General features: G+C 70.5%; 96 protein-coding genes and 2 pseudogenes (1 of these 98 cut by a window edge). 61 read left to right on the plus strand and 37 right to left on the minus strand.

Annotated elements, in window-relative coordinates:
- The 9 genes in view from ACIBZJ_RS31610 to ACIBZJ_RS31650 are tightly spaced (at most 14 nt apart) and all read left to right on the plus strand, a layout consistent with a single transcriptional unit that may run on beyond the window.
- A protein-coding gene (locus tag ACIBZJ_RS31610) for an NADH-quinone oxidoreductase subunit G (protein WP_395936094.1) crosses the window boundary here: on the plus strand, nt 1–1,279 show its 3' portion. Its footprint begins 1,256 nt before the window's first position; the window shows 1,279 of its 2,535 coding nt (coding positions 1,257–2,535); its start codon lies beyond the left edge, outside the window; the stop codon is at nt 1,277–1,279.
- Complete coding sequence (nuoH, locus tag ACIBZJ_RS31615) at nt 1,279–2,583, plus strand: NADH-quinone oxidoreductase subunit NuoH (RefSeq protein ID WP_395936096.1); 1,305 nt, start codon at nt 1,279–1,281, stop codon at nt 2,581–2,583. Before ACIBZJ_RS31610 ends, nuoH begins: the two co-directional genes overlap by 1 nt.
- A 1-nt stretch (nt 2,584) precedes the next feature.
- A complete protein-coding gene (gene nuoI, locus ACIBZJ_RS31620; protein ID WP_395936098.1) occupies nt 2,585–3,139 on the plus strand; it encodes an NADH-quinone oxidoreductase subunit NuoI in 555 nt (184 codons plus the stop codon).
- A 6-nt stretch (nt 3,140–3,145) separates the two neighbouring features.
- Nucleotides 3,146–3,916, plus strand: a complete 771-nt coding sequence (locus tag ACIBZJ_RS31625; RefSeq protein ID WP_395936298.1) for an NADH-quinone oxidoreductase subunit J — start codon at nt 3,146–3,148, stop codon at nt 3,914–3,916.
- 7 nt (nt 3,917–3,923) lie between these two features.
- Complete coding sequence (gene nuoK / locus ACIBZJ_RS31630) at nt 3,924–4,223, plus strand: NADH-quinone oxidoreductase subunit NuoK (RefSeq protein WP_395936100.1); 300 nt, start codon at nt 3,924–3,926, stop codon at nt 4,221–4,223.
- A gap of 14 nt (nt 4,224–4,237) precedes the next feature.
- Nucleotides 4,238–6,166: an NADH-quinone oxidoreductase subunit L gene (gene nuoL / locus ACIBZJ_RS31635; RefSeq protein ID WP_395936102.1), complete on the plus strand. Its 1,929-nt coding sequence runs from the start codon at nt 4,238–4,240 to the stop codon at nt 6,164–6,166.
- On the plus strand, nt 6,163–7,698 hold the full coding sequence (locus ACIBZJ_RS31640) for an NADH-quinone oxidoreductase subunit M (protein ID WP_395936104.1): 1,536 nt from the start codon (nt 6,163–6,165) through the stop codon (nt 7,696–7,698). The genes nuoL and ACIBZJ_RS31640 overlap by 4 nt, the downstream gene beginning before the upstream one ends.
- Nucleotides 7,695–9,245: an NADH-quinone oxidoreductase subunit NuoN gene (nuoN, locus tag ACIBZJ_RS31645; RefSeq protein WP_395936106.1), complete on the plus strand. Its 1,551-nt coding sequence runs from the start codon at nt 7,695–7,697 to the stop codon at nt 9,243–9,245. The genes ACIBZJ_RS31640 and nuoN overlap by 4 nt, the downstream gene beginning before the upstream one ends.
- Entirely contained in the window at nt 9,242–10,273 is a 1,032-nt protein-coding gene (locus ACIBZJ_RS31650) for a polyprenyl synthetase family protein (RefSeq protein WP_395936108.1), read from the plus strand. Before nuoN ends, ACIBZJ_RS31650 begins: the two co-directional genes overlap by 4 nt.
- A gap of 67 nt (nt 10,274–10,340) precedes the next feature.
- Here the strand turns inward: ACIBZJ_RS31650 and pcrA are convergent, their stop codons facing one another.
- Nucleotides 10,341–12,710 carry a DNA helicase PcrA gene (gene pcrA / locus ACIBZJ_RS31655; RefSeq protein WP_395936110.1) on the minus strand — a complete coding sequence of 790 codons (2,370 nt, stop codon included), beginning with the start codon at nt 12,708–12,710 and terminating at the stop codon, nt 10,341–10,343.
- 143 nt (nt 12,711–12,853) lie between these two features.
- Between pcrA and ACIBZJ_RS31660 the strand changes: the two genes are divergently transcribed.
- Nucleotides 12,854–13,201: a chorismate mutase gene (locus tag ACIBZJ_RS31660; RefSeq protein ID WP_395936300.1), complete on the plus strand. Its 348-nt coding sequence runs from the start codon at nt 12,854–12,856 to the stop codon at nt 13,199–13,201.
- 189 nt (nt 13,202–13,390) lie between these two features.
- Complete coding sequence (locus ACIBZJ_RS31665; RefSeq protein WP_395936112.1) at nt 13,391–14,128, plus strand: PIG-L deacetylase family protein; 738 nt, start codon at nt 13,391–13,393, stop codon at nt 14,126–14,128.
- On the opposite strand, the gene ACIBZJ_RS31670 is transcribed toward ACIBZJ_RS31665, so the two are convergent.
- A complete protein-coding gene (locus tag ACIBZJ_RS31670) occupies nt 14,117–14,803 on the minus strand; it encodes a sensor domain-containing protein (protein ID WP_395936114.1) in 687 nt (228 codons plus the stop codon). The genes ACIBZJ_RS31665 and ACIBZJ_RS31670 overlap by 12 nt on opposite strands.
- A 115-nt stretch (nt 14,804–14,918) precedes the next feature.
- On the opposite strand from ACIBZJ_RS31670, the gene ACIBZJ_RS31675 reads away from it, so the two are divergent.
- Entirely contained in the window at nt 14,919–16,730 is a 1,812-nt protein-coding gene (locus tag ACIBZJ_RS31675) for a neutral/alkaline non-lysosomal ceramidase N-terminal domain-containing protein (RefSeq protein WP_395936116.1), read from the plus strand.
- 474 nt (nt 16,731–17,204) lie between these two features.
- Here the strand turns inward: ACIBZJ_RS31675 and ACIBZJ_RS31680 are convergent, their stop codons facing one another.
- Nucleotides 17,205–17,849, minus strand: coding sequence for a M23 family metallopeptidase (locus ACIBZJ_RS31680; protein ID WP_395936118.1), 645 nt, complete (start codon nt 17,847–17,849; stop codon nt 17,205–17,207).
- Between the two features lie 954 nt (nt 17,850–18,803).
- Between ACIBZJ_RS31680 and sucC the strand changes: the two genes are divergently transcribed.
- The 11 genes from sucC to ACIBZJ_RS31735 all read left to right on the plus strand — a co-directional run bounded on the left by sucC (nt 18,804) and on the right by ACIBZJ_RS31735 (nt 34,487).
- On the plus strand, nt 18,804–19,976 hold the full coding sequence (gene sucC / locus ACIBZJ_RS31685) for an ADP-forming succinate--CoA ligase subunit beta (RefSeq protein ID WP_395936120.1): 1,173 nt from the start codon (nt 18,804–18,806) through the stop codon (nt 19,974–19,976).
- 13 nt (nt 19,977–19,989) lie between these two features.
- Nucleotides 19,990–20,886, plus strand: coding sequence for a succinate--CoA ligase subunit alpha (gene sucD / locus ACIBZJ_RS31690; protein ID WP_395936122.1), 897 nt, complete (start codon nt 19,990–19,992; stop codon nt 20,884–20,886).
- A gap of 116 nt (nt 20,887–21,002) precedes the next feature.
- Nucleotides 21,003–22,349 carry a DUF6350 family protein gene (locus ACIBZJ_RS31695; RefSeq protein ID WP_395936124.1) on the plus strand — a complete coding sequence of 449 codons (1,347 nt, stop codon included), beginning with the start codon at nt 21,003–21,005 and terminating at the stop codon, nt 22,347–22,349.
- 32 nt (nt 22,350–22,381) lie between these two features.
- Entirely contained in the window at nt 22,382–22,987 is a 606-nt protein-coding gene (purN, locus tag ACIBZJ_RS31700; protein WP_395936126.1) for a phosphoribosylglycinamide formyltransferase, read from the plus strand.
- On the plus strand, nt 22,984–24,555 hold the full coding sequence (gene purH, locus ACIBZJ_RS31705; RefSeq protein WP_395936128.1) for a bifunctional phosphoribosylaminoimidazolecarboxamide formyltransferase/IMP cyclohydrolase: 1,572 nt from the start codon (nt 22,984–22,986) through the stop codon (nt 24,553–24,555). The genes purN and purH overlap by 4 nt, the downstream gene beginning before the upstream one ends.
- A gap of 188 nt (nt 24,556–24,743) precedes the next feature.
- Nucleotides 24,744–25,616 carry an AAA family ATPase gene (locus ACIBZJ_RS31710; RefSeq protein ID WP_395936130.1) on the plus strand — a complete coding sequence of 291 codons (873 nt, stop codon included), beginning with the start codon at nt 24,744–24,746 and terminating at the stop codon, nt 25,614–25,616.
- Nucleotides 25,617–25,618: 2 nt separating this feature from the next.
- A complete protein-coding gene (locus ACIBZJ_RS31715) occupies nt 25,619–27,007 on the plus strand; it encodes a VWA domain-containing protein (protein ID WP_395936132.1) in 1,389 nt (462 codons plus the stop codon).
- A 50-nt stretch (nt 27,008–27,057) separates the two neighbouring features.
- Nucleotides 27,058–27,909: a bifunctional methylenetetrahydrofolate dehydrogenase/methenyltetrahydrofolate cyclohydrolase gene (locus ACIBZJ_RS31720; RefSeq protein WP_395936134.1), complete on the plus strand. Its 852-nt coding sequence runs from the start codon at nt 27,058–27,060 to the stop codon at nt 27,907–27,909.
- A 1,138-nt stretch (nt 27,910–29,047) separates the two neighbouring features.
- Nucleotides 29,048–31,366 (plus strand): glycosyltransferase family 2 protein, encoded by a 2,319-nt coding sequence (locus ACIBZJ_RS31725; RefSeq protein ID WP_395936136.1) that lies wholly within the window; start codon nt 29,048–29,050, stop codon nt 31,364–31,366.
- Complete coding sequence (locus ACIBZJ_RS31730; RefSeq protein ID WP_395936138.1) at nt 31,363–33,309, plus strand: galactose oxidase-like domain-containing protein; 1,947 nt, start codon at nt 31,363–31,365, stop codon at nt 33,307–33,309. Before ACIBZJ_RS31725 ends, ACIBZJ_RS31730 begins: the two co-directional genes overlap by 4 nt.
- Entirely contained in the window at nt 33,291–34,487 is a 1,197-nt protein-coding gene (locus tag ACIBZJ_RS31735) for a glycoside hydrolase family 6 protein (protein WP_395936140.1), read from the plus strand. The genes ACIBZJ_RS31730 and ACIBZJ_RS31735 overlap by 19 nt, the downstream gene beginning before the upstream one ends.
- Here the strand turns inward: ACIBZJ_RS31735 and galE are convergent.
- Entirely contained in the window at nt 34,470–35,450 is a 981-nt protein-coding gene (galE, locus tag ACIBZJ_RS31740; RefSeq protein ID WP_395936142.1) for a UDP-glucose 4-epimerase GalE, read from the minus strand. The genes ACIBZJ_RS31735 and galE overlap by 18 nt on opposite strands.
- Before the next feature lie 88 nt (nt 35,451–35,538).
- On the opposite strand from galE, the gene trpS reads away from it, so the two are divergent.
- The 3 genes and pseudogenes from trpS to ACIBZJ_RS31755 form a co-directional block, all read left to right on the plus strand.
- Complete coding sequence (trpS, locus tag ACIBZJ_RS31745; RefSeq protein ID WP_395936144.1) at nt 35,539–36,555, plus strand: tryptophan--tRNA ligase; 1,017 nt, start codon at nt 35,539–35,541, stop codon at nt 36,553–36,555.
- Nucleotides 36,552–37,070, plus strand: coding sequence for a 2'-5' RNA ligase family protein (locus ACIBZJ_RS31750; RefSeq protein ID WP_395936146.1), 519 nt, complete (start codon nt 36,552–36,554; stop codon nt 37,068–37,070). Before trpS ends, ACIBZJ_RS31750 begins: the two co-directional genes overlap by 4 nt.
- 22 nt (nt 37,071–37,092) lie before the next feature.
- Nucleotides 37,093–37,944: pseudogene (locus ACIBZJ_RS31755) on the plus strand (YihY/virulence factor BrkB family protein); the annotation flags it as partial.
- A gap of 82 nt (nt 37,945–38,026) precedes the next feature.
- Here ACIBZJ_RS31755 and ACIBZJ_RS31760 read toward each other — a convergent pair.
- Together ACIBZJ_RS31760 and ACIBZJ_RS31765 are read right to left on the minus strand one after the other, a co-directional pair.
- Complete coding sequence (locus ACIBZJ_RS31760; RefSeq protein ID WP_395936148.1) at nt 38,027–39,487, minus strand: D-alanyl-D-alanine carboxypeptidase family protein; 1,461 nt, start codon at nt 39,485–39,487, stop codon at nt 38,027–38,029.
- Between the two features lie 97 nt (nt 39,488–39,584).
- Nucleotides 39,585–40,502, minus strand: a complete 918-nt coding sequence (locus tag ACIBZJ_RS31765; RefSeq protein WP_395936150.1) for a hypothetical protein — start codon at nt 40,500–40,502, stop codon at nt 39,585–39,587.
- Between the two features lie 246 nt (nt 40,503–40,748).
- Between ACIBZJ_RS31765 and ACIBZJ_RS31770 the strand changes: the two genes are divergently transcribed.
- Nucleotides 40,749–40,976 carry an SCO4848 family membrane protein gene (locus tag ACIBZJ_RS31770; protein ID WP_395936152.1) on the plus strand — a complete coding sequence of 76 codons (228 nt, stop codon included), beginning with the start codon at nt 40,749–40,751 and terminating at the stop codon, nt 40,974–40,976.
- Nucleotide 40,977: 1 nt separating this feature from the next.
- On the opposite strand, the gene ACIBZJ_RS31775 is transcribed toward ACIBZJ_RS31770, so the two are convergent.
- The 4 genes from ACIBZJ_RS31775 to sdhC are packed head-to-tail and all read right to left on the minus strand — an operon-like array spanning nt 40,978 to nt 44,326.
- Nucleotides 40,978–41,766 (minus strand): succinate dehydrogenase iron-sulfur subunit, encoded by a 789-nt coding sequence (locus ACIBZJ_RS31775; RefSeq protein ID WP_395936154.1) that lies wholly within the window; start codon nt 41,764–41,766, stop codon nt 40,978–40,980.
- Complete coding sequence (gene sdhA / locus ACIBZJ_RS31780) at nt 41,766–43,496, minus strand: succinate dehydrogenase flavoprotein subunit (RefSeq protein ID WP_395936156.1); 1,731 nt, start codon at nt 43,494–43,496, stop codon at nt 41,766–41,768. The genes ACIBZJ_RS31775 and sdhA overlap by 1 nt, the downstream gene beginning before the upstream one ends.
- 13 nt (nt 43,497–43,509) lie before the next feature.
- Nucleotides 43,510–43,914, minus strand: coding sequence for a succinate dehydrogenase hydrophobic membrane anchor subunit (locus tag ACIBZJ_RS31785; protein WP_395936158.1), 405 nt, complete (start codon nt 43,912–43,914; stop codon nt 43,510–43,512).
- 1 nt (nt 43,915) lies between these two features.
- Nucleotides 43,916–44,326, minus strand: coding sequence for a succinate dehydrogenase, cytochrome b556 subunit (gene sdhC, locus ACIBZJ_RS31790; RefSeq protein WP_395936160.1), 411 nt, complete (start codon nt 44,324–44,326; stop codon nt 43,916–43,918).
- A 344-nt stretch (nt 44,327–44,670) separates the two neighbouring features.
- Between sdhC and ACIBZJ_RS31795 the strand changes: the two genes are divergently transcribed.
- From ACIBZJ_RS31795 to ACIBZJ_RS31830, 8 genes are all read left to right on the plus strand, one after another.
- A complete protein-coding gene (locus ACIBZJ_RS31795) occupies nt 44,671–45,729 on the plus strand; it encodes a BMP family protein (protein ID WP_395936162.1) in 1,059 nt (352 codons plus the stop codon).
- 85 nt (nt 45,730–45,814) lie between these two features.
- Complete coding sequence (locus ACIBZJ_RS31800) at nt 45,815–47,350, plus strand: ABC transporter ATP-binding protein (RefSeq protein ID WP_395936302.1); 1,536 nt, start codon at nt 45,815–45,817, stop codon at nt 47,348–47,350.
- Nucleotides 47,347–48,753, plus strand: a complete 1,407-nt coding sequence (locus ACIBZJ_RS31805; protein ID WP_395936164.1) for an ABC transporter permease — start codon at nt 47,347–47,349, stop codon at nt 48,751–48,753. The genes ACIBZJ_RS31800 and ACIBZJ_RS31805 overlap by 4 nt, the downstream gene beginning before the upstream one ends.
- Nucleotides 48,750–50,207: an ABC transporter permease gene (locus ACIBZJ_RS31810; RefSeq protein ID WP_395936166.1), complete on the plus strand. Its 1,458-nt coding sequence runs from the start codon at nt 48,750–48,752 to the stop codon at nt 50,205–50,207. The genes ACIBZJ_RS31805 and ACIBZJ_RS31810 overlap by 4 nt, the downstream gene beginning before the upstream one ends.
- Before the next feature lie 151 nt (nt 50,208–50,358).
- Nucleotides 50,359–50,754 carry a cytidine deaminase gene (locus tag ACIBZJ_RS31815; RefSeq protein WP_395936304.1) on the plus strand — a complete coding sequence of 132 codons (396 nt, stop codon included), beginning with the start codon at nt 50,359–50,361 and terminating at the stop codon, nt 50,752–50,754.
- Between the two features lie 109 nt (nt 50,755–50,863).
- Nucleotides 50,864–52,144: a thymidine phosphorylase gene (locus tag ACIBZJ_RS31820; protein ID WP_395936167.1), complete on the plus strand. Its 1,281-nt coding sequence runs from the start codon at nt 50,864–50,866 to the stop codon at nt 52,142–52,144.
- Nucleotides 52,145–52,147: 3 nt separating this feature from the next.
- Nucleotides 52,148–52,897: a DUF4272 domain-containing protein gene (locus tag ACIBZJ_RS31825; protein WP_395936168.1), complete on the plus strand. Its 750-nt coding sequence runs from the start codon at nt 52,148–52,150 to the stop codon at nt 52,895–52,897.
- 242 nt (nt 52,898–53,139) lie between these two features.
- Nucleotides 53,140–54,141, plus strand: a complete 1,002-nt coding sequence (locus tag ACIBZJ_RS31830) for a hypothetical protein (RefSeq protein ID WP_395936170.1) — start codon at nt 53,140–53,142, stop codon at nt 54,139–54,141.
- An 18-nt stretch (nt 54,142–54,159) separates the two neighbouring features.
- Here the strand turns inward: ACIBZJ_RS31830 and ACIBZJ_RS31835 are convergent, their stop codons facing one another.
- The gene (locus tag ACIBZJ_RS31835; protein ID WP_395936172.1) at nt 54,160–54,876 is read right to left on the minus strand and encodes a maleylpyruvate isomerase family mycothiol-dependent enzyme; all 717 of its coding nucleotides are present in this window, start codon (nt 54,874–54,876) and stop codon (nt 54,160–54,162) included.
- A 159-nt stretch (nt 54,877–55,035) separates the two neighbouring features.
- Nucleotides 55,036–57,243, minus strand: a complete 2,208-nt coding sequence (locus ACIBZJ_RS31840) for an MMPL family transporter (protein ID WP_395936174.1) — start codon at nt 57,241–57,243, stop codon at nt 55,036–55,038.
- A gap of 326 nt (nt 57,244–57,569) precedes the next feature.
- Here ACIBZJ_RS31840 and ACIBZJ_RS31845 point away from each other — a divergent pair, with 326 nt between their 5' ends.
- Nucleotides 57,570–58,688 carry an adenosine deaminase gene (locus ACIBZJ_RS31845; protein WP_395936176.1) on the plus strand — a complete coding sequence of 373 codons (1,119 nt, stop codon included), beginning with the start codon at nt 57,570–57,572 and terminating at the stop codon, nt 58,686–58,688.
- A complete protein-coding gene (locus ACIBZJ_RS31850; RefSeq protein ID WP_395936178.1) occupies nt 58,685–59,662 on the plus strand; it encodes an endonuclease/exonuclease/phosphatase family protein in 978 nt (325 codons plus the stop codon). Before ACIBZJ_RS31845 ends, ACIBZJ_RS31850 begins: the two co-directional genes overlap by 4 nt.
- Before the next feature lie 42 nt (nt 59,663–59,704).
- Here ACIBZJ_RS31850 and ACIBZJ_RS31855 read toward each other — a convergent pair whose 3' ends face one another.
- The 6 genes from ACIBZJ_RS31855 to ACIBZJ_RS31880 all read right to left on the minus strand — a co-directional run bounded on the left by ACIBZJ_RS31855 (nt 59,705) and on the right by ACIBZJ_RS31880 (nt 63,502).
- Nucleotides 59,705–59,902, minus strand: a complete 198-nt coding sequence (locus tag ACIBZJ_RS31855) for a PspC domain-containing protein (RefSeq protein ID WP_395936180.1) — start codon at nt 59,900–59,902, stop codon at nt 59,705–59,707.
- Nucleotides 59,903–60,035: 133 nt separating this feature from the next.
- Nucleotides 60,036–60,392: a VOC family protein gene (locus ACIBZJ_RS31860; RefSeq protein ID WP_395936182.1), complete on the minus strand. Its 357-nt coding sequence runs from the start codon at nt 60,390–60,392 to the stop codon at nt 60,036–60,038.
- 129 nt (nt 60,393–60,521) lie between these two features.
- Nucleotides 60,522–61,484, minus strand: coding sequence for a biotin-dependent carboxyltransferase family protein (locus ACIBZJ_RS31865; protein WP_395936184.1), 963 nt, complete (start codon nt 61,482–61,484; stop codon nt 60,522–60,524).
- Complete coding sequence (gene pxpB / locus ACIBZJ_RS31870) at nt 61,478–62,053, minus strand: 5-oxoprolinase subunit PxpB (RefSeq protein WP_395936306.1); 576 nt, start codon at nt 62,051–62,053, stop codon at nt 61,478–61,480. The genes ACIBZJ_RS31865 and pxpB overlap by 7 nt, the downstream gene beginning before the upstream one ends.
- Nucleotides 62,054–62,090: 37 nt before the next feature.
- Nucleotides 62,091–63,137, minus strand: coding sequence for a DNA primase (locus ACIBZJ_RS31875; protein WP_395936186.1), 1,047 nt, complete (start codon nt 63,135–63,137; stop codon nt 62,091–62,093).
- Between the two features lie 71 nt (nt 63,138–63,208).
- On the minus strand, nt 63,209–63,502 hold the full coding sequence (locus ACIBZJ_RS31880; protein ID WP_395936188.1) for a hypothetical protein: 294 nt from the start codon (nt 63,500–63,502) through the stop codon (nt 63,209–63,211).
- Nucleotides 63,503–63,747: 245 nt separating this feature from the next.
- Between ACIBZJ_RS31880 and ACIBZJ_RS31885 the strand changes: the two genes are divergently transcribed.
- Together ACIBZJ_RS31885 and ACIBZJ_RS31890 are read left to right on the plus strand one after the other, a co-directional pair.
- Nucleotides 63,748–64,437, plus strand: a complete 690-nt coding sequence (locus ACIBZJ_RS31885; RefSeq protein WP_395936190.1) for a response regulator transcription factor — start codon at nt 63,748–63,750, stop codon at nt 64,435–64,437.
- Between the two features lie 13 nt (nt 64,438–64,450).
- Nucleotides 64,451–65,920 (plus strand): ATP-binding protein, encoded by a 1,470-nt coding sequence (locus ACIBZJ_RS31890; RefSeq protein ID WP_395936192.1) that lies wholly within the window; start codon nt 64,451–64,453, stop codon nt 65,918–65,920.
- 424 nt (nt 65,921–66,344) lie between these two features.
- Here the strand turns inward: ACIBZJ_RS31890 and ACIBZJ_RS31895 are convergent, their stop codons facing one another.
- The 3 genes from ACIBZJ_RS31895 to deoC form a co-directional block, all read right to left on the minus strand.
- Entirely contained in the window at nt 66,345–67,268 is a 924-nt protein-coding gene (locus ACIBZJ_RS31895) for an aldehyde dehydrogenase family protein (protein WP_395936308.1), read from the minus strand.
- Nucleotides 67,269–67,432: 164 nt separating this feature from the next.
- A complete protein-coding gene (locus ACIBZJ_RS31900) occupies nt 67,433–68,848 on the minus strand; it encodes an aldehyde dehydrogenase family protein (RefSeq protein ID WP_395936194.1) in 1,416 nt (471 codons plus the stop codon).
- A gap of 2 nt (nt 68,849–68,850) precedes the next feature.
- On the minus strand, nt 68,851–69,783 hold the full coding sequence (gene deoC, locus ACIBZJ_RS31905) for a deoxyribose-phosphate aldolase (RefSeq protein ID WP_395936196.1): 933 nt from the start codon (nt 69,781–69,783) through the stop codon (nt 68,851–68,853).
- 158 nt (nt 69,784–69,941) lie between these two features.
- Here deoC and ACIBZJ_RS31910 point away from each other — a divergent pair, with 158 nt between their 5' ends.
- The 3 genes from ACIBZJ_RS31910 (at nt 69,942) to ACIBZJ_RS31920 (ending at nt 72,437) form a co-directional block, all read left to right on the plus strand.
- Nucleotides 69,942–71,240 (plus strand): glycosyltransferase, encoded by a 1,299-nt coding sequence (locus ACIBZJ_RS31910; RefSeq protein ID WP_395936198.1) that lies wholly within the window; start codon nt 69,942–69,944, stop codon nt 71,238–71,240.
- An 80-nt stretch (nt 71,241–71,320) separates the two neighbouring features.
- Nucleotides 71,321–71,893, plus strand: coding sequence for a uracil phosphoribosyltransferase (gene upp, locus ACIBZJ_RS31915; protein WP_395936310.1), 573 nt, complete (start codon nt 71,321–71,323; stop codon nt 71,891–71,893).
- Nucleotides 71,894–71,939: 46 nt separating this feature from the next.
- Entirely contained in the window at nt 71,940–72,437 is a 498-nt protein-coding gene (locus ACIBZJ_RS31920) for a hypothetical protein (protein ID WP_395936200.1), read from the plus strand.
- Here ACIBZJ_RS31920 and ACIBZJ_RS31925 read toward each other — a convergent pair.
- A complete protein-coding gene (locus ACIBZJ_RS31925; protein WP_395936202.1) occupies nt 72,348–73,997 on the minus strand; it encodes a phospho-sugar mutase in 1,650 nt (549 codons plus the stop codon). The two genes, ACIBZJ_RS31920 and ACIBZJ_RS31925, sit on opposite strands and share 90 nt — an antisense overlap.
- A 166-nt stretch (nt 73,998–74,163) precedes the next feature.
- Here ACIBZJ_RS31925 and ACIBZJ_RS31930 point away from each other — a divergent pair, with 166 nt between their 5' ends.
- Both ACIBZJ_RS31930 and ACIBZJ_RS31935 read left to right on the plus strand, forming a co-directional pair.
- On the plus strand, nt 74,164–75,858 hold the full coding sequence (locus ACIBZJ_RS31930; RefSeq protein WP_395936204.1) for an AMP-binding protein: 1,695 nt from the start codon (nt 74,164–74,166) through the stop codon (nt 75,856–75,858).
- A 228-nt stretch (nt 75,859–76,086) separates the two neighbouring features.
- Nucleotides 76,087–76,248, plus strand: a pseudogene (locus tag ACIBZJ_RS31935) (class I SAM-dependent methyltransferase); the annotation flags it as partial.
- Between the two features lie 168 nt (nt 76,249–76,416).
- Here ACIBZJ_RS31935 and ACIBZJ_RS31940 read toward each other — a convergent pair.
- The gene (locus ACIBZJ_RS31940) at nt 76,417–77,223 is read right to left on the minus strand and encodes a purine-nucleoside phosphorylase (protein WP_395936312.1); all 807 of its coding nucleotides are present in this window, start codon (nt 77,221–77,223) and stop codon (nt 76,417–76,419) included.
- A 25-nt stretch (nt 77,224–77,248) separates the two neighbouring features.
- Nucleotides 77,249–79,771, minus strand: coding sequence for a protein kinase (locus tag ACIBZJ_RS31945; RefSeq protein WP_395936206.1), 2,523 nt, complete (start codon nt 79,769–79,771; stop codon nt 77,249–77,251).
- A gap of 645 nt (nt 79,772–80,416) precedes the next feature.
- Between ACIBZJ_RS31945 and ACIBZJ_RS31950 the strand changes: the two genes are divergently transcribed.
- A complete protein-coding gene (locus ACIBZJ_RS31950; protein WP_395936208.1) occupies nt 80,417–81,583 on the plus strand; it encodes an amidohydrolase in 1,167 nt (388 codons plus the stop codon).
- Here the strand turns inward: ACIBZJ_RS31950 and ligD are convergent.
- Complete coding sequence (gene ligD / locus ACIBZJ_RS31955) at nt 81,580–83,028, minus strand: non-homologous end-joining DNA ligase (RefSeq protein ID WP_395936210.1); 1,449 nt, start codon at nt 83,026–83,028, stop codon at nt 81,580–81,582. The two genes, ACIBZJ_RS31950 and ligD, sit on opposite strands and share 4 nt — an antisense overlap.
- Before the next feature lie 158 nt (nt 83,029–83,186).
- On the opposite strand from ligD, the gene ACIBZJ_RS31960 reads away from it, so the two are divergent.
- Nucleotides 83,187–84,131 (plus strand): GNAT family N-acetyltransferase, encoded by a 945-nt coding sequence (locus ACIBZJ_RS31960; RefSeq protein ID WP_395936212.1) that lies wholly within the window; start codon nt 83,187–83,189, stop codon nt 84,129–84,131.
- 193 nt (nt 84,132–84,324) lie between these two features.
- Here ACIBZJ_RS31960 and ACIBZJ_RS31965 read toward each other — a convergent pair whose 3' ends face one another.
- A complete protein-coding gene (locus ACIBZJ_RS31965) occupies nt 84,325–84,777 on the minus strand; it encodes a gamma-glutamylcyclotransferase (RefSeq protein ID WP_395936214.1) in 453 nt (150 codons plus the stop codon).
- Nucleotides 84,778–84,834: 57 nt separating this feature from the next.
- Here ACIBZJ_RS31965 and ACIBZJ_RS31970 point away from each other — a divergent pair, with 57 nt between their 5' ends.
- From ACIBZJ_RS31970 to ACIBZJ_RS31980, 3 genes are all read left to right on the plus strand, one after another.
- Nucleotides 84,835–86,232 (plus strand): NAD(P)H-quinone dehydrogenase, encoded by a 1,398-nt coding sequence (locus ACIBZJ_RS31970; RefSeq protein ID WP_395936216.1) that lies wholly within the window; start codon nt 84,835–84,837, stop codon nt 86,230–86,232.
- Nucleotides 86,233–86,628: 396 nt separating this feature from the next.
- Nucleotides 86,629–87,480 carry an alpha/beta hydrolase gene (locus tag ACIBZJ_RS31975; protein WP_395936218.1) on the plus strand — a complete coding sequence of 284 codons (852 nt, stop codon included), beginning with the start codon at nt 86,629–86,631 and terminating at the stop codon, nt 87,478–87,480.
- Nucleotides 87,480–88,547 carry an alpha/beta fold hydrolase gene (locus tag ACIBZJ_RS31980; RefSeq protein WP_395936220.1) on the plus strand — a complete coding sequence of 356 codons (1,068 nt, stop codon included), beginning with the start codon at nt 87,480–87,482 and terminating at the stop codon, nt 88,545–88,547. The genes ACIBZJ_RS31975 and ACIBZJ_RS31980 overlap by 1 nt, the downstream gene beginning before the upstream one ends.
- Before the next feature lie 25 nt (nt 88,548–88,572).
- Here the strand turns inward: ACIBZJ_RS31980 and ACIBZJ_RS31985 are convergent, their stop codons facing one another.
- Together ACIBZJ_RS31985 and ACIBZJ_RS31990 are read right to left on the minus strand one after the other, a co-directional pair.
- The gene (locus ACIBZJ_RS31985; RefSeq protein WP_395936222.1) at nt 88,573–90,360 is read right to left on the minus strand and encodes an acetyl/propionyl/methylcrotonyl-CoA carboxylase subunit alpha; all 1,788 of its coding nucleotides are present in this window, start codon (nt 90,358–90,360) and stop codon (nt 88,573–88,575) included.
- 108 nt (nt 90,361–90,468) lie between these two features.
- Nucleotides 90,469–91,497, minus strand: a complete 1,029-nt coding sequence (locus ACIBZJ_RS31990; RefSeq protein WP_395936224.1) for a phytase — start codon at nt 91,495–91,497, stop codon at nt 90,469–90,471.
- Nucleotides 91,498–91,556: 59 nt separating this feature from the next.
- Between ACIBZJ_RS31990 and ACIBZJ_RS31995 the strand changes: the two genes are divergently transcribed.
- Entirely contained in the window at nt 91,557–92,747 is a 1,191-nt protein-coding gene (locus tag ACIBZJ_RS31995) for an MFS transporter (protein ID WP_395936226.1), read from the plus strand.
- A gap of 6 nt (nt 92,748–92,753) precedes the next feature.
- Here the strand turns inward: ACIBZJ_RS31995 and ACIBZJ_RS32000 are convergent, their stop codons facing one another.
- The 4 genes from ACIBZJ_RS32000 to ACIBZJ_RS32015 are packed head-to-tail and all read right to left on the minus strand — an operon-like array spanning nt 92,754 to nt 95,970.
- Complete coding sequence (locus tag ACIBZJ_RS32000) at nt 92,754–93,368, minus strand: Maf family protein (RefSeq protein ID WP_395936314.1); 615 nt, start codon at nt 93,366–93,368, stop codon at nt 92,754–92,756.
- Nucleotides 93,353–94,090: a GNAT family N-acetyltransferase gene (locus ACIBZJ_RS32005; protein WP_395936228.1), complete on the minus strand. Its 738-nt coding sequence runs from the start codon at nt 94,088–94,090 to the stop codon at nt 93,353–93,355. The genes ACIBZJ_RS32000 and ACIBZJ_RS32005 overlap by 16 nt, the downstream gene beginning before the upstream one ends.
- Complete coding sequence (locus ACIBZJ_RS32010) at nt 94,087–94,311, minus strand: acyl-CoA carboxylase subunit epsilon (RefSeq protein ID WP_395936316.1); 225 nt, start codon at nt 94,309–94,311, stop codon at nt 94,087–94,089. The genes ACIBZJ_RS32005 and ACIBZJ_RS32010 overlap by 4 nt, the downstream gene beginning before the upstream one ends.
- A 42-nt stretch (nt 94,312–94,353) precedes the next feature.
- Entirely contained in the window at nt 94,354–95,970 is a 1,617-nt protein-coding gene (locus ACIBZJ_RS32015; RefSeq protein ID WP_395936230.1) for an acyl-CoA carboxylase subunit beta, read from the minus strand.
- Nucleotides 95,971–96,071: 101 nt separating this feature from the next.
- Between ACIBZJ_RS32015 and ACIBZJ_RS32020 the strand changes: the two genes are divergently transcribed.
- Nucleotides 96,072–96,839 (plus strand): biotin--[acetyl-CoA-carboxylase] ligase, encoded by a 768-nt coding sequence (locus tag ACIBZJ_RS32020; protein ID WP_395936232.1) that lies wholly within the window; start codon nt 96,072–96,074, stop codon nt 96,837–96,839.
- A 65-nt stretch (nt 96,840–96,904) separates the two neighbouring features.
- On the opposite strand, the gene ACIBZJ_RS32025 is transcribed toward ACIBZJ_RS32020, so the two are convergent.
- Both ACIBZJ_RS32025 and ACIBZJ_RS32030 read right to left on the minus strand, forming a co-directional pair.
- Nucleotides 96,905–98,335, minus strand: coding sequence for an MFS transporter (locus ACIBZJ_RS32025; RefSeq protein WP_395936234.1), 1,431 nt, complete (start codon nt 98,333–98,335; stop codon nt 96,905–96,907).
- Between the two features lie 54 nt (nt 98,336–98,389).
- Nucleotides 98,390–100,024 carry a GDSL-type esterase/lipase family protein gene (locus ACIBZJ_RS32030; RefSeq protein WP_395936236.1) on the minus strand — a complete coding sequence of 545 codons (1,635 nt, stop codon included), beginning with the start codon at nt 100,022–100,024 and terminating at the stop codon, nt 98,390–98,392.
- A gap of 95 nt (nt 100,025–100,119) precedes the next feature.
- Here ACIBZJ_RS32030 and ACIBZJ_RS32035 point away from each other — a divergent pair, with 95 nt between their 5' ends.
- Nucleotides 100,120–100,782: an alpha/beta fold hydrolase gene (locus ACIBZJ_RS32035; protein WP_395936238.1), complete on the plus strand. Its 663-nt coding sequence runs from the start codon at nt 100,120–100,122 to the stop codon at nt 100,780–100,782.
- Here the strand turns inward: ACIBZJ_RS32035 and ACIBZJ_RS32040 are convergent.
- Nucleotides 100,757–101,368, minus strand: coding sequence for a TetR/AcrR family transcriptional regulator (locus ACIBZJ_RS32040; protein ID WP_395936240.1), 612 nt, complete (start codon nt 101,366–101,368; stop codon nt 100,757–100,759). The two genes, ACIBZJ_RS32035 and ACIBZJ_RS32040, sit on opposite strands and share 26 nt — an antisense overlap.
- Complete coding sequence (locus ACIBZJ_RS32045; protein ID WP_395936242.1) at nt 101,365–102,411, minus strand: redoxin domain-containing protein; 1,047 nt, start codon at nt 102,409–102,411, stop codon at nt 101,365–101,367. The genes ACIBZJ_RS32040 and ACIBZJ_RS32045 overlap by 4 nt, the downstream gene beginning before the upstream one ends.
- Nucleotides 102,412–102,569: 158 nt before the next feature.
- Between ACIBZJ_RS32045 and ACIBZJ_RS32050 the strand changes: the two genes are divergently transcribed.
- Genes ACIBZJ_RS32050 through ACIBZJ_RS32090 form a run of 9 tightly spaced genes read left to right on the plus strand, consistent with a single transcriptional unit; the run spans nt 102,570 to nt 111,117 of the window.
- Nucleotides 102,570–104,282 carry a methyl-accepting chemotaxis protein gene (locus tag ACIBZJ_RS32050; RefSeq protein ID WP_395936244.1) on the plus strand — a complete coding sequence of 571 codons (1,713 nt, stop codon included), beginning with the start codon at nt 102,570–102,572 and terminating at the stop codon, nt 104,280–104,282.
- Between the two features lie 42 nt (nt 104,283–104,324).
- Nucleotides 104,325–104,909 (plus strand): chemotaxis protein CheW, encoded by a 585-nt coding sequence (locus ACIBZJ_RS32055; protein WP_395936246.1) that lies wholly within the window; start codon nt 104,325–104,327, stop codon nt 104,907–104,909.
- A complete protein-coding gene (locus ACIBZJ_RS32060) occupies nt 104,906–105,724 on the plus strand; it encodes a CheR family methyltransferase (RefSeq protein WP_395936248.1) in 819 nt (272 codons plus the stop codon). Before ACIBZJ_RS32055 ends, ACIBZJ_RS32060 begins: the two co-directional genes overlap by 4 nt.
- Complete coding sequence (locus ACIBZJ_RS32065) at nt 105,717–106,226, plus strand: chemotaxis protein CheD (RefSeq protein ID WP_395936250.1); 510 nt, start codon at nt 105,717–105,719, stop codon at nt 106,224–106,226. The genes ACIBZJ_RS32060 and ACIBZJ_RS32065 overlap by 8 nt, the downstream gene beginning before the upstream one ends.
- Nucleotides 106,223–107,287, plus strand: coding sequence for a chemotaxis response regulator protein-glutamate methylesterase (locus tag ACIBZJ_RS32070; RefSeq protein WP_395936252.1), 1,065 nt, complete (start codon nt 106,223–106,225; stop codon nt 107,285–107,287). The genes ACIBZJ_RS32065 and ACIBZJ_RS32070 overlap by 4 nt, the downstream gene beginning before the upstream one ends.
- Nucleotides 107,280–108,329: a methyl-accepting chemotaxis protein gene (locus tag ACIBZJ_RS32075; RefSeq protein ID WP_395936254.1), complete on the plus strand. Its 1,050-nt coding sequence runs from the start codon at nt 107,280–107,282 to the stop codon at nt 108,327–108,329. Before ACIBZJ_RS32070 ends, ACIBZJ_RS32075 begins: the two co-directional genes overlap by 8 nt.
- A 15-nt stretch (nt 108,330–108,344) precedes the next feature.
- On the plus strand, nt 108,345–108,713 hold the full coding sequence (locus tag ACIBZJ_RS32080; RefSeq protein ID WP_395936256.1) for a response regulator: 369 nt from the start codon (nt 108,345–108,347) through the stop codon (nt 108,711–108,713).
- Nucleotides 108,710–108,967 carry a lipid asymmetry maintenance protein MlaB gene (locus ACIBZJ_RS32085; protein ID WP_395936258.1) on the plus strand — a complete coding sequence of 86 codons (258 nt, stop codon included), beginning with the start codon at nt 108,710–108,712 and terminating at the stop codon, nt 108,965–108,967. The genes ACIBZJ_RS32080 and ACIBZJ_RS32085 overlap by 4 nt, the downstream gene beginning before the upstream one ends.
- Nucleotides 108,964–111,117: a chemotaxis protein CheA gene (locus tag ACIBZJ_RS32090; RefSeq protein WP_395936260.1), complete on the plus strand. Its 2,154-nt coding sequence runs from the start codon at nt 108,964–108,966 to the stop codon at nt 111,115–111,117. The genes ACIBZJ_RS32085 and ACIBZJ_RS32090 overlap by 4 nt, the downstream gene beginning before the upstream one ends.
- Before the next feature lies 1 nt (nt 111,118).
- Here the strand turns inward: ACIBZJ_RS32090 and rarD are convergent, their stop codons facing one another.
- On the minus strand, nt 111,119–112,027 hold the full coding sequence (rarD, locus tag ACIBZJ_RS32095; RefSeq protein ID WP_395936262.1) for an EamA family transporter RarD: 909 nt from the start codon (nt 112,025–112,027) through the stop codon (nt 111,119–111,121).
- Nucleotides 112,028–112,191: the final 164 nt, after the last annotated feature.

Below are 112,191 nucleotides of genomic sequence, written 5' to 3' on the forward strand. Positions count from 1 at the left end.
GGTGGCCCCGCTGGCCACCCGGGGTCTCGACAAGCTCGGCGGGACGCTGATCCAGGCGACCCCCGGCGCCGAGCCCAAGGTCCTGGACGCTCTGCGGGCCGGCGAACTGCCCGGGCTCACGTCGCTGTCCGACGCACTGCGGGCGCCCGGTGCGGTGATCCTGGTCGGGGAGCGGGCCGCGGGTATCCGTGGCGCGTACTCGGCCGCGTCGCTGCTGGCGCTCTCGACCGGTGCGTCGCTCGGCTGGGTGCCGCGGCGGGCCGGTGAGCGTGGAGCGGTCGAGGCAGGCGCGCTGCCGACGCTCCTGCCCGGCGGGCGTCAGCTCTCGTCGGCGGCCGGCCGGTCGGCGATCGAGTCGGCCTGGGGGGCCTCGATCCCCTCGGCGCCGGGTCGTTCGACCTCGGAGATCCTGGCCGCGGCGGCCGACGGTTCGCTGGGTGGTCTGGTGGTCGGCGGCGTCGACCCCGACGACCTGCCCGACCCGGTGGCCGCGCGGGCCGCGCTGGAAGCCGCACCGTTCCTCGTGTCGCTGGAGGTCCGCGACTCGGCGGTCACCGCGTACGCCGATGTCGTGTTCCCGGTGGCCCCGGTGGCCGAGAAGGCCGGCAGCTTCGTCAACTGGGAGGGCCGGGTCCGGCCGTTCGGGCTGACGCTGGCCGGCACCGGCGCGATGTCGGACGCCCGGGTGCTCGACGCGCTCGCTTCCGAGCTGGGCGCCTACCTGGGGACGACCACGCAGGAAGCCGTGCTGGCGGAGTTCACCGGTCTCGGTACCCCCGAGCCCGACCTCGACCCGCCACCGTCCCCGATGGAGCCGGCCGCGCCCCGGGTGAGCCCCGGTGCCGGCGAGGCCGTACTGGCGACCTGGCACCACATGCTCGACCTGGGCACGCTGCAGGCCGGCGAGGAGCACCTGGCCGGCACCGCGAAGCCGGCGTTCGCGCACCTCGCGCCCGGCACCGCCGCGGAGCTCGGCGTCCGGCCCGGCGCGCACATCCTGGTCTCCACCGATCGGGGCGCGATCCAGCTGCCGGTGGCGATCACCGAGATGCCCGACCGGGTCGTCTGGCTGCCGTCGAACTCGGTCGACTCGCGGGTGCGACCGACGCTCGGCGTGGGCGCGGGTGATCTGGTGCGGATTACGGCAGGGTCGGCAGGCGGCGACGGCGTGTCGCCCGACGGTGGCCTGGGTGACGTCGAGGCCCGCGCCACCAGCGACGGTGGGGATCCGGCCGACGGCGGCGTGCCGGCGATCGACTCAGACGAAGGCGAGGCCTGATGGACGGCAGGGCGGTGCTGGCAGCCGCGGAGCCGGCTGCGGTCGGCAACGACCCGTGGTGGCTGATACTCGCGAAGATCGTCGCGACGTTCGGCATCCTCGTGGTGTTCGTGCTGTTCTCGATCGTGGCCGAGCGCAAGGTCATCGGCTACATGCAGGTCCGGCCGGGCCCGAACCGCACCGGCCCCTGGGGCACGCTGCAGAGCCTCGCCGACGGCATCAAGCTCGCGTTCAAGGAAGACGTCATCCCGGCCGCGGCCGACAAGGTCGTGTTCATCGTGGCGCCGATCCTCTCGGCGATGGTCGCGCTCGTCGCGTTCGCGGTGATACCGCTCGGGCCGAACGTCTCGGTGTTCGGGCACACGACCGCGCTGCAGCTCACCGACCTGCCGGTCGGCGTCCTGTACATCCTGGCCTGCTCGTCGCTCGGCGTGTACGGCATCGTGCTGGCCGGTTGGTCGTCCGGGTCGACGTACCCGCTGCTCGGCGGTCTGCGGTCGGCGGCCCAGATGATCTCGTACGAGGTCGCGATGGGTCTGTCGATCGTCCCGGTGCTGCTGACCGCGGGGTCGCTCTCGCCGAGCGAGATCGTCGCCGCACAGGAGAACACCTGGTTCGTGGTCACGCTGCTGCCGAGCTTCATCGTGTACGCGATCTCGGCCGTGGGTGAGACGAACCGCGCTCCGTTCGACCTCCCGGAGGCCGAGTCCGAGCTCGTCGGCGGTTTCCACACCGAGTACTCGTCGCTGAAGTTCGCGATGTTCTTCCTCGGTGAGTACGTGAACATGGTGACGGTCTCGGCGCTCTGCACGACGCTGTTCCTCGGCGGCTGGCGGGCTCCGTTCGGCATCGGCACGCTCTGGGCGGGTGCGAACGAGGGCTGGTGGCCTGTTCTCTGGTTCATCCTCAAGGTGCTGGGCGCGCTGTTCGTCTTCGTCTGGCTCCGCGGTGCGCTGCCCCGTCTGCGCTACGACCAGTTCATGCACTTCGGCTGGAAGGTCCTGGTGCCGGTCAGCCTGGTGTGGGTGCTGCTGGTCGCCGCGATGCGGACGATCAGCCGGGAGTACGACTTCTCGTCGCGGAACTTCTTCATCGGCGTCGCGGTCCTGCTGCTGGTGGTGCTGGCGATCAGCCAGCTGGTCCCGGAGCCCGCGCAGAAGAAGCAAGTCGACGCTCGCGATCCCAACCCGGAGTCCGACTACCCGGTCCCGCCGATGAACCTGGTCGTGCCGCCGTCCCCGCGTCTGAAGCAGGTGCCGGCGAAGGTCGGGGCCGACGAGCCCGAGACGGGCAAGGAGAGCTGACATGTTCGGACCCGTCCAAGGCTTCGGCCTGACCTTCTCGACGATGTTCAAGAAGCGGGTGACGATCAAGTACCCGGACGTCCCGCAGCCGAGCGCCCCGCGCTTCCACGGGCGTCACGTGCTCAACCGGCACCCCGACGGGCTGGAGAAGTGCGTCGGGTGCGAGCTCTGCGCCTGGGCGTGCCCCGCCGACGCGATCTACGTCGAGGGCGGCGACAACACCGAAGAGGCCCGGTTCTCGCCGGGCGAGCGCTACGGCGCGGTCTACCAGATCAACTACGCGCGCTGCATCTTCTGCGGCCTGTGCATCGAGGCGTGCCCGACCCGGTCGCTGACCATGTCGAACGCCTACGAGCTGGCCAGCGACAGCCGCGCGGACCTGATCTTCACCAAGGAGCAGCTGCTCGCGCCGCTGCTGCCGGGCATGGAGCTCCCGCCGCACGCGATGCGGCTGGGCGAGAACGAGACCGACTACTACGTGCAGGGCCCGACCAACCCGGGTGCCTCGGCCGGAGCCGAACGCACGGACCGGTCGGACGCGAAGGAGGTCGTCTGAGTGAGCATCGCTCTGGAAGTGCTGGCCGCCGCGGCCCCCGGCGATCCGCCCACCGGCGAGAAGGTCGCGTTCTGGATCCTGGCCCCGATCGCGCTCGGTGGCGCGATCGGCATGGTGCTGGCCCGTAACGCGATCCACTCCGCGTTGTTCCTGGTCTGCACGATGTTCAGCCTCGGGGTGTTCTACGTGCTCCAGGCCGGTCCGTTCATCGGCATGGTGCAGGTGATCGTCTACACCGGCGCGATCATGATCCTGTTCCTGTTCGTGCTGATGCTGGTCGGGCGTGATTCGTCGGACTCGATCGTGGAGACGTTGCGCGGACAGCGACTGGCCGCGATCGTGCTCGGTATCGGGCTGGCGGCGCTGGTCACCACCGGCCTCTACCGCGCCCTCGGCGAGGTGAGCCCCCGCGGCCTGGCGCAGACCAACGCGACCGGTGGCGGGAACGTCGACTCGATCGCGGCGCTGCTGTTCACCCGGTACGTGTTCGCGTTCGAGGTCACCAGCGCGCTGCTGATCACGGCGGCGGTCGGCGCGATGATCCTGGCCCACGTCGAGCGCGAGAAGGGCGGCGTCCCGACGCAGCGCGAGCGGTCGATCGCCCGGTTCCGCAAGGGCAACTACCCGGCACCCAAGCCCGGCCCCGGCGTGTACGCGCTGGCCGACTCGGTGGCCACCCCCGCGTTGCTGCCCGACGGTACGGCCGCCGACGGCAGTGTCGCGCCCTCGGTCGAGCGGCGCGAACTCGACAGCGGTCTGACCACCCCGAAGGGCTGAAGACGGAGTGACTCCTACCTACTACCTGCTGCTCTCCGCTGCACTGTTCACGATCGGTGCGGTCGGCGTCCTCATCCGGCGCAACGCGATCGTCGTGTTCATGTGCATCGAGCTGATGCTCAACGCGGCCAACCTCACGCTGGTCACGTTCTCCCGGATCAACGGCACGCTCGACGGTCAGGTCATGGCGTTCTTCGTCATGGTCGTCGCCGCCGCGGAGGTCGTGGTCGGGCTCGCGATCATCATGTCGATCTTCCGCACTCGCAAGTCGGCCTCGGTCGACGACGCGAACCTGCTGAAGTACTGAGGGGATAAACCGCCGTGGAGTATGCAGAGCCGACGGGGTCTCTCTCCCTGCTCTGGTTGTTGATCGCGCTGCCGCTGGCCGGCGCCGTGGTGCTGCTGTTGGCCGGCCGTCGGGCGAACGCCTGGGGGCACCTGCTCGGGTGCGCCACCGTGGGCGTCGCGTTCGTGCTGGGTGTCGTCCAGTTCTTCGCACTGCGGGGGCTGGAGGGCTCGCGGGAGATCTCCCAGCACTTGTTCACGTTCATCGACGTGGGCGGCCTGAAGGTCGACGCGGGGCTGCTCTACGACCCGTTGTCGGCACTGTTCGTGCTGCTGATCACCGGGGTCGGCTTCCTCATCCACGTGTACTCGATCGGGTACATGTCTCACGACGAGGGCCGGCGGCGCTTCTTCGCGTTCCTGAACCTGTTCGTCGCGGCCATGCTGCTGCTCGTCCTGGGCAACAGCTTCGTGGCGCTCTACGTCGGCTGGGAGGGCGTCGGACTGGCGTCGTACCTGCTGATCGCGTTCTGGTACACGCGCCCGGAGGCCGCCACCGCGGCGAAGAAGGCGTTCATCATGAACCGGGTCGGCGACGTCGGCCTGGCGCTGGGCATCTTCCTGATGTTCGCGAAGCTCGGCGACACCTCGTTCGAGGGCGTGTTCAGCTCGGTCGACAAGCTCTCGTCGACGACCGTGACGATCCTCGCGCTGCTGCTCCTGCTCGGCGCCTGCGGTAAGTCCGGCCAGTTCCCGCTGCAGGCCTGGCTCCCGGACGCGATGGCCGGCCCGACGCCGGTGTCCGCGCTGATCCACGCCGCGACGATGGTCACCGCGGGCGTGTACCTGATCGCCCGGGCCCACCCGATCTACGACCTGAGCGAGACCGGCCGGACCGTGGTCTGCGTCATCGGTGCGCTCACGCTGCTGATCGGGTGCGTCATCGGCTGCGCGAAGGACGACATCAAGAAGGTCCTCGCGTACTCGACCGTCAGCCAGATCGGCTACATGTTCCTGGCCGTCGGGCTCGGCGGTGAGGCGTACGCACTCGGCATCATCCACCTGCTCGCGCACGGCTTCTTCAAGGCCGGCCTGTTCCTCGGCGCCGGTTCGGTCATGCACGGGATGAAGGACCAGGTCGACATCCGGCGGTTCGGCGGTCTGGCGAAGTACATGCCGATCACCGCGACGACGTTCGGGCTGGGCTACCTGGCGATCATCGGTATCCCGCCGCTCTCCGGGTTCTTCTCCAAGGACCCGATCATCGAGCACGCGTTCGACCGGCCGGGCTGGTCCGGCTGGCTGTTCGGCGGGGTCGCGCTGCTCGGTGCCGGGCTGACCGCGTTCTACATGACGCGGCTGTTCGTCCTGACGTTCCTCGGCAAGCCGCGCTGGACGACCGAGGACGAGGGCGGGGCGCCGCACCCGCACGAGTCGCCGCTCTCGATGACCGTGCCGATGATGGTGCTGGCGGTCGGCTCGGTGGCCGGTGGTTTCCTGCTGACCCAGGGCGACCGGGTCTCGAACTGGCTGCACCCGGTGCTGGTCGGTGAGGGGGCCGAGGCTCCGGAGGCCGCGCACAAGCTCGAACCGGTGGTCATCTCCGGTCTGGTGCTCCTGGTCGTGGTGATCGGTGCGGCGCTGGCCTACGTGATCTTCCGCCACGGCACCGCCCGCGCGGAGCAGCCGGCGAACCAGCTGGTGGTGGCGGCCAGGCGGAACCTCTACGCCGACGCGTTCAACGAGGCCGTGTTCATGCGGCCGGGCCAGTGGCTCACCCGGGCCCTGGTGTACGTCGACAGCCGTGGGGTGGACGGGTTGGTCAACGGCCTCTCCGCCGCGGTGGGAGGTGGCTCCGGCCGCCTCCGTCGCCTGCAGACCGGGTTCGTCCGGTCGTATGCCCTGACGATGCTCGGAGGTGCGGTCGTGGTGCTGGCGTCGCTGCTGGTGGTGCGGCTCGGATGAACGGTCCCTGGCTCCCGGTACTGACTGTTCTGCCGCTCGTCGGCGCGATCGTGCTGGCGTTCCTGCCCAAGGGCGCGGATCGGCTGGCGAAGCTGGTCGCGCTGGGCTGGTCGCTGATCGTCCTCGTGCTGACGATCATCATCTGCGCCAACTTCGACCCGGACGGCGACCGGTTCCAGTTCGTCAGCTCGTACACCTGGATCCCGTCGTTCGGCACCCGTCTGGACTTCGGCGTAGACGGCATCGCGCTGGTGATGCTCGCGCTCATCGCCGTGCTCACGCCGATCGTCCTGCTGGCGTCGTGGCACGAGTCGGGCGCCGGGCGGCGTTCGGTGCGCACGTACTACGCGCTGATGCTCGCGCTGCAGGCCTGCATGATCGGTGTCTTCGTCGCGACCGACGTGTTCTTCTTCTACGTCTGGTTCGAGGCCATGCTCGTCCCGATGTACTTCCTGATCGGGTCGTACGGCGGGGCGCAGCGTCAGTACGCGGCCGTGAAGTTCTTCCTGTACTCGCTCGTCGGCGGCCTGTTCATGCTGGCCAGCGTGATCGGGCTCTACGTGGTGAGCGCCCGGCAGCTGGGTGAGGGCACGTTCGCCTTCGACAAGCTCGCCGGTATGGACATGTCGACCGCGGCCGGTCGCTGGATCTGGCTCGGGTTCTTCGTCGCGTTCGCGGTGAAGGCGCCGCTGTTCCCGTTCCACACCTGGCTGCCGGACGCCGGTGGCCAGGCGCCGATCGGTGCCGCGGTGCTGCTCGTCGGCGTCATGGACAAGGTCGGGACGTTCGGCTTCCTGCGCTACAACTTGCCGCTGTTCCCGGAGGCGTCGCGGTTCTTCGCGCCGATGGTGATCGTGCTCGGCATCATCGGCATCCTGTACGCCGCACTGCTGGCGATCGGCCAGCACGACATGAAGCGCCTGGTGGCCTACACCTCGGTGGCCCACTTCGGGTTCATCGCGATCGGCGTTTTCGCGTTCACGTCGCAGGGTGGCAGCGGCGCGGTGCTGTACATGGTCAACCACGGCATCGCGACCGGCGCGTTGTTCCTGGTCGTCGGGTTCCTGATCGCCCGCCGCGGCTCGGCCCTGATCGCCGACTACGGCGGCGTCGGGAAACTCGTCCCCTGGATCTACGGCGCGTTCTTCGTCACCGGGATGGCGTCGCTGGCGCTGCCGATGACGAACTCGTTCGTCAGCGAGTTCCTGGTGCTGATCGGCGTCTTCTCCCGCAACCCCACCGCGGGTGTGGTGGCGACGCTCGGCATCGTGGTGGCGGCGCTCTACGTGCTCTGGATGATCCAGCGGACGATGCACGGCCCGTTGAACCCCTCCCTGGGAGAGACGCCGAAGTGGCGTGACCTGAGCCGCCGCGAGGCTTGGGTGATCGCGCCACTCCTCGTCCTGATCATCGGGCTGGGGGTCTACCCGAAGCCGGTGCTCGACGTGATCAACCCGGCGATCAAGGCCACGCTGACCGACGTCGGCAAGCAGGACCCGCAACCGACTGAAGTGGCCGGAGGAAACCGATGACCGCGGACTTGATGGCCGCCGACATCCAGGCGCCCAAGCTCGACTACGCGGCGCTCTCGCCGATGCTGATCCTGCTCGGCGCGGCGTGCCTCGGCATCCTGGTGGAGGCGTTCGTGCCCCGCCGGGCGCGGCACCTCACCCAGGTCGTGCTCTCGCTGGCCGCCTTGATCGCCGCGTTCGTCGCGGTGGTACTCGAGGCCAAGACCGAGGTCATCACGGCCGCGGGTGCGGTCGCGATCGACGGGCCCGCGCTGTTCCTGTCGGGCAGCATCATCGTGCTCGGCGCGGTCAGCGTCCTGCTGATGGCCGAGCGGACGCTGGACTCCGGCGGATCGTTCGTGGCCCAGGCCGCTGTCGTCGCCGGTTCGGCGCCCGACCGGAAGCTGGCCAGCGAGCCGACCTCGCACACCGAGGCGTTCCCGCTGGCGCTGTTCGCACTCGGCGGCATGGTGCTGTTCGTCTCGTCGAACGACCTGCTGATCATGTTCGTCGGGCTGGAAGTGCTCTCGCTGCCGCTCTACCTGCTCTGTGCGCTGGCCCGGCGTCGCCGCCTGCTCAGCCAGGAGGCCGCGGTCAAGTATTTCCTGCTGGGCGCGTTCGCGTCGGCGTTCTTCCTGTACGGCGTCGCGCTGATCTACGGGTACGCGGGCTCGGTCGACCTGGGCGCGATCCACGACGCGGTCAACGGGTCGCCCGCCAACGACGTGCTGCTCTTCGTCGGCCTGGCGATGCTGCTGATCGGCCTGCTGTTCAAGGCCGGCGTGGTGCCGTTCCACTCCTGGACCCCGGACGTCTACCAGGGCGCCCCGACGCCGGTGACCGCGCTGATGGCCGCCTGCACCAAGGTCGCGGCGTTCGGCGCGATCCTGCGGGTGTTCTACGTGGCGTTCCAGTCGACGAAGTGGGACTGGCGTCCGGTGCTGATCGCGATCGCGATGCTGACGATGATCGTCGGCGCGGTGCTCGCGGTGACCCAGACCGACATCAAGCGCCTGCTGGCCTACTCGTCGATCGCCAACGCCGGGTTTATCCTGACCGGCGTCGTCGCGATGACCGAGCGGGGCGTCTCGTCCACGCTGTTCTACCTGGCCGCATACGGCTTCACGACGATCGGCGCGTTCGCGGTCGTGATGCTGGTCCGCGACGCCGACGGCGAGGCGACCCACCTGTCCCGGTGGGCCGGGCTCGGCCGTCGTTCCCCGCTCTACGCCGGCGTGATGACGGTATTCCTGCTGGCCTTCGCCGGACTGCCGCTGACCAGCGGTTTCATCTCCAAGTTCGCGGTGTTCGCGGCAGCGGTCGACGGTGGCTCGGTGGCGCTGGTCATCGTCGGTGTCATCGCTAGCATGATCCTCGCATTTCCGTATTTGCGAGTCATTGTGCTCATGTATCTGTCCGACCCTGCTGAGGACGGTCCGACCGTTTCGGTGCCCGGTGGTTTCACCGCCGCTGCCCTGACGATCGGGGTGCTCGCCACCGTTGCTTTGGGCGTGGTGCCGACTCAACTGCTCGACCTCGCAGGCGAGGCGGCACAATTTGTTCGATGAACACGCGCACAGCAGGGATGGACGTGGCACCTACCGGCACCGGTCTGCTCGGCATCGAGGCCATCGAGCCTGAGTTCGCCGCCTCCGTCCGCACCGGTCTCGGCCAGGTGGAGGACGCGCTGCGGGCCGCGGTGTCGGACGCCGACCCGCTGGTGAGCAGCGCGGCGCGCCACCTGGTCGAGGCGGGCGGCAAGCGGTTCCGGCCGCTGCTGGCGCTCTCCGCGGCGCATTTCGGCAACCACGAGGCACCGGCGGTCGTCCAGGCGGCGGTCGTGGCCGAGCTGACCCACCTGGCGACGCTCTACCACGACGACGTCATGGACGAGGCTCCGGTGCGACGGGGGGCGCCCAGCGCGAACACGCGCTGGACGAACACGATCGCGATCCTCACCGGTGACTACCTGTTCGCCAGGGCGTCCGACCTGGTGGCCGACCTGGGCCCAGAGGCCGTCCGGCTGCAGGCCCGGACGTTCGCGCGGCTGGTGACCGGCCAGATCCGGGAGACCGCCGGCCCGCTCGACGGCGCGGACGCGGTGGAGTTCCACCTGCACGTGCTCGCCGAGAAGACCGGGTCGCTGATCGCCACGTCGTTGCAGTTCGGCGCGATGTTCTCCGGGTGCGGCCCGGCGGTCTCCGAGACCCTGACCGCGTACGGCGAGGAAATCGGGGTCGCGTTCCAGCTCTCCGACGACCTGCTCGACATCGCGTCCACGTCGGCGGAGTCCGGCAAGACGCCCGGCACCGACCTGCGCGAGGGCGTGCCGACGCTGGCCGTGCTGCACGCGCTGGCCGGCGACCAGCCGGCCGAGGCGCGGATGCGCGAGCTGATCTCCCGGCCGATCTCGGACGACGACGAGGTGGCGGAGGCGCTCGGGCTGCTACGGGAGTCGCCCGCGATGGCTTCGGCCCGCGACACCCTGGCCGCCTACGCCCAGCGCGCCAGAGACCTCCTGGGGGCCCTTCCCGACGTGCCTGCACGCCGGGCCCTCGAGTCCCTGACCCACTACGTAGTAGACCGCACTGGCTGAGTGGGCGGGCCGTTCTGGACGGGCTCCAGGTCAGTGCTGAGGCACGCGCCAGGTCAGTACATCTGCACTAGAGCTTTTCCAGGGGCGCGTAGCGGAGGAGGAACCAGCGGGGCTTGCCGTCGCCGAAGTCGACGCAGGCCTGGGCTCGATCTCCGTCACCACGTATCTCCACGACGCGCCCCAGCCCGTGCGCGTCGTGGGTGACCCGGTCGCCGACCACCAGCGAGATGACCGGCCGGTTGCCGACGCCGGCCGCCCGGCCGCCGCCCGGCCTCGCCGCCGACGCGTACTGCTGCGCCAGCCGCTCCTGCGCCGAGCCGGTGCCGCTCCACTTCGACAGCGTCTCTTTCGGGGCCGGTGCCTCGCGCTCCCAGCTCAGCAGCCCGGCCGGCACCTCGTCGAGGAACCGGGACGGTGGGTTGTACTGCGGCTGCCCCCAGGCGCTGCGAGTGATCGCCCGGGACAGGTACAGCCGCTGCTGCGCCCGGGTGATGCCGACGTACGCGAGCCGCCGCTCCTCCTCCAGCTCCTTCGGGTCGCCCAGCGACCGCAGGTGCGGGAACACCCCGTCTTCCAGCCCGGTGAGGAACACGACCGGGAACTCGAGCCCCTTCGCGGTGTGCAGCGTCATCATCGTGACCTGGCCCTGCTGGGCGGCCTGGTCGGCGCCTTCCTCGTCGTCGGGCGCGGGCGGGATGCTGTCGGCGTCGGCCACCAGCGCCACCTGCTCGAGGAACTCGACGAGCCCGGCTTCGGTCTCGGTCGCCGCCGCGCGCTCTTCGAACTCTCGGGCGACGCTGACGAGCTCTTGCAGGTTCTCGACCCGGCCTTCGTCTTGCGGGTCGGTGCTCTCTTCGAGCTCGGCCAGGTAGCCGGTGCGGGACAGCACCTCTTCCAGCACGATGCTGGGCGGCTCGGTATCGGCCAGCCGCCGGAGCGACGTCATCAGCGCGGTGAACTCGCCGATCGACTTCACCGCTCGGCTGCCGATGCCGGGTGCCTCGCCGGCCCGCTCGAGCGCTGCGCCGAAGCCGATGCGCTCGCGGGACGACAACGCCTCGACGCAGGCCTCGGCCCGGTCTCCGATGCCGCGGCGCGGGGTGTTGAGCACCCGCCGCACGCTCACCGTGTCGTCGGGGTTGGCGAGCGCGCGCAGGTACGCCAGCGCGTCGCGCACCTCTTTGCGCTCGTAGAACCGGACGCCGCCGACGACCTTGTACGGCAGCCCGACCCGGATGAACACTTCTTCGAACACCCGGGACTGGGCGTTCGTGCGGTAGAAGATCGCGACCTCGCCGGGCCGGTTGGCGCCCGAGTCGGTGAGCCGGTCGACCTCGTTCGCGACCCAGGCGGCCTCGTCGTGCTCGTTGTCGGCCACGTACGCCGTGAGCGGAGCACCGTCACCGGCCTGCGACCACAGGTTCTTCGGCTTGCGGCCCTCGTTGCGCGCGATCACGGAGTTCGCCGCGGACAGGATCGTCTGCGTCGAGCGGTAGTTCTGCTCCAGCAGGATCGTCGTCGCCTGCGGATAGTCTCGCTCGAACTCGAGGATGTTGCGGATGCTCGCACCCCGGAACGCATAGATCGACTGGTCGGCGTCACCGACCACGCACAGCTCGGCCGGCGACAGGTCGCCGGCCGAATCCGTGCCGACGAGCTCGCGGATCAGCATGTACTGGGCGTGGTTCGTGTCTTGGTACTCGTCGACCATGACGTGGCGGAACCGGCGCCGGTAGTGCTCGGCCACGGCCGGGAACGCCTGGAGCAGATTCACCGTCGTCATGATGATGTCGTCGAAGTCGAGCGCCTGGGCCTCGCGCAGACGGCGCTGGTAGAGCGTGTAGGCCTCGGCGAGCATGCGTTCGGACGTGCTGGAGGCCCGCGACGCCCAGGTCTCTTCGTCGATCAGCTCGTTCTTCAGGTTGCTGATCTGGGCGATGAGCGAGCGGGCCGGGTAACGCTTCGGGTCGAGATCGAGCTCGCGGGCGACGAGCGTCATCAGACGCCGCGAATCGTCGGCGTCGTAGATCGAGAACGACGACTTCAGCCCGGCCGTCTTCGCCTCGGCGCGGAGGATGCGGATGCAGGCGGAGTGGAACGTCGACACCCACATCGAGCGGGCCCGCGGGCCGACGAGCGCCGAGACGCGCTCCTTCATCTCGCCCGCGGCTTTGTTCGTGAACGTGATCGCGAGGATCTCGCCGGGCTGGGCGCCGCGGTGCGCGAGGATCCACGCGATGCGGTGCGTGAGCACACGGGTCTTCCCCGACCCGGCCCCGGCCACGATGAGCAGGGGTGTGCCCTCGTGGACGACGGCGGCGCGCTGCTGGTCGTTGAGGCCTTCGAGCAGCGTGGCCGGATCGACGGCCAACCGGACCGGCCGCCGTGGGGGGACCGGATCCGGGGCCTGGCTGGGGGCGTCGAACAGGGTGCTCATCGCTCAGCGACCTTACTCCGGCCCGGCGACAGATCTTGAGCCCTATTGGCCGGGCGCCGACGCACGTGTAACACTCTTCCCGTGGTTCGACTGACGGCACGATTTTTTTACGGCTCCGGGCATCCGGTAGCCGTCATCGTCGTCTGAACCCAGACCACTTCGACGCCCCGGGGCCCAGCTCCCGGGGCGTTTTGCGTGCCCGGGGTCGCAGAGGGCTCACGTTCACGAGGAAGCACACCATGACCGCACCGACCGACGAGATCGCCGAGCTCCGCGAGCGCATCAATGCCGCGGACGACGAGCTGATCCGGATCTGGCACGAACGCGCCGAACTCAGCCGCCAGGTAGGGGCCGCCCGGATGGCCGCGGGGGGCACCCGGCTCGTCCTGGCGCGCGAGCAGGCCATCGTCGACAAGTTCCGCGACGCCCTCGGCACGGACGGCGCTCAGCTCGCCATGCTCCTACTCCGCGCCGGCCGCGGGAAGCTTTGAGGGCGGCCCGCTGAGGACGACGCTGACAGCCGCGCCACTCGACTTGAGTATGACCAAATACGCGGCGTCGAGTGGCGCGGATGTCAGCGCCGTCCTCAGCGGGCTCCAGGTCAGTGATTTGACGGGCTGCAGGTCAGGACTCTGCTCGCGCCTTCGGTGCAGGGGAAGTCGCCCGCTTAGGATTTGGGGGTGAGTTTTCCGCGTTCAGTGGTTCCTATTGACGACGTTCAGCGCGTGCTGGTCGTCACCGCGCATCCGGACGACGTCGACTTCAGTGCCGGGGGCACGGTCGCGACCTGGACCAAAGCCGGCATCGAGGTGGCCTACGCCATCGCGACCAGCGGCGGCGCCGGGGGATTCGACGAGACCCCGCGCGAGGAGATGACCGCGCTCCGCGAGACCGAGCAGCGGGCCGCCGCCGCGGTCGTCGGCGTCACCGACGTGACGTTCCTCGGCTATCCCGACGGAGCGCTCTACGTCACCCACGACCTGCGGCGGGACATCACCCGGCAGATCCGCCGGGTCCGGCCCGACCGGATCGTCACGACGTCACCGATCCGCGACTGGGCGCGGGTGCCCGCCGCGCACGGCGACCACGTCCGCATCGGCGAAGCGACGTTCGACGCCGTGTACCCGGACGCCCGGAACCCGTTCGCGCACGAGACGCTGCTGCGCGACGAGGGCCTCGAGCCGTGGACCGTCCGCGAGATGTGGTTCAGCGGCACCCCCACCGCCGACCACGGCGTCGACATCACCGACGTGTTCGAGCAGAAGCTGTCGGCGCTGCGCGAGCACGTGAGCCAGCTCCCGGGCGACTTCGAGGTGATGCGCGAGCGGATCTCGCAATGGAACGGCGCGAACGCCCGCTCCGCAGGCCTGCCGGAGGGGCGTCTCGCCGAACTGTTCTCGGTGATCTCAACGGCCTGACTGCGAAGGCCCCAGCAGGAACGACGTGAAGCCGACGCTCATACGGGCCAGGCCCTTGGTGACCCAACCGGCCACCCACAGCAGCGCGATCCCGACGCCGACCCACGGCATCGCCGACGCCACGCTGTCGACGACGAAGAGCGGGTGGGCGTCGACGCCGAACAGCGGGATCCGGTCGTTCGGCATCGTCCAGTACCAGGCCCAGAGCGACATCGCTCCCAGGCCGGCGGCCCAGAACGCGAGCGCCGTGACCGCGGCGAACAGCGTCAGCGGGAAGACGAGCAGGTGGTGGAGCAGGTCGCGCCAGGTCGACGGCGCGGCCAGCCACTGCCCGATCCGGCGCAGATACGAGCCACTGACGAGCGGATACGGCAACGGGAGCGGAGTTCCGAGCACGAGCGCCGCACGGCGCCGCTCGATCTCGGCCGTCCCGCGGCTGACCGCCAGGCAGGCCAGCAGCGCCGGCACGCCCACGATCAGGGCCGAGAACGTGGCGCCGAACGTCACGACGAGGATGAACGTGGTCAGGCCCAGGATCCCGGTCACGAACCCGAGGGCGAGGTAGCCGGCCGAGCGCCGGGTCCCGGCGTCCCAGGCACCGAGGATGACGTTCGGCGCGGGCGGGCGACGCGGTTCGTAGGTGACGGTCGGCTCGGTCATGGTCGGCGCGCTCATCTCGGATCCTCCTCTGGTGGCTTCGTCGCCACTGAACCTAGGGATCCGCGGGACCGCGCGAATCGGCGTCCGGAGCCAACCCGCTCTGGCTCTCAGGTATCGGTAGGGTGCCGGGATGCGGTTCACGCTGGCGGCTCCGGCGACCCGGCCCGATCCGGTGCGCGGGCTGCTGGCCGGTGCGGCCGAGGTCGACATCACCCCGCCACCGGGGCTGCCCAAGGCCGGCTACTCGCGCAACGCGCGCACCGGCGTCGGCTTCCGCGGCCGGTTACGCGCCCGGGTACTGCACCTGCAAGCGGGCGCCGCGTCGCTGGCGATCGTCCAGTGTGACCTGCTCGGCGGCTCGGCCGTGCTGCAGCGGGCGGTCGCGGCGGCCACCGGCTTCCCGCTGGCCGGCCTGTTCGTCGGCGCGACCCACACGCACGGCGCACCGGGCCAGTTCCTCGGCACCGACCTCTACAACGGCTTCGCGTCCAACCGTCCGGGATTCGACCCGGTCTGGACGCGATTTCTGATCCAGCAGCTCTCCGCCGGCGTGCGCCAGGCCGTGGAGACCCGCCGCCCGGCCCGGCTCGCGCTGGGAGAGACCGAGGTCTGGGGCCTGACCCGCAACCGTTCGCTGCCGGCCCACGTGCGGAACCCGGTGCCCGACCGGCGAACGGCCCCGCAGCGCGCCTACGCCGCGGTCGACCCGCGGCTGCGTCTGCTGAGGGTCGACGGCACCGACGGCACCCGGCTCGCCGCGCTCGTCGTGTTCGGCGTCCACGGCACCGGCCTCCCGATGCGCAACAGCGTCTACAACGCAGACCTGTGGGCCTACGTCTACGAGGAGATGCGCGACCGGCTGGGTGCCGGTCCGGTGGTCGGTGCCCTGCAAGGCACTCATGCCGACGTGGCACCCGCGCTGCGTCCGGGGCGGGCGGGTGACGTCGAGGCGGCCAGGGTCGGGCGGGGCATCGGCGCGGCCGCCTCCGACCTCTACACCGGGCTGGAGCCCGCGCTCCGCGACGACGTCACGCTGGGCGCCGGGTTCCGGGAAGTCGACTTGTCGTCGATGCCGCGGCCCGCGCTGGGGGCGGCGCTGATCGCGGGCGCGTACGAGAACGAGACGCCGGTCGTCCACCGGATCCCGCCCTTCCGGGCCGGGACGCCGAAGCCGCATTCGGCCGCCGATCCCCACGGTGCGAAGTGGGTGCTCGGCTCGCGGTGGCTGCAGCCGGTGGTGATGCCGCAACACCGGTTCCCGCGCGTACTCCCGGTGCAGGTCCTGCGGATCGGCTCCGCGCTGCTGGTCGGCCAGCCGTTCGAGATCACGGTGGACGCCGGGCGCCGGGTCGCCGCGGCGGTGACCGCGGCGACCGGGGTGCACGACGTCGTCGTGTCGTCGGTGGCCAACGAGTACGCCGGCTACTGCACGACGCCGGAGGAGTACAGCCGCCAGCACTACGAGGGCGGCCACACGCTCTACGGCCCGACCACGTGTGAGTTCCTGGCCGCGCAGGCGGCGTCTCTGGCGTCGCTCGTCGGAGACGGGGACGTGGTGACCGAGGCGCCGATCCAGCGGACGTTCGACCTCCGGGTCCGTCGCTACTGGCCGGAGTCGTCCGGAGTGTCCGCCGGGCCCCGGCCCGCCGGAGCGGCGAGATTCGTCGACGTGACCCCGGAACAGGACGCGTTCTGGGAACAGGGTTGGTACGACGCCGCGCCGGCCGATCTGGTGTGGAACGAGCCGATCGCCCTGGTCGAGTGGACACCGCTCGGGGCCGGTGCGTGGCACCTGCTCGTCGACGACAGTTCCTGCGCCGTGGAGGTGCGGTACCGGGGGCCGTCGCACCGCTACGTCGTCCGCTGGTACGCCCCTGACCTCCGGGCCGGCCGCGAGTACCGCTTCGTCGTCCGGGGCTTGCCGCTGCGCTCGTTCAGCTAACTCCAGATCGGACTCGCGGGCCGGTTTCGGGCGCTCCTTGTAGGCACTTCGGGGGCGTACTCGAAATAGCGCGCAAGTGGGCGTTACTTGGCGCGGCCTCGATCCGTTGAGTGTGCGGAGTGTGCGTTTCCTTTTGCTGCACCACGTTCGGTAGCGCGTCCGTCACATAGGACACACACGTGTGACGACGTCCCGAGGTGGTCGTACGAAAGGCTGGTGCCGTGCACTCCATCTCGGTAGAATCGAACACGTGTTCGAACGACCGGCGGTATTCAAGGGTGGGGGAGAGCGATGAGCCAGATGTGCGAGCGCAACAACGATCTGATCGTGGCACCGCAGAAGGCGGGGCGGCACCGTCGGCCCGGCCCGACCGCCGTGCTCCGGGCGCGCTTCCGCCCGATCGTCAAGAAGCTGAAGGCCAAGGCCTCGATCGCCACCGGCGCGCCGGTGATCGGCCCGTACCGGCCGGGCGTCTCAGAGGTTGGTGTTGACGCTCGTGACCGCGACGTCGTGCTCCTCGAGCCAACCCAGCGGGTCTTCGGGCACGTCGTCGACGCGGACCTCGAAGTGGCAGTGCGGGCCGGTCGACTGCCCGGTGCTGCCTACCTTGGAGATCGGGTCGCCGGCCTCGACGTGGTCGCCGACCGAAACCAGCAGCTCTGAGTTGTGGCCGTACCGGGTCGTCACGCCGTTGCCGTGGTCGATGATCACGATCTGGCCGTAGCCGCCGTACCAGCCCGACCGGATCACCGTGCCGGCACTCGCGGCCCGCACGGTCGAGCCGTAAGCGGCGGCGAAGTCGATGCCGTAGTGGAACGCGCCCCAGCGGGCCGCGAAGAGCGAACTCAGCGGGCCCTGAGCGGGCCTGACCCAGACCGGTAGCTGTTCCGGCTCGGAAACACCGTTGCGCTTCTGGGAGCGGGACGCCCGGGCGTCCCCGCTACGGGGCTTTTCGGCCTGCGTGGTGTTACCGGCGTCGGCCGATCGGTCGACGATCTTGCTCGAGTCGAGTTTCTGCCCGAGTGCGGCCGAGGCGGTTGCGGTATCCGTCGAGGGGAGCGCAGAGCCGATCGCCAAAGCAGCAACGCTGACGCCGACGACGGCGGTCGTGACCACCATCGCGTATCCGGCGCGTGGTGCTGTCGGCGCGCGATGGCGTCCGACGTGTCGGACATTCCCGCTCTCTTGCACGAACTGCCTTTCGACGGCTTACCTGCTCCCGTTCTTGATCACGTGCGACGCGCCGAACGCGTTCACGAATCGAAGATCCGGAGTCGGTCGTTGCCGGCGCCAATGCCAGCCCGATACCGGCCGTCACCGTAGCCACCACCAGACGGTGGGCACAAGAATGGCATACGAACCCGTGGCTTTGCGCCCGCGGAATCCCATTTTTCCTCTGGCGGAACACTGCTATCAGTAGCCGAACTCGCACCATTGGTTATCGCGAGTGCCACCAGTGCGCTGCCGTTATTCCCGCCAAATAGCCATATACAGGCTACGCCCGGACAGGGTTGCGAGTCTTAAACCTCTCTTATGCCGCACTGGATCACACGCGCGGTCCGCGCCGCGGCCGATCCCCCGTCCGGCCGGGGCCGAGCCTCGTGCTTACGGAGGGTGTGCGGAGTCGGGGTGCGGAGGCGGGGTGCGGAGGCGGGGTCGGGCGCACCCCTCGAACGCCCGACCCCCGACCGCCCGAGGTGAGCCGGACGGTCGTGGGGAACAACGCGCGTCTGGGGCTGGAGTGACGGGATGGGGCGTTCCACGTCACATCGCCCCTCGACCGGCCGCTCTGAACCGGTGTGACCTGGGGCTACCCGGTACTGCCCGGACATCTGGTGTTTGCATCACCGTGCTTGTGAGGTAACACACCGGCGTGGACACGCACGACGCGTGTCGGCCCCGATAACCTGCCGCAAGAGGGTGTCGGATACCCGTCTTCTGCCGACGAGACCGCAACGGCGGTTCTCCGTCCGGCACGCGTGAGATCGCCCGGCATCCAATGCGACGAGGCAGCGACGGCGGGCCGAGCGGCGGCTGCGACCCGCGTCGAAACGAGCGAGGACGGACGCGGCAGTGGATCTGTTCGAATATCAAGCGAGGGACATCTTCGCCAAGCACGGGGTTCCGGTGCTGGCCGGCTCGGTAGCCGACACTCCGGCCGAGGCGAAGGCCATTGCCGAGAAGGTCGGCAAGCAGGTCGTCGTCAAGGCCCAGGTGAAGGTCGGCGGCCGCGGCAAGGCCGGCGGCGTCAAGCTCGCCGAGACGCCTGCCGATGCCGAGGCCAGGGCCACCGACATCCTGGGCATGGACATCAAGGGCCACGTCGCGCACCGCGTGCTGGTCGCCGAGGCGAGCGACATCGAGGAGGAGTACTACTTCTCCTTCCTGCTCGACCGCGCGAACCGCACGTTCCTCGCGATGGCCAGCCGTGAGGGTGGCGTCGAGATCGAGCAGGTCGCGGTCGAGAACCCCGACGCGCTCGCGCGGATCCCGGTCAGCGCCGTGGACGGCGTGAGCGAGGCGCAGGCCCGCGAGATCCTGGTCGCCGGCAAGTTCCCCGAAGACGTGCTGGACGAGGCGGCCAAGGCCGTCGTCGCCCTCTGGGACGTCTTCGTGGGTGAGGACGCCACGCTCGTCGAGGTCAACCCGCTGGTCAAGGCCCCGGGTGGCCGCATCATCGCGCTCGACGGCAAGGTGACGTTCGACGAGAACGCGTCGTTCCGCCAGCCGAGCCACGACGAGCTCGAGGACGTCTCCGCGGTCGACCCGCTGGAGCAGGCCGCGAAGGCCAAGAACCTCAACTACGTGAAGCTCGACGGCGACGTCGGCATCATCGGCAACGGCGCGGGCCTGGTCATGTCGACGCTGGACGTCGTCGCGTACGCGGGTGAGGAGTTCGGCGGCAAGAAGCCGGCCAACTTCCTCGACATCGGCGGCGGCGCGTCGGCCGAGGTCATGGCCAACGGTCTGGAGATCATCCTGTCCGACCCGGCCGTGAAGAGCGTGTTCGTGAACGTCTTCGGCGGCATCACCGCGTGCGACGCGGTCGCCAACGGCATCGTCTCGGCGCTGAAGCTGCTCGCCGAGCGTGGCGACGAGGTGACTAAGCCCCTGGTCGTCCGCTTGGACGGCAACAACGCCGAGCTCGGTCGGCAGATCCTCACCGACGCGAACCACCCGCTGGTCGAGCAGGTGGACACCATGGATGGCGCCGCCCGCCGCGCCGCCGAGCTGGCTGCGAAGTAAGGGACGCCGAGAGATGTCGATTTTCCTGACCGAGAAGAGCAAGGTCATCGTCCAGGGCATGACCGGGTCGGAAGGGCGCAAGCACACCCAGCGCATGCTCCGCTCGGGCACCCAGATCGTGGGCGGCGTCAACCCGAAGAAGGCCGGTACGACCGTCGAGTTCGACGACGGGGTAGCCGTACCCGTGTTCGGCAGCGTCGCGGAGGCGATCAAGGAAACCGGTGCCGACGTCAGTGTCATCTTCGTGCCGCCGGCCGGTGCCAAGGCCGCGATCATCGAGGCCGTGGACGCGAACATCGGCCTGGCCGTCGTCATCACCGAGGGCATCCCGGTGCACGACACGACCTGGGCCTGGGACTACGCGGGCAAGAAGCGCGCGGAGGGCGGCCAGACCCGGATCATCGGGCCGAACTGCCCCGGCCTGATCTCGCCCGGTGCGTCCAACGCCGGCATCATCCCGGCCGACATCACGAAGTCCGGCAAGATCGGGCTGGTCAGCAAGTCCGGCACGCTGACCTACCAGATGATGTACGAGCTGCGTGACATCGGTTTCTCCACCGCGGTCGGCATCGGCGGCGACCCGGTCATCGGGACGACGCACATCGACTGCCTGGAGGCGTTCGAGGCCGACCCCGAGACCACCGCGATCGTCATGATCGGTGAGATCGGTGGCGACGCCGAGGAGCGGGCCGCGACCTACATCTCCGAGCACGTCACGAAGCCGGTCGTCGCGTACGTCGCGGGCTTCACCGCCCCCGAGGGCAAGACGATGGGCCACGCCGGTGCGATCATCTCCGGCTCGGCCGGTACCGCCCAGGCGAAGAAGGAAGCGCTCGAGGCCGTCGGCGTGAAGGTCGGGAAAACCCCGTCCGAGACCGCCCGGCTGATGCGCGAGATCGTCACGGCCTGACCGTCCCGGCCGGGTGAAGACCTACGTGGGCCATAGCCCACGTGGGTCTTCACATAGGGCACGACACGCCGGGATGGCGAATCACCCCCGTGGTATTCGCCTGTCACAGTAAGACGGTGTCCCCCCGCGCCCCTTCTCCTCCGTCAGCGCGCGTAGCGCTGCCGGCGGCGGCGGTCACGACCGCCGGGTGGGCCGCGCTGGTCGTGGTGGGCCCACTGGCCGCGATCGCGCTGGTGGTCTGGGTGGTCGACAACCGTTCGGGCGCACCCGCGGGTGACGCGCTCCGCCTCGCCGCCGACGGGTGGCTGCTCGCGCACGGCGTCCGGCTGCAGACCGGGAGCGGACCGGTCGGGCTGATCCCGCTCCTGCTCAGCGCCCTCATCCTGCGCCAGCTCTACCGCGCGGGCCGCAACAGCGCGCTCGCCACCGGGGCCGAGTCCTGGCTCGGCGTGATCCGGGTCGCGGTGGCGGTCGGACTGGCGTACGGCGCGATCGGCATGATCGCCGCGCTGCTCGGCGACACCGGCGGTGTGCGCGCCGACCCGGCCGCCGCCGGAGTGATCACCGGCCTGACCGCCGGCTTCGCCGCCTGCTGGGGCGCGGCGCGGGCGTCCGGGCTCGGTGCCGTGGCCACGTTTCGCCTGCCCGGCGTCGTCCGCCAAGGCGTGAAGGCGGGAGGGGTCGCGGCGGCGGCCGTGCTGACCGCGGGCGTGCTGGCGGCCGGTGCGCAGACCGTCGTCACCCAGCAGGAGTTCCGGACGATCTTCAGCTCGCTGCAGGCGGGGGTCGTCGGCGGGATCGCGATCGTGGCGCTCTGCGTCCTGTACGCGCCGACCGCGGCGGTCTGGGCCACCGCGTACCTGATCGGGCCCGGCTTCGCGGTCGGTGACGGCACCGCCGTCGACGCGAGCACCGTGCAGCTCGCCCCGCTGCCCTCGTTCCCGCTGCTCGCCGCGGTCCCGACCGGCCCGGCGTCGGGCATGGTCAGCCTGGCGCTCGCGGCCCCGCTGATCGCCGGTCTGCTGGCCGGCGCGGTGACCGCCCGCCCGACCGTGTCTGCTGGCCCGGGTGTGGAGGACGAGCTCCCACGCTGGCGGATCGCGCTCGGGGGCGCGCTCGTCGCCGGCCCGGTCTCCGGTGTGCTGATCGGGCTCGCCGCCGCCGCCGCGTCCGGCCCGCTCGGCGGTGGACGCCTGGCCGAGGTCGGTCCGTCGCCCTGGCACGTCGGCATCGTGCTGGCGGTCGAGGTGGCGGTGGCCGCACTGGTCGGCGCTACGGTCGCGCGAACCCGGGCCTCGTGGGCGTCCTGGTCGGCGACGAAGCGCTGGACGCCGGAGAGCACCGGGAAAGCGCCCCCGTTGCGCCGTCTGATCCAGACGTTGCTGGCCGGCCCCGCACCGGTCGAGCGTCCGCGGGAGCAGGCCGAACCCGCCGGTGCCGAAGACGGGCGCCGAACCGGTTAGGCTCGGGACACCGCCGGAGTTCGAGGAGTGTCGTGGCAGCCCGAGTCGTGGTCCTCGTATCGGGATCCGGAACCACGCTGCAGGCGCTCCTGGATTCCGCCGCTGATCCCGCTTACGGGGCGGAGATCGTCGCGGTCGGGGCCGACCGCGACGGCATCGAAGGCCTCGTCCGCGCGGAGAAGGCCGGGGTCCCGACGTTCGTGCGGCGTCTCGCCGACCAGCCGTCCCGGGAAGAGTGGGACGCGGCCCTGGCCGAGGTCGTCGCCGGGTACGCGCCCGACCTGGTCGTCTCGGCCGGGTTCATGAAACTGCTGGGCCGGACGTTTCTCGATCGCTTCACCAACCGGGTGGTCAACAGCCATCCGGCGCTGCTGCCCTCGTTCCCGGGCATGCACGGCCCGCGCGACGCACTCGAGCACGGCGTGAAGGTCACCGGCTGCACGCTGTTCTTCGTCGACGCCGGTGTCGACACCGGGCCGATCGTCGATCAGCGGGTCGTTCCGGTGCTGGGCACCGACGACGTCGCGAGCCTGCACGAACGCATCAAGGTCGCCGAGCGGGAGATGCTCGTCGACTCGATCGGCCGGCTGGCCCGGGAGGGCTGGACCGTCACTGGAAGGAAGGTCTCGATCCCATGACGCAGGCGCAGCCCGACCGGAAGCCCATCCGGCGCGCGTTGATCAGCGTGTACGACAAGACCGGGATCGAGGAGCTGGCCATCGGGCTGAGCGAGCTCGGCGTCGAGATCGTCTCCACCGGCTCCACCGCCGGCCGCATCGCGGCCGCCGGCGTCCAGGTCACCCAGGTCGCCGAGGTCACCGGCTTCCCGGAGACGCTCGACGGCCGGGTGAAGACGCTGCACCCGCACATCCACGCCGGCCTGCTGGCCGACCTGCGCAACCCGGCGCACGTCGCGCAGCTCGACGAGTTGAACATCGCGCCGTTCGACCTGGTCATCTCGAACCTCTACCCGTTCCGGGAGACGGTGGCCTCCGGCGCCGGGCACGACGAGGTCGTCGAGCAGATCGACATCGGCGGCCCGTCGATGGTGCGCGCCGCGGCCAAGAACCACGCGAACGTGGCGATCGTCGTCGAGCCGGGGGCCTACCCGCTGGTGCTGGACGCGGCCCGGGCCGGCGGCTTCGACCTCGCCACCCGACGGCAGCTGGCCGCGCGCGCGTTCGCGCACACCGCCGCCTACGACGTCGCGGTCGCCGGCTGGACCGCGCGGGAGCTGGTCGAGGAGACCGGCGACTACCGCTGGCCCGCGTTCGCCGGGATCGCGCTGGAGCGTGCCGAGGTACTGCGCTACGGCGAGAACCCGCACCAGGCCGCCGCGCTCTACATCGACCACGACGCGGTCGCCGGCATCGCGCAGGCCGAGCAGCTGCACGGCAAGCCGATGTCCTACAACAACTACGTGGACGCCGACGCGGCCTACCGCTCCGCGTACGACTTCACCGAGCCGACCGTCGCGATCATCAAACACGCGAACCCGTGCGGCATCGCGTCGGCGGACGACATCGCGTCGGCGCACCGGAAAGCGCACGCGTGCGATCCGGTGAGCGCGTTCGGCGGCGTGATCGCCGTGAACCGGCCCGTGTCGGTGGCCATGGCCGAGCAGGTCGCGGAGATCTTCACCGAGGTCGTCGTCGCGCCCTCGTACGAAGACGGTGCGGTCGAGATCCTGTCGAAGAAGCCGTCGATCCGGTTGCTGGTGGCGCCCGCGCGCAGCAGCGGTGGCGTCGAGTTCCGGCAGGTGTCGGGCGGCGGCCTGGTGCAGACCATCGACGCGGTGGACGCCCCGGGCGACGACGTCGCCAACTGGAAGCTCGTCACCGGTGAGCCGGCCGACGCGGCCACGCTCGCCGACCTGGAGTTCGCCTGGCGTGCGGTGCGCGCGGCGAAGAGCAACGCGATCCTGCTGGCATCCGGTCTGGCGACCGTCGGGGTCGGGATGGGCCAGGTGAACCGGGTCGACTCGGCGCGTCTGGCGGTGTCACGGGCCGGTGAGCGCGCCGCCGGTTCGGTCGCCGCGTCCGACGCGTTCTTCCCGTTCGCCGACGGCCTCGAGGTGCTGACCGCGGCCGGCATCACGGCGATCGTCGAGCCCGGCGGCAGCGTCCGCGACGACCAGGTGATCGCCGCCGCCCAGGCCGCCGGCGTCAGCCTGTACTTCACCGGCACCCGCCACTTCTACCACTGAGTGGGCGGCCCGCCCAGAACGACGCTGACAGCCGCGCCACACGACTTGAGTACGAACGTGTACGCGGCGTCGAGTGGCGCGGATGTCAGCGTCGCCCTGGGCGGGCTCCAGGTTTCGGGCAACGACCCCGCGCCTGGCCGCTTGCCGAACAATGCATTTGGACGTGCAGCGTCAGCAATAGTGGGGGCATGGGGTTCTTCACGTCGGTCACCGACGTCACCGAGAAGCTGGCGTCGGTCGGGTACCTCGCGTCCCCGGCCGTCGCGACCACCGTCTTCCTCGCCGACCGGCTCGGGAAGCCATTACTGGTCGAAGGTCCGGCCGGTGTCGGGAAGACCGAGCTCTCCCGAGCGGTCTCGTCGGCCGTCGGGGCCCGCCTCGTGCGGCTGCAGTGCTACGAGGGCGTGGACGAGTCCCGCGCCCTCTACGAGTGGAACCACGCCAAGCAGTTGCTGCGGATCACCGCCGGCCAGGACGAGAACTGGGAAGAGACGAAAGCCGACGTCTTCAGCGAGGAGTTCCTGCTGCCGCGTCCGCTGCTGACCGCGATCCAGGGCGACGAGCCGACCGTCCTGCTCATCGACGAGACCGACAAGGCCGACGTCGAGATCGAGGGCCTGCTGCTCGAGGTGCTGGGCGACTTCCAGATCACCGTGCCCGAGCTCGGCACGATCACCGCGACCCGCCCGCCGTTCGTCGTCCTGACCTCGAACGCGACCCGCGAGCTCTCGGAGGCGCTCCGGCGGCGCTGCCTGTTCCTGCACATCGACTTCCCCGACGCGTCGCTCGAGGAGCAGATCGTCCGGCTGCACGTCCCGACCCTGGACGACGCCCTCGCCGCCTCCGTGGTGCGGGTCGTGGGCGCGCTGCGCGCGATGGAGCTGCGCAAGGCGCCCTCGGTCGCCGAGACGATCGACTGGGCCCGCACGCTGCTCGCGCTCGGCGCCGAGACCCTCGACGAGGAGGTCGTCCGCGACTCCCTCGGGGTACTGCTCAAGCATCAGGCGGACGTCGTCCACGCCGCCAAGCGTCTGCGGCTCGACAGCGTCCTGAAGTCGTGACCGTGTCCGGGCCGCAGGACGACACGCCGAGCGGCGTCACCGACCGGCTCGTCAGCTTCGTCGGGGCGCTGCGGGAGCACGGGCTGCAGATCGGCCCGGGGGAGACGATCGACGCCGCGACCGCGATCCGGGAGCTGGGCCTGGCCGACCGGGAACAGCTCCGGCACGGGCTGGCGGCGACGCTGCTGCGCCGCTCGGGCCACGAGGCCGTGTTCGACGCGGTGTTCGACCTCTTCTTCCCGATCGCGACCGGCGCGCCGGAGGTGACCAGGGACGGCGAGGCCGCGGACGTCGCGGATCTCCGGGCCGCGCTGAGGGAGGCGCTGATCTCCGGGGACTCGGAGCTGATGGCGCAACTGGCGGCCGAGGCGGTGGCCGCGCTGGGTACGTACGGACAGATCGGTTCCGGGGGTTCGCCCGGCGCCGGCGGCTGGTCGGCCCACCAGGCGCTGGAGCGGCTCCGCCCGCAGACGCTGATCGCCGAGGTCGCTGCGCGGATGGCGTCCGGTGCCTTCGCCGACCGGCTCGCCCGCGAGGAGGCCCGGCGCCGGGTCGACGAGTTCGAGCGCATGGTCGCGACCGAGGCCCGGCGGCGGGTCGCCGAGCTGCGCGGGCGCGACCGGATCGCGCGCTACTCGGTGCCCAAGGCCGCTGACCACCGCGACTTCGTCACCGCGAACCGCGAGCAACTCGCCACCCTGCGCCGGACGGTCGCGCCGCTGTCCCGGCGGCTGGCGACCCGCCTCGGTGCCCGCCGTCGGCGGAAGAAGCGCGGTGAGCTGGACCTGCGGCGCACGTTCCGCCGGTCGCTGTCGACCGGTGGGGTCGCGATGCGTCCGGCGTTCCGCAAGCCGCGGCCCGGGCGGCCCGACATCGTGCTGCTCTGCGACGTGTCCGGCTCGGTCGCGGGCTTCGCCCACTTCACGCTGATGCTGGTCGAGGCGCTCCACGACCAGTTCTCCCGCGTCCGCGCGTTCGCGTTCGTGGACGCCACGGCCGAAGTGACGTCGCTGGTGGCCGACAACGACGCCGACCCGGCGGGGCTGGTCGAGCGGATCCTGGCCGAATCCGGGGTCGTGCGCTGGGACGGGCACAGCAACTACGGGCGGGCGCTGCGGGACTTCGTCACCGACTCGCTGGGCTCGATCGGGCCGCGGACGTCGGTGCTGATCCTGGGCGACGGCCGGACGAACGGTGGCGACCCGAACCTGCCCGCGCTGCGTCAGATCGTGGATCGCGCCAAGCGGGTGTACTGGCTCAACCCGGAGCCGCGGGCGTCGTGGGGGAGCGGCGACTCGGCGACCGACGCCTACCGGACGCTCGTCGACATGTACGAGTGCCGCAATGCCGACCAGCTGACGAAGGTGATCGGAACCCTGCTGCCGATCTAGCCGGCCCAGGTCGGGCGGAACGTTTCGGCAGCATCGGGCAAGATGAGGCCGTGACCGCGACTCTCCTGGACGGCAAGGCGACGGCGGCCCTGGTGCGGGCCGAACTCTCAGACCGGGTGGCCGCGCTGCGCAAGCGCGGTGTCGCGCCGGGGCTGGGAACGGTGCTGGTGGGTGACGATCCGGGGTCCCGGGCCTACGTGGCCGGCAAGCACCGCGACTGCGCCGAGGTCGGCATCGAGAGCATCCGCGTCGACCTCCCGGCCGACGCCGCCCAGCAGGACGTCGAGGGCGCGGTGGCCCGGCTGAACGCCGACCCGGCCTGTACCGGGTACATCGTCCAGCTACCGCTGCCCCGCGGGCTCGACGCGAACCGCGTCCTCGAGCTGATGGACCCGGACAAGGACGCCGACGGCCTGCACCCGACGAACCTGGGCCGGCTGGTGCTCGGGGTGCCCGCGCCGCTGCCCTGCACTCCCCGGGGCATCGTCGAGCTGCTGCGCCGCTACGGCGTGAAGCTGGACGGCGCCGAGGTGGTCGTGGTCGGCCGTGGGCTGACCGTGGGACGCCCGCTCGGCCTTCTGCTCACCCGGCGCACCGAGAACTCCACGGTGACGCTCTGCCACACCGGGACGCGCGATCTGTCCGAGCACACGCGCGCCGCCGACGTCATCGTCGTCGCGACCGGGCACGCGCACATGTTGACGGCCGACATGGTGAAGCCGGGTGCCGCCGTGCTCGACGTGGGTATCACCCGCACCGAGAACGGCCTGGCCGGCGACGTGGACCCGTCGGTGGCCGAGATCGCCGGCTTCCTGGCCCCGATGCCGGGTGGGGTCGGGCCGATGACCCGGGCGATGTTGCTGGCGAACGTCGTCGAGGCAGCCGAACGGTTCGCGGACTGACTGCTGCCTCTGAGTGAGAAAACGGCTCCCGCCTCAAGGCGGGAGCCGTCTTACTGTGCGTGCTTATTCAATTGCGCAAAGTTGCTGCCTGTGAATTTCCCGTGACAAAGGTGGCGGACGTTACGTACTGGCGGGTTTTGATGTCTGTCAGCTTTCTGACACTCTAAGAGTTGGCTGTTTCGTCGCAAGGTTGACAACGCTCACGCAGGCTCGGTGTCACTATCGGGCTGTGAAGTTTTACAGAAAGCCCATAGCTGGACATAAGGATCGATGGTCAAAGCCGACAATCGTCGTACATTACTAGTTAGTTGCGCTCTCAACCTTCTCGTCGGTAATCCAGAATCAGACTTCAAAGTACATTTCCGAAAATGCGGTAAATCATTCCCCTCCATTGACAAATCGTCATGAAATTTTCTCGGCACCTTCACATGAGAGTGCGCACGTTGCTTATGATCGGCGACCAGGAGCTCTGATGCCGGTCGAGAAGGGGTTGCCCAAACCGACAAGCAGAATCTGGACATACAGGTAGATGCGTTCGATGCAGGGAGATTTTCGGATGGACGGCATGGAGGGGACCTGCCGAGTCACGGTGCGTGATTAACACCGTGGTCGTAAATCCGAAATCAGCTGCCGGTTCGAGCCGGTCGGCGCCCCTGCTCACACAGCTGACGGTGCGGTCGGCGATGGCCTACCTGCGAAACCGCCGAACCAATCAACTCGACATCCGTATCAGTCAGGGGCTGAGCTTTGCCCCTGTCGGAGGAGGGCTTGAATGACCGCGCCGAATAGGCCTGCGGCGAGTGATGACGACTCGTCGCAGCCCGGCAACTCGGCTGTCGGCCGGGTGCGCGTCCCCTCGACGCGCCCGGCTGCCGAACCCGACGAGGAGCAGTCCCCGCCCTCGGGTGCCGGGGGTTCGGGGGGCGCGCCCTCTTCCGGTCGGGCCAGCGTCCCGATTCCGCCGCCTCCGGGCCACGAGCCCCGAGCGGCCGGTTCGGCGTCGGTCGGTTCGGCGTCAGTAGGTTCCGCATCCGTCGGTTCGGCGTCCGTGGGGTCTGCGTCGGTCGGGTCTGCGTCGGTCGGGTCTGCATCGGTCGGGTCTGCATCGGTCGGGTCTGCGTCGGTCGGGTCCGCGTCCGTGGGGTCTGCGTCGGTGGGGTCGGCGTCCGTGCCGGTGCCGCCGGCCGGTGACGAGCCGCAGTCGCGCGGCCGCGCGGTCGTACCGCCGCCCCCGTCGCAGGGTGACGGTCCCGCCGTCGCGCGCGCCAGTGCGCCGATTCCCCGTCTCTCCGGCGACATTCCCCGCGTCGGAGAAGGCCCGTACGCCTCCGGACAGGTGCCCCGGGTCTCCGGGCCGGTTCCGCGCGTCTCCGGCTCGGTTCCGCGCGTCTCCGGGTCCGTGCCCCGGATGCCGGAGCAGCAGCAGGGATACGCGGGTCAGTACCCGCCCCCCGGCGGTCAGCAGAACCAGCAGCCCTACGGCCAGCAGCAGCATGGTCAGCAGCAGTACGGCCAGCAGCGGGCCTACGCGGCCGCGTCCGTGCCGGCGAGTGCTCCGCCCGCCCCTGCGAGTGCCCCGCCGGCTTCCGGCGCGCGCGGCACCGCGAAGGTCGGCGCGTTCGAGGACACCGGCACGTTCAAGGCCATCTCGATCCCCGACTACGAGTTACACGAGCTCACCGCCGAAGACCGGCGCCGCCGGGTCTCGACGACCGGCCAGTTCCCGCAGGTCTCGGTCTACGACTACGAGCGCTTCAGCCAGCTCACCGGCGAGATCCAGGTCGCGCCGGCCAGCGACTACAAGGTCCAGTACAAGAAGCTGCCCGGCCGGCGTCCGATCCGGACCGCCTTATTGGCGCTGACGACCATGGGTCTCGAAATCGCGTTCTTCGCCTGGCTGATCGTGATCGGCGCAGAGCCGCGCGCGGACGACGTCGCCGTGAACCAGTACCTCCGGTACGCGGGCACCGTCCTCATCGTCACCACGATCATCGTCGAGGCATTCCGGCTGGCCAGCACGTTCACGCTCGTCGTCGCGACGATCAACAGCCGTAACCCGGTCCCGGTATGGCCCGCGCCGGACCTGCGGGTCGCGTTCCTCACCACGATCGTTCCCGGCAAGGAACCGATCGACATGGTCGAGCACACGCTCAAGGCCGCGATGAAGATCCGGCACCCCGGGAAGTACGACGTCTGGCTGCTCGACGAGGGTGACGACCCCGAAGTGCGGGCGATGTGCGCCCGCAACGGCGTCAACCACTTCAGCCGCAAAGGCGTCGGCGCGTGGAACACGACCGCCGGCCCGCACAAGGCGAAGACCAAGCACGGCAACTACAACGCATGGATCATCCAGCACGGCGCCGAGTACGACGTCTTCGTCTCGGTCGACCCCGACCACACGCCGCTGCCCAACTACTGCGAGCGGATGCTCGGATACTTCCGCGATCCGGACGTCGCGTTCGTCGTCGGCCCGCAGGTCTACGGCAACTGCGACAACTTCGTCACGAAGGCGTCCGAGTCCCAGCAGTTCATGTTCCACGCGATCATCCAGCGGGCCGGCAACCGCTACGGGTCCCCGATGCTGGTCGGCACCAACAACGCGATCCGGATCTCGGCCCTCATGCAGATCCAGGGCGTGCAGGACTCGATCACCGAAGACTTCGCGACCGGGATGCTGTTACACGGCACCCGCAACCCGAACACCGGCAAGAAGTGGAAGTCGGTGTACACGCCGGACGTGCTGGCGGTCGGCGAGGGCCCGTCGTCCTGGAGCGACTTCTTCACCCAGCAGCACCGGTGGTCGCGCGGTACGCACGAGCTGCTCGTCCAGCGCAACTTCCCGAAGCTGATGGCCCACCTCGGTCTGAGGCGGATCTTCTACTACTCGATGCTGCTGGTCTACTACCCCACGACCGCGCTGATGTGGCTGGTGGGCGCACTCAACGCAGCGATGTTCCTGGCCGGCAGCATCAAGGGCGTCCTGGTGCCGTTCGACCTGTGGCTGATGCTCTACGTCGACGGGTTCATCCTGCAGACGGTCTTGTACTTCTGGAACCGCAGACACAACGTCAGCCCGCACGAACCACCGGGCTCGACCGGTCTGCGGGGCGGTCTGATCTCGCTGATCTGCGGACCCGTCTACGGGTCCTCGCTGGTCGGCACCGTCTTCCGGCGCCGCACCGGCTTCGTGATCACGCCCAAGGGCGACGCCGCGAGCGCCGACCGGCTGCGCACGTTCCGCAAGCACCTCCAGTGGGCGTTCTTCTACATCGCGATCCTCGCGGCCGGCGTCTACTACGAACACTCCTCGAGCACGATGTGGTGGTGGGGCGTCTTCCGGCTCCTCCTGTGCCTCGCGCCGGTCGTGATCTGGATGTTCAGCCGATCCCGGCGTAAGAAGCCCGAGCAGATCGCTGCTCCGCCAGTGTCCGTACGAGAAATGGAGCCTGCCGCATGAGTCCCCGCCCCCGTCCGCGCTGGAGTGCCAAGCGGCGCGTGCTGGCGAGTTTCATGAGTGTCGTGGTTCTCGGTGCCATCGGTGTCGTGAATCGGCCGCTGGTGGCAGCGGCCATGGACCAGGTCTACGAGTTCCAGGCCAGTCGTCCGGGTTTCCAGGCGCAGAACGGTAGGTGGGACTTCCTGAAGGTCCCGTCGGCGTACCGGATCAACGCGATCCACGCGGCGCTGCTCCCGACCGGCAAGGTCCTGCTCATCGCCGGATCCGGCAACCGCGACAAGGTCTTCGCCAAGGGCCAGTTCAAGACCATGCTGTGGGACCCGGCGACGGGTCACTTCAAGATGATTCCGACGCCGGTCGACATGTTCTGCGGTGGTCACTCGTTCCTGCCCGACGGCAAGCTCGTCGTGGCCGGTGGCACCCAGCGCTACGAGGTCCTCCCGGCCAACGTGAAGCGTGCCTCGGGCACGATGACGGTGATCAACGAGAACCCGAACCGGCGTTACGTGCTGGGCAAGGGCACGGTCTTCACCTCGAAGACGACCGGTCTCAAGTACCACTCGACGCAGACCGCGATCCTGAAGCCGGGGACGAAGACCGTCGTCGGCAAGAAGGTGACGACCGCCGGTACCGGCACCGCGGTCTTCGTCGAGGCGCTCGAGGAAGGCCAGGGCAAGGGCGTCGACAGCCTGCAGCAGTTCGCGATCACGAGCTCGCTCAAGGGCCAGGACGCGAAGGACGTGCACGCGAACGCCAAGAACATCAACTACAAGAAGCAAGAGTTCCAGGGCATCGCCGACAGCTTCGAGTTCAACCCGTACACCGAGAAGTACGAGCGGGTCAGCGACATGGTCGACGCCCGCTGGTACCCGACGCTGGCGCAGCAGTCCGACGGCACGCTGCTCGCGGTCTCCGGGCTGAACCAGGTCGGCGGTCTGGTCGCCGAGACCGAGCGCTACCTCCCGGCCCAGAAGAAGTGGGTCGCCGAGCCGAAGATGACCAAGCAGTACCCGACCTACCCGGCGCTGTTCCTGATGAAGAACGACAAGCTGTTCTTCTCCGGGTCGTCGTCCGGCTACGGCCAGCCGCAGTCGCAGCGCAAGCCCGGTATCTGGGACACCAAGACGAACACGTTCCAGGAAGTGCCCGGCCTGCCGGACGCCGACAAGCTGGAAACCAGCGCGTCGCTGCTGCTGGCCCCGGCCCAGGACCAGAAGGTCATGGTGCTCGGCGGCGGTAAGAACGGCGACTCGCCGGTGTCGACGAAGCGCACCGCGGTCATCGACCTGAACCAGGCCAACCCGGCGTACAAGCGGACCGCGGACCTGCCGAACCCGACGCGGTACCTCAGCGCCGTGCTGATGCCGGACGACAGCGTGTTCACGACGAACGGCTCCAAGGACTACCGGGGCCGCGGCGAGTCCGACCTGTACACCGCGCAGATTTACCACCCCGAGTCGGACACGTTCGACCCGGTGGCCCGGCCGCGCGTGGGTCGTAACTACCACTCCGAGGCGCTCCTGCTGCCCGACGGCCGCGTGGTGACGTTCGGCGGCGACCCGCTCTACAAGAGCAAGGACGACTTCAGCCAGGGCGACTTCGAGCAGCGGATCGAGATCTACACGCCGCCGTACCTGCTCAACGGCAGCAAGCGCCCGACGATCACCGACGGCCCGAAGACCGCCAAGCGCGGCACGACCGTCCACTACAGCACGCCGGACGCGGCCAGCGTCGCCAAGGCGCGGCTGATCAAGCCGAGTTCGGTCACGCACACGACCGACGTCGAGCAGCGGTCGCTGGCGCTGGACCTGAAGAAGTCCGGTGACGGCGTCGACCTGACGATTCCGACCGGGGCCGCGCTCGTGCCGGCCGGCTACTACCTGCTGTACCTGGTCAACAGCGACGGAACGCCGTCGGTGGCCAAGTGGGTGAACGTCTCCTGACCGGTACTCCCGAGTCACCCCGTCCCGGCACCTCGGAAGAGGCGCCGGGACGGGCGGCGTTCGCGCCGACCGGGCTGTTCACCCCGTCCGACGACCCGCCCCCGGACGACGGGGCGCCGGTGGCCGCGACTCCGGTGGAAGCGACGACGGCGCCCGGCCGCAGCGCACCGTGGCTCTGGCTGGGCGTCGGCCTGGTGATCGTGCTCGCGCTCGGTGCGCTGGTCTGGAGCCGGGGCGGCGACTCGATCGCCGAGAAGGCCGCGAAGGTGCCGCCGATCAGCCAGCCCGCCGACCCGAACGATCCGTTCTACCTGGTTCCCGGCGGGGCGCCCGAGAGGCAGCGGGCGACCTGGATCGCCGAGGGCCGCAAAGACGATGCCGAACTGATGAAGAAGATCGCGTCCCAGCCGGTGGCGACCTGGTTCGCCGACGACGGCCCGGACCTGGCGTCGAAAGCGAAAACGCTGGTCGAGAGCGCGGTCAAGGCCGGACGGACGCCGGTGCTGGTCGCCTACGACCTGCCGAACCGGGACTGCGGTGCGAGCGGCGCCTCCGGCGGTGCGCCGGACGCGGCGGCCTACCGGGCGTTCATCGCCAAGCTCGCCGCCGCGACCAGGAACACCGGGGCCTATCTGATCCTCGAGCCCGACTCGGTCGTGCACACGATCGACGGTTGCCTGACCGCGGCGCAGGCCCAGGAGCGGTTCACGCTGCTCACGGACGCTGTGCGCACGCTCAAGGCCAACCCGAAGCTCAAGGTGTACCTGGACGCCGGAAACGCGGCCTGGATGCCGGCCGACCGGATGACCCAGGTGCTCTACGCGTCCGGCCTCGAGCGTGCGGACGGCTTCGCGCTCAACGTCGGGAACTTCCAGACCACCGAGGCGTCGATCGCGTACGGCGCGAAGATCTCGGCGCAGAGCGCGGGCAAGCACTTCGTCATCGACACCAGCCGCAACGGCGCCGGTGCGCCGCCGGAGTCCGACGACCTGCGCTGGTGCAACCCGCCCGGCCGCGCGCTCGGCTCGCCGCCGTCGACGAAGACCGGGAACCCGCTGGTGGACGCCTACCTGTGGGTCAAGCAGCCGGGGATCTCGGACGGCGCCTGCCGGGACGGAGCGCCGGAGGCCGGGCAGCTGTGGCCGGAATACGCGCTCGAGCTAGCCGCGAACGCCTGACCGGTAGAAATCCCACGCGTCGGACACGATCCGGTGCAGGTCGGGCCGGGCCGGTACCCAGCCCAGCTCGTCCTTCGCGCGGGCACTGGACGCGACCAGTTCGGCCGGGTCACCCGGACGCCGGGCCGCCATCTCCACCGGCACCGGTGCTCCGGTGACCGTCCGCACGACTTCGACGACCTGCTGGTTGCTGAACCCGTTGCCGTTGCCGAGGTTGTAGATCCGGTGCCGGCCCGGCGCGATCGCGTCGAGGGCGAGCAGGTGGGCGGCGGCCAGGTCGGCGACGTGGATGTAGTCGCGCACGCAGGTGCCGTCGGGCGTCGGGTAGTCGTCGCCGAACACCTGCAGCTTCTCCCGCTTGCCCGCGGCCACGTCGAGCGCGATCGGGATCAGGTGCGTCTCCGGGTCGTGCCGCTCGCCGAGCGCCGGACCGCCCTCCGGCAGGTACGCGCCGGCCACGTTGAAGTAGCGCAGGCTGATCGCGCCGAGACCGTGCGCGGTGCACTCAGCGCCGATCGCCGCGTCCACGGTGAGCTTCGTCCAGCCGTACGGGTTCGTGGGGGCCTTCACCGCGTCTTCGGTGATCGGCACCTCCAGCGGGTTCCCGTAGACCGCTGCGGTCGAACTGAACACCATCCGCGGCACCCCTGCGGCCCGGATCGCGTCCAGCAGCGCGAGCGACCCGATCACGTTGGTGTGGAAGTGCCGCTCGGGGAACTGCACCGACTCACCGGCGGCGATCTTGGCCGCGAAGTGCAGAACCCCGTCGAACCCGGCCTCCGGCGTCAGGACCGACGCCACCGAATGGATCGGCAGCTCGTGCAGCGCAACCCCGGCCGGCAGCGCGTCGGCGTGCCCGGTCGAGAGGTCGTCGAGCACCGTGACGTCGTGCCCGGCGTCGGCCAGAAGGCGGGTCACGACGCTGCCGATGTAGCCGGCTCCACCTGTCACCAGCAGTTTCATGTCCGCTCCTCGGATTGTCCGGTGCGATGGTATCGATCCAGTCGTCCGTGTGAACCGGGCGGCCGCCGGTCCTGACACAATGTCGTGCATGGGTGAGACACGTCCCCGAGTGCTGTCCGGTATCCAGCCCACCAGCGACTCGTTCCATCTCGGCAACTACCTCGGGGCGGTACGCAACTGGGTGCTGATGCAGCAGACCCACGATTGCTACTACTGCGTCGTCGACCTGCACGCGATCACCGCGGGCCACGACCCGGAGGCGCTGCGCCGCCGTACCCGGGTATCGGCCGCGCAGTTGCTCGCGGTCGGCATCGACCCCGGGGAGTCCACGCTCTTCGTGCAGAGCCACGTCCCCGAACACGCGCAGCTCGCGTGGGTGTTCAGTTGTCTCACCGGCTTCGGCGAGGCCAGCCGGATGACCCAGTTCAAGGACAAGTCGGCCAAGGGCGGCGTCGAACGGTCGAGCGTCGGCCTGTTCACCTACCCGATCCTGCAGGCCGCCGACATCCTGCTCTACCAGGCCGACGCGGTGCCGGTCGGCGAAGACCAGCGGCAGCACGTCGAGCTGTCCCGCGACCTCGCGCAGCGGTTCAACAGCACGTTCGGCGACGTCTTCACGGTGCCGAAGCCGTACATCGTCCGCGAGTCGGCGAAGATCTACGACCTGCAGAACCCGACCGCGAAGATGAGCAAGTCGGCGTCGTCGGCCAACGGCGTCATCGACCTGCTCGACGAGCCGAACCGCAGCGCGAAGAAGATCCGCTCGGCGGTCACCGACACCGGTCGCGAGATCGTGTTCGACCAGGAGAACAAGCCCGGGGTCAGCAACTTGCTGACGATCTACTCGGCGCTCACCGGCCGGACGATCGACGAGCTGACCACGGCCTACGAGGGCAAGGGCTACGGCGACCTGAAGAAGGATCTCGGGGCCACGGTGGCCGACTTCGTCGCGCCGATCCAGAAGGCGACGCTGTCGTACCTCGACGACCCGGCCGAGCTCGACCGGGTGCTGGCGATCGGCGCCGAGAAGGCCCGCCGGGTGGCCACCCCGACGCTGGCCGCGGCCTACGACAGGATCGGGTTCCTGCCCCCGGCTGCGCCGTGACGCGGACGATCGGGGTCGCGCTCTCGATCCCCGCACCGTACGGCGGTCAACTGGACGAGTTCCGCCGGGGTGCCGGTGACCCGATGGCCGAGTTCATCCCGGCCCACGTCACCCTGCTCGGCCCGACCGCGCTCGCCGACGACGAGCTGCCGGTCGTGGTCGAGCACCTGCGGGTCGCGGCGACCCGCCACACGCCGTTCGATCTGCATCTGCGGGGGAGCGGCACGTTCCGCCCGGTGACCGCGGTGGTGTTCGTCGCGGTCGCGAGCGGCATCAGCGAGTGCGAGATGCTCGAGAAGGACATCCGCACCGGACCGCTCGACCGCGAGCGGTTGTACCCGTACCACCCACACGTGACGGTCGCGCACGATCTGGACGACAAGGCCCTCGACCGGGTTTACGCACAGCTCGCGCATTTCGAGGCCCGCTTCCGGGTACCGGGATTTACGTTGTTCGAGCACGGCGTCGACGGGCGGTGGCGCCCGCGGCAAGATTTCCCCTTCCCGGCGGCGTAGGGGAACTTCGAGGGGGCGCGGCATGGCCGATCGGTTCGTCGCGTTTCCCGGGGTACCGGGCTGGATCGTCGGTCCGGTCCGGCGGGCCCGCGATCGTTGGCGCTGGTTCGACACGATCATCGTCGCCGCGGTGCGGTTCGACGACGTCCACGGTGGCCGCCTGGCCGCGGCGATGACCTACTACGCGTTCCTGGCCGCGTTCCCGCTCGGGTTGTTGTCGTTCTCGATCCTCGGCTTCCTGCTGTCCGATGACGCGGCGTTGACCACGCAGGTCGAGCAGTTCCTCCTGCAGAACATCCCCGGGCTGCCGGTGAGCGCGATCGCCGACGCCCGGAACACCGCGGGCATCATCGGCGTCGTCGGCTTCCTGTTCGCCGGTCAGCGGTGGGTCGACTGCATCCGCAGCTCGGTACGGGCGGTCTGGCGGCGCAACGAGTACCCGAGCAACTGGTTCCTCCGGACGTTCACCGACGTGGTGTCGCTGATCCTGCTCGGCGCCGCGCTGCTGCTCTCGGTCGGCGTGACGATCGTGATCTCCAACGGGGCCGAGTGGCTGCTCGGCGCGGCCGGCCAGGACGGCGCGATCGGGACGACCACGCTGAGTGTCCTGGCATTCCTGGCCGGGATGATCGTCAACGTCGTCGCGTTCGCCGGGTTCCTGGCCGGGCTGCCCCGGCTCCGGATGTCGTTCCGGCGGGTGATCGGCCCGGCGCTGCTCGGCGCGGTCGGGCTGGAACTGCTGAAGACGGTCGGGCGTCTCTACATCAACATGACCGAGTCCAACCCGGCGTACACGGTGGTGGCCGGCACCGTCGGTCTGCTGGTCTTCCTCAACCTCTTCGACCAGTTGCTGCTCTACTGCGCCGCGCTCACCGCCGTCGCCAAGCGCGGTGGCGCGGTCATCGACCGCTCGGCGTCGGCCTCGTCCGAGGCCGATTGCATCGAGGTGGTCGCGATCATCGAGGCCCCTCCGGCCGGCGGGGCTCCTCCGGGCGACGGGGCTCTTCCGGGCGGCGGGGCCGGTCCGGACGTCCCGACGGTGCGCTATATCGCTGCGGAGGACGGCCGGCCGATCGCGGCCGGGGGCCGGACGGACCCCGATCCGGCTCCCGTCGTGACGAGCGAGGAGGCCCACCCGGCCCCACCGGGTACGGAAGCCGGCCCGGACGGCGTCGTCGCGCGGCCCGGGCACGCACCTGCCGAGCCCTGAGCAGCGTGATGCCGACCACCAGCAGAGCCACGCCCACGACTCCGGCACCGACGAAATAGGCCGACGGCCCGTCGTTGTCGCCGGCCTTCGCGATCTTGCCGGCCTGCTCGGCGTCCGCCTGGTGGGTCTTTGCCGGAGAGGGTGCGTCGTTCGCACCGTTCACCAGCCGGCCGACCGGCTCGGTCGACGAGGGGAGCGAGAAGCCCCAGTCGAGCAGACCGGCGGCCTGCTGCCACAGCGGCTGCGGCCGGTGCTCGCCGTCGAGCATCGTGACGACGAGCCGGCGGCCGTTCCGGGTGGCCGCACCCATGTACGTATGGCGAGCCAGGTCGGTGTAGCCGGTCTTGCCGCCGATCGCGCCCGGGTAGTTGTAGAGCAGCCGGTTGTCGTTCTGGATCTGGAACGCGGCGTACGTACGCGGCGGCTGCACGTTCGGCTTCTGCGCCGGGACCTGCGCGGACTTCGTCGCGGTATACCGGCGGAAGTCGGCGCGGGCGAAGTCGGCCTTGGCGATCAGGGCCAGGTCGTAGGCGCTGGTCCACTGGCCGGGGCCGTCGAGGCCGGACGGAGTGGCCGCGTGCGTGTCGTGGGCGCCGAGCGCGGCCGCGGTCGCGTTCATCGCCGCGACGCCGCCCTTGACGCCGTTCTCGCCGCCGGCCAGCCGGGCCAGCACGTTGGCGGCGTCGTTGCCGGAGACCAGCATCAGCCCGAGCAGGATCGTGTCGACCTTGTAGCGGCCACCCTCGACCAGGCCGACGGCCGAACTGCCGGACTCGAACGCGAGGTCGCTCGCGGTCACCGTGACGACCTGGCCGGGCGTCACCTTGGGCAGTGCGGTCAGGGCGGTGAGCAGCTTCTGCGTGCTGGCCGGCGGGTGCAGCGCGTGCGGCGCGCAGGCGGCCAGGATCTGGCCGGTGTCTAGATCGGCGAGCACCCAGGAGCGGGCGTTCAGCGTCTTCGGCAGCGCCTTGACCGGCCCGCCGGGCAGGACGAGACCGTCGCTGCCCATCCGCTCGCCGCCGACGGGGTCGCCGGAGTCGTCCCGGGTAGGCGGTTTCGGCTGCGGCGGTGCGCTGATCGGCGGGGACGCCTTGGCGATCGGGCACGCCGGGTCGTCGGCAGCGCGGGCTGGTGCGCCGGGGCTCACCAGCCCGCTGACGGCACACACGGCGGCGAGCGCCGCTGCTACGAGTCGAACCGGTGTCACGTCGCGAACGCTACCGGGAGCCGGGCGCGTCGCTGGGGAGGATGTGCGGACAAATGGGGGTGTGGGCGCTCGCCCACACCCCGATATGCGGCGAGCGTCAGGCCGACGGCGGGGGCGTCGTGTTGTTCTGCGCGGCGATGAGCGCGTCGAGTTTCTGCTCGATCGCACTCAACCGCTCGTCGACGTAGGTCTTCAGCTGCTCGACCTGGGACTGGTGGTCACGCTTCATCACCGAGCCCTGGTACGCGCTGGCGGCGCCGCGGCGAACGACGTCGTCCAGCGCGTCGAGCTGCTGGCGGGCGCGGTTGCTGTTGTCCTTCATCGCCGCCCACTCGGCCTGCGGCACCTGAGCCATGTCTTCTCCTCCGTTGGTGCGGTGGTTCTCGTAGTCGCGCAGGATCGTCGAGTTGTCGGACTCGTGCCCCGCCAGGCCCGACAGGTGCAGGTGCTGGTCGGCCGACGAGTAGCGACCGCGGAACGAGTCGCTCCGGGTGTACTGGTGGCCGTTGATGTTGAGGTAGAACACCCACTTGTAGGCGCCTGCGCGCAGCTGGGGAATCAGCCAGCGCTCCAGGCCGGTCATGTTCGGCGCCGTGAGGTCGATCGCGTAGACCTTGCCGAACTTGCAGGCCCGGCCGCCGAACCCCTCCGAGCACCAGGGCGTGTGGCCGCCGGAGCCGCGTAAGTGGGAGGCGTTGCCGATGACGCCGAGGCAGCTGTAGCCCTTGTTCCGCATCGCCTGTGCGGCGTCGTACTCGTCGGCAATGGGCTCGATCGGCGTCCAGCGGACCCTCGCCCCGGTCGACGGGCGGATCACGGAGCCGCCGGTGCGGATGCCGCTCGCGGAGGTGACGGCTCGCACCACTGTGGCCGTGGTGGCGCCGGCGGCGACGGTTCGGGTGGCGGCGCTCGCGTCGGCAGCGGGCTCGGTGCCGAGCCCGTCCGGATCGAGGATTTCGCGGGGCCAGGTGGGCGCGGTGTCCGCGGCCTCGAGTTTGTCCGGAACCGACGGCATGATCTCGGCTAACGCAGCTAGCTCGGCGTCGGTATGGATCGTCTCGGGCGGAACGGCACGACCTGGCAGTGGCTCGGACACGGTGTGTGTGCCTCCGGGTCGAGGACTGCGACAGTTCCGGTGTCCCCGGCATACCTCTTGGCACCGGGAACAAACCCAGAGTAGCGGTCGTGATCGGAACGCGAGGATTCTTGTAGGTATGCACAGCGAACGCTCAGCCGCGGCCGACCGGGCATACTGGAGCCCGTGTTGCTCTCTCGTCGCTGGTCAGCGTTCCTTTTGCTCGCCGGCATATGGAACTGGCTGATCTGGCCGCGGTTCGCGAAAGCGATCTGGGACGACCCGCGGTCGTTCCACGACGGTTCTCCGACGTCGTTCTTCACGGTCCACGCTGTACTCATTGTGACGGCCCTCACCATCGGCACGGTGATCGGCTACCTGGGCGTCAAGGGGTTGCGGCGGGCGGGCCGCTGACTCAGACCCGGCGGAAGAGCAGGGCGCGCTTCACCTCTTGGATGGCTTTTGTGACCTCGATGCCCCGGGGGCAGGCGTCCGTGCAGTTGAACGTCGTGCGGCAACGCCACACGCCCTCGGCGTCGTTGAGGATCTCCAGCCGCTCCTCCGACCCCTGGTCACGCGAGTCGAAGATGAACCGGTGCGCGTTGACGATCGCGGCCGGCCCGAAGTACTGGCCGTCGTTCCAGAACACCGGGCACGAACTCGTGCACGCGGCGCACAGGATGCACTTCGTCGTGTCGTCGAACCGCGCCCGGTCCTCCGCCGACTGCAGGCGCTCCCTCGTCGGCTCGTTGCCGTAGGAGATCAGGAACGGCTGCACCGCGCGGTACGCGGCGAAGAACGGTTCCATGTCGACGATCAGGTCCTTGAGAACCGGCAGGCCCTTGATCGGCTCGATCGTGACCTCTTCGCCGTCGCGGGTCAGCAGGTCCTTGAGCAGCACCTTGCACGCCAGCCGGTTGACGCCGTTGATCCGCATCGCGTCCGAGCCGCAGATGCCGTGCGCGCACGACCGCCGGTAGGTCAGCGTGCCGTCCAGGTAGCCCTTGACGTGTCCGAGCGAGTTCAGCAGCCGGTCGCCCGGGGTGACCGGGACCTCGTAGGTCTCCCAGTGCGGCTCGTCGTCGATCTCGGGGTTGTAGCGCCGGATCTTGAGGTTGACGGTGCGGATGACCGTGCCGGACGGGGTCTTCTCGACGAGCTCGTCCTCGGTCGCTTCGCGCGTGATCTCCATCGTGGCAGCCATCAGTACTTGCGCTCCATCGGCTGGTAGCGGGTGACGACGACCGGCTTGGTGCCCAGCGTGATGTCGCCGTTCGGCTGCCGGTACGCCATCGTGTGCTTCATGTAGTTCTCGTCGTCCCGGGTGGTGTAGTCCTCGCGGGAGTGACCGCCGCGCGATTCCTTGCGCGCCTCCGCGCAGAAGACGAGCACCTCGGCCAGGTCCAGCAGGAAGCCCAGCTCGACCGCCTCGAGCAGGTCGGAGTTGTAGCGCTGCCCTTTGTCCATGATCGAGATCCGGGAGTAGCGCTCCTTGAGCCCGGCGATGTCGTCCAGCGCCTGCTTCAACGAGCCCTCGGTGCGGTAGACGGCCGCGTTGAGATCCATCGTGTTCTGCAGTTCCTTGCGGATGTCGGCCACCCGCTCGTCGCCGCTGGACGTCCGGAGCCCTTCGACCAACTCCACCACTGTGGTTTCGGGCGACGGAGGCAGGTCCACGTGCGAATGGGCCAGCGCGTACTCGGCCGCGGCGATACCGGCCCGGCGTCCGAACACGTTGATGTCGAGCAGCGAGTTCGTGCCCAGCCGGTTCGCGCCGTGCACCGAGACGCAGGCGACCTCACCGGCGGCGTACAGGCCGGGGATGACGTGCTCGGAGTCGCGCAGCGCCTCGCCGTGGATGTTCGTCGGGATGCCGCCCATCGCGTAGTGCGCGGTCGGGTACACCGGCACCGGATCGGTGTACGGCTCGACGCCCAGGTACGTACGCGCGAACTCGGTGATGTCGGGCAGTTTGGCGTCGAGCTGCTCCGGCGGCAGGTGCGTCAGGTCGAGGTAGACGTAGTCCTTGTGCGGGCCGGCGCCGCGTCCCTCACGCACCTCGGTGGCCATCGCGCGGGCGACGATGTCACGTGGCGCCAGGTCCTTGATCGTCGGCGCGTACCGCTCCATGAACCGCTCGCCGGCGTCGTTGCGCAGGATGCCGCCCTCGGCCCGGGCGCCCTCGGTGAGCAGGATGCCCAGCCCGGCCAGGCCGGTCGGGTGGAACTGGTAGAACTCCATGTCCTCCAGCGGGAGGCCCTTGCGCCAGACGATGCCCATGCCGTCGCCGGTGAGCGTGTGCGCGTTCGACGTCGTCTTGAAGACCTTGCCGAAGCCACCGGTGGCGAACACCACCGCCTTGGCGTGGAAGACGTGGATCTCGCCGGTCGCGAGTTCGTACGCCACCGCACCGGTGCAAACGCCGTCGGACATCACCACGTCGAGGACGTAGAACTCGTTGTAGAACTCGATGCCGTGCTTGACGCACTGCTGGTAGAGCGTCTGCAGGATCATGTGGCCGGTGCGGTCGGCGGCGTAGCAGGCCCGGCGGACCGCGGCCTCGCCGTGGTTGCGGGTGTGACCGCCGAACCGGCGCTGGTCGATCCGGCCCTCGGGAGTGCGGTTGAACGGCAGCCCCATCTTCTCCAGATCGAGGACCGCGTCGATCGCTTCCTTCGCCATGATCTCGGCGGCGTCCTGGTCGACCAGGTAGTCACCGCCCTTGATCGTGTCGAAGGTGTGCCACTCCCAGTTGTCTTCCTCGACGTTGGCCAGCGCGGCGCACATGCCGCCCTGCGCCGCGCCGGTGTGGGACCGGGTGGGGTAGAGCTTGGTGAGGACGGCGGTGCGGCACCGCTGGCCGGCCTCGAGCGCCGCCCGCATCCCCGCGCCGCCCGCCCCGACGATGACCGTGTCGTACCGGTGGAACTGCATGAGCGCTCCCGCCTCAGGAGATAGTCGGGTCGAACGTGAAGATGACCAGCGTTCCGAGCGCGATGATCAGCGTCGTCGCGGTGTACAGCAGCATCTTCAGCCAGAACCGGGTGCCGTCCCGCTCGGCGTAGTCGTTGATGATCACCCGCAGCCCGTTGGTGCCGTGCAACTGGGCGAGCCAGAGCAGCGCGAGGTCGAACACCTGCCAGAACGGGCTCGCGTATTTGCCGGCGACGAACGCGAAGCTGACCCGCTGGACGCCGCCGTCGATGAACGCGTTCACCAGCAGGTGGGTGAAGACCAGGACGACGAGCAGCAGCCCGGACAGGCGCATGAACACCCAGGCGTACATCTCGAAGTTCGTGCGGTTGGCCGCCCGGCGACGCGGTGACCTCGGTGCCTCGATGCCGACGCTCATCTCAGCTCCCGAACACTTCGAGGAACGCGTGCTTGAGCAGGTAGTACGAGCTCGGCACCATCAGCGCGACCCAGAGCACGACGATCACCCGGAGCATCACGGCCTGGTACTTGGTGCCCTTCGACCAGAAATCGACCAGCACGATCCGGATCCCGTTCAGCGCGTGGTACAGGATCGCGGCGGTCAGGCCGAGCTCCATCACGCTCATGATCGGATGCTTGTACGACGCGATGACGTCGTTGTAGGCGTCCGGCGACACTCGGATCAGCGCGGTGTCGAGAACGTGGACGAAGAGGAAGAAGAAGATGAGGACGCCGGTGACCCGGTGGGCCACCCACGACCACATCCCCTCTCGACCCCGGTACAGCGTGCCCGCCGGGAGACGGCGGGCCGTGGGTGCGGCGCTGGGCATGCCCGAATGCTATTCCCAGGATCCGGACCCCCCTATGAGGGTGTGAGGTGTCTGACCAGGTGAGTGGGCACTCTCACACCGCCCGAAAGGGGACTGAATCGGTTCACTAGCTGCCAATGCACATGCGTCACGTTAGGCAACAGTTGCCGTTCCCTATTCGGCGTGTCGGGGTGCCGCTTTTTGGCCGCGATCGCGGTTTAGTCACGGTCCGGTGACGACTGCATGCTCCGCTTCTTTACATCTCTACCTGCGCCTACGCTCCCTGGAGTTCTGCCCCGACCGCGTCCGCTCGGCGGCGCGGCGGCGGACGCAGACGGGGCATGCATGAGGGGAAGGAGATTGTCTTGCGCTACCCGCGTGGGATGAAATTCGCGGCGGTGGCCGCGGTCTTGGCGATGGCACTCACCGCCTGTGGTGGGAGCGACAGCGACTCGAGTACGGGCTCGGGCTCGTCGTCGTCCTCGGGTTCCGCGAAGACGCTGAAGATCGGCCTCGCCTTCGACATCGGCGGGCGGGGCGACAAGTCCTTCAACGACTCCGCCGCGGCCGGCTTCGACAAGGCCGGCAAGGAGTTCAAGCTCGAGAGCAAGGAACTCGCCGCCAAGGCCGACGAGGTCGACGCCGACAAGGAGGCGCGGCTCAAGGAACTCGCCGACGCCGGCTACAACACGATCGTGGCGGTCGGCTTCGCGTACGCGAACGCGCTGAAGGCGGTGGCTCCGGACTACCCGGACACCAAGTTCCAGATCATCGACGACAGCAGCGTCACCGGCGACAACGTGGCGTCGTACACGTTCAAGGAGAACGAGGCCGCCTACCTGGTGGGCGCTCTGGCCGCGCTCTCCAGCAAGACCGGCACCGTCGGCTTCGTCGGCGGCGTCAACAACCCGCTGATCCAGAAGTTCCAGGCGGGCTTCCAGGCCGGCGCCAAGGCGGCCAAGCCGAGCATCAAGGTCCTCTCGACCTACATCTCGCAGCCGCCGGACTTCAGCGGTTTCGCCGCGCCCGACAAGGGCAAGGTGGCCGCCACCGGCCTCTACGAGCGGGGTGCGGACGTCATCTACGCCGCCGCCGGTCTGTCGAACAACGGTGTCTTCGAGGCCGCTGCGGCCGCGAAGAAGTGGGCCATCGGCACCGACTCCGACCAGTACCTCACCGCGGCTGCCGCGGTGAAGCCGTACATCATCGGCTCCGCGCTGAAGGGCGTCGACACCGCCGTCTACAACTACATCAAGTCGGTTGAAGACAACTCGTTCAAGGCCGGTAACACCGTTCTCGGCCTGAAGGAAGACGGCGTCGGGTACGTCATCAACAACGAGCAGTTCAAGCAGTACGCAACGCAGATCGACACGTTCAAGGCCGACATCATCTCCGGCAAGATCACGGCGCCGGACAAGCTGTAACCGTTTCCGACCGGCCCCCGCTCCAGGTGAGCGGGGGCCGGTTGTGTAATCAACCCCTACGCACCGCCGAGGAGAGGAGACGGCCATCTCCGAGACGACCGCCCCGGACGGCCCCCCAGCCGTCGAGCTACGGGGTATCACCAAGCGTTTCCCCGGCGTCGTCGCCAACTCCGACATCAACCTCTCCGCGAACCGCGGTGAGGTGCACGCGATCGTCGGCGAGAACGGCGCCGGCAAGTCGACGCTGATGAAGACCCTCTACGGGCTGCACAAGCCGGACGAGGGCGAAATCCTGATCGACGGCGAGCCGGTGAACTTCTCCTCGCCGTCGGACGCGATCAAGGCCGGCGTCGGCATGGTGCACCAGCACTTCATGCTGGCCGACAACCTCACGGTCCTCGAGAACATCGTGCTCGGCAGCGAGCCGACCCGGTTCGGAATCCTCGACCGGCGGCGCGCCCGCGCGAAGATCAACGAGATCGCGGCCTCCTACCATCTCGGCGTCGACCCGGACGCGCTCGTCGAGGACCTCGGCGTCGGTGACCGCCAGCGGGTGGAGATCCTCAAGGTCCTCTACCGCGGCGCCCGGATCCTGATCCTGGACGAGCCGACCGCCGTGCTCGTGCCGCAGGAGGTCGACGAGCTGTTCGGCAACCTGCGCGAGCTCAAGGCCGAGGGCCTCACGGTCCTGTTCATCTCCCACAAGCTCGACGAGGTCCGCGCGGTCGCCGACCGGATCACCGTGATCCGCCGCGGCACCACCGTCCGGACCGTCCTCCCGAACGAGGTCACCGCACGCGACCTGGCCCAGCTCATGGTCGGCAGCGAGCTGCCGGAGCCGGAGCTGCGCGGTTCCACGGTGACCGACCGGGTCGTGCTGAACGTGCGGCAACTGACCGTGCTCGCGGCCGGCGGGCGCCCCGTCGTCGACGCGGTCGACCTGGCGTTGCACGCCGGTGAAGTGGTCGGGCTGGCCGGGGTCGAGGGCAACGGGCAGGCCGAGCTCGTCGAGGCGATCATGGGGATGCGCGCGTCGACCGGCACCGTGGACCTGAACGGGCTCGACATCAGCGAGTGGGACACCCGCCGTCGCCGGGAGGCCGGGATCGGGTACATCCCGGAGGACCGCCACCGCCACGGGCTGCTGCTGGACGCCCCGCTCTGGGAGAACCGGATCCTCGGTCATCAGACCCAGCCGCCCAACGCGCGCGGTGCGTTCATCAACCGCAAGGGCGCGCGTGAGGACACCGAGCGGATCGTCCGCGAGTACGACGTCCGGACGCCGAGCGTCGACGTGTCGGCGTCCTCGCTGTCCGGCGGCAACCAGCAGAAGCTGATCGTCGGCCGGGAGATGAGCCACGACCCGGTCGCACTGATCGCGGCCCACCCGACCCGGGGCGTCGACGTCGGTGCCCAGGCGGCGATCTGGGACGAGCTGCGCCGGGCCCGGGCGGCCGGGCTCGCGACGTTGCTGATCTCCGCCGACCTCGACGAGCTGATCGGTATGTCCGACACCCTCTACGTGATCCTGCGCGGCCGCATCGTGGCCCAGGTCGACCCCCACAACGTCACCCCCGAGGAGCTCGGTGCTGCGATGACCGGAGCCGGTGAAGCGGCATGACGCTCGCACTGCGCGCCCGCCGCGTCGGGCTCATGCTGGCCGCACCCGTCCTCGCCCTGGTGATGGCGTCGTTGCTGGTCACGCTGCTGCTGCTCGCGCTGGGCAAGGAGCCGGGCGTCGTCCTGGACGCGATGGTGCAGTCGGGCAAGCGGCCCGCGAACATCGTCGACATCGTCAACCGGGCCACGTTCCTCTACATCGCGGCGCTCGCGGTCGCGATCGGGTTCCGGATGAACCTGTTCAACATCGGCGTCGACGGTCAGTACCGGCTGGCCGCGTTCCTCGCCGCCGCGGTCGGTGGCGCGATCGCGCTGCCCGCGCCGCTGCACATCGGCGTGATCCTGATCGTCGCGATGGCGGTCGGAGCGGCCTGGGCCGGTATCGCCGCGATCCTCAAGGTGACGCGCGGCGTCAGCGAGGTGCTCTCCACGATCATGCTGAACGCGATCGCCACCGCGGTGATCGCGTTCCTGCTGCGCGACGGAATCCTTGGCGTGCTCTCCGGCGGCGGCAACGACGTCGGGACGAAGCCGATCCCCGAGTCGGGCTGGTTCCCGTCGCTCGACCCGGTCGCGCGCCCGATCATCGAAGCGCTGAGCAAGTCCGGCCTGCTCGACTCCGACACCGTGCAGAACCCGAAGCTGCCGGCCAGCAAGGAGGTCTACGGCTTCCTGATCGTCGCGGTGATCCTCGGGATCCTGTACTCGGTGCTGGTCGACCGCACCCGGTTCGGGTTCGATCTGCGGGCCAGTGGGAAGTCGCCGACGGCGGCAGTGGCCAGCGGCGTCAGCACGAAGAAGATGATCCTGATCAGCATGCTGCTCTCCGGGGCGGTGGCCGGTCTGATCGGTATGCCGGAGCTGCTCGAGGGTCGCGGGCACAACTACTCGCTGAACTTCCCGAGCGGCATCGGGTTCACCGGTATCGCGGTGGCACTGTTGGGGCGGAACAACCCGGTCGGGATGGGACTCGCCGCGCTGCTCTGGGGCTGGGTCGACGTCACGACCCGGTCGCTGGCGATCCTCGACCCGCCGAACGACACGTCCGACAAGGTCGCGTCGATCGTCCAGGCGTTGATCGTGTTCTGCGTCGTCATCGCGTACGTCGTCGTCAACCGCTGGACCAAGGCGCAGGAAGCGCGCCAGGTGGCCCGCCAGCTGGCCTCCGGCCAGGACCTCTCCGCCGAGGCCCCGGTTCCGGCCGCGGTCGGCGCGCCGTCGAAGAACGCCGATGCGGACGCCACGCGAGCGCGCGCCGCCGCCGGCGGCGGCGGCGACGTACCCCCGCCACCCAGCGAGTCGCGACCCAGCGACTCGGCACCCAGCGAACCGGCACCCAGCGAACCGCCGCCGGGCGCGGAGCGCCAGGGCGAGCGCGGCAGCGAGCGGGAGGACGAGCGATGAGCCTCATCGATGCGGGCGCTGCTCCGGCGCCGGCGGGACCGTCACCGGTCGCGCGGGTCAGCCGGACGCGGCTCTACTACGTCCTCGCCGCGGTGCTGATCGCGTTCTTCGCCGTGCGGGCACTGCTCGGCGCCGACGACCTCACGTCCGCCGGTGCGATCCGGGCCGCACTCCAGCTCGCGGTCCCGATCGGACTCGCCGGGCTGGGCGGCGTCTGGACCGAGCGGGCCGGCGTCACGAACATCGGCCTCGAAGGCATGCTGATCGTCGGCACGCTGTTCGGTGCCTGGGCCGGCTGGCAGTGGGGTCCGTGGACCGGCGTCCTGGCCGGCGTCATCGCGGGCGCACTCGTCGGTGCGCTGCACGCGATCGCCACCGTCGTCTTCGCGGTCGACCAGATCGTCTCCGGCGTCGCGATCAACATCCTCGCGCTCGGCGTCGGCGGGGTGCTCGGCAAAGTGTTCTTCGAGGGCAAGCCGGAAGCCAGCGAGCGGCAGTCACCGCCGGTCGACGACATGGGTTCCTGGTCCATCCCGGGGATCAACGACCCGCTCGGGAAGCTCGAGGGCAGGCACTGGGTGATCCTGTCGGACCTGGCCGGCATCCTCCGCGGTGTGTTCGTCGGGCTGTCGCCGTTGACCGTGCTGGCGATCCTGCTGGTGCCGCTGAGCTGGTTGATCCTCTGGCGCACCAGCTTCGGGCTTCGCCTGCGCTCGTGCGGCGAGAACCCGGCCGCGGCCGAGACGCTCGGCGTCAACGTCTACCGGACGAAGTTTCTCGCGGTCGTCATCTCCGGTGCGTTCGCCGGGCTCGGCGGTGTGTACCTGGTGACGGTCTCCAGCGGCACCTACCTGGAGGGCCAGACCGGCGGACGCGGCTTCATCGGCCTCGCTGCGATGATCTTCGGCAACTGGACGCCGATCGGCACCGCCGCCGGCGCGCTGCTGTTCGGGTACACCGACGCGCTGCGCCTGCGGTCGGACAACTCGTCCGTGCCCGCGCTGCTGGCGTTCGCCGCGGTCGCGCTGATCTACCTGGCGATCCGGCAGATGTGGCGGATCTACCAGACCGACGGGCCGAGCGGTCTGGTCCGCCGGGTGACGCCGAGCGCCGTCTGGCTGGTCGCGGTCGGGGTGTTCGCCGGGTTCGTGGCGCTGGCCGTGTCGGCCGCCGACGGGTGGGGCACCACCGGCATCGTGACGCTCGGGCTGTTGCTAGCGGCCGCGATCGGGTACTTCGGCGTCCGGCTGGGGCAACGCACGTCCGCCGGCACGCTGACGCTCTACCTGCCGACGGCGGTGGTGCTCGGCGTGCTGACGCTGACCGGGTTCGACGTCCCGAACCAGTTCGTCGGCGTCACGCCGAACATCGCGACGCTGCTCGTCCTGGCGTTCGCCACCCAACGCCTGCGCATGCCCGCCGCCGACGGTCTCCCCTACCGCCGGGGGGCTTAGGTGGGCGGCCCGTCCAGAGCGACGCTGACAGGCGAGCGCGAGACCTTGAGTATTCGGTATACGAGGCGGTCTCGCGCTCGACTGTCAGCGCCGCTCTGGACGGGCTCCAGGTCAGAACTATGAACGCGTGGCCGCGATGGTCGGGAGAGTGATGGGCGAGATCGACTGGGATGTTTTGCGGGGCGCGGCCACGGCGGCCATGGAGAAGGCGTATGCGCCGTATTCGAAGTTTCCGGTCGGGGTGGCCGGGTTGGTCGACGACGGGCGGATCGTCGTCGGCTGCAACGTCGAGAACGCCTCGTACGGGCTCGGGCTGTGCGCCGAGTGCGGCATGGTCTCGGCGCTGGCGGCGTCCGGCGGCGGCCGGCTGGTCGCGGTCGCGTGCGTCGACCGGTCCGGCAACCGGCTGATGCCGTGCGGACGCTGCCGCCAGCTGCTCTGGGAGTTCGGTGGCCCGGAGTGCCTGCTCGACACCGTGTCCGGTGTCAAGCCGATGCGTGACGTGCTTCCGGACGCCTTCGGGCCGGAGGACCTGGTCACCAGGTAACCGAGTTGTCGGAAAAAAGCGGCGTGCATGCGTGGCGTTGCGTTCCTGGGCTGAGGTCCGGCGGCAGGTCCCGCGTACGATCGTGGCCCGGGTGAGTTAGCGGAGGCGTGTGGTGCTTTTCACGGCAGTCGAGGTGATCCGGGCCAAGCGTGACGGCGCTGCCCTCACCGATGCTCAGATCGACTGGGTCGTCGACGCCTACACGCGGGGCGAGGTCGCCGAGGAGCAGATGGCGGCGCTCGCGATGGCGATCCTGCTGCGCGGCATGACCCGGGCCGAGATCACGCGCTGGACCGCGGCCATGATCGCCAGCGGCGACCGCATGGACCTGTCGGCGATCCCGCGGCCGACCGTCGACAAGCACTCCACCGGCGGTGTCGGCGACAAGATCACGCTGCCGCTGGCCCCGCTGGTCGCCGCGTGCGGTGCCGCGGTGCCGCAGCTCTCCGGGCGTGGCCTCGGCCACACCGGAGGGACGCTCGACAAGCTCGAGTCGATCCCCGGCTGGCGGGCCCGGCTGACCACCGACGAGTACCTCGCGCAGCTGCGCCGGGTCGGCGCCGTCGTCTGCGCCGCGAACGACACGCTGGCCCCGGCCGACCGCAAGCTCTACGCGCTGCGTGACGTCACCGGCACGGTCGAGTCGATCCCGCTGATCGCCTCGTCGATCATGAGCAAGAAGCTCGCCGAGGGCTCGTCCGCGCTGGTGCTCGACGTCAAGGTCGGCTCGGGCGCGTTCATGAAGACCGAGGCCGACGCGCGCGAGCTCGCCGAGACGATGGTGGCGATCGGCACCGCGCAGGGCGTGAAGACGGTCGCGCTGCTGACCGCGATGAGCACGCCGCTGGGCTACGCGGTCGGCAACGCGGTCGAGGTACAGGAGAGCGTGGAGGTGCTGGCCGGCGGCGGCCCGGCAGACGTCGTCGAGCTCACCGTGGCGCTGGCCCGCGAGATGGTGGCCGCGGCCGGGCTCGACACCGACCCGGCCGAGGTGCTGGCGTCGGGCAAGGCGATGGACAGCTGGCGCGCGATGATCAGCGCGCAGGGCGGCGACCCGTCGGCCCCGCTGCCGACCGCGCCGGTCACCGAGGTCGTCCGGGCCGAGCGGGACGGCGTCCTCACCCGGCTGGACGCCTACGCGGTCGGCGTGGCCGCCTGGCGTCTGGGTGCGGGACGCGCGCGCAAGGAGGACGCGGTCTCGGCGTCCGCGGGCATCATGCTGCACAAGCGCGAGGGTGATCGCGTGCGCACGGGCGACTCGATCCTCGAACTGCGCACCGAAGACGCCGGGCGCGTTCCGTCGGCGCTGGACGCCCTGTCCGGCGGGATCGCCGTCGGCGCCGTGGCGGAGACGGCCGGTCCACTCGTGCTCGGCCGGATCGGCGGTTGACCCGTGGTGTGCCCACCGGTTCCCTCGCGCCGCCGTACGTCCGTCCAGGACGGGACGTCCGAGCCGGACGAGCAACCGATCGCCGCGCCGGACCCGCTGATGATCCGGGCCGCGACGGTGGCAGACCTGGCCGATCTCGGGTTCCCGGCGCTACCGGACGGCTACCCGTTGGTCTGGGAGCAGGGTGACACGGTTGCGCTGCGTCCGACCGAGGAGCTGCTCGGTCGGTGTGCGGTGCTCAACGCGGTGCTGGCCGGGGTGTTCGGCGCACCGGCGGAGCTGACCTGCGGCTGGCTCGAGCGCAACGGCCTGGTCGAGGCCGTGACCGGTCCGGAGTGGGCATTCCTGGCCGAGCGGAAGGGCTCCGGCGACCTGTACGGGCTGCACGTCGAGGCGCTCTGGGCATTCGCCTGGGTGCTGGGCGTCGGCGAGGAGCTCGACCCGGGACGCTACTGCGGCGAGGGCCTCGCGGCCTGGTTGCCGGATATCGGCGCCGATGAGTCGTTCGTGGACTGGCAGGCCCGCGCGGGCGTCCGGCCCCGCCCGGCGGTCGAGGTCGCGGCGCTGCTCGACCTGCACTACTGCCTCGACTGGGGTCACGTGCAGGCTCTGATGAACGACGAGCCCACGCCCGGCGTGACGCTACCTTACGTGATCGGCCAGCGACGCTGGGCACTGGAATGGGCGGTTACCTTCCGTGGTCCTTACCATCCCGAGCCGCCGCGCTGGGACGAGGTCGATCTCGCGAGCTAAAAGCCCTCCCGCCACGACCGTGCCTCTCTAGGGTGGTATCGAGGCGCGGCGCTCTTGAGGCTGCTGCGCCAGAAGTGACCCGAAGGGATGCGAAAGTGACGGAGACGGGCCGTCCCACGCGGCCGTCCATGAAGGCATCTGTTCCTCTCCTTGCCGTTGTGGTCCTCTTTCTGGCTGCTTGTGGGCAGGGGTCCGCTACCGGTACCACCCAGAACACCGCGGGGCCGACGAGCGACGACACGTTGAGCTCCAGCCTCGAGTCGTACTCCGGGATCCCGATCGGTGGCCGTTTCTCCGACGCCGGCCACGGTGCGCTCGTCCGGGCCGAGTGCACCGCCGACGGCTGCGGCTACCAGGTGGTCAGCACCTCCGACGGTGGCAAGAACTGGTCGACTGCCGATGTGCCGGGCGCACCGGTGACCAGCACCCCGCTCGACGACGCCTACGCCGTGGTGCTGCCCGGCGGTCAGATCGTCACCGAGATCCAGGTCGAGGCCGATCGTCCGGCGCGACGGACGGCCGACGGAGGCAAGAGCTGGGCGCCGCAGCGCGCCGCGCCGCTCGGCGGAACGAACCGGGTCGGCAGCGGTGAGGCCCTGGTCGGCTGGTGCGCTCAGTCCGTCGACTGCGCCGAGCCGTTCCTGCGGGTGATCCGGCCGAACGGCACGTCGGCCTCGTTCGGGCCGCCCCCGCCCCAGCTCTCCGAGACGGTCGGCGCGTCCAGGGTCGCCGACGGAGCGCTGTGGGTGCAGGGACGCGACGGCGTCGGCCGGGTGGTGCTCGCGGTGAGCCGCGACAACGGCAAGTCGTGGACGATCAACCGGGTGCCCGCGGCGGCCGCGGCCACCGTCGACATCGCCGGTTCGGGCGAGACGGCCTGGGCGCTCTCGCTCAGCGACCCGGCCAACGGGGGAACCGGCGGGACGGTGCCGACCGAGCCGGGCCGCAAGCTGCGTCAGTCGCTGCTCTACAGCGCGGACGCGGGGCGGTCGTTCAACCCGGTCAAGCTGCCGGAGGAATACCGGCTCAACACCGGAAGCGGCATCGGCGTCACCGACTCGGGTGCGGCCGTGATCGCGTCCGACGGCCGGGTCGCCGTCGTGACGCCGGACGGCAGCATCACCGACGCGACCGACGTCGAGGGCTCGGTGTACGACCTCGGTGGCAAGGTGCTGGTCTACGGCCCGAACGGCAGCTGGGTGACGTCGGACGGCAGCTCGTGGGCCGCCTTGCCTGCCCGCTGAGGGGGCAAGGCGGCGGGGTCAGCTCCAGGCGGCGAGTTCGGGCGGCGTGCCGCTGATCGCGAGCGCCGGGGCGGCCAGGCCGACCCGGCCGAGCAGCCAAGCCAGCAGCGCCGAATCCGGGCCGTCGATCGAGGCGGCGACGTCACCGCTGCCGAACCGGCTCCGGCCGACCTGCACCGCGACGCCCGGCTTCAGGCGGTTCGGCAACTTGGCCAGTTCGTGCGGCAGGTGACAGCTGACGAACTCCTCCGGCCAGGACTCGATCGTGTAGACGTCGAGCCCGAGATCGACGTGGTGGATCTCGACCTCGCGCCAGCGCGCCCACGCGCACCGGGACGCCGGGTAGGCGCCGGTCGGGAACAACACCTGGCGGCCCCACGTCGGCGCGGTCATCCGGGCGAACGCGTGCACGACGCTGATGTTCGCGGAGGCCACCTCGTCCATCAGGTCGTTCGCGTCGCTCTGCGCCCCGGTCTCGATCTCCGCGTCGCGAACCACCGGGCCACCCGGATAGGCCTCGACGGTCCGATGCGCGAGTGCACCCTCGACCAGCCGCACCATCGCGTCGCCGTTGCGCGCCACATGGGCGATGACGTGCGCGCGGGACCACCCCGGCAACACCGACGGCTCGCGGATCTCGGCATCGGTCAGCGTCGCGATCGTGCGTTCGAAGCGCTCCTGGGACAACGGAACGTTGGCGACGGCCGCGGGGAGGTCGTACGTCGAACTCGTCACCCGGCACATCCTGCCCTGGGTGGGACTCCGCGTGCAGGACCGTTAACCCGATTCGCGCCGAACGGTCGATCCGACACGTCGACTGACTGGTTCACGCCCCCAAACGGCAGGGTGCAATTGCCTGCGTTAGCAGGCAATTGCACCCGTCGGACTGTGTGATCAGTCTCGTGCGGACGCCCCACTGAGGGCATGCTCCGGAGTGGACTCCGAGGGGGCCGGGACGACCACCGACGGGGCCTCGCGCAGCCCGAACCGGTCGTGCAGTTTGCGCAGCGGCTTCGGCGCCCACCAGTTCGCCCGGCCGAGCAGCGTCATCGTGGCCGGCACCAGCAGGCACCGGACGATCGTCGCGTCGACCAGCACCGCGACCACCAGGCCGAGGCCGATCTGCTCGACCGTGCCGATGTCACCGAGGACGAAGCAGGAGAACACGATCACCATCGCGATCGCCGCCGACGTGATGATCTTGCCGGTCCGCTGCAGCCCGGCCCGGACCGCCTCGTCGTTCGACTTCCCCGAGTCGTACTCCTCCTTGACCCTCGCCAGCAGGAACGTCTCGTAGTCCATCGAGAGTCCGAACGCGAAGACGAAGATCACCATCAGGACGCCCGGATCGAGACCGGGGTTGACCAGCAGGTCCAGCGGCCCGGCGCCCCAGCCCCACTGGAAGGCGGCGACCATCGCGCCGAACGTCGCACCCATCGAGACCAGGTTCATCACCAGCGCCTTGATCGGCACGACCACCGACCCGGTCATCAGGAACAGCAGGATGAACATCGCGATCGCGATCACGCCACCCGCCAGCGGTAGATCGCGCTGGTAGAGCGTCAGCTCGTCGTGGAAGAACGCGGCCTGGCCGGTGACCCACGACTGCCCGCCGTCCGGACGGTCCGCGCGGAAGCGTTCGACCAGGTGCCGGGCGTCCGATCCGTTGGCGTCGCCCTTGACGTCGAAAGCGATGACCGACGTGCCCGGGCGGACCTGCTCGGCCTTGCCGATGCGACGGACCTCGGGATCGTCGGCGAAACCGGCGGCCCACCGGTCGAGCGCGGCCGCGTCCGTACGGGCCACCACCGAGATCGCGGGCGCCTCCTGCCGTTCGAACCGGCCGTCGAGCGTGTCGAGCACCCGGCGGGACTCGATCGAGGTCGGGATCTCGCCCAGGCCGGGGTTGCTGATCTTCGTCGAGAACACCGGCACCGCGGCGACGAGCAGGATCGCGAGCGAGCCGAGCAGGACGATCAGCGGACGCCGCTGGACGCCGCGGGCCAGCGCCGCGAACACTCCGCGCTCCGCGTTCGCGTGGCGGGCCTTGCGGAACCGCTTCACGCCCGCCGGGGTGATCCGGCGGCCGAACAGGCGGAGCAGCGCGGGAATCAGCGTGACCGCGGTGAGCATCGTGACCAGCGCGATCGAGATACCGGCGGCGCCGATCGCCTGCAGGAACGGCATCTGGACCAGAACCAGGCCGAGGAAGCTGGCCATGACCGTCAGTGCGGAGAACGCGACCGTCCGGCCGGCCGTGCCACCGGCCCGGGCCGCGGCTTCCTCACGCAGTGCGGCCGGCAGGATCGGCTTGCCGACCCGGACCTTCTTGGGCGTCAGGCCGGGACCGGCGGCGGCCACGAGCGCGGCCAGCTCCTCGCGGTAGCGCGAGACGACGAGCAGGCCGTAGTCGATCGAGAGCCCCAGGCCCAGCAGCGTGACGACCGTGACCGTGTCGCTGCCCAACCCGACGAACTTCGAGAAGCCCCAGAGCGTCAGCATCGCGGTGGCGACCGACGCGACCGCGCCGAGCACCGGCAGACCGGCGGCGATGAACCCGCCGAACACGATGACCATGAAGATCAGCGTCAGCGGCAGTGACACCATCTCCGCGGTGGAGAGGTCTTTCTGCACGGTCGCGTTGATCTCCCGGCCGAGGAGCTGTTCCCCGCCGAGTTCGACCTTCGCGCCGGCCAGGCCACTGTCGGCACTGACGATCTTGTCGAGACGGCTGCTGACCGCCTCGACCGAGGCGTCCTCGACGTCGGAGTCGAGGTCCTTCTTGTAGTGGACGATGACCAGCAGCGCGCGCTCGTCCTTCGACACCAGCGCCGGACCGGCCGTGTACGGGGTGTCGACCTGCGTCACGCCCTGCGCCGTGCGCACGTCGGCAGCGGCCGCCTCGACGGCGGACTTCGTCGCGGCGGCGTTCGGGTCGACCCGGTCGACGACCGCGATGACCGAGCCGCCTTCGGTTTCCGCCGCGTCGAGCACGTCGCTGCCGACGACCGACTCGAACTTGGCGTCGTTGGTGCCCTTGTCCAGCGAGCTGAACACGGGGCCGGCGGCGAAGACGCCACCGACGATTGCGAGAACCCACACGGCGACCACTAACAAGCGGTGCCGGAAACAGAATCGGCTCAACCGACCGAACATCGCTCTGCCCTTCGTAAACGGCCCGCACCCCCGCCGGGCGCGTTGACGGGCTGAGCCTCTCGTTGACGGGCATCTGGGGGCATCCGGTGTGCACCCTGATTAATCCCTGGTCCGACCCCTAATACGCAGGTATCGATACCCAGGGGTGAAGACAGTGGCAGATGACGGCCGGATGAACTCGCACGGTTCGCTCCGCAACGAACGTGCAACGACATCGTTGCTGGTCACTGCAGTGGAACGGTCCGTGACGGACTGGGATAGCCTCTGCGAGCATGAGTGATCCGTTGGCCTACTCCGACATCGTTCGGGCCCCCAAGGTGCTGCTGCACGACCACCTCGACGGAGGGCTGCGTCCGCGCACCGTCGTCGAGCTCGCCGCCGAGACCGGGTACCGCGACCTCCCGACCACCGACGTCGACGAGCTCGGCGAGTGGTTCCGGGTCCAGGCCGACTCGGGTTCGCTGGTCCGCTACCTGGAGACGTTCAGCCACACGGTCGGCGTCATGCAGACCAAGGACGCGCTGGCCCGGGTCGCCGCGGAATGCGCGCTGGACCTGGCCCGCGACGGCGTGGTGTACGCGGAGGTCCGGTTCGCGCCGGAGCTGCACATCGAGCAGGGGCTGGCGCTGACCGAGGTCGTCGACTCCGTGCTGCACGGGTTCGAGGCCGGTGCGGCCGAGGCCGCCGCCGAGGGCCACACGATCCGGCTCGGCACGCTGCTCACCGCAATGCGGCACGCGGCGCGTTCGCGCGAGATCGCCGAGCTGGCCGTCGCCTACCGGGACGCCGGTGTGGCCGGCTTCGACATCGCCGGCGCCGAGGCCGGCTTCCCGCCCACCCGCCACCTGGACGCGTTCCAGTACATCAAGCGGGAGAACGGGCACTTCACGATCCATGCCGGCGAGGCGTTCGGGCTGCCGAGCATCTGGGAGGCGCTGCAGTGGTGCGGCGCCGACCGGCTCGGGCACGGCGTCCGGATCGTCGACGACATCGAGGTGACCGACGGGTCGGAACTCGTCGATCCGCGGGACGGCGTCGCCCGGCTGGGGCGGCTGGCCGCCTACGTGCGCGACAAGCGGATCCCGCTGGAGATGTGCCCGTCGTCGAACATCCAGACCGGTGCGGCGTCCTCGATCGCGGAGCACCCGATCGGGCTGCTGCACGATCTGCGCTTCCGGGTCACGGTGAACACCGACAACCGGCTGATGAGCGACACGTCGATGTCGAAGGAGTTCACGCTCCTGTCGGAGGCGTTCGGGTACGGCTGGGCCGACCTGCGCTGGTTCACGGTCAACGCGATGAAGAGCGCGTTCCTGCCGTTCGACGAGCGGCTGCGACTGATCGACGACGTGATCAAGCCCGGCTACGAAGCGTTGACGGCCGCTTCGTGACCGCACCGGCGGGGCTCGCCCGTCGGGCCGGGACGCGACTGTGGAACGGGCTCCTGTGGCTGGCGGTGGTCGGCTGCGCGGTCTGGGCGCTCGTGCGGGGCGTCGGGTTCGACACCCGCACGCCGTTCGCGCAACTGGTCACGTTCACGCCCTACGTGGCCGCGTTCTCGCTGGTCCCGGCGGTGCTGGCGGCAGTGACCCGGCGGTGGCGGGCGCTCGTGGCGGCCGTGGTCGTCGTCGTGGCGTTCGGATTTTTCGTGGTGCCGCGGGTGCTGCCGTCGGGCTCGCCGTCCGGAGACCGGCTCCGGGTGGTCGCGTTCAACACGAAGCTCGGCGCCGGCTCGGTGTCGTCGTTCGCCGCGCTCGTCCGGGCCGCGAAGCCGGACGTGGTGATGGTGCAGGAGCTCACGCCGGAGTGGGCGGCGGAGTTCTCGGCGCTCGGGCTGTTCCCGTACTCGGCGCTGCGGGCGCTGCCCGGGGCGTCCGGGACCGGGATCTGGGCCCGCTACCCGCTGACCGATTCGCGGACCGTGGACCCGAAGTCGGGGTTCGACCAGACGTTCGCGCTGCTGCGACGGCCCGGGAAGCCGGTGCTCGAGGTGATCAGCGCGCACCCGCGTCCGCCGATCTTCAAGCCGGAGGAGTTCGGGTCGGTCGCCCGGTGGACGGGGGATCTCTCGCGGCTGCCGCGGGCGTCGCGGTCCGGGCCGGTGCGGATCATGGCCGGCGACTTCAACGCGTCGCTGGACCACTCGCCGTTCCGGAAGCTGGTCGGCTCGGGGTACGTGGACGCCGCGGCCGAGGTCGGCAAGGGGTTGGTGCCGACCTGGCCGATGAACGGCAACAAGGCCCCGCCGGTGACGCTCGATCACGTCCTCGTCGACTCCCGAGGAGACGCGTTCTCCTTCGATGCCCACACCATCCCCGGAAGCGACCACCGCGCGGTGTCAGCCGGCCTGGTCCTGCGCGCGTAGCGCTTGTTCTGACGCTGAGCCCGCCCCGGGCGGGCCGCCCACCTACTCGTTGGGGATGGCTATCCAGAGGCCCAGGTAGATGAGGAACTGGGGGCCGGGGAGCAGGCAGCTCAGGATGAAGAGCAATCGGACGGTGTTCGAGGACATCCCGTAGCGACGGCCGATCGCGGAGCAGACGCCGGCGATCCACCGGTCGTTGCGCGGGCGGGCGAGGCGACGGCCGTAGGACACCGAGCTCATGATGATCAGACACCCTTCGAGTTGACGGGGCGGGGCGTGTTGCCCCGCTGACCTCAACTGTGGCGCGTGCCCGGTGCCGAAACGTCCCCCTCGAGAGCGACATCGCCCGGGGGTAAACCCGGACCCCCGACCCTTACTGCTCGAAGATCCCGAACACGTTCCCGCCCGGGTCGCGGAACCTGGCCGTCACCTCCGGCGGCTCGCCGCCGATCGGCGCCACCACCTCGCCGCCGTGCTGGACGAGCGACGCGATCGTCTTCTCGACGTCGTCGACCATGATGTAGATCAACAGGCCCGGTTCGGACGCCGGCGGCCGACCGGTGACCCAGACGCCGCTCACCTCGCCGACCGCGTCGTCGAACGCCAGCCTGCCGTCACCCCGCCGACGCAGAGCCCACCCGAACACCCGGCTGTAGAACTCGGCGGACTGCCGCACGTCGACGGCCGGGATCTCGAGATAGCTGAGCTTTCCGTTGGCCAAAGTGGGCATCGCTGCTCCGTAACCGTCGTTTTCGGACCGGACACCCGTAAGTGTGCCGTTCTGTTCGGTGTATCGCGGGCCGTCGGCCATGAAATCGTGGCGTTCTCGGCTCACTCACGTATGAAGAGCCCTATCGGCTCACGCGACATCGGCGCGTCGCAGCCGCAATGTTGTTCCGGGCAGCACTTGGGCGGCTAGCCATAGATCGTCGGGATTGACCACTCCGATGACTGGATAGCCTCCGGTGACCGGATGATCGGCGAGGAACAGAACCGGCCCCGACGGAGGTACCTGTAGCGCGCCGGCGACCATTCCCTCGCTCGGGAGCTCACCGTCCGTGGTGCGGGGGAGCGGAGGCCCGTCCAGCCGCGCACCGACTCGGTCGCTCTCCGGAGTGACGGTCCAGGCCGCCGAGTAGAGCGCGTCGAGCGCCGAGGGCGAGAACCAGTCTTCCCGGGGCCCGGGGTGGACCCGGAGCACCGGCACGGCCGGAATCACCGGCTCGACCACCGCTCGCGCGGCGAACCCGGCCGCGACGCCGTCGAGGTCGAGCTCCGCCCCGCCTGCGGCTGCCCCGTCGGGATCGGTGGCCCCGTCGGGGTCGGGGGCGGCCGGGGCGTGGCCGGGGTCCGCGAGGTGGAGCGTCGCGGTGCCGATCGGCAGGCGGTCGCCGTCGGCGACGCGCGGGGGTCCGAGGCCGGAGAGGGTGTCGGTGCTGCGGCTGCCCAGCACCGGGGGCACCGCGAAGCCACCGGCCACCGCCAGGTACGCGCGCACCCCGCTCCGGGCGGTGTTCAGTCGCAGGACGGTGCCGGCGGGTACGGATACCGCGGCACCGTGTGGTGCGGGTACACCGTCGATCGACAGCGGACAGCGGGCCCCACTGACCGCCACCACGGCGTCCGCATCACAAACCGCGACCAGGCCGCCGAGCGTCACCTCGAGCGCCGCAGCCGTCGGCGGATTGCCGACGAGCGCGTTCGCGCGCGCGAGCGCGGGACGGTCCATCGCGCCGGAGCGCGGCACACCGAGGTGAGCCCATCCCGGGCGGCCGTGGTCCTGCACGGTCGTCAGCGGTCCGGCCGATCGGACGGTCAGCATCGTACGAACCGCACCCGGTCGCCCGGCGTGAGCAGCGCGGGCGGGTCCGCGGCCGGATCCCAGAGCGTCCGGTCGGTGCGACCGATCAGTTGCCAGCCTCCCGGCGACGGCCGTGGATACACACCGGTGAACTCCCCGGCGAGCCCGACCGCACCGGCCGGTACCCGGGTCCGCGGCGAATCGCGCCGAGGCACCCGGAGGAGCTCCGGCAGCCCGGTGAGGTACCCGAAACCCGGCGCGAACCCGGTGAACGCGACCGTATAGACCGCGCCGGTGTGCAGCTCGACGATCCGGTCGCGGCCGACACCGGCGCGCGCGGCGACGTCGTCCAGATCGGGGCCGTTGTAGTGGACCTCGATCGTGACCTCGCGGCCGGTGCCGTCCGAGGCCTGGTCCGGGCGCCAGGACATCACCCAGCTCAGGTCCGGAGCAGCGCCGGGAGTCCACCGCACGAGTACGGTCCGCGCCCCGGGCACGACGTCTTCGACGCCCGGCAGCGCGCGCCGCACGATCTCGGCCCGCAGCGCCGCCGGGTCGTCCGCCTCGATCAGCTCGGCCAGCGGTCCCATCGGACGCCGCCGGCCGGTCGCCGCGGCCGTCAACGGGTCAGTCGTGCCACTCGACGGCGGAGGAGATCCGGCCGATCACGCTCCGCCAGCCCAGCGCGGCCTGCTCGGGGCCGATCTTGCGGAGCTTGCGGCGGCCGAAGAATCCCTTCGCCCGGATCGCTTCGTCGAGTTCGTCGAGCGGCGATCCGCTCGAGAGCATGCTCTCGACCTCGGTGAGCTCCAGCGCGTAGGCCAGGTCGCGGGCGATCTCGCCGGCGCCGATGATCAGGTCGCTCTCCCAGACGTCGCGGCCGCCACGCAGGTTCTCGACGACCAGGTCGAGTTCGTAGCGGTCTTCGTCGTCAGGGACGACCAGGTCGGCGGTGAGCGTCTCGACCAGCTCGGCCCAGTTCTCGCTGGTGGTCAGGTCGTGGGCGGCCGGCGACTTGACGAACGCGACCAGGGAGTCGGCGTCGCGGAAGAGGTGGAGGGTGTTGTCGGTGGCGAGGAAGACGGCTTCTTCCTCGCCGGCCGCGACGCGAGCCCGCCCTGCGGGGGCTTCCTCGTCCTCGTCCTCGTCCTCGTCGTCGTCGAACGCGGCCGGGTCGTCGAGTTCGTCGGCGTCGTCGTCGCCCAGCGGCGTGAACCGACGACCGGCGGCCTTGTCCGAGGCGGTGCGCCCGGGGCGGTCGTCGTCGTCCTCGTCGAGGTCGTCGTCCGCGCTCGCGCGCGGGGAGTCCTCGTCGTTGTCGTCGTCGTCGACGGCGGCCGCGGCGCGGGCGGCTTCCTCGTCCTCGGGTTCCGCGGCCAGTGCCTCGGCCTCGAGTTCCTCGTCGTCGACCACGTCCGGATCGACCGTGTCCGGGTCTTCCTCGACCACGCGGTACTCGCGGAGGGTCAGCCCGACGCCGCCGCGCGGCAGCGCGATCTCGACCGGGTCGATCCCGAGGGCCTCCCAGTACCGGGCGACCTTCTCCGACCGCTCGCCGTCGGACTCCTCGACGTCGTCGGACTCCTCGGCCTCTTCGGCCTCGTCGTTCACGACGTCCTCGTCGAGGATCTCGTCACCGGAGGTCTCGACGTCCTCCGGGTGCCTGCCCGCCACGGGTCCTCCAAAGTGCGGCCGATTCGTCCCCGTCTACCTTAGGGCCGCGCCGCTGCACCGTGGTGGGCGCCTCACCCGTCGCCGTTGTTCACGTCGAGCTTGGGCTGATCGTTGTCCCACCATGCGGTGATCTGCGACGTCTTCCCGCCCGAGACGAACGTGATCTGGATCCGGGTCGCGTTCCGACGGGTGACACGTGACTCGTAACCGGTCGACGGGAGCGAATCCAGGACCGTGACCTCGCCCCGATTCCACTGGATCTTCGCCCAACCGCCATCGGTCGGCACGGTGGTGAGGTAATTGAGGACCCCTTGGTCGTCGGTCCACGACTGCAGCACCGGGTTCGAATCGTCACTCGTCTGCACGGACGGCGCCGGAGTGGGGCTATGCGTCGTCCCTCCGGCCGGTGGAGGACCGGCTCGCGGGGAAGCATTTTCTAATTCCCTCACGGAGAGTGGTTTCGGCCCATCTGGCACGGCTGCATATAGGACGAGTCGAACGCCAAACCACGAAACGGTCACCGCCAAGGCTGTCGTCCCGAGCCACAGTAAGGTGAGCCGTACCGCACGAGGCATACCGTCCATCCTTCCATCGGGCTACCGTGCCGGACATGCCGACCGTGTTGCTCGTCGAGGACGACCCCACGATCCGTAGTGCCCTTGTACGTTCTCTGTCAAAAGCGGGCCATGTCGTCCGCGCGGTGGGGACCGCCTTGGATGCACTGCGCGAAGTCACGTCCGCTCGTCCCGACGTAGTAATTCTCGACCTGGGACTACCCGACTTGGACGGTGCGGACGCATTGCGCATGTTGCGTGGCGTTTGTGACGTTCCGGTAGTCGTGGCAACTGCCCGTGACAACGAGCGGGAAATCGTTCGGCTGCTCAACTCGGGTGCCGACGACTACCTGGTGAAACCGTTCTCGTTCGAGCACCTCACCGCGCGGATGACCGCGGTACTCCGGCGCAGCAGCCCGGGCGAGGTCCGGCGCGACCCGACGCTGACCGTCGGCGGGCTCCGCATCGATCTGAACCGGCGCGAGGCCGTGCTGGACGGGACGGCGCTCGACCTGGCGCGCCGCGAGTTCGACCTGCTGGCCTACCTGGCCGCCCGGCCCGGCACCGTGGTGAGCCGCCGCGAGCTCGTCGAGGCCGTCTGGCGTCAACCGGCCGTCGGTGGTGACCAGACGATCGACGTCCACCTCTCCTGGTTACGACGGAAGCTCGGGGAAACGGCGGCCGCGCCGCGGTATCTTCGGACCGTCCGCGGGGTCGGGGTGAAGCTCGTGGATCCCACGTCGTGAGGTCAGGCCGCCGATGAGACGTGCGCTCGCACTGGTCGCACTGGCGACCACGTCGATGGTGTCGCTCGCCTTCGTCGTGCCGTTGCTGCTCGTGGTGCACCAGATCGCGCGCGACCGGGCCGTCACCGACGCCCAGCGTCAGGCCGACGCGGCGGTCGCCGTGCTGGCGGCCACCGACGACACGCACGGGATCGAGAAGGCGGTCCTGACGATCCCGGCGTGGAATCAGGACGGGCTGGCGATCCACGTCTCCGGCGAGCCCACGATCGGCACGACCCGGGCCAAGCCGTCCGACATCAAGCTCGTGCGCACCAACGGTGAGCAGCCGATCACGGCGAGCGTCGACGGTGGCGTGGTCTACCTGAAGCCGACCACGCTCCTGCGAACGCAGTCCGGTGACAACACCGCGGTGATCGAGGTGTTCGTACCGGCGGCGTCGCTCAGCCGGGGGGTGGCCGGTGCCTCGATCGCGCTGATCGTCGTCGCCATCGGGCTGGTCGTCGGATCGGTGGTGGTGGCCGACCGGCTGGCCGCGAAAGTCGTCGGCGCGACCCGCAACCTGGCGGCGGTCGCGCGTGCGTTCGGTGACGGAAACCTGGACGCGAGGGTCGAACCGTCCGGTCCGCGGGAACTCTCGGAAGCGGGATTCTCGTTCAACACGATGGCCGACCGGGTCGTCGCGACGCTCGATGCGGAGCGTGAGCTCGCGGCCGACCTCTCGCACCGCCTGCGGACGCCGCTGACCGCCCTCCGGCTCGACGCCGAGGCGCTCGACGACGGCGTGGACGCGGCCCGCATGCGGGAGGCCGTGGCGACGCTGGAGCGCGAGGTCGACATCATCATCCAGACCGCGCGCCGGCCGTTGTCGGAGCGCGGGCCGGAGTGGTGCGATCTCGCCGAGGTCGTGGCCGAGCGGGTGGATTTCTGGGGTGCGCTGGCCGAGGACGAGGGGCGCGATTTCCGGCTGGCCGGGGTCGGGCGGCGGGTTCCGGTGGCGGTGTCGCGGACCGAGCTGGTCTCGATCGTGGACGTTTTGCTCGGCAATGTGTTCCGGCACACCGCACCCGGAGTGGCGTTCGCGGTCAGCGTGCTCGTGCTGCGGGGGCCGGTGGCCGCGTTGGTGGTCGAGGACGCCGGTACCGGCATCAAGCATCCGCGGATGGCGGTGCGGCGCGGCAACAGCGGCGGCGGGTCGACCGGACTCGGGCTCGACATCGTGCGGCGGGTCGCGGAAACGGCCGGGGGATCGATCCGGATCGACACCAGCCCGATGGGGGGTGCGCGGATCCGGGTGGATCTGGCGATGCTCGACCCGGCGGTGTTCCGGAACATGACCCGCGGCGGGGGGCTGGGTGCCGAGCGGGACGAGCCGTGGCCTGATGCGCCTCGTGGGGCTGGTGATTACCGCCCGCTACATCGCGCGGTAGGGGCGCTGCGGGCGATGCGGAAGACGCGGGTTAACTCCCGATCAGACAGACCTTAACGAAACCTCAAGGGGCTTCCCGCTGGTCAGCGTGCCATCGTAACGTTCAGTTGTCAGACACCAGCGAGCCGACGCCGACCCCCCGGGCGCCGGACGCAGCCAAAACGCGGTGGGACGAGGCCGGCATTGGCCCCCCGTCCCACCGCGTCGGTTTTTTGTTTGTGGGCGGCCCGGTCAGGACGACGCTGACAGGCGAGCGCGCCTCCTTGAGACGGGGCCCTTATGTCGCGGCGTCGGCGCGCTCGACTGTCAGCGCCGCCCTGACCGGGCTCCAGGTTAGGACTGCGCCTGCGGTGGCCCGCGCTGCGGTGGCCCGCGCTGCGGTGGCCCGCGCTGCGGTGGCCCGCGCTGCGGTGGCCCGCGCTGCGGTGGCCCGCGCTGCGGTGGCCCGTGTGCTGCGGCGGTCTGCGGGCGTGCGGCGGGCTCAGAGGCCGGTGGGGTGCCAGACGGTTTTGGTTTCTACGAAGGTGGTCATTCGGCTCAGCGGGGGCTCGGCGGTGAAGTCTTCTTCGGGCTCGGGGCGACGGACTCGTTTGAGGTTGGACGCCGCCTCGCGCTCCCACTCGACTGCTTGGTCGGCTGACGCGCCGGTCAGGTCGATTCCCCGGACCTCTTCGTGGGACGCCAGCCACGAGCCCAGCTCCGCGACCTGGCCGGTCAGGACGTTGACGACGCCGCCCGGCAGGTCGGACGTGGCCAGCACCTCGGCCAGCGTGATCGCCGCGACCGGGTCGGTCGCCACCACCACGCAGGTGTTGCCGGTCGTGATCACCGGCGCGATCACGCTCACCAGCCCGAGCAGCGGCGCCCCCGCCGGGGCGAGCACACCCACCACACCGGTCGGCTCCGGCGTCGAGAGGTTCAGGTACGGCCCGGACACCGGGTTCGTGGCCCCGACGACCTGGGCGTACTTGTCGGCCCAGCCCGCGTACCAGACGAACCGGTCGACGGCCGCGTCCACTTCGTCGAGCGGCAGGCCGAACTCGGACCGGCGCGCCTCCATCATCTCGGCGGCCCGGTAGAGGATCTGACCGCGGTTGTAGGGCGTCCGCGCCGCCCAGCCTGCGGACGCCTTGGCCGCCGCGACGACCGCGTCCCGGACGTCCTTCCGGGATGCCCGCGCCACGTTCGCCACGAACGCCCCCTCCGCGTCGGTCGCCGCGAACGTGCGGCCCGACTCGCTGCGGGGGAACGCCCCGCCGATGTACAGCTTGTAGGTCTTCCGGACGCTCAGCCGCCCGGCCCCGGCCGCGACGTCCGAAGCGGTCGCCCTCGCCGGAGCGGCCGTCGTCTCGCGCGCCGACGCCTTCGCCGTCGTCTTGCGCGCCGACGCCTTCGCGGGCGTCACGGCGACCGGCGCGGCTGCCGCCGGAGCAACCGTGCGTTTGGCGGCCCGGGCCCGCTTCGGAGCCGGGCCGATCCGCGTCGCGCCGGTGGCGGCCCGCTTCGCCGGGGATTTCCGGGGGGTTCGCTTCGCCTCGGGGCGGGCGTCACCGTCGTTGGTGGGCTGGCTCATTTGACGTAGGCCTCCAGGCCGTGGCGGCCACCCTCGCGGCCGTAACCCGACTCCTTGTAGCCGCCGAACGGCGATGCCGGGTCGAACTGGTTGAACGTGTTGGCCCAGACCACGCCCGCGCGCAGCTTGTCGGCCATCCAGAGGATCCGGGAGCCCTTTTCGGTCCAGATACCGGCCGAAAGCCCGTACGGCGTGTTGTTGGCCTTCTCAACGGCCTCCGCGGGCGTCCGGAACGTCAGCACGGAGAGCACCGGCCCGAACACCTCCTCGCGCGCGATCCGGTGGGCCTGCGATACGCCGGTGAACACCGTCGGCGGGAACCAGTAGCCCTGGGAAGGCAGCGAGCACGGCGGCGACCACCGCTCCGCCCCTTCCGCCTCGCCGATGTCGGACAGCTCCCGGATCTTCGAAAGCTGCTCAGCCGAGTTGATCGCCCCGACGTCCGTGTTCTTGTCGAGCGGATCGCCGACCCGCAGCGTCGACATGCGTCGGCGCAACGACTCGAGCACCTCGTCCGCCACCGACTCCTGCACCAGCAGACGGGAACCGGCGCAGCAGACGTGCCCCTGGTTGAAGAAGATCCCGTCGACGATGCCCTCGACCGCCTGGTCGACCGGCGCGTCGTCGAAGACGATGTTCGCGGCCTTGCCGCCGAGCTCCAGGGTCAGCCGCTTCGGCGACCCCGCGACGGCACGCGCGATCTCCCGGCCCACCTCCGTCGACCCGGTGAACGCGACCTTGTTGATACCGGGGTGCGAAACCAGCGCCCGGCCGGTCTCCCCGGCCCCGGTCACGATGTTCACGACGCCCGGCGGCAGATCGGCCTGCTGGCACACCTCGGCGAACAGCAGCGCGGTCAGCGGCGTCGTCTCGGCCGGCTTGAGCACCACGGTGTTGCCGGTGGCCAGCGCCGGAGCGATCTTCCAGGCCAGCATCAGCAGCGGGAAGTTCCACGGGATGACCTGCCCGGCCACCCCCAGCGGAGCACTTCCGACACCGGCGTAGCGCAGCTTGTCGGCCCACCCGGCGTAGTAGAAGAAGTGCGCTGCGACCAGCGGCAGGTCGATGTCGCGCGACTCGCGGATCGGCTTCCCGTTGTCGAGCGACTCCAGCACCGCGAACTCGCGGGCCCGCTCCTGCAACAGCCGGGCGATCCGGAACAGGTACTTCCCTCGTTCGCGACCCGGCATCGACCCCCAGGAATCGAACGCTCGACGAGCGGCGGCCACCGCCCGGTCGACGTCCGAAGCGTCGGCCGAAGCGACTTCGGCCAGCACCTCTTCGTCCGCCGGATTGACGGTCTTGAAGACACCGCCGCCGTCGGTGAACTCACCGTCGATGAACAGGCCGTAGGAGTCGCGGAGCGCGACGATGCCGCGCGACTCGGGCGCGGGCGCGTACTCGAAGACCATCTTCAGTCCAGGGTGACGTAGTCGGAGCCGGCGTAGTGGCCGGTGGCCATCTTGCGGCGCTGCAGCAGGACGTCGTTGAGCAGGCTGGACGCGCCGAACCGGAACCAGTCGGGGTCGAGCCAGTCGGGCCCGGTGATCTCGTTGACCATCACCAGGTACTTGATCGCGTCCTTCGCGGTGCGGATGCCGCCGGCCGGCTTCATGCCGACCTGCCGCCCGTGCGCGGACCGGAAATCGCGGCACGCCTCCAGCATCACGAGCGTCACCGGCAGCGTCGCCGCGGGGGAGACCTTGCCGGTGGACGTCTTGATGAAGTCGGCCCCGGCCAGCATCGCCAGCCAGGACGCCCGGCGCACGTTGTCGTACGTGACGAGTTCGCCGGTCTCCAGGATCACCTTGAGGTGCGCGTCGCCGCACGCCTCCTTGACCGCGACGATCTCCTCGAACACCTGGCCGTAGTGCCCGGCGAGGAACGCACCCCGGTCGATCACCATGTCGATCTCGTCGGCGCCCGCGGCCACCGCGGCTTTCGTGTCGGCGAGCTTCACGTCGCGCGGGGCCCGGCCGGACGGGAACGCGGTGGCGACGGCCGCGATCCGCACGCTCGACCCCGCCAGCGCCTCCACGGCGTCGGGAACCCGGTCTCCGTAGACGCAGATCGCGGCGACCGGCGGAGCGTCGTCACCCGGGTGGAGGCCCTTGGCGCAGAGCGCCTTGACCTTCCCCGGTGTGTCGGCGCCCTCCAGCGTGGTCAGGTCGATCATGCGGATCGTCAGATCCAGCGCGTAGGCCTTGGCGGACGTCTTGATCGAACGGGTGCCGAGGCGGGCGGCGCGAGCCTTCGCGCCGACCTCGTCGACGCCGGACAGACCATGCAGGAACCGGCGCAGCGACGTCTCGGACTTCCCCACATCGGGAACGGCGGTAACTGACATGACGACGATCCTACGCAGCGCGTTACCGGCCCGGTCAGGGCAACTTTTGCCATCTGGGCGGGCGTGCGGTGAACGAGCGACGTCTCCACGTGAATGGCCAGTGAAGGCTGTCGCTCGAGCGCCTTGCCGCGGCGCCCGCGGCTCTACCGTCGGGGCCCATGCGCGTCGCCCACTTCTCGGACACGTTCCTGCCGCGCCGGGACGGCGTGATCACGTCGATCCGGACGCTCGCCGGCGCGCTGGCCGCGCGGGGACACGAGAACGTGCTGTTCACGCCAGGTTACCCGGCCACGGCGGCGGTGGGGTTCCCGGTCGTCGGGCTGCCGTCGGTGCCGTGCGGCGTGGCCGATCTGCGGCTGGCGACCTGGCCGCGGGCCCGGCAGGTGGCGCGGGTGGCCGGGGCGGCCCCCGACCTGGTGCACGTCCACACACCCGGCCCGGCCGGGTTGCTCGGTGTTCTCGCTGCTCAGCGCCTCGGTCTGCCGCTCGTGCAGACGTACCACACCGACCTGCACGCCTACGTGGAGGCGTATCGGATCCCGACGACCGTGATGCGGCTGATCGAGAGCGCCTACCGGCGGCGCCTCGGGGTCTCCCGGACGGGTCCCCGGCTGCGGGTGGTGCGCGGCGCGGCCGGGGCCTGGCGTCCGGAACAGCGCTCGGCGACCCGCTGCGGCCTGCTGGACGCGGCCAACTCCGCCTTCCTCGGCGGCACCGACGTCGTCGTGGTGCCGACCGGCGCCGTGCTGCGGCGCTCGGCGCTGCCGGTGGCTCCCGACCAGGTGGTCGCGGTACCGACCGGCGTCGGACCCCGTCCGGTCGCCGCGGACGCCGGGCCGGCGTTCCGCGCGCGTCACGGCATTCCGGCGGACGCACCGCTGGTGCTGTTCGTCGGCCGGGTCAACCGGGAGAAGAACGTCGAGGGGCTGGTCGCCGCCGTCGCGGTGCTCGCTCGCACGCTCCCGGCGGTGCGGGTCGCGCTCGTCGGCGCGATCTACGAGCAGCGGTGGCTGAACGGCCTGTTCCGGACGTACGGCCTCAGCGATCGCGTGGTGACCACCGGCCAGCTTCCGGCGGCCTCGGTGGCGGAGGCGTACGCGGCGGCGGACGTGTTCGCGTTCCCGTCGCTGACCGACACCCAGGGGCTGGTGTTGCAGGAAGCGGCGCTGGCGGGGTTGCCGGTCGTGCTGGCCGACTCCGTGCTGCACGCGCACGGCCCCCTGGCCGGCGCCGCCGTCTGCGCTCCCGGAGACGGCTTCCCCGCTGCGATCGCGGCCGTGCTCACCGATCGGGGCCTGGCCCACCGCACCGCCGTCGCCTGCCGCACGGCCGCGCTGCGGCACACGCCGGAGGCTTACGGCGCCGCGATCGAGGACGTCTACCGGCGGGCCACCGTCTACCGGCGAGCCGCCGGCGGCACGAGCGCCGGCCCGCGTAACGGGATCCGCGCCGCGTAGCGCTGACCTGGGACGGTACCGTCGCGGACGTGCAGACCCTTGTCGTGGATCATCCGCTTGCCAGTGCCCGGCTCACCACGATGCGCGACGCGCGCACCGAGCCGTCCGTCTTCCGCGCGGCGCTCCGCGAGCTGACGCTGATGCTGGTCTACGAGGCCACCCGCGAGATCGAGATCGAGCAGTTCCCGATCCACACGCCGGTGGCGCGCACCACCGGCGTCCGGCTGGGTAACCCGCCGCTGCTGGTGCCGGTGCTCCGGGCCGGGCTCGGGATGGCCGAGGCCGCGTTCGGGCTGCTGCCCGAGGCGTCGATGGGGTTCGTCGGGCTGGCCCGTGACGAGGAGACGTTCCAGCCCCGCGCGTACATGGAGTCGCTGCCGGAGAACCTCACCGGGCGGCCGGTGTTCGTGCTCGACCCGATGCTGGCGACCGGCGGATCGCTGCACCACTGCGTCGGGCTGCTGACCCAGCGCGGGGCCACCGACGTCACGGTGATCTGCGCACTGGCCGCCCCGGAGGGGCTGCGCCACCTGGAGGAGGCCGACCTGCCGATCCGGGTGGTCACCGCGAGCATCGACGAACGGCTGAACGACTCGGCGTACATCGTGCCCGGTCTGGGCGACGCGGGTGACCGCCAGTTCGGCTCCGTGTGAGCCAAATCCGCGTGAGCCTCGTGTGGGTACGCCCCGTGTAAGACCCGTGCCGCAAACACAGTCTGGGAGCACGCCCCGCCGCGACTCGTCGACCCCGCGACGGGCGAGCGTCAGGCGGTCGCCGTCCGGACGCTCGCGCTGGTGTCGCTGGGTACGGCGGCGCAGCGCGGACGCCCGGGCCTGGCGGTACGTGGTGTTCTCGTTCTGCCTGGCGGCGATCGGCGTCACCACGCTCGCGATCGGCTACGAGACGTATTCGTCGATCGAGGCCCTGCGGCTGGTGGGGAAGACCGATCCGCCGCCGGTGTACTGGGCCGGGCTCGTCGCCCAGCCGGCGTCCGTGGCGGTGTTCGCGGCGGCGCTGGTGCGCCTCGCGTCCCCGGCGATCACGACCTGGCCGGCCGGGGCCGCGGCCACGCGCCCGGTGCCGGCGTCCCCGCCCGCCTCGAGCTGGTCAGTCCAGTCCCAGGGCGGCAGCGACTTCGGCCCGCAGCGCGGTCAGGTGGTCGGCGGCCGCGGCCCGGGCGGCGGATACCCCGGCTGAGACCGGCTCGACGACCTCCAGGTACGCCTTGAGCTTCGGCTCCGTCCCGGACGGCCGCACCACCACCCGGACGCCCGGCGCACGCAGCGTCAGCACGTCCGCCGACGGCAGCCGGTCGTGCACCTCGGTCAGCGCCCGCCCGAGCAGCGTCGCCGGAACCTCGGCCCGGATCCGCGCCATCGCCGCCGTGATCTCTCCCGGATCGGAAACCCGCACCGACAGCTGTGACGTCGCGTGCAGCCCGAACTCCACCGCCAGCTCGTCGAGCCGATCGGTGAGCGTCCGGCCGTCGGCTTTCAGCGAGGCGGCCAGGTCTGCCACTGCCAGCGCCGCGCCGATGCCGTCCTTGTCGCGCACCACGTCCGGCGCGACCGCGTACCCGAGCGCCTCCTCGTACCCGAACGCCAGGTCGTCGGCGGCCCTGACGATCCACTTGAACCCGGTGAGCGTCTCCGCGGCACGCGCGCCACGGGCCGGTGCCAGCGTGCTCAGCAGCGACGACGACACGATCGTCGTCGCGTACGTGCCCTTGACGCCCCGCCGCAGCAACGCGTCCGCGAGCAGCACGCCGACCTCGTCGCCGTGCAGCAGCCGCCACCCGGCCGCCGACGGGACCGCCACCGCGCACCGGTCGGCGTCCGGGTCGTTGGCGATCGCGATGTCGGCGCCGATCGACGACGCCAGCGCGACCAGTTCGTCGACCGCCCCGGGCTCCTCCGGGTTCGGGAACGCCACCGTCGGGAACGCCGGGTCCGGCTCGGCCTGCGACTCCACGACCGCCGGGGCCGCGAACCCGCCGGCCTCGAACGCCCGCACCAGCACGTCCCGGCCCACCCCGTGCAGCGGCGTGTAGGCCACCCGCAGGGCGCCGCGCCGGGACGCGTCCGAACCCATCACCGCGGCCACCGTCGCCGCGATGTACTCGTCGATCAGCCGTTCGTCGACCTGCTGCGCCGCCGTGCCGAGCGGCACCGCGGCGAGCGTTTCGACGGCCCGGATCCTGGCCTCGATCTCCCGATCGGCCGGTGGCACGATCTGCCCGCCGTCGGCGAGGTACACCTTGTAGCCGTTGTCCGCCGGCGGGTTGTGGCTGGCCGTGACCATCACGCCGGCGGCCGCCTCCAGCCGCCGTACCGCGTACGCGAGCACCGGCGTCGGCAGTGGCCGGGGCAGCACCAGCGCCGCCCGCCCCGCGCCGGTCACGACCGCCGCGGTCTCGGCCGCGAAGTCGGCGCTGCCGCGGCGGGCGTCGTAGCCGATGACCACCGGCCCGGCCGCTCCCCGATCGTCCAGATGAGCACAGAGACCGGCCGCGGCGGCCCGCACCACCGCGCGGTTCATGCCGTTCGGCCCGGCCCGGACCGGGCCGCGGAGGCCCGCCGTCCCGAACGTGAGCGGCCCGGCGAAGCGGTCGGCCAGGTCGTCCACCGTGGCCGGCAGGCCGGCCAGCACGTTCTGCAGCTCGGCGCGGGAGACCGGATCGGGATCGTCGGCGATCCAGACTTCGGTGCGGTGCCGCAGCGCGGCTACCTCGGGGCCGGTCCAGGACGTTTCGGTCATGCCCTCATCGTGCCCACTCCGCGGGACGAACGTGCGCCGGGGGCGGGTATTCCCCCGCATTGCAGAAATGCCACCGCGAAGGGGGACACGAAAGAACGAGTTACTGATTTACGCTGTCGCCGACTGACCCCCGTTGGGTGGTCACCTGGTTGCCGGAGAGGGGAGCATGGCCGACCCGACGTCGACGTTTCGCGCTGCCCGAGACCTGCTGCTCGCCACCGCCTCCGACTTCAACCTGGCCACGAATCGCTTCGTCCATCCGCGTTTCACCGAGTTCAACTGGGCCCTGCACTGGTTCGACGCCGTGCTCGCGGCCGACCACGCCGACGACCGTGCGCTGTGGATCGTCGACGGCCGCGGGAACGAGTCCGGCTGGACGTTCGCCGAGCTGTCCGCGCGGTCGAACCAGGCCGCGGTCTGGCTGCGCGCGCAGGGCGTCCGGCGCGGCGACCGGGTGCTGGTGCAGCTCGGCAACCAGGTCGAGCTCTGGGAAACGCTGCTCGCGCTGATGAAACTCGGCGCGGTGGCCGTGCCGACCTCGCCGCTGCTCTCCCCGGCCGACGTGCGCGGGCGGCTCTACCGGATCGGCGTCCGGCACGTGGTGGCACGCAGCGACCGGGCCGCGAAGCTCACCGCCGACGGGCTCACCCGGATCGCGGTCGGCGACCCGGTCGACGGCTGGCGGCGCTACGACGACTGCCGCCGGGAGAGCGGGGTGTTCGTCCCGGACGGGCCGACCGGCGCGGACGACCCGCTGGTCGTGCTGGTGACGCCGGGCACGACCGGCTGGGCCAAGGCGATCGTGCACACGCACGTGTCGTACCCGGTCGGGCACCTGACCACGATGTACTGGGCCGGACTGCGCCCCGGTGACGTCCACCTGAGCGTGTCGTCGCCCGGCTGGGCCAAGCACCTGTGCGGCAACCTGTTCACGCCGTGGAACGCGGCGGCCTGCGCCCTGGTGTGTGCCGACGCGCCGCCGACGCCGGAGGCACTGCTCGCGCTGATGGCGCAGTACCGGGTCAGCACGGTGTGCGCGCCGCCGAAGGCGTGGCGGACGCTCGCGGCCGCCGACCTCGCGGGATGGCGTTCACGTCTGCCCGCGCTGCGGGAACTGGTGACGATCAGCGAGCCGATCAGCCCCGGCGTGGTGCACCGCGTCCGGCGTGCCTGGGGGCTCACGATCCGCGAGGGTTACGGCCAGACCGAGACGACCGCGCTGGTCGGGCACTCACCCGGCGGTCCGGTCACGCTCGGCGCGATGGGCCGGCCGCTGCCGGGCTGCCCGGTCGTGCTCGTCGATCCGGTCACCGGCCTCCCGGCCGCGCCGGGCGAGGAGGGCGAGATCTGCCTCGATCTGGCGCGGCGTCCGTTGGGCCTGATGGCGCACTATGCGGACGCCGGGCCGGCGCTGCCGCAGGCCGGTCCGTACTACCGCACCGGTGACGTGGCGGTGGCGGACGAGCTCGGCTATCTGAAGTATCTCGGCCGGGTGGAGGACGTGTTCTCCAGCGCGGACCACCGGATCTCGCCGGTCGAGCTGGAAGGCGTGCTGGTCGAGCACGAGGCGGTCGGTGAGGCCGCGGTCGTACCGGCGTCGAACGACGCCGACGCACTGCCGAAGGCCTACATCGACCTGGCCGCCGGGTACCGGGCCGGCCGGGAGACCGCGCGGGCGATCCTCGGGTACGCGCGCTCGCACCTGCCGCCGTACCAGCGGGTGCGCCGCCTGGAGTTCGGGCCGCTGCCGCGGACGGTGTCCGGCCGGGTCCGCCGGGACGAACTGCGCCGCCGGGAATCCGCCGGCTGCCGCCGGGCGCACGAGTACCGCGACTCGGACTTCCCGGAGTTCGCTGACTGACCTCGCCCGCGGCGCTACCGTGCGCGCGTGACCGGACGAGCGGACTACGGAGTGGACGCCCCGGGGGCGTTGTACGGGCTGGGCGCGGCCGCCGTTCTCAGCGCGATCGCGACCGTGGTCGTCGCGGTGCTGGCGCCGGGGGTCTGGTGGCTCGTTCCGCTGGTCTACGCGCTGTTCTTCCTGTTCAGCTTCGCCACGTTCCTGTACACGACCCGGCGCGGCAAGTTCGTGGTCTGGGAGGAACTGCTCGCCGGTGACCTGCGGAACCTGCCGCTGGCCTCGGCCCAGGCCGACCTCGTCGTGAGCAGCCTGGCGATCCACAACATCCCGGACGCCGAGGGGCGCCTCGCCGCGGTGCGGGAAGCCGCCCGGATCCTGCGCCCCGGCGGTCGCCTGATCCTCGCCGACTTCCGCCACACCCGCGCCTACGCCACCGAACTCGAACGCGCGGGCCTGGCCGACCTCGTCGTGCGTTCGCTCGGGCCCCGCTTCTGGTACGGCGGCCCGTGGGGCGCGACCGCGGTCGTCACCGGCCGGGCGCCCTCGGCGGGCCGCCCACTAAGCGCGGGCGACCAGTTCGCCGAGCAGGGTGCCCATGCGCTCGGCGGAGGCCCGGCCGGCTTCGATGACCTCGTCGTGGGCGAGGGGCTTCCCGGCCAGGCCGGCGGCCAGGTTCGTGACCAGTGACAACCCGAACACCTCGGTACCGGCGGCCCGGGCCGCGATCGCCTCGAGCGCGGTCGACATCCCGACCAGGTCGGCGCCGATCGTCGAGAGGTAACGGATCTCGGCCGGCGTCTCGTAGTGCGGCCCGGGCAGTGCCGCGTAGACACCCTCCTCGAGCGACGGGTCGATCTCCTTCGCGAGCGCCCGCAACCGCGGCGAGTACAAGTCGGTCAGGTCGACGAACGTGGCCCCGACCAGCGGCGATCGCGTGGTCAGGTTGATGTGGTCGCTGATCAGCACCGGCTGGCCGACCGACATCCCGGGCCGGAGCCCACCGGCGGCGTTCGTCAGCACGATCGTCCGGACCCCGGCCGCGGCCGCGACGCGGACACCGTGCACCACCGGCTCGACGCCCCGGCCCTCGTACAGGTGGGTGCGCCCGAGAAAGATCAGCACCTTCTTCTCGCCGACCGTCAGCGACCGCACGCTGCCGACGTGACCCAGCGCGGTGGGGGCGGCGAACCCGGTGAGGTGCTCGAGCGGGACCTCGACGTCGGCCTCACCGATCTGGTCGGCCGCGGGCGCCCAGCCCGAGCCGAGGACGAGGGCAACGTCGTACTGGCGGACCCCGGTGGCCTCGCCGAGAGCGGTCGCCGCCGAGGCGGCAAGGAACTCAGGGCTGGCGGGATCGGTCGTCATCGTCACGAGCGAGGAGGCTACCCGGTCAGGCTTTGTCCAACTGAAACGACGCGGTGATCTCGTCGAACAGGGGCCTGCGGTCGTTGGTCGAGTCGGCCGGGGTCGTCAGATAAACGCTGTAGGCGGTACCGTCCACGACCGCGACCCGCCAGAGCCGGTGCTTCTTCGCGCCGCCCTCGGTGTAGGTGAACTCCCACTCCCAGGTCTCCTTGCCGGCGAGCTTCTGGGGGGTTTCCTCCTGGCGGAGCACCTGGTACGCGGTGATCTGACCGCTGGACAGCCGCTTCTTCTGGTTGGTGTCGGACACCTGCAGGTACTTCTCCGGAGAGGCACCGCGCTCGACCAGGACGCGCAGCTTGTCGCCGGTCGAGCTGTCGAAGTCGACGTAGCGGTCGGCCTTGTCGTTCTCCTTCCAGTCGACCGGAGCCTTCACCGAGAAGCCGCGGTCGGAGTACGAGTGCGACTTCAGATCGAGGCCGCCGCTGGCCGGAGCGGACGAGGTCGAGCGCGCCGACGTGGCGTTGTCGTCACCGGAGGCGGCGACGCTGATCAGGTAGCTGACCAGGCCGATGAGCACCACCGCGACGACGACCGCGACCACGATGATCACCGTGCGGCGGCGCCCGTCGGAGTGAGCAGGGCCGTGCTTGCCGAACGGGGTCGGCTGCGGCGACACCATCGTGTGCCCGCTGACCGGCGGAAGCGACGACCCACCGGGCCCGCCGCCGTACCCCGGACCGCCCGGCGCGCCGCCCCCGGATCCGCCGTAGGGCTGGCCGCCGTAGGTACCGGCGCCGCCGTACGCGGGCCCTCCGTTCACCGCGGCCGCCCCGTACGAGCCGGCGCCGCTCTGGGGGCCCGCGGCGGCGTTCGGGCCGGCCGGCGTGCCCATGTAGGCCGAGCGGCGGGGCGACGAGGGCGGCGGCGCCGACGACGGCAGCGGGGCCGTGGAGTTGCCCGGCTCGCCGTAGTTCGGAGTCCCGCCGTAGGTCGTCCCGTACGTGGTACCGCCGTACTGCTGACCGCCGGCGGGCTGTCCACCCGGCCCGGTGGGCCCGCCGGACGTGCCGGGGGGCGACGTCGGGGTCAGGCCGGGCACCCGGGCGTGCCCGGCGATCGGTGCGGACGCACCGGCCGACGGTGGCCCGGATGCCGCACCGGACACCGACACGCTGCCCCGCACGGTCGCCCGCCCGCCGGGCCGGCCACTCTGGGGGCTGCCCTCCGGCTGGTCAGGAGATTTCGCGTTCGGCTCGGCGTCCGCGTCGGCCGGAGGCATGGACGGAAGCCCCTCGGTGCTGAACGGACCGACGGCCATCGCGGCGGTGCCTTCCGGGCGCTGGCCTTCGGGGCGCTGGCCTTCGGCGGCCGGACGCTGACCGGGCGCGGCGGAAGCACCCTCGGACGGGGCCGCGGGCGGCGCACCGGGAGGAGCGGGCGGAACCGCACGGTTCGACCGCGCCGGACCCGGGGCCGGCGGCTGCGGAGGAGTCGGAGCCAGCGCGGCACTCGCCGGCATCGGCGTCTGGCTGCCCGGCGTCTGGTGGCTGCCCGGCGTCTGGTGGCCCGGGGTCTGGCCGCCCGGGGTCGGGGTGCCGGCCTGCGGGCTCGGATCTTCCCGGCGGCGGCGCCGATCGGCCGGACCGGTCTGACGGGGAGCCCGGCCACCGCCGTCGAGCGACGTGATGCGCCCACCGCTGAGGACCGTGCGCAGCGCGTTGCGGGTCTTGTTCGTGTCCCAGCGACCCTCGGGGTCTTTCTCGAGCAGGCCGAGCAGCACCGGTGCCAACGGCCCGGCGAACGTCATCTGGTCGGGCGGCTCGACGACGACCGCGGTCATCGTCGGCAGTGGGTCGCCCCGGTCGAACGGCGGACGCCCCTCGACCGCGGTGTAGAGCGTGGCGCCGAGCGAGAACAGGTCGCTCGGCGGCCCGAACGGGCGCCCCCGGGCGCGCTCGGGCGCGATGTACTGCGGCGACCCGAGCAGCAGGCCGGTGCTGGTCAGCGGCGACTCGTTGGGTGAGCGCGCGACGCCGAAGTCGGTCAGCGTCACCCGGCCGTCGGAGCCGAGCAGTACGTTGCCGGGCTTCACGTCCCGGTGCAGGACGCCGACCCGGTGGGCGGCCTCGAGCGCGCCGAGCACCGCCAGGCCGATCTCGGCGACCCGGTCGTAGGGCAGCGGCCCTTCGTCCCGGAGCGTGTCGGCGAGGCTGGCCGCATCGAGGAGTTCCATCACGATCCACGGGCGGTCGCCGTCATTGACGACGTCGTAGACCCGGATCACCGACGGGTGGTTGAGCGCCGCGGCGGCGCGCGCCTCGCGCAGCGTCCGCTCGCAGAGCACCGACCGTTCCGCGGCCGGGATGCCCGGCGGGAGCAGCACCTCCTTGACCGCTACTTCGCGACGAAGTAGCTCGTCAAAGGCCCGCCAGACGGTTCCCATGCCACCGGACCCCACGGACGATCGCAGGGTGTACCGTCTGCCGACGGTCCGGCCGTCCGGCGCCTTCGCTGCCGAGGGGCCGTCTACCGGGGTGGGTGCGTCCACGCTGACCTTTTCTACTCGCCCGTGCTAGCGCTCCGGTCCTATGGTGCCAGCCCGGGTTCGCTCGCCGTCGATCCGCTTCCGGAAAGGTTGTCGGACGCAGCCGCGCCGGGCAAGTGCGCTGTCATGGAACCCCTGTGATTATCGGGACAAATGTTGCGTCAGCGCAGCCCGGAACCAGTATTTCTCGGGTGATGATGCCTGAATCGACCCCACCCCGCGGTCGTTCGTGCGAACCCGTTACGCACCGAGTAACTCCGCTCACCCTGGGCTGAGATCGGCCGCCCGTCGCAATTCCTTCATCGCAGTGCGGAAAAGCTATTCCGAACGTCAATTAGGTGACACGCAACGTGCCGCGTTTCCTCGCGATCGAGCAGTTGTCGATTGCTCCGGAATCCGTTCCAGGTCTGCCCTCACCTGCTGCGATCCGTTCCGGGAGAGTCGACGAAAGGCTGCCGTGTACCGGCTCGACCGTGAATACGGGCGGGGGTACACTCGCCCGATGCCGCGTGGGACGGTGGTTCCGGTAGCGGACGCGACAATCGATCTGGTCGAGGACCTCATGCCGATTGCACGGCGACTTGGTTGCGTTGAGCAACTGTCGGGAACAGAGCGAAGGCGCACGCAGACCCGAGACGGTTCGCCGCGGTGAACTTGGACGCCTGGGTCACCGAGCACTTCGAAGAACTCGTTCAGTTCCGTCGCTACGTGCACGCGCACCCCGATCTCTCGCACACCGAGCAGCCGACCGCCACGCTGGTCGCCGAGCGACTGACCGCGGCCGGCCTGCAGCCGGTGATGCTGCCCAAGGGCAACGGGCTGTCCTGCGACATCGGCAGCGGTGAGCACCTGGTCGCGCTGCGGGCCGATCTGGACGCGCTGCCGCTGCCCGACGTCAAGGACGTGCCGTACCGGTCGACGGTGGACGGTGTGTGCCACGCCTGTGGCCACGACGTCCACACCACTGTCGTGCTGGGGGCCGGGCTCGCGCTGGCCACGCTCGGAAACGCGTTGCCCGGCCGGGTGCGGCTGCTGTTCCAGCCGGCCGAGGAGGCGCTGCCGTCCGGCTCGCTCGACGTGATCGACGCCGGCCGTCTGGCCGGTGTGGAGGAGATCTTCGCGATCCACTGCGACCCGCGGACGCTGGCCGGTCAGGTCGGGCTGCGCGCCGGTGCGATCACGGCGGCGGCCGACTTCGTGAAGGTCGAGCTGTCCGGCCCGGGTGGTCACACGGCCCGGCCGCATCTCACCGTCGATCTGGTGGGGGCGCTCGCCCGGGTCGTGAGCGAGGTGCCCGCGCTGCTGGCCCGCCGGGTCGACGTCCGGTCGGCGTTGTCGCTGGTCTGGGGCGCGGTGCACAGCGGGGTGGCGCCGAACGCGATTCCGCAGTCCGGCACGGTCAGCGGCTCGGTGCGCTGTCTCGACCACGCGGCCTGGGAGCTGGCGCCGAAGCTGATCGAGCAGCTCGTGCACCAGGTGGTCGCACCGACCGGGGCCTCGGCCACCGTGGAGTACATCCGTGGCATGCCGCCGGTCGTCAACCACCCGCACTCGGCGGGCATCCTCACCAGGGCCGCGCAGTCCGCGCTCGGCGAGGAGTCGGTCGTCGACACGATGCAGAGCATGGGCGGCGAAGACTTCTCCTGGTACCTCGAGCACTGCTGGGGTGCGATGGCCCGGCTCGGCGTCGGCCGCCCCGGCGAGGCGCTCGACCTGCACCAGGGCTCGTTCGACGTCGACGAGAAGGCGATCGGCCACGGCGTGAAACTCCTGGCCGAGGCCGCGCTGATCGCCCTGCACGACCGCGCGGTCTAGTCTTCGCGCACCACGTCGGCCGGCTTCTTGTCGGTGCGCAGGCCCCGCCAGGCCGGGTGGCGCAGCATCCCTTCACCGGTCCATTCGCCGAACGCCACTTCGCCGACCAGGTTCGGCGTCACCCAGTGCGCGTCCTTGGCGTGCGGCCGGGGCAGTTCCGAGCTGAACGGGCTCGTCTTGCGCTCGGTGCGCCGCAACCGCTTGGTCAGGTCGTCGAGTACCGCGTCGGTGAACCCGGTGCCCACGTGACCGACGTAGTCCAGGCCCTCGGAGCCCGGTATACCGATCAGCAGCGACCCGATCCTGCCCTCCCGGCGTCCGGCGCCCGGCCGCCAGCCGCCGACCACGACCTCCTGCGTCCGGATGTTCTTGACCTTCAGCCAGTCCCTGGTGCGCTTGCCCGACAGGTACTTCGAGGTCAGTCGCTTCGCGACCACGCCTTCCAGGCCTTGGGCGCGACTCGTCGCGACCGCGTCCTCGCCGCGGCCGTCGAAGTGCGGCGGGGTGGACCAGTGCGGCCCGCTCAGCTTCAGGCCGGTGAGAAGCTGCCGCCGTTCGGAGTACGGCCGGTCGACCAGCGGCTCGCCGTCGAGATGCAGCAGGTCGAAGGCCAGATACGTCACCTGGACGCTGTTCAGCAGCGTCCGGTTCGGGCGGGCGACGTGCATCCGGGGCTGGAGCGCGCCGAAGCTGATCCGCCCGGTGTCGTCCACCGCGACGATCTCGCCGTCGAGCACGAGCTGCCGGGTGCCCAGCGACGCCGCCAGCGCGTGCAGTTCGGGGTAGGTGCCGGTCACGTCCCGATTGCTCCGGGTCAGAGCCCGAACCCGGCCTCCGGAGACGTAGAGCACGAGCCGGACGCCGTCCCACTTCATCTCGTAGGCCCAGCCGTCGTCGTCGGCTGGCAGCGTGCCTAGCGTCGCGAGCATCGGTGCGACGAGCTCGGGTAGCGGCTTCCACCCGGGATCGGGCGGGTCCATCCGGTGGATCATCCAGTCCCGGCCACGTTTGCCCTCGCCATCGCCGGTCTTGAACAGCACGTACCGGCCGTGTGACCGTTTCCCGTGAAGCACGACCTTCACTTCGCGGTCAGTCCATTTCTCCAGTTCGTAGGTGCCGTGGTCCCAGACCGACACGTTGCCGCCGCCGTACTCGCCGGCCGGGATCTTGCCCTCGAAGGCCGCGTAGTCGAGCGGATGGTCCTCGGTGTGGACCGCGAGGTGGTTCTTCTTCGGGTCGGGCGGCAGCCCCTTCGGGATCGCCCAGGAGACCAGCACGCCGTCGCGTTCCAGACGGAAGTCCCAGTGCAGGGCAGTCGCGTGATGCTCCTGGATCACGAAGGCGTTCCCAGGACGAGATTCCGGAGCATCCTCCGGAACGGGCTCGGGCGTACGGTCGGCGGAGCGCATCGCCCGGTAGCGCTCCAGCCGGTCCTTCTCGGCCACGTACCCTATTTACCCCACGCTGGGGTCGATGATCACCCGATTGCCGCTTCACGTGCCGCCTGAGCTCGGGCAATCGTGCCGGTAGCGCACCGCCTGCGTCCGCTCGATTTCCGGTGGCGCGCTTGCGGATACTTTGACTTTGTCAAAGGATGCCGTACGTGACCGACTCCGCGCAGATCGCGACCGTCCGGCGGTTCAACCGCGCCTGGACCGAGGTGACCGACCTCCTCGACGACAGCTACCTGCACACCGGCTTCAGCCTCCCCGAGGCGCGGCTGCTCTACGAGGTCGCGCTGCGGTCACCGCAGCCGGTGGTGGAGCTCCGCGGCCGGCTGCAGCTCGATCCCGGGTACACGACCCGTCTGCTCGACCGGCTCGCCGAGCGCGGCCTGCTGACCCGTACGACCGATCCGGACGATCGCCGCCGCCAGCTCGTCGCGGTCACCGACGCCGGCCGCGGCGCCGCCGCCGAGCTGAGTGCCCGGGCCGACGCGCGGGTCGCCGAACTGCTCGAACCACTCCCGGTGGACGCCCGGCGAGCGCTCGTGTCCGCGTTGGACTCCGTGGCCGGGCTCCTCGGGCCGGTCGGCGACGTCGTCATCCGGCCCGCACGGATCGGCGAGCTGGGCTGGGTGCTGACCCGGCACGCCCAGCTGTACGAGCAGGAGTACGGCTGGCCCGGGTTCGAACCGGCGGTCGCGCAGATCGTCGCGGAGTTCCTGGGGCGTCCGGATCAGAGCAGGCAGCGGGCCTGGGTGGCCGAGCGCGACGGTGCGCTGCTCGGGTGTGTCGCCTGTGCCGAGGACGATGCCCGGACCGCGCGGCTGCGGCTGCTGCTGGTGGAGCCGGCCGCGCGCGGCCACCGGCTCGGCGTCCGCCTGGTGGACGAGTGCGTCGCGTTCGCGCGCGCCGCGGGGTACGAGCGGATGGTGCTGCACACGCAAGACGCCCTCACCACCGCGCGAGCGATCTACGCGAAAGCTGGCTTCGTCCTCGACCACACGAGCGCCGAAGATTCACTGGACCCCCACGGCCGAGCCGAACACTGGCACCTCAACCTGCCAGAGCAACCCGTCCTGCCTGAGCCAGCGACCCCGTTCTGACCTGGAGCCTGTCCAGGGCGGCGCTGCCGCTCGAGCGGGCCGAGTCGAGGTCTTCGGCCCGCTGTCTCGCGTTCTGACCTGGAGCCTGTCCAGGGGGGCGCTGCCGCTCGAGCGGGCCGACGCCGAGACCTTTGGCCTGCTGTCTCAAGGAGGCCCGCTCGCGCGGCAGCGCCCCCCTGGACAGGCCGCCCACCTAGAGTTCGGTGGAGTGGCAGGGGCGCGCCCGTAGCGCGGAGACGTAGTCGTCGGGGGCGCCGGCTTCCTGGGCGGCCTCCGCGATCAGGCCGAGGTAGCGCGCCGAGGGCAGGCCGCCCTCGTACGAATCGAGCACGTGCAGCCACGCGAGCGCCTCGCCATCGAGCGTGTGCACCCGCACCTTGAGCTTCTGGTAGAGCCCGCTGTCGGCGCCCTCCCAGGCGTCCAGCGTGGGCTCGTCGAACTCGCTGACGTCGTACAACGCGACGAACACGCGCTCGTTCGGGGCCTCGACGATCGTCGCGAGCGCACCCTCCCAGCCGAGGTCTTCGCCGCCGAACGTCAGGCGCCACCCCTCCAGCCAGCCGATACCGGCGCTCGGGGAGCGCGGGCACCGCTCCCGCATCTGACTCGGGTGCATGTTCGTCCCGTAGGCGGCGTAGAGGGCCATGGGTCTGCACTCTAACCGGCGCCTCTTGCGCGTCAGCTAGTCGGTTAGGGTTCTGTCGTGTCGCGCATCGTAATCATTGGTGGGGGTCCGGCCGGATACGAGGCGGCGCTCGTCGCGGCCCGCCTGGGCGCGGAGGTGACGATCGTCGAGCGGGACGGCCTCGGCGGCGCGTGCGTGCTGTACGACTGCGTCCCCAGCAAGACGTTCATCGCGTCGTCCGACGCCGCGACCGCGTTCAAGCAGGGTGACGCCCTCGGCGTCATGGCCTGTGAGCCGGAGGACGTGAAGGTCAACGCCCCGGCCGTGCACGGCCGGGTGAAGGGCCTGGCGCTGGCGCAGTCGGCCGACATCCGCGGCACGGTCGCCGCGACCGGCGTCGAGGTCGTGCGCGGGTTCGCGCGGCTGGACGGCCGGGCCGGCCTGCGGCACATCGTCACGATCGAACCGAGCGGCGGGGTGCCGTACCGGGTCGAGGCCGACACCGTGCTGCTCGCCACCGGCGCGACCCCGCGGATCATCCCCGGCGCCGAGCCCGACGGCGAGCGAATCCTGACCTGGCGGGACGTCTACGACCTGCCCGAACTACCGACGCACCTGGTGGTGATCGGGTCCGGCGTCACCGGTGCCGAGTTCGCCAGCGCGTACCTGGCGATGGGTGTGCAGGTCACGCTGGTGTCCAGCCGCGACCGTGTGATGCCGCACGAGGACTCCGACGCCGCGAACCTGATCGAGCAGGTGTTCGCCCGGCGCGGGATGACGATCCTGTACAAGGCGCGGGCCGAAGGGGTCTCGCGGACAGCCGACGGGATCGAGGTGCGGCTGACCGACGGGCGGGTCGTCGAGGGCAGCCACGCGCTGATGACGATCGGCTCGGTGCCGAACACCGCGGGCCTCGGTCTGGCCGAGAGCGGCGTCGAGACCGGTGGGGGCGGGTTCCTCACCGTCGACCGGGTGTCGCGGACGAACGTGCCCGGCATCTACGCGGCCGGTGACGTCACCGGCGTGCTGATGCTCGCGTCGGTCGCGGCCGCGCAGGGCCGGATCGCGATGTGGCACGCGCTCGGCGAGGCCGTGCAGCCGTTGCGGCTGCGGACGGTGGCCGCGAACGTGTTCACCGACCCGGAGATCGCGACCGTCGGGTTCGGCCAGACGACGTTCGAGGCCGGGGAGATACCGGCGCGTACGGTCACGCTGCCGCTGGGTACCAACCCGCGGGCGAAGATGCAGGGTCTGTCCGACGGTTTCGTCAAGCTGTTCTGTCGTCCGGCGACCGGCCTGGTCATCGGCGGCGTGGTCGTGGCGCCCCGGGCGAGCGAACTGATCATGCCGATCGCGCTGGCGGTGGAGAACCACCTCACGGTCGAGCAGATCGCCAAGACGATCAGCATCTACCCGTCGCTCTCGGGCTCCCTCACCGAAGCTGCGCGCCAACTAATGCAACACGAATTCGAATGATTCTTTGGGGGCGGCCCGCTGAGGACGACGCTGACAGCCGCGCCACACGACTTGAGTATTAGTTATACGCGGCGTCATGTGGCGCGGATGTCAGCGCCGCCCTCAGCGGGCTCCAGGTCAGAACGAGAGTGAGTGCCGCTCTCGGCGGGCTTCGGGTGAGGACGGGAGTCGGTGCGGCTCTTGGCGGGTTCCGGGTGAGGACGGGAGTCGGTGCGGCTCTTGGCGGGTTCCGGGTCAGAACGGGAGTCGGTGCGGCTCTTGGCGGGCTTCGGTCAGGACGAGAGTCGGCGCGGCCCTCAGCGGGCCCGGGTCAGAGCGGGCGTTGACTCGGGTCGTTAGTGGTGTGAGGGTGAAAATTGACTTGCTGTCTGGTTCCCCCCTGAGGAGCGGTGCGCGATGACGTATCGGCGTGAACAGGTGGCGGGCCTCACCGTCGGCATCTGGGGCGACCTCGACGCCGACCCGCGTCCGGTCCTCGCGATCCACGGCATCACCGGGAACCACCAGGCCTGGAAAGCCGTCTCCGAGTCGTACGGCGGCGCGATCATCGCCCCCGACCTACGCGGACGCGGCGGCAGCCACCAGCTCCCGGGCCCGTCGAGCATCGAGCGGCACGCCGAAGACGCGCTCGCGATCCTGGACGCACTCGGCGTCGAGAAGGCGATCGTGGCCGGGCACTCGATGGGCGGCTTCGTCGCGTCGGTCCTGGCTCACCGGAATCCGGCGCGGGTCGAGCGGCTCGTCCTCGTCGACGGCGGGATCCCGTTCCCGCCGATCACCGACGACGTCGACAAGGTCATGGAGGCGCTCCTCGGCCCGGCGCTGTCCCGGCTCGAGGTCACCTGGCCCGACCGCGACGCCGTCCACGTCTTCTGGAAAGCCCACCCGGCGCTGTCCGACTGGAACCCGTTCATCGAGGCCTACGCCGACTACGACGTCGGTGACGGCGACACCGATCTCCGCAGCCGGATCGCCGCCGACCACATCCGGGCCGACGGCCGGGACATGCACCTCGGCCGGGCCGCCAAGGACGCCTACGCGGACCTGCCGAACCAGCCGTTCCCGGCCGTGTTCCTGCACGCCGAGCGAGGACTCCTGAACGAGTCGGCCGCGCTGTACGCAGACCCGGCGAAGTACGACGATCACCTCGCGGTCGTCCGCCTGCCCGGCAGCAACCACTACACGATCCTGTTCCAGCCCCAGTACGCCGCCGCGGTCGCCCGCGCCCTCGAGAACGGAGCCCCGTGATGGATTTGCTCCTCCCCGGGATCACCACCCGCCGTGTGCCGACGGAGCGGCTGACGATCAACGTCCTCGAAGTCGAGAACCGCACCGGCGGCGAGCCGGTCGTGTTCATCCACGGCAACGTCTCGTCGTCGCTGTTCTGGCAGTACGCGATGCGCGACCTCCCGGCGACGTTCCGCCCGGTCGCCGTCGACCTGCGCGGGTTCGGCGACACCGACCCCGCCCCGGTGGACGCCACCCGCGGCCTGCGCGACTTCAGCGACGACGTCCGCGGGCTGCTCGGCGAGCTCGGGCTCGACCGGGTGCACCTGGTCGGCTGGAGCATGGGCGGCGGTGTGGTGCTGCACCTCCTGCGCGAGCACCCGGAGATCGTCCGCACCGCGACGCTGGTCAACCCGGTCTCGCCGTACGGGTTCGGCGGGACGAAGGGCGTCGACGGCGTCCACCTGGACCCGCCCGGCCTCGGGTCGGGCGCCGGGTCGGCGAACGCCGAGTTCGTCGAGCGCCTGTCGGTCGGAGACCGCACGTCGGACGCCCCGGTCTCACCGCGCGCGGTGCTGCACAGCAGTTACGTGAAGACGCCGTTCACCCCCGAGGCGGACGACGCCGACCGCTGGGTCGCCTCGATGCTGAGCACCCGCACCGGTGACGACAACTACCCCGGCACGTCCGAGGTCACGCCCGAATGGCCCGGGGTCCTGCCCGGGACGCGGGGCGTGCTGAACACGATGGCGCCGACGTTCTTCCGCGTCGACGACCTGCACGTGATCGAGCCGAAGCCGCCGATCTACTGGATCCGCGGCGACTCGGACGTCATCGTGTCCGACACGTCGCTGTTCGACCTGGCCTACCTCGGGAAGATCGGCGCGGTGCCCGGCTGGCCCGGCGAAGAACTCGCGCCGCCGCAGCCGATGGTCTCGCAGACCAGGCACGTCCTCGACCGTTACGCGCTGGCCGGCGGACGCTACGAAGAGGTCGTGATCACCGACACCGGCCACAGCCCGCACCTCGAGAAGCCCAAGGAGTTCCTGGCCACCCTGGTCGAGTCGATCACCGAATACACGGACTGACCCGGTCCCGCGGTCGGCGTCCGGATTACTTGATCTCGCAGACGGCCGCGCCGGACGCGATCACGTCGCCGACCGCGGCCGACAGGCCGGTCACGGTGCCGGCCTTGTGCGCGGTGAGCGGCTGCTCCATCTTCATCGCCTCGAGCACGACCACCAGGTCGCCCTCGGCCACCTCGTCGCCGTCGGCCACCGCGATCTTCACGATCGTGCCCTGCATCGGCGAGACGACCGAGTCGCCACTCGCCGCCGCTCCCGCCTTCGCGCCCCCGGCCCGCTTCTTGGGCCGCTTCCCCGCCCCCGAACCCGAGCCGCCGGCACCGCCCGGGCCGCCCGCCGACGACACCCCGAGGCCCGCGGGCAGCGACACCTCGAGCCGCTTGCCACCGACCTCGACCACGACGGTCTCCCGCGCGCCGGCGTCCGGAGAAGCGTCTGCCGCCCCCGTGTAGGCCGGGAGCTGGTTGTCGAACTCGGTCTCGATCCACCGCGTGTGCACGGTGAACGCCTCCGAGGCGTCGACCGGCGCGAACGCCGGGTCCCGCACGACGACCCGGTGGAACGGCAGCACGGTCGCGATGCCCTCGACCTGCATCTCGTCCAGCGCCCGCCGGGACCGCTCCAGCGCCTCCGCACGGGAGGACCCGCTCACGATCAGCTTCGCGAGCAGGGAGTCGAAGTTCCCGCCGATGACCGACCCCGGCTCGACCCCGGTATCGACCCGGACGCCCGGACCGGTCGGCAGCACGAACGAGTTGACCACGCCCGGCGCGGGCAGGAACCCACGTCCCGGGTCCTCGCCGTTGATCCGGAACTCGAACGAGTGACCACGCGGAGCCGGGTCTTCGGTGATGCGCAGCGGCTCCCCGTCGGCGATCCGGAACTGCTCGCGCACCAGGTCGATGCCCGCGGTCTCTTCACTGACCGGGTGCTCGACCTGCAGGCGCGTGTTGACCTCGAGGAACGAGATCGTCCCGTCGACCCCGACCAGGAACTCGACGGTTCCCGCGCCGTGGTAGCCCGCCGCTTTGCAGATCGCCTTCGCCGCGGAATGAATCGAGTCTCGCTGCGACGACGACAGGAACGGTGCCGGCGCCTCTTCGACCAGCTTCTGGTGACGCCGCTGAAGTGAGCAGTCCCGCGTCCCGACCACGATCACGTTGCCATGCGTGTCGGCCAGCACCTGCGCCTCGACGTGCCGCGGGTGGTCCAGGTACCGCTCGACGAAGCACTCACCCCGTCCGAACGCGGATTCGGCCTCGCGGACCGCGGACGCGAACAGCTCCGGGATCTCCTCCAGCGTGCGGGCCACCTTCAAGCCACGGCCACCGCCGCCGAACGCGGCCTTGATCGCGACCGGGAGACCGTGCTCCTCGGCGAACGCGATCACCTCGTCGGCGCCACTGACCGGGTCTTTCGTGCCGGGCACCAGCGGCGCACCGGCCGCGGTCGCGATGTGCCGGGCCTCGACCTTGTCGCCCAGCGCGGTGATCGCGTCCGGCGTCGGGCCGATCCAGGTCAGGCCGGCGTCGATCACGGCCTGCGCGAACGAGGCGTTCTCGGACAGGAATCCGTAACCCGGGTGGACCGCGTCGGCCCCGGACCGCGCAGCGACGTCGATGAGCTTGTCGATCCGCAGGTACGAGTCGCCAGGGGTGTCGCCGCCGAGCGCGTAGGCCTCGTCGGCCAGGCGTGTGTGCAGCGCGTCCCGATCGGAGTCCGCGTAGACGGCGACGCTCGTCAGCCCCGCGTCGCGACAGGCCCGAACAACCCGGACCGCGATCTCGCCCCGGTTGGCGATGAGGACCTTCTGCACGCTCGTCTCCCTCGACATCGTGGGCGCCAAGACCACGTAATCATTGCGCAGGATCGAAGAGGAGAGGGCGTGACGTTCGTCGCGTTTGTCTGACTCAATTCAGTTGCCTCACCCATACGGAATTGGTTGCTGCCCAATTGGCAAAACCACCCGATCAAGCGGCACGAATTTGAAGTTTTGCCTCAACACGGTCTTGCCATTGACGTTGTAGCCGTCCTGGCAGACGAACATCCCGGCCGGGAACGCGGGGCCCAGCGGTCGCGAGGTGGCGTCGATCCCGTCGGTGTCCTGGCAGCCGTCGACTTCGCCGCTGTTGGTGACCCGGAACCGGCCGAGGTAGCGGTTGTCCATCCGGCCGTACACCACGAAGTCGCTGGAACCCTGCGAGGACGCGTAGAGCCGGTCGCCGGCGATCGCGAGCCCCTCGACGTCCGCCGTCAGGTGCCCGTCCTTCTCCGGTTCGGCGCCGTCGACCAGCACCCGTCGACCACCCGCGGTCGGCTCGGCACCGTACCGCCAGATCCCGACCCGCTCCTCGGCGACGTAGAGCGCCCCCGACGCGTCGTCGGCGACACAACCCTCGACGGTGCGGCCCAGGTTGAACAGCCGCACCGACTTCGCGGTCACCGTCGATCCGCTCACGGTCAGTTCGAACTGCTCCACCCGCCCCGACACCGCGTTCGGGAACGCGTAGAGCTTGGCGGACGCCGGCGACCGGTACAGGCAGAGGCCGTGCGCGGTCACCGCCGTCGGCACGACCGCCGCCGGTTTCAGCCGCCGCGTCGCCGGGTCGACGAGATAGATCCGCAGCACGCCGTGACCGGTGTCGTCGTCCGCGGCCACCACGACGTCGTCCCGCACGTCGACGTTGTTCGGGAAGATGTCGGCGATCCGCTGCAGCAGGCGTCCGTGCAGGTCGTAGGTCTCCAGCGCACCGGCCTTGTCGGTGCCGATGATCATCGACCGCGACGAGTCCGACCGGTCGAACCAGAACGCCGGATCGTCCGCCGCGTCGCCGGTGTGCGTCACCGGAGTGGTCTCCACGGTCGCGCCCGCCGTCGGTTCGTCGTTCGCCGTCGCCGGCACGCTTCCGGACAACACGGCCAGCACCACGAACGACGCCAGTGCGATACGCATGGAGTAACGGTAGCCACACATTCCGTACCGGTCGCGGAGGCGCGTCTAGGCTGCCGGCAGTGAGCCTCGTCCGTACGCGCGCCACCTACCTCGTCTACGCGAGCCTCGGTTTCTACGGCTGGTTCATCTACGGTTTCGGCCCGGTGGTTCCGCTGATCCGCGACGAGCAACACACCAGCCGGGCGGTCGCCGGCCTGCACGGCACCGCGCTCGCCGCCGGCGCCCTCGTCGCCGGGGCGCTGTACCCGCTGTTCGCCCGCCGGATCGGGCGCAGCAACACGCTCTACGCCACGCTCGCCGGCCTCGGTCTCGGCATCGTTCTCCTGGTGTCGGTCCCGTCCGTGCCCGCGATCACGATCGCCGCCACTCTGTTCTGCGGGATCGTGGGCTCCACGTTGGTCAACGTCGCCCCGCCCGCGCTGCTCGACGTCCACGGCCCCGGCGTTTCCGGCGCGGCCCTCGCCGAGGGCAACGCGATCGCGACCGGCACCGGCCTGATCGCCCCGCTCGCGGTCGGGCTCTCCCTCGACCGGGGTCACGGCTGGCGGCCCGCGTTGCTGGTGGCGACTCTCCTCGCGGCCGTGATCCTCGTCGTCGGCCGATCCACCGGTGCCCGCCTGCCGTCGGCTGCGCCCTCTTCTTTCGACGAGAAGCAGGGCGCCGAACACGGGCAGGTCGGCCGCCGCCCGTTGCCGAGGCGCTACTGGATCGCCTGGACCGTGACGCTGTGCTGCATCGCGGCCGAGTTCGCCACCACGCTCTGGGCGTCCGACGTCCTGCGGAACCGCACCGGCGCGAGCGCGGCCCTGGCCACCGGAGCCGTGACCGCGGTCGTCGGAGGTATGTGCGCCGGCCGCATCACCGGCGCGGTGCTGGCCGCCCGCCTCCCGGGTGCGGTCGTGCTGCTGCCCGCACTCGGCGTCGCGCTGGCCGGGACCGCGCTGTTCTGGGCCGCGACGTCGCCGGTCTGGGCGATCGTCGGGCTCGCCGTGCTGGGACTCGGTCTCGGCCCGCTGTTCCCGCTGTCGGTCGACCTCGGCCTGCAAGCGTCCGGCGGCCAGTCCGATCGCGCCGCCGGCTACTCGTCGTACGCCGCCGGCCTGGCCATCGGCAGCGGCCCCTTCGTCCTCGGTGCTCTGGCCGACGTCTTCGGCCCCCACGCCGCCTTCCTGGTGGTTCCCACGCTCTTCGCCGCGGCCGTGGTCGGCGTGCTGGCCGCCGGTCGCCGAGCCCCGGCCTCGGCGGTTTAGGCCGGTTCAGGCCCAGAGGTCCACGGCGGAGATGTTCAGCCGGGCCAGGAGACGGCGGAACAGGGGCATCGACAGGCCGATCACGTTCGTGTGGTCACCGTCGATGCCGTCGACGAACAGGGAACCGCGGCCGTCGATCGTGAACGCGCCGGCCACCACGAGCGGCTCCCCACTCGCCACGTACGCCGCCACCTCGTCCTCCGACGGCCGCCCGAACCGCACCGCGGTCGAGGCCACGGCCGAGGTCTCCTCGCCGGTCGCCATGTCCACGATGCAGTGTCCGGTCTGCAGGATCCCGGTGCGCCCCGCCATCAGCTGCCACCGCGTGACCGCGTCGGCGGCGTCCTTGGGCTTGCCGTAGGCCACGCCGTCCAGCTCGAGCACCGAATCGCACCCGATCACCACTGGCGGCGCAGCGTCCGCCGGAGAAAGAGAAGACACGACGGCGCGGCACTTGAGCCGGGCGAGCTCGAGCGCGATCTCGGCCGGAGTACCGGTCGCACCGGACTCGTCCACTCCGGACACGATGACCTCGGGGGCGAAGCCGCCCGAGCGCAGCAGGTTGAGCCGCGCCGGTGACTGCGACGCCAGCACCAGGCGGCGGGTCACGGCTCGAGTGATTTGGTCAGTACCAGTGCCACGTCGGTCTCCCATAAGTCCTCCAGCTCCAGCACGGGGGCGTATCCGCGGCCGCGCCAGAACTGCCGAGTGGGCTCGTAGGTGTGGGAGAACGCGGACGTGATCGCCGAGATGTTCTGGAAGCCCTGGGTGGCCAGCAGCCGTTCCAACCGGGTCAGCAGCGTGGTGCCCACCCCGCGGTGACGCAGAGCGGAGTGGACGGCCATCCAGGTGATTTCCGCGGCCTTGTCGCCGTGGCGCTTCCAGGTCAGGAAACCCAGTACGTCGCCGCCCGGTCCGATCGCGACCAGACCGCCCTGGGTGCCGAGGTCACGGGCGGCCTGGGCGATGCTGCGACCGCCCGGGGCCGGCTCGTCCTCGTCGGGCATGCCGTGACGACCGCGGCGGGGGTGTACCGGGTGGACACCGGACGCCGGGTGCGCGGCACTGACCGGCCGCGAGCTGCGGAGCGGGCTCCGCGACGCACCGGACGACTGCGATCGGTGTGCGCCGACCTTCTCCGGTTCGTCGGTCTGGGCGGCTTCGTCCGCGGCGACCTTCTCCGCGGCCTCTTTGGCCGCGGCTTCCTTGGCCACGGTGTCGGCGCGCATGCTCTCGCCGAGCGGGCCGCCCTCGCTCACCGCGAAGAAACGCGGGAGCGAAGCGATGACCCGAAGGCAGCCTTCGACGTCGGCGCGCCGCAGCGGTCGGATCGTCAGGCTCATCGGGGGAGCCCGGAGGCGCGCCACGCCCCCGGACCCGCGGCTAGCGGGGCGCCGATCCGAGCTTCCTGGCGGCGCCAGAGTTCCCGGGCGCGCGGCCCGGACGGCACGGCCGCCGCGGACCGGGCCGCGAGCACGCCCACCAGCGCGGCGAGTTCTTCGGCCGTGGGGGTACCCCGGAGGATCCGAAGAACTGGCTCGGTGCCGGCGTCATCGGTGGTCATCACGTCCCTATCGTCCGATGCGGAGCAACCGCGCGGCAAGTTTTACAGCGGGATGTTGCCGTGCTTCTTGGGCGGCAGAGACTCCCGCTTCCCGCGCAGCATACGCAGTGCCCGGCTGATCTGAACACGAGTCTGGGACGGCCGGATGATCTGATCGATATAACCGCGTTCGGCCGCGATGTACGGGTTGAAAAGCGTGTCTTCGTACTCGGTGATCAGTTCCTGCCGGCGGACGGCCTGCTGGTCCGGGTCGTCGATGCCGGACAGCTCCCGGCGGTAGACGATGTTCGCCGCGCCCTGGGCGCCCATGACCGCGATCTGGGCGGTCGGCCAGGCCAGGTTGAGGTCGGCCCGCAGATGCTTGGAGCCCATGACGTCGTACGCGCCACCGAACGCCTTGCGGGTGATCAGCGTGACCTTCGGGACCGTCGCCTCGGTGTAGGCGTAGATCAGCTTCGCGCCGCGCCGGATGATGCCGTCCCACTCCTGGCCGGTGCCGGGCAGGAAGCCGGGGACGTCGACGAGCGTCAGGACCGGGATGTTGAACGCGTCGCAGAACCGCACGAACCGGGCAGCCTTCTCGGAGGCATCGATGTCGAGCGTGCCCGCGAACTGCATCGGCTGGTTCGCGACGATGCCCACCGGGCGGCCCTCGACCCGGCCGTAGCCGATCAGGATGTTCGGCGCGAACAGCGCCTGTACCTCGAGGAACTCGCCGTCGTCGACGATCGCCTCGATCACCCGGTGCATGTCGTACGGCTGGTTGGCCGAGTCCGGGATGAACGTGTCGAGGGCCAGGTCGGTCTCGGAGGGCTCCTCGTCGGAGTCGCTCTCGTAGACCGGGGCCTCGTCGAGGTTGTTGCTGGGCAGGTACGAGACCAGCGCCTTGACGTACTCCAGCGCGTCGTCCTCGTCGGCGGCCAGGTGGTGCGCGTTGCCGGACTTCGTGTTGTGGGTCCGGGCCCCGCCGAGGTCCTCGAACGAGACCTCCTCGCCGGTGACGGTCTTGATGACGTCCGGGCCGGTGATGAACATGTGCGAGGTCTGGTCGACCATGACGACGAAGTCGGTGAGCGCCGGCCCGTAGACGTGGCCGCCCGCGGTCGCGCCCATGATCAGCGAGATCTGCGGGATGACGCCGGACGCCAGCACGTGCCGCTGGAAGATCTCGCCGTACAGGCCGAGCGAGACCACACCCTCCTGGATGCGCGCGCCGCCGCCCTCGTTGATGCCGATGATCGGGCAGCCGATCTTCATCGCCAGATCCTGGACCTTGACGATCTTCTCGCCGTAGACCTCGCCGAGCGCCCCGCCGTACACGGTGACGTCCTGGCTGAAGACGCACACCTGGCGGCCGTCGATCGTGCCGTACCCGGTGATCACGCCGTCGCCGTAAGGGCGGTTCTTCTCCAGCCCGAACTGGGTCGAGCGGTGCCGGGCGAATTCGTCGAGTTCGACGAACGAGTCCTCGTCGAGGAGTGCTTCGATTCGCTCGCGCGCGGTTTTTTTGCCTTTCGCGTGCTGCTTCTCGACCGCGCGGGCGGACCCGGCGTTCACCGCCTCGTCCACCCGTTGTTCCAGGTCGGCGAGCTTGCCGGCCGTGGTGTGGATGTCCGGTCCGTCGATCGAATCCGACGGCTGGGTGGCTTCGAGAGTCATCGTTGATTGCCCTCCTCCGCAGCGGCGCGAAGGCGAGCCTATGGCAGTTCACCGGGCGTGCGAGTGAAGTAAGGCGTGGATCACTCTTTACTGTGCGTTGTATGGATCAAGACGCGCTGCGGGCGCGGGTTCTGGACGATTTCTGGGTGGCGCTGGACGTCGTCGAGCGAACCGGGTCGACGAACGCCGACCTCGCCGACGCCGCCCGGGCGGGGGCGCCCGCGGGCACCGTGCTGATCGCCGAGGCCCAGGACGCCGGCCGCGGGCGGCTCGGGCGCGGCTGGACTTCACCTCCCGGAGCCGGGCTGCTGTTCTCGGTGCTGTTCCGGCCGGTCGACGTACCGAAGGAGCGGTGGGGCTGGATCCCGTTGCTGGCCGGTGTCGCGCTCGCTCGCGCCGTGCCCGTCCTCGATGCGCGGTTGAAGTGGCCCAACGACCTGCTGATCGGGCCCTCGCGCAAGAAGGCCGCCGGGTTGCTGGCCGAGGTGGCGGGGGAGAGCGTCGTGATGGGGATCGGGCTGAACGTGACGCTCGGCGTCGACGATCTGCCGCCCGACCGGCCCGACACCACCTCACTGGCCCTCGAGGGCGCAACCCTCCTCGATCGGGACGAACTGCTGGTCGCGATCCTGGGCGCGCTCAAGGACGAGTACGAGTTCTGGCGGGCGTCGGCCGGGGACGCAGCGGCTTCCGGGTTGCTGGCGTCGTACCGGGAGCGCTGCGACACGCTCGGCCGCGACGTGCGGGTGGACGTCCCCGGGGGCGGCCCGCTGGAGGGCCGGGCCGACGACATCGACGCCGACGGGCGCCTGGTGGTGGACGGCACGCCGCTGGCCGCCGGCGACGTCAGCCACGTCCGCCCGACCTGACAACGGCCCTCCGGGTCCGCGACCGGGGCGCGAGCCAGGCCCGCGACCGGGCCGGGAGCCTGGTGTCAGCGCGCGTGGGCCGGTGTGCGGGCCGGTGACGACCCGTGTGCGCGCCGGGCCGACCGCTCTGCCCTGGCCGTCGTCGTCACGACGCCGAGCGCGATCACGATCACGCCGATCGCGGCCACCATCCACCACGCCGGGTGGGTCGCGGCGGCGAACCCGGCGTCGGTCGGGGCGACCCCGCTGGTCAGCGTTCCGGCCACCGCCACGCCGAGCACCTGCCCGATCTGCCTGGCCGCCGACGTCGTGGCCGACGCCACCCCGGCCTGCGCGGGCGGCATCGACGACACCGCGGTGTTCGTGATCGGCGTGTTCACCAGCCCGTGGCCCACCCCGAACAGCCCGTACGCCACCGCCAGCACCCCGAGCGACGTGGACGACGAGAGAAACGCCAGTACCAGCCCCGCCACCGCGATCGCCGCCCCCGCCAGCATCATCGGCACCCGCGGACCGAGCCGGCCCACCAGCCGCCCGGAAATCGGCGACGTCACCACCGCCGCGGCGGCCAGCGGCAGCGTGAGTGCCCCGGCCGCCAGCGCCGAGAACCCGCGCGACTGCTGCAGATAGAGCGTGTTCAGGAACAGCAACGCGGCCAGCGCGGCGAAATGCACGACCGCGGTCACCGACGCGCCCGCGAACGGCACGCTGCGGAACAGCCGGACGTCGATCAGCGGCTGTTCGCGGTGCGGCTCGTACGCCACCAGCGCCAGCAGCGCGACGAACGCCAGCCCGAGCAGCCCGACGATCTCCGGCGATCCCCATCCCCGGGACGGCCCCTCGATCAGCCCGAACGTCGCCGCCCCGAGCACGAGGACCACCAGCGCCTGGCCCACCGGGTCGAACCGCCGCGGCACCGCTGCGCGGGACTCCGGGATGATCCGCCAGGCCAGCACGAACGCGACGATCCCGACCGGCACGTTGATCCAGAAGATCGCCCGCCACCCGACCGTGTCCACGAGCAGGCCACCGATCACCGGCCCCAGCGCCAGGCTGATGCCGGCCACCGCGCCCCAGGCGCCGATGGCCCGGGCACGTTCCTTCGCGTTCGAGAACGTGTTCGTGATGATCGACATCGCGACCGGGTTGAGCATCGACCCGCCGACCGCCTGCAGCATCCGGAACGCGATCAGCCATCCCAGGCTCGGCGCCACGCTGCACAGCAACGAGCCGAGCGTGAACAGCACCAGCCCGGTCTGGAACACCCGGCGCCGCCCGAACCGGTCGCCCATCGAGCCGGCCAGCATCAGCAGCGCGGCGAGGACCACCAGGTAGGCGTCGACGGTCCACTGGAGGCCGGACAGCGGCGCGTGGAGCTCCCGGCCCAGCGCGGGAAGTGCGACGTTGACGATCGTGTTGTCGAGCCCGACCAGGAACAGGCTCAGGCAACACGTCGCGAGGATCGCCAGACGGTGGCGGCGGGACAGCTCAGGCACAACCTCCAGCTTTCCCGGCGATCATTGATCAGGCCAACCAACGTGTTCGATCCCTCAGCGGGCCCGCACCGACCCGATCGTCGACGGCTTGCTTTCCCGCTCGGCCGAGACCGCGGTGACGTAGTAGTCGTACTGATGACCGAGGGCCAGCCCGTTCCGTCCCCACGCCATCTCCCGCGATCCGGACGAGACCCGCTGGAAGTCACCGCCGGCCGTCGAGTCGCGGAGGTAGACGCGGTACTCGCTGCTCTGGGGCACGCGGTCCCAGGCCAGCAGCAGCCCGCCGTGCTGCGCCAGTGCCTTCACGTCCGTCGGCGCGGCCGGCACCGGCGGCTTCGGTATCGACCCGAACACCCGGCCGAACGCGTACGTCCCGGCCAGCCGGTTCACGAACCGGCTGGCGAGGAAGTACTCGCCGGCCTGGGTCGGGTGGGTGCCGTCGTAGGTGTCGATGTCCCGGTTCCACCCGGTTCGCAGATCGACGACGCTCACCAGCGAATCGCTCGTGGTGCGCGCCGCGGCGATGCCCGCGATCCGTACCGACAGCTGCGCCATGATGCTCAGAGCGACGTCGTGGTGCCCGTCCGGCTGGCCGAGCAGGATCTGCGCCCGGGGGTTGGCCGCCTGGATCTCGTCGACGATCCGTTCCAGGTCGGCGGCGGCGTCCGCCGCGCTGCTGCCGTGCAGCGGGTGGGTGTCGTTCGTGCCCAGGTCGACCAGCACGACGTCCGGACGCTCGGTCACCATCAGCCTCGGCACCCAGCCCACGACCGTCTCGGCGGTGACCCCGGCCTGCGAGTCGTGCTTGCTGGCCCACTCGGTGTGCGGCACCGCGTAGTCGCCGGTCCAGGTCTCGGTATTCGATCCCACCCAGGTCGGGTGCGACGACGGATCGAGCTTCTGCCAGGCCCAGTACCGCCAGGTGTGGTCACCGATCGCCCCGGCCGTGATGCTGTCACCCAGCGTCATGATCCGGGTGCCCCGGTCGGTCAGACACGGGAAGCTCGTGGTCGCGTCCGCGAACCAGCGGCGGCAGCCGTTGCCGTTGAACTGCCAGCCGCGGTCGGCGCTGACCAGCTCCTCGACGTCCGGCCCCTCGGACCCGACGGTTCCGGTCACGCAGTCGGACTTCCGGCCGCACTCGCCGAGCGTGCGCCGGGCGACGGTCAGCGTCGCGCCGATCGGTTCACCGCTCCCGGCCGGGATGTCGGTCGTCACCGTGTAGTCCCGCCCCGGGTGCAGCTTCCCGGGGTTCGAACTGCCGATCCGCACGAGCGTCTCGGTGCAGGTCCGTCCCTCGCCCACGGCCACGTACGGCTGAGCTTCCTTCGGTAATCCGCGGACGCTCGACGAGCCGACGCCGCCGGCGGGCTCGACCGTCCAGCCGGTGGCGGCGCCGCACGGACCGATCGTCCGTACCGCGAGGCGCAGTTCCAGCGCCCGGCCGTCGAGCCGGTCGAGTTCGGCCCGGGTGCGGAAGCGGAAGCCGATCGCGATGTGCTCCCGGGCGCCGCGTTTCGTCATCACGAGGCGGCCGGACTCCGGGGCCCAGGCCGCGCCGCCGTCGGTGTTGAACCCGTAGCGCTCCGCGGCCGGCTCACCCGGCTTCGGCTCGCGGTTGCGCAGCGTCCACACCAGCAGCGTCGTCACGATTCCGAGCACCACGACAACGGCTACGACGACCGTCACCGGACGGCTTCTCCCTACCGCGCGCATGCGCCTCCCCAGAAGCATCGCTGCGAACACGGTAGAGCGGAGGAAGCCCTGAGTGGACAAAACTAACGGTGTCTTATCAGTCGCAACTGCGCGGTGATGTCGTCCCCGCTGTCGAGTCCCGCACCGGGATCCACTGCGAAACCATTCACCATCAGGGACGATGCGAGGAGGCCCGGGGGCGGGCCGGTACGGATCCGGTGGGGGAAGCAGTGGAGAAGTGCGTCTCCTTCGATGGAGTTTCTCTGGCGTACCAGCAGTGGGCGGGAAATGCGGAGTTACCGCCGGTAGTTCTGCTGCACCGATTCGGCGCGGATTCCGCGCTGACCTGGATTCCGTCCGGGGTCGTCGGTGCGCTGGTGCGAGCGGGGCGGACGGTCGTCGCGCTCGACGCCCGGGGCCACGGCGGTTCCGACACGCCGCACGGGGTGTCCCACTACGGCGAGCGGACGATGGCGCGGGACGTGTCGGTGCTGGTGGACGAATTGAAAGTGGACGCCGTAGACCTGCTCGGCTACGGGATGGGCGCGATCGTGGCCGTGCTGAACGCGGTGGCCGACACCCGGGTCCGCCGGTTGGTGGCGGGCGGCGCCGGCGTCGTCGAGGTCGGGGGCGTCGATACCCGGGTGTGGAACCGGCAGCGACTTCTCGAAGCGCTCCGCCTCAGCGCGGGCCGCCTCAGCGCGGGCCGCCTCAGCGCAGGCCGCCTCAGCGCAGGCCGAGGTGCGTGCTGACCGCGGTGAGCGCGGTGCGGTACGCGGCTGCGGCGGATTTCTCGTCGGGGTAGTGCCCGGCGAGCTCGAAGCTCACGACGCCGTGCGCGACCGCCCAGAGCAGGTTCGTCGGATCGACGTCCGGCTCGGGAACCCGGTCGCCGCCACCGAGCGCCGCGACCGACTCGCCGAGGACGTCGAACGCGCGCTTCGACTCGGCCAGGGCTTCGGCCGACGGCGTGAAGCCGGGGATCGCCTGGCCGAACATGACGCCGTAGTAGGCGCGTTCGGCCAGCGCGTTCTCCCGGTACGCCAGGGCGGTCGCGGCGAGCCGCTCACCCGGGTCGTCGCCGGCCGCGTCCACGGCCGCGACCAGACGGGCCCGCAGGCGCGCGAACCCCTCCCGGTACAGCGCTTCGGCGAGCCCGTCCTTGCCGCCGAACATCGTGTACAGCACGGTTGTCGAACAGCCGATCTCGCCGGAGATCTTCCGCATCGTCAGCGCCTGCGGCCCCTCGCTGACGAGCAGCGCGCCGGCCGCGTCCAGCACCGTGCGGCGCAGGGCGTCCTGTCCGGCGGCCTGGGCACGCTGGTAAGGAGTGGTCATTCGTCGGCTCCGGTCGGCAGCGGGCGGTGGAGTGGGATACCGGCCTCGGCGAGCTCGCTGGCCAGCGCGAAGTATTCCTCGCCGAACGGGTCGACCCCGCGCCGCGGCATCGCGCCCCTTCGGAGTGCGACGTTGTGGGGTGCGGCGGCGGCCGCGGCGGCGAAGTGCCGCTCGGCGGCGTCCCCCTGGTCGTGGTCGGCCAGCCAGGCCGCGAGCCGGGTCTCGGCCCGGGCGCGCTGGTCGTCCGCGGAGGGCAGCCGCAGGTGCTCCCGCACCTGCTCGGGCGTCAGCCCGGCGTCGCCGTCGCGGACCCACCGGCGGAGCGCCTCGCCCGAGGCCTCGGCCGACAGGTGGTTCCAGTCCCGGAACGTGTCGGTGGCGGTCTGCGAGTCCTGCGGCCGGACGAGCCGGCCCTCCTCGTCCAGCCAGACGACCGTGGGGACGTTGACGATGTCGAACGCGTCCGCAGCCACCCCGTCGACGTCGACCAGCGCGGGATGGGTGGTGTGCGCCTCGGCGTGCCAGGGCGCGGAGTCGGCCGGTTTCGCGTCCAGCGCGATCGTCACGACGGTGAAGTTCTGGTCCGCCTGGTCGGCGTGGCGCTCCTGCCAGGCGGGCAGGTCGTAGCGGCAGCCGCACCAGGAGGCCCAGAACACCAGCGCGACCTTCGTGCCGCGGAGGCCGCTGAGGGCGAACGGCGTGCCGTCCAGCGTCGGGAGCGTGAGCTCGGCGGCGGTGGCGCCGGTCAGCTCCCGCGCCCGGGTACCGGCGTCGGACGTGGTGGCCAGAGTTCTGGTCGGGACGTCGACCGCGGCGACGAGCCCGGCCAGTGCGGCGAACCGCACGACGTCCAGACCGTCGTCGGTCTCCAGGTCGGCGGTGCGGAACCGGGGGATGCAGGCGTCGCCCCGGCACCAGCCCGGTGCGTCGCGGTGCCAGCCGAGCACGTCCTGGGCGAGGTCGGCCCGGAGCGTTCCGGCGCTGTCCACCTGCGCGCGCAGGGTCGAGGGGGTGTCGCTGCCGAGAACCGTCCACGAGTCCATGCACTCGACAGTAACAATGTTACTAATCTAGAACAACGTTTTTTGTACCTGGAGCCCGAACGACTCAGGCAGTTGACAGGAGCGCCGATGAGGAATTGCGACGCGTGATCACGATCACGGCTGATTGCTACCGACGCGCAACTCGAGGAGCTCGAGAAATGGCTGAGTCGACGGTGGAAGCGCGCCGCGCCGGCGGCTTCGCGTTCCGGCACCTGCCGGTCGCCTGGAAGCTGCGCACGCTCGCGGCGCTCGTCTGCGTATTGCTGCTGGCCGTGGGGCTGGTAGGCCTGTATCAGCTCGGCAACACGCAGGACCGGCTGAAAACGCTCTACCGGGACAATCTGCAGAACGTCCTGCTGATCGACCGGATCGGCATGGACTTCGCCGACGCTCGGCGGGAGTTGCTCAACCTGGCGCTCTCCCAGTCGGCCGCCGACACGGACAAGGCCGCGGCCAAGATGCAGGAGTCGATGCGGGAGCTCAACTCCCGGTTCGCCCAGTTCGCGAAGACGGACGCCGGGAGCGGCGCGGACGAGCGGAAGACGTTCGCCGCGGCGTGGACCGACTGGCAGAAGGTCGTGACCGACAAAGCGGTGCCGCTGGCCCGGACGAACAACTACGCCGCGTTCAATCAGCTGCGCGCCTCGACGACGACACCGCTGGCGAACACCGCGAACGGCGCGCTCAACCAGCTCGCCGCGCTGGAAGCGCAGGATGCGAAGGACTCGCTCGATGCCGCGGCCACCGCGTACTCCACGGCTCGGGTGCTCACGATCGGCCTGATCGTCGTCGCGCTCATCGTCACGTTCGTGGTCGTCCAGCTCATCACCCGATCGATCGCACGGCCGCTGCGTCAGACCGTGCAGGTCCTCGACGGGCTCGCCGAAGGACGCCTCGACCAGCGGCTGGAAGTCGACAGCCGCGACGAGGTCGGACAGATGGGCGGTGCGCTGAACACCGCGCTGGAGAAGCTCTCCGAGACCGTCGGCACCGTCATCGATTCCACCGACCAGCTGAACAGTGCGTCCAGCCAGATCAGCGGAGCCTCCCAGTCGCTGTCCCAGGCCGCGACCGAACAGGCCGCCAGCGTCCAGGAGACCACCGCGAGCATCGAACAGATGGGCGCGGGCATCACGCAGAACAGCGAGAACGCCGGCGTCACCGAGGGCATCGCGACGAAGGCCGCCGCGGATGCCAACGAGGGCGGCAGCGCCGTGCTGCAGACCGTCGAGGCGATGAAGCAGATCGCGAACAAGATCTCGATCATCGACGACATCGCGTTCCAGACGAACATGCTGGCGCTCAACGCGACGATCGAGGCCGCCCGCGCCGGTGAGCACGGCAAGGGCTTCGCGGTCGTCGCCACCGAGGTCGGCAAGCTCGCGGAGCGCAGCCAGGTCGCCGCGGCCGAGATCAGCGAACTGGCCGCGGGCAGCGTGCACACCGCCGAGCGAGCCGGCTCCCTGCTGCAGGAGATCGTCCCGAGCATCACCAAGACGTCCGACCTCGTGCAAGAGATCGCGGCGGCGAGCAGCGAGCAGTCGTCCGGCGTCCGCCAGATCGACACCGCGATGAACCAGATCAGCAAGATCACCCAGCAGAACGCCTCCTCCAGCGAGGAGCTAGCCGCGACCGCGCAACAGATGTCCGCGCAGACGGCGCAGCTGCTGGACGTCATGGGGTTCTTCCGGACGTCGGGCACACGGCGGCGGACACCCGCGCTGGCGTACGGCGGCACCTACAGCGCGGCCGCGACGCCGAAGGCGAACGGGGGGCCGCGGCTCACGCCGGCCGGTGCGCTGCCGGCCGGGTCACGCTCCGGGAACGCCGGCGCGAGCGACATCGACGACAGCAAGTTCGACCGGTTCTGAGGGTCGTTCACCCAGCAGGGACATCCACTCGGGGAGACAGCGGTGAGCAGTACGTCCACGGCGCAGCAGGTGGGCTCAGCCGTCGAATCCGACCGCTACCTGCGCTTCACGCTCAACGGTGAGCTCTATGCGCTGAACATCTTCAACGTCACCGAGATACTGGAGCACCGCCGGCTGACGCCGGTCCCGATGATGCCCGACTTCATCCGGGGCGTGATCAACCTGCGCGGACGGGTGGTGCCGGTCATCGATCTGGCCATCCGATTCGGCCGGGGCGTCACGACGATCGCACGTCGGACCTGCATCATCATCGTCCGCATCGCGAATCCGGTAGCCGACACCGCTGACGAGGAGCAGGCCGACGCCGGTACGCAGGACATCGGGATACTCGTGGACGTCGTCAACAAGGTCGTGCGGCTCTCGCCCGACCAGATCGAGCCGGCGCCCGCGTTCGGCGCAGGCATCCGAGCCGACTACATCAGCGGCATGGCCAAGCGAGAGAACGACTTCGTGATCGTGCTCGACGTCAGCCGGGTGCTGTCGATCGCCGACATGGTCAGCCTGCAGACCGCGGCGAGCGATCCGGCCGCCGCCGAGGCCGCCGCCCGGAATGCGCCCTCGTCATGACGGTCCTCACCGGTTCGCCGCGGGCGATCAGCCCGGAGGAGTTCCAGGAAATCAGCGACCTGCTGCGGCGACGAACCGGCATCCGGCTCTCCGTCGGGAAGGAATCGCTGGTGATGGGCCGCCTCGACAAGAGGCTGCGCCAGCTGGGCATCGCGACCTACCGGGAGTACCTCGAACTGCTGCGACAGCCGGAGGAGCCGGAACTCAACCAAGCGATCGACCTGTTGACGACGAACGAGACGTTCTTCTTCCGGGAACCGCGCCACTTCGACTTCCTGCGCGAGGAGGTGCTGCCCCGGCACCCGGGCAACCGCCCGTTCCGGCTGTGGAGCGCGGCCAGCTCCAGCGGCGAAGAGGCCTACACCGCCGCGATGGTGCTGGCCGAGGGATTGTCCGACGCGGCCTGGGAGGTCGTCGGCACGGACGTGTCGGCCCGGGTCGTGGCCAGCGCTCAGCGTGGCGTCTACCCGATCGAGGCCGCGGAACGGGTGCCGCTGCCGTTGCTGCGCAAGTACTGCCGGAAGGGCCGCGAGGAATACACCGGCCTGATGGCGATCGCCCCCGAGCTGCGGGCCCGGACCACGTTCGTGCGGGCGAACCTGATGGAGAACCTCACGGGCCTGGGCCGGTTCGACGTCATCTTTCTCCGCAACGTGATGATCTACTTCGGCGCCGACACCAAGATCGCGCTGGTCGAGCGACTCGAGGAGATGCTGCAGCCGGGCGGTTACCTGATCGTCAGCCTGTCCGAGACGCTCAAAGGCATCTCGTCCCGGTTGAAGATGGTCGAGCCCTCGGTGTACGCCCGTGTTTAGCGCGGACGACGTGATCCTCAACCCCGGTGACTTCTACTTCGGAGCCGCCGGCACCCGGATCCGCACGTTGCTCGGGTCGTGCGTCTCGATCTCGATGTGGCACTCGCGGCTGCACGTCGGCGGGATGTGTCACTACATGATCCCGGGGCGTCGCGGGTCCGGTCACCAGTTGTCCGGGCGCTACGCCGACGAGGCCGTGCAGATGTTCCTGCGGGAGATCGATCGGCACGGCACGAGGCCGTACGAGTACGAGGTCAAGATGTTCGGCGGCGGCCACCAGTTCCCGGGCGGCAATCGGAGCCGGGTGATGGACATCCCCAGTCAGAACATCGAGACCGGGCTCGCACTGCTGGAACACCACGGCTTCGAGCTGATCGCGACCCACCTGGGCGGCACCGGCGCCCGGCACATCCTGTTCGACCTGGCCGACGGCGGGGTGTGGCTGAAGCACACCGGCCGCACCGTCGCCGACGACTACCTGCAGCAGGAGCGGTCGGCGTGACGCAGCGACGGATCGGGGTGCTGATCGTGGACGACTCGGCGGTCGTTCGCCAGACGCTCTCGGCCCGGCTGGCCGACCATCCCGACATCGACGTCCTCGGGGCGGCGGCCGACCCGATCTTCGCCATGGAGCGGATGAATCGCGCCTGGCCGGACGTCGTCGTCCTGGACATCGAGATGCCACGGATGGACGGGATCACGTTCCTCAAGCGGATCATGGCCGAGCGTCCGACGCCGGTCGTGGTCTGTTCGACGATGACGACACGCGGAGCCGAAACCACCGTGGAAGCGCTGGCCGCCGGGGCGGTGAGCGTCATCCCGAAGCCGACCAGCGGCCTGAAGCAGTTCATCCAGGACGAGGGCGGGGACATCGTCGCGGCGGTGAAGGCGGCGGCCGCCAGCAACCTGCGCCGGGCCACGATGGCCGCCCGGGTGACGATGCCGGCTGAGCCGGTCGAATCGTCCTTCCCGGTCAGCGGGCGGAGCCTGCCGACGACGACCGACCGGGTGGTGGCGATCGGCACGTCCACCGGCGGCACCCAGGCGCTCGAAGTCGTGCTGACCACGTTGCCCCGGGCGATCCCGGGCATCGTGATCGTCCAGCACATGCCGGAGAAGTTCACCGCGGCGTTCGCGTCCCGCTTGGACGGCCTGTGCGAGGTGGACGTCGCCGAGGCGGTCGACGGCGAACGGGTGTTGCCCGGACGGGCGTTGGTCGCACCCGGGGGACGCCACCTGGAACTGCGACGCGACGGCGCGCAGTATCGCGTCCGCGTGTTCGACGCGCCCCTGGTCAACCGGCACCGACCGTCGGTCGACGTGTTGTTCCGCTCGGTGGCCAAAGCCGCCGGACGGAACGCGCTCGGCGTCATCATGACCGGCATGGGCGACGACGGTGCCCGCGGCCTGCTCGAGATGCGCCGCGCCGGCGCCGTCACCGTGGCCCAGGACGAGGCCACCAGCCTGGTGTACGGCATGCCGTTCGAGGCGGTCCGGCTCGGTGCCGCCGAGCAGGAGGCACCGCTGTCGGCGATCGGTGAGGTGATCCGCAAACATGGCTGAGTTGCTGGTAGCGCTGGTGTCGGCGGCGCTGGGTCTCGGGATCGGGTACGGCGTGTGGGGGCGTCGGAGCCGGTCGGCGACGGTCGTCGCGGCCGAGCCGTCGGTGAGCCGGTACCACCACAGCGTCGTCGACTTCGCCGGTGCGGTGGCGCCGGTCTGGTCGGCCCAGGTCGACACCACGCGGACGCAGATGGAGAGTGCGATCAGTGGGGTGACCGAGCAATTCGCCGGGATCGTCGACAACCTCGACACCGTGCTCGAATCCTCCGCCGGCGTGCTGCACGGCGACTCGGCGGCGGTGTTCGACCGGAGCCGCGAGCGACTGGGCGACGTCGTGGACACGCTGGAAGGCGCCGTCGCGATGAAGCGGCAATCCCTCGACGAGCTCAGGTCGTTGATCGGCCTCAACTCCGAGCTCAAGCAGATGGCGTCGGAGGTCACCGCGATCGCGTCCCAGACGCACCTGCTCGCTCTCAACGCGGCGATCGAGGCCGCGCGAGTCGGCGCCGCGGGCGCCGCGTTCGGCGTCGTCGCCCTGGAGGTCCGGCATCTGGCCGAGCGCTCGGTCGACACCAGCAAGCGGATCACCGACAAGGTCGCGAGTGTCGGCACCGCGGTCGGCTCCGTCATCGCCGCGGCCGAGGAGGGGGCCGAGCGGGAGGACCTCGCGGTCTCGCACGCCAACAGCGATGTCAACGAGGTGCTCGAGAACCTCCGGTCGGTGGTCAGTTCGTTCCAGGAGTCTTCCGGCTCGCTCGAGGCGGCAGCGATCAGCATCCGGGAGCGGATCGCGCAGTCGCTGGTCGACCTGCAGTTCCAGGACCGGGTCTGCCAGGTGCTCGAACACCTCCGCGACAGCATCGACCAGCTCCCGGCCGCCGTCGCGGACGCGCCCACCGGGCCGGACGGCGAGCCTCTCCCGTTGGACGCTCAGGCCCTTCTCGACGCGCTGGCCGCCGACTACACGATGGAAGAGGAGTGGCGGGCACACCGGACCGGGGATGCCGCCGAGCAACGAGAGTCCGAGATCACGTTCTTCTGACCGGGGGAATCACGAATGGCCAAAACGATACTGATCGTCGACGACTCGGCCTCGGTTCGGCAGGTGGTCTCGATCGCCCTCAAAGGCGCCGGGTACGACGTGGTCGCCGCGGTCGACGGCAAAGACGCACTGTCGAAGCTCGACGGCCAGCGCATCCATCTGGTCATCTCCGACGTGAACATGCCGAACATGGACGGCATCACGTTCGTCACCGAACTGAAGAAGCTCGCGGCGTACAAGTTCACCCCGGTGATCATGCTGACCACCGAGTCCCAGGACGACAAGAAGAAGGCCGCGCAGGCCGCAGGCGCCAAGGCGTGGGTGACGAAACCGTTCCAGCCGCCGCAGATGCTGGCCGCAGTCTCGAAGCTGATCGCGCCGTGACCCGTGTCGACCTCGACGGCGAACTGACGATCGTCACCGCGGCGGACACCCGGGACCGGCTCCGTCCGTTCCTCGTCGCCGGCCCGGTGGAGATCGGGCTGGCCGGGGTGACCGACATCGACACCGCGGGTTTGCAGCTCCTGCTGGCCGCCCGGCGGTCGGGTGAGGGTCCGGTGACGCTCGCCGACCCGAGTCCGGTGGTCAGCGATCTGTTCACCTTCACCCGGCTCACCGAGGAGTTGGAAGCACGATGAGCACCGACGACGAGTACGGCGGCGCACTCGACGTCTTCCTGACGGAGGCGCGGGACCTGGTTCAGGACGTCGAACAAGGCATCCTGCGGCTGGAGGGCGGCCCGGTGGAGGCCGACACGGTCAACGCGCTGTTCCGGGCCGTCCACACGCTGAAAGGCTCGTCCGGCATGTTCGGGCTGGACCACATGGTGCAGTTCACCCACGTGATCGAGACCCTGCTGGATCTCGTGCGACAGGGCGAGCTCGCGGTCACCCCCGACCTCGTCAGCGCGCTGCTGCCGTGCGGCGACCACATCCTGCACCTGGTCGAGTCCGTCGCTCAGGGGCGGCCGGAGGCGACGCCGGACGACCTCAGCACCTCGGAAACGCTGCTGAGCCGCCTCGAACCCTTTTTGCCCGGTGGCACCGAGGCGGTGCCGCCGCCGGCTCCGGAGCCCTCCACCCAGGAGGTGCGGGCCTGGCACCTGAGCCTGGGTTTCGGACCGGACACCCTGCGCAACGGCATGGACCCGTTGGCATTCGTCCGCTACCTCTCGTCGATCGGCGAGGTCACTGATCTCCGCGTTCTGGCCGAGGAGCTGCCGCCGATCGAGGAGCTGGATCCGGAGACGTGTCATCTCGGCTTCGAGGTCGAGGTCGCCACGGCCCTGCCGAAGGCCGACATCGAGAGCGTGTTCGAGTTCGTCCGGGAGGACAGCGAAATCCGGATCACTCCGGCAACCACGCAGGTCGACGCGTACGTCCGGCTGATCGGGACTCTGCCGGAGAGCGATCGAATCGGTGACATCCTGATTCGCAGCGGCGCGGCGACCGAACGCGAGATCGCCGACGCGATGCGCCTGCAGCAGGAACGTTCTCGAGGTTCGAGCGCGCTGGTCCCGCTCGGGGAACTGCTGGTCGAGGAGAACATCGTCCCGAGGGCGGTGGTCGACGCGGCTCTGCGCAAGCAGCGCAAGACCGGTGAGGCCCGGGCTCAGCAGGACACCCAAACACTCCGGGTGGACGCCGCCCGTCTCGACCGTCTGATCGACCTGGTGGGCGAACTGGTGATCGCCCAGGCCAGCGCCGGAGTCCGATGCCTCGCCGAGGATGCCGAACGCTCGGGCGTCGCCGAGGCGCAGGGCGAGGTGATGCGGCTGGTCGAAGAGGTCCGGGACAGCGCGTTGTCGCTCCGGATGGTGCCGATCGGGACGACGTTCCGCCGATTCGAGCGCGTCGTGCGGGACGTCGGCGTCGAACTCGGGAAAGACGTCGGCCTGGTCGTGACCGGCGGTGACGCCGAGGTCGACAAGGCGCTGGTCGAGCGGATCGGTGATCCGCTCGTGCACCTCGTGCGCAATTCGCTCGACCACGGGATCGAAGCTCCGGCCGATCGATTGCGGCGGGGCAAGCCGCAGCGGGGGACGCTCCGGCTCAACGCGTTCCACGACGCCGGGAGCGTCGTGATCGAGGTCGCCGACGACGGCCGCGGCCTCGACCGCGACCGCATCCTGGAGCGGGCGATCGAGCGCGGGCTGGTCGACCCCGGCGCGGTGCTCAACGACGCGGAGGTCTACGAGCTGATCTTCGAGCCCGGCTTCTCGACCGCGGTGACGGTTTCGAACCTCTCGGGGCGTGGCGTCGGGATGGACGTCGTCCGCCGTAACGTCACCGCGCTGCGCGGGACCATCGAGGTCGAGACCGCGCTCAGCGTCGGCACCACGATGCGGATCCGGCTGCCGCTGACGCTGGCCATCATCGAGGGATTCCTGGTCGGAGTCGGCTCGCGGTACTTCATCATTCCGCTCGATCGGGTGACCGAGTGCGTCGAGCTGCCGCCCGGCGAGGCGGGGGTCATGGATCTTCGCGGCGAGGTGCTTCCGTTCATCCGCCTCCGGACGGTCTTCGGCATCGAAGGACAGCCGGCCCGGCGGCAGAGCGTCGTCGTCGTGGAACAGTCCGGGCAGCGGACCGGGCTGGTCGTCGACGCGTTGATGGGTGAGTTCCAAACCGTGATCAAGCCGCTCGGGCCGTTGTTCGCCCGCGCGGAGTGCATCAGCGGCGCGACGATCCTCGGGAACGGCGAGGTCGCGCTCATCGTGGACGTGGGACCGCTGATCGCGGGCCAGACCGAGCGCGAACGGGCGCGGCACGCCGACGCGGTCGCGTAGCTCAAGCCGTCGCCGGGAGGGTGTCCTTCCGCCGGGCGGACGCGGAGCGGGCCGCCCGCAAGGAATCCGCGCTGAAGACGAGGAGCGCCAGCCAGACGAGCGCGAAACCGGCCCAGCGTGCGGGCGGCATGTGCTCGCCGAGGATCAGTACGCCGACCAGGAACTGCAGGACCGGCGTCAGATATTGGAGCAGGCCGATCGTCGACAGCGGCACCCGGTTGGCGGCGGCCGCGAAGGCGAGCAGCGGACCGGCGGTGAGGGCACCGGAGAGCACCATCAACGCGGTGTGGCCGGCCGAGACGGTCCCGAACTCGGCGTCGCCGCTCCACGTCAGCCAGGTCAGGTAGCCCAGCGCGGGGAGGAGCAGCACCAGCGACTCGACCGTGAGGCCCTCGACCGCCGGAGCCCCGGCGACTTTCTTGATCAGCCCGTACAGCCCGAAACTCACCGCGAGCGTGAGCGCGATCCAGGGCGGGCGCCCGTAGTCGACGGTCAGGACGACGACCGCGACCGCGCCGATCGCCAGCGCGACCCACTGCAGCCGGCGCAGACGTTCGTGCAGGAGGACGACGCCGAACAGCACCGAGATCAGCGGGTTGATGAAGTACCCGAGGGCGGTCTCGACAACCCGCGACGAGTTGACGCCGTAGATGTACGTGTACCAGTTGACGGCGATCAGGACGGCGCCCAGCGCGAGCAGGCCGAGCGTCCGGGCGCCGGCGGTGCGGAACCACCGAAGGCGCCGCAGGACGAGAATGAGCACGCTGACCGTGACCAGCGACCAGACGATCCGATGAGCCAGGATCTCCAGTGGCCCGGCCGGCTTCAACAGCCGGAAGTAGAGCGGGAACGCGCCCCAGGCCACGTAGGCGGCCAGCCCGTAGAACAGGCCTTTTCGCTGATCAGTCACGTGCTCCGACAGTACCTAGCCGACCGTCCAGGTGTCGTTGCCGTGGAGGAGGTTCTGGAGGTTGCCGCTGCCGTGTTGTTGGGCGGTGTCGAGTTGGGCGGCCATTTCTGTGTCGTAGGTGGGGCGTGTGATGTCGCGGAAGACGCCGATGGGGGTGTAGCGGA

Source organism: Cryptosporangium sp. NPDC051539 (assembly GCF_044454545.1).
Classification (GTDB): domain Bacteria; phylum Actinomycetota; class Actinomycetes; order Mycobacteriales; family Cryptosporangiaceae; genus Cryptosporangium.

What these genes read in the sequence shown, in the direction of transcription:
- nuoH (WP_395936096.1), top strand. Translation starts at nt 1,279, where the DNA reads ATGGACGGCAGGGCGGTGCTGGCAGCCGCGGAGCCGGCTGCGGTCGGC.
- nuoI (WP_395936098.1), top strand. Translation starts at nt 2,585, where the DNA reads ATGTTCGGACCCGTCCAAGGCTTCGGCCTGACCTTCTCGACGATGTTC.
- ACIBZJ_RS31640 (WP_395936104.1), top strand. Translation starts at nt 6,163, where the DNA reads ATGAACGGTCCCTGGCTCCCGGTACTGACTGTTCTGCCGCTCGTCGGC.
- nuoN (WP_395936106.1), top strand. Translation starts at nt 7,695, where the DNA reads ATGACCGCGGACTTGATGGCCGCCGACATCCAGGCGCCCAAGCTCGAC.
- ACIBZJ_RS31650 (WP_395936108.1), top strand. Translation starts at nt 9,242, where the DNA reads ATGAACACGCGCACAGCAGGGATGGACGTGGCACCTACCGGCACCGGT.
- pcrA (WP_395936110.1), bottom strand. Translation starts at nt 12,710, where the DNA reads ATGAGCACCCTGTTCGACGCCCCCAGCCAGGCCCCGGATCCGGTCCCC.
- ACIBZJ_RS31670 (WP_395936114.1), bottom strand. Translation starts at nt 14,803, where the DNA reads ATGAGCGCGCCGACCATGACCGAGCCGACCGTCACCTACGAACCGCGT.
- ACIBZJ_RS31675 (WP_395936116.1), top strand. Translation starts at nt 14,919, where the DNA reads ATGCGGTTCACGCTGGCGGCTCCGGCGACCCGGCCCGATCCGGTGCGC.
- ACIBZJ_RS31680 (WP_395936118.1), bottom strand. Translation starts at nt 17,849, where the DNA reads ATGGTGGTCACGACCGCCGTCGTCGGCGTCAGCGTTGCTGCTTTGGCG.
- sucD (WP_395936122.1), top strand. Translation starts at nt 19,990, where the DNA reads ATGTCGATTTTCCTGACCGAGAAGAGCAAGGTCATCGTCCAGGGCATG.
- purH (WP_395936128.1), top strand. Translation starts at nt 22,984, where the DNA reads ATGACGCAGGCGCAGCCCGACCGGAAGCCCATCCGGCGCGCGTTGATC.
- ACIBZJ_RS31710 (WP_395936130.1), top strand. Translation starts at nt 24,744, where the DNA reads ATGGGGTTCTTCACGTCGGTCACCGACGTCACCGAGAAGCTGGCGTCG.
- ACIBZJ_RS31730 (WP_395936138.1), top strand. Translation starts at nt 31,363, where the DNA reads ATGAGTCCCCGCCCCCGTCCGCGCTGGAGTGCCAAGCGGCGCGTGCTG.
- galE (WP_395936142.1), bottom strand. Translation starts at nt 35,450, where the DNA reads ATGAAACTGCTGGTGACAGGTGGAGCCGGCTACATCGGCAGCGTCGTG.
- trpS (WP_395936144.1), top strand. Translation starts at nt 35,539, where the DNA reads ATGGGTGAGACACGTCCCCGAGTGCTGTCCGGTATCCAGCCCACCAGC.
- ACIBZJ_RS31765 (WP_395936150.1), bottom strand. Translation starts at nt 40,502, where the DNA reads ATGCCGTCGGTTCCGGACAAACTCGAGGCCGCGGACACCGCGCCCACC.
- ACIBZJ_RS31775 (WP_395936154.1), bottom strand. Translation starts at nt 41,766, where the DNA reads ATGGCTGCCACGATGGAGATCACGCGCGAAGCGACCGAGGACGAGCTC.
- sdhA (WP_395936156.1), bottom strand. Translation starts at nt 43,496, where the DNA reads ATGCAGTTCCACCGGTACGACACGGTCATCGTCGGGGCGGGCGGCGCG.
- ACIBZJ_RS31785 (WP_395936158.1), bottom strand. Translation starts at nt 43,914, where the DNA reads ATGAGCGTCGGCATCGAGGCACCGAGGTCACCGCGTCGCCGGGCGGCC.
- sdhC (WP_395936160.1), bottom strand. Translation starts at nt 44,326, where the DNA reads ATGCCCAGCGCCGCACCCACGGCCCGCCGTCTCCCGGCGGGCACGCTG.
- ACIBZJ_RS31805 (WP_395936164.1), top strand. Translation starts at nt 47,347, where the DNA reads ATGACGCTCGCACTGCGCGCCCGCCGCGTCGGGCTCATGCTGGCCGCA.
- ACIBZJ_RS31810 (WP_395936166.1), top strand. Translation starts at nt 48,750, where the DNA reads ATGAGCCTCATCGATGCGGGCGCTGCTCCGGCGCCGGCGGGACCGTCA.
- ACIBZJ_RS31815 (WP_395936304.1), top strand. Translation starts at nt 50,359, where the DNA reads ATGGGCGAGATCGACTGGGATGTTTTGCGGGGCGCGGCCACGGCGGCC.
- ACIBZJ_RS31845 (WP_395936176.1), top strand. Translation starts at nt 57,570, where the DNA reads ATGAGTGATCCGTTGGCCTACTCCGACATCGTTCGGGCCCCCAAGGTG.
- ACIBZJ_RS31855 (WP_395936180.1), bottom strand. Translation starts at nt 59,902, where the DNA reads ATGAGCTCGGTGTCCTACGGCCGTCGCCTCGCCCGCCCGCGCAACGAC.
- ACIBZJ_RS31860 (WP_395936182.1), bottom strand. Translation starts at nt 60,392, where the DNA reads ATGCCCACTTTGGCCAACGGAAAGCTCAGCTATCTCGAGATCCCGGCC.
- ACIBZJ_RS31865 (WP_395936184.1), bottom strand. Translation starts at nt 61,484, where the DNA reads ATGCTGACCGTCCGATCGGCCGGACCGCTGACGACCGTGCAGGACCAC.
- pxpB (WP_395936306.1), bottom strand. Translation starts at nt 62,053, where the DNA reads ATGGGACCGCTGGCCGAGCTGATCGAGGCGGACGACCCGGCGGCGCTG.
- ACIBZJ_RS31885 (WP_395936190.1), top strand. Translation starts at nt 63,748, where the DNA reads ATGCCGACCGTGTTGCTCGTCGAGGACGACCCCACGATCCGTAGTGCC.
- ACIBZJ_RS31890 (WP_395936192.1), top strand. Translation starts at nt 64,451, where the DNA reads ATGAGACGTGCGCTCGCACTGGTCGCACTGGCGACCACGTCGATGGTG.
- ACIBZJ_RS31900 (WP_395936194.1), bottom strand. Translation starts at nt 68,848, where the DNA reads ATGGTCTTCGAGTACGCGCCCGCGCCCGAGTCGCGCGGCATCGTCGCG.
- deoC (WP_395936196.1), bottom strand. Translation starts at nt 69,783, where the DNA reads ATGTCAGTTACCGCCGTTCCCGATGTGGGGAAGTCCGAGACGTCGCTG.
- ACIBZJ_RS31910 (WP_395936198.1), top strand. Translation starts at nt 69,942, where the DNA reads ATGCGCGTCGCCCACTTCTCGGACACGTTCCTGCCGCGCCGGGACGGC.
- upp (WP_395936310.1), top strand. Translation starts at nt 71,321, where the DNA reads ATGCGCGACGCGCGCACCGAGCCGTCCGTCTTCCGCGCGGCGCTCCGC.
- ACIBZJ_RS31925 (WP_395936202.1), bottom strand. Translation starts at nt 73,997, where the DNA reads ATGACCGAAACGTCCTGGACCGGCCCCGAGGTAGCCGCGCTGCGGCAC.
- ACIBZJ_RS31930 (WP_395936204.1), top strand. Translation starts at nt 74,164, where the DNA reads ATGGCCGACCCGACGTCGACGTTTCGCGCTGCCCGAGACCTGCTGCTC.
- ACIBZJ_RS31940 (WP_395936312.1), bottom strand. Translation starts at nt 77,223, where the DNA reads ATGACGACCGATCCCGCCAGCCCTGAGTTCCTTGCCGCCTCGGCGGCG.
- ACIBZJ_RS31965 (WP_395936214.1), bottom strand. Translation starts at nt 84,777, where the DNA reads ATGGCCCTCTACGCCGCCTACGGGACGAACATGCACCCGAGTCAGATG.
- ACIBZJ_RS31975 (WP_395936218.1), top strand. Translation starts at nt 86,629, where the DNA reads ATGACGTATCGGCGTGAACAGGTGGCGGGCCTCACCGTCGGCATCTGG.
- ACIBZJ_RS31980 (WP_395936220.1), top strand. Translation starts at nt 87,480, where the DNA reads ATGGATTTGCTCCTCCCCGGGATCACCACCCGCCGTGTGCCGACGGAG.
- ACIBZJ_RS31990 (WP_395936224.1), bottom strand. Translation starts at nt 91,497, where the DNA reads ATGCGTATCGCACTGGCGTCGTTCGTGGTGCTGGCCGTGTTGTCCGGA.
- ACIBZJ_RS32005 (WP_395936228.1), bottom strand. Translation starts at nt 94,090, where the DNA reads ATGAGCCTGACGATCCGACCGCTGCGGCGCGCCGACGTCGAAGGCTGC.
- ACIBZJ_RS32010 (WP_395936316.1), bottom strand. Translation starts at nt 94,311, where the DNA reads ATGACCACCGATGACGCCGGCACCGAGCCAGTTCTTCGGATCCTCCGG.
- ACIBZJ_RS32015 (WP_395936230.1), bottom strand. Translation starts at nt 95,970, where the DNA reads ATGACTCTCGAAGCCACCCAGCCGTCGGATTCGATCGACGGACCGGAC.
- ACIBZJ_RS32020 (WP_395936232.1), top strand. Translation starts at nt 96,072, where the DNA reads ATGGATCAAGACGCGCTGCGGGCGCGGGTTCTGGACGATTTCTGGGTG.
- ACIBZJ_RS32040 (WP_395936240.1), bottom strand. Translation starts at nt 101,368, where the DNA reads ATGACCACTCCTTACCAGCGTGCCCAGGCCGCCGGACAGGACGCCCTG.
- ACIBZJ_RS32045 (WP_395936242.1), bottom strand. Translation starts at nt 102,411, where the DNA reads ATGGACTCGTGGACGGTTCTCGGCAGCGACACCCCCTCGACCCTGCGC.
- ACIBZJ_RS32050 (WP_395936244.1), top strand. Translation starts at nt 102,570, where the DNA reads ATGGCTGAGTCGACGGTGGAAGCGCGCCGCGCCGGCGGCTTCGCGTTC.
- ACIBZJ_RS32060 (WP_395936248.1), top strand. Translation starts at nt 104,906, where the DNA reads ATGACGGTCCTCACCGGTTCGCCGCGGGCGATCAGCCCGGAGGAGTTC.
- ACIBZJ_RS32075 (WP_395936254.1), top strand. Translation starts at nt 107,280, where the DNA reads ATGGCTGAGTTGCTGGTAGCGCTGGTGTCGGCGGCGCTGGGTCTCGGG.
- ACIBZJ_RS32080 (WP_395936256.1), top strand. Translation starts at nt 108,345, where the DNA reads ATGGCCAAAACGATACTGATCGTCGACGACTCGGCCTCGGTTCGGCAG.
- ACIBZJ_RS32090 (WP_395936260.1), top strand. Translation starts at nt 108,964, where the DNA reads ATGAGCACCGACGACGAGTACGGCGGCGCACTCGACGTCTTCCTGACG.